At 28.8% G+C, this 83415-nt stretch carries 81 protein-coding genes and 1 pseudogene; 30 read left to right on the top strand and 52 right to left on the bottom strand.

Annotation, left to right across the window (positions count from 1 at the left end; translation table 11 throughout):
* Positions 1 to 198: 198 nt before the first annotated feature.
* The 12 genes from L8W56_RS05270 to L8W56_RS05215 form a co-directional block, all read right to left on the bottom strand.
* Entirely contained in the window at positions 199 to 690 is a 492-nt protein-coding gene (locus L8W56_RS05270; RefSeq protein ID WP_263659627.1) for a hemerythrin family protein, read from the bottom strand.
* 77 nt (positions 691 to 767) lie between these two features.
* Positions 768 to 1016, bottom strand: a complete 249-nt coding sequence (locus L8W56_RS05265; RefSeq protein WP_263659626.1) for a hypothetical protein — start codon at positions 1014 to 1016, stop codon at positions 768 to 770.
* Between the two features lie 88 nt (positions 1017 to 1104).
* Positions 1105 to 1260, bottom strand: coding sequence for a hypothetical protein (locus tag L8W56_RS05260; RefSeq protein ID WP_263659625.1), 156 nt, complete (start codon positions 1258 to 1260; stop codon positions 1105 to 1107).
* Between the two features lie 70 nt (positions 1261 to 1330).
* Positions 1331 to 2545: an MFS transporter gene (locus L8W56_RS05255; protein WP_263659624.1), complete on the bottom strand. Its 1215-nt coding sequence runs from the start codon at positions 2543 to 2545 to the stop codon at positions 1331 to 1333.
* Between the two features lie 2 nt (positions 2546 to 2547).
* Complete coding sequence (locus L8W56_RS05250) at positions 2548 to 3345, bottom strand: cysteine ABC transporter substrate-binding protein (protein ID WP_375154872.1); 798 nt, start codon at positions 3343 to 3345, stop codon at positions 2548 to 2550.
* 108 nt (positions 3346 to 3453) lie between these two features.
* Positions 3454 to 4191, bottom strand: a complete 738-nt coding sequence (locus tag L8W56_RS05245; RefSeq protein ID WP_133318954.1) for an amino acid ABC transporter ATP-binding protein — start codon at positions 4189 to 4191, stop codon at positions 3454 to 3456.
* A 1-nt stretch (position 4192) separates the two neighbouring features.
* Positions 4193 to 4852: an amino acid ABC transporter permease gene (locus tag L8W56_RS05240; protein WP_133318955.1), complete on the bottom strand. Its 660-nt coding sequence runs from the start codon at positions 4850 to 4852 to the stop codon at positions 4193 to 4195.
* Positions 4845 to 5492 (bottom strand): amino acid ABC transporter permease, encoded by a 648-nt coding sequence (locus L8W56_RS05235; protein WP_133318956.1) that lies wholly within the window; start codon positions 5490 to 5492, stop codon positions 4845 to 4847. Before L8W56_RS05235 ends, L8W56_RS05240 begins: the two co-directional genes overlap by 8 nt.
* Before the next feature lie 44 nt (positions 5493 to 5536).
* On the bottom strand, positions 5537 to 6139 hold the full coding sequence (locus L8W56_RS05230; protein WP_133318957.1) for a Crp/Fnr family transcriptional regulator: 603 nt from the start codon (positions 6137 to 6139) through the stop codon (positions 5537 to 5539).
* Positions 6132 to 7955 (bottom strand): ATP-dependent DNA helicase RecG, encoded by a 1824-nt coding sequence (gene recG / locus L8W56_RS05225; protein ID WP_263659623.1) that lies wholly within the window; start codon positions 7953 to 7955, stop codon positions 6132 to 6134. Before recG ends, L8W56_RS05230 begins: the two co-directional genes overlap by 8 nt.
* The gene (locus L8W56_RS05220; RefSeq protein ID WP_263659622.1) at positions 7945 to 9165 is read right to left on the bottom strand and encodes a M16 family metallopeptidase; all 1221 of its coding nucleotides are present in this window, start codon (positions 9163 to 9165) and stop codon (positions 7945 to 7947) included. The genes recG and L8W56_RS05220 overlap by 11 nt, the downstream gene beginning before the upstream one ends.
* Positions 9165 to 10211, bottom strand: a complete 1047-nt coding sequence (locus tag L8W56_RS05215; RefSeq protein ID WP_263659621.1) for a dehypoxanthine futalosine cyclase — start codon at positions 10209 to 10211, stop codon at positions 9165 to 9167. The genes L8W56_RS05220 and L8W56_RS05215 overlap by 1 nt, the downstream gene beginning before the upstream one ends.
* A 105-nt stretch (positions 10212 to 10316) precedes the next feature.
* Here L8W56_RS05215 and L8W56_RS05210 point away from each other — a divergent pair, with 105 nt between their 5' ends.
* Positions 10317 to 11510 (top strand): MFS transporter, encoded by a 1194-nt coding sequence (locus tag L8W56_RS05210; protein ID WP_133318961.1) that lies wholly within the window; start codon positions 10317 to 10319, stop codon positions 11508 to 11510.
* On the opposite strand, the gene L8W56_RS05205 is transcribed toward L8W56_RS05210, so the two are convergent.
* Positions 11507 to 12289, bottom strand: coding sequence for a CheR family methyltransferase (locus L8W56_RS05205; protein ID WP_133318962.1), 783 nt, complete (start codon positions 12287 to 12289; stop codon positions 11507 to 11509). The two genes, L8W56_RS05210 and L8W56_RS05205, sit on opposite strands and share 4 nt — an antisense overlap.
* An 11-nt stretch (positions 12290 to 12300) precedes the next feature.
* Positions 12301 to 12852: a CheB methylesterase domain-containing protein gene (locus L8W56_RS05200; protein ID WP_133318963.1), complete on the bottom strand. Its 552-nt coding sequence runs from the start codon at positions 12850 to 12852 to the stop codon at positions 12301 to 12303.
* A gap of 145 nt (positions 12853 to 12997) precedes the next feature.
* On the opposite strand from L8W56_RS05200, the gene rpiB reads away from it, so the two are divergent.
* From rpiB to ychF, 6 genes are read left to right on the top strand one after another with little or no spacing between them, the layout of a single operon-like run.
* The gene (rpiB, locus tag L8W56_RS05195; RefSeq protein WP_133318964.1) at positions 12998 to 13435 is read left to right on the top strand and encodes a ribose 5-phosphate isomerase B; all 438 of its coding nucleotides are present in this window, start codon (positions 12998 to 13000) and stop codon (positions 13433 to 13435) included.
* Positions 13432 to 13764 carry a hypothetical protein gene (locus L8W56_RS05190; protein ID WP_133318965.1) on the top strand — a complete coding sequence of 111 codons (333 nt, stop codon included), beginning with the start codon at positions 13432 to 13434 and terminating at the stop codon, positions 13762 to 13764. Before rpiB ends, L8W56_RS05190 begins: the two co-directional genes overlap by 4 nt.
* The gene (apt, locus tag L8W56_RS05185; protein ID WP_133318966.1) at positions 13761 to 14300 is read left to right on the top strand and encodes an adenine phosphoribosyltransferase; all 540 of its coding nucleotides are present in this window, start codon (positions 13761 to 13763) and stop codon (positions 14298 to 14300) included. Before L8W56_RS05190 ends, apt begins: the two co-directional genes overlap by 4 nt.
* A 1-nt stretch (position 14301) precedes the next feature.
* Complete coding sequence (locus L8W56_RS05180) at positions 14302 to 14895, top strand: DedA family protein (RefSeq protein ID WP_133318967.1); 594 nt, start codon at positions 14302 to 14304, stop codon at positions 14893 to 14895.
* Positions 14892 to 16343: a leucyl aminopeptidase gene (locus L8W56_RS05175; RefSeq protein ID WP_263659620.1), complete on the top strand. Its 1452-nt coding sequence runs from the start codon at positions 14892 to 14894 to the stop codon at positions 16341 to 16343. The genes L8W56_RS05180 and L8W56_RS05175 overlap by 4 nt, the downstream gene beginning before the upstream one ends.
* Positions 16340 to 17440 (top strand): redox-regulated ATPase YchF, encoded by a 1101-nt coding sequence (ychF, locus tag L8W56_RS05170; protein ID WP_263659619.1) that lies wholly within the window; start codon positions 16340 to 16342, stop codon positions 17438 to 17440. Before L8W56_RS05175 ends, ychF begins: the two co-directional genes overlap by 4 nt.
* A gap of 7 nt (positions 17441 to 17447) precedes the next feature.
* Here the strand turns inward: ychF and L8W56_RS05165 are convergent, their stop codons facing one another.
* From L8W56_RS05165 to L8W56_RS05115, 11 genes are all read right to left on the bottom strand, one after another.
* Positions 17448 to 19211, bottom strand: a complete 1764-nt coding sequence (locus L8W56_RS05165) for a tetratricopeptide repeat protein (protein WP_263659618.1) — start codon at positions 19209 to 19211, stop codon at positions 17448 to 17450.
* 208 nt (positions 19212 to 19419) lie between these two features.
* The gene (locus tag L8W56_RS05160) at positions 19420 to 23439 is read right to left on the bottom strand and encodes a hypothetical protein (RefSeq protein WP_263659617.1); all 4020 of its coding nucleotides are present in this window, start codon (positions 23437 to 23439) and stop codon (positions 19420 to 19422) included.
* A gap of 189 nt (positions 23440 to 23628) precedes the next feature.
* Positions 23629 to 24333: a carboxy-S-adenosyl-L-methionine synthase CmoA gene (cmoA, locus tag L8W56_RS05155; protein WP_133319192.1), complete on the bottom strand. Its 705-nt coding sequence runs from the start codon at positions 24331 to 24333 to the stop codon at positions 23629 to 23631.
* Positions 24323 to 25174 (bottom strand): bifunctional riboflavin kinase/FAD synthetase, encoded by an 852-nt coding sequence (locus tag L8W56_RS05150; protein WP_263659616.1) that lies wholly within the window; start codon positions 25172 to 25174, stop codon positions 24323 to 24325. The genes cmoA and L8W56_RS05150 overlap by 11 nt, the downstream gene beginning before the upstream one ends.
* Positions 25140 to 25862, bottom strand: coding sequence for a TlyA family RNA methyltransferase (locus tag L8W56_RS05145; protein ID WP_263659630.1), 723 nt, complete (start codon positions 25860 to 25862; stop codon positions 25140 to 25142). Before L8W56_RS05145 ends, L8W56_RS05150 begins: the two co-directional genes overlap by 35 nt.
* On the bottom strand, positions 25852 to 27807 hold the full coding sequence (gene ligA, locus L8W56_RS05140; protein ID WP_263659615.1) for an NAD-dependent DNA ligase LigA: 1956 nt from the start codon (positions 27805 to 27807) through the stop codon (positions 25852 to 25854). Before ligA ends, L8W56_RS05145 begins: the two co-directional genes overlap by 11 nt.
* Positions 27808 to 27809: 2 nt before the next feature.
* Positions 27810 to 28952 (bottom strand): dihydropteroate synthase, encoded by a 1143-nt coding sequence (gene folP / locus L8W56_RS05135; RefSeq protein WP_263659614.1) that lies wholly within the window; start codon positions 28950 to 28952, stop codon positions 27810 to 27812.
* A complete protein-coding gene (locus tag L8W56_RS05130) occupies positions 28939 to 29550 on the bottom strand; it encodes a DNA polymerase III subunit delta' (protein ID WP_318529806.1) in 612 nt (203 codons plus the stop codon). Before L8W56_RS05130 ends, folP begins: the two co-directional genes overlap by 14 nt.
* A gap of 41 nt (positions 29551 to 29591) precedes the next feature.
* A complete protein-coding gene (locus L8W56_RS05125) occupies positions 29592 to 30128 on the bottom strand; it encodes a HobA family DNA replication regulator (RefSeq protein ID WP_263659612.1) in 537 nt (178 codons plus the stop codon).
* On the bottom strand, positions 30129 to 31331 hold the full coding sequence (locus L8W56_RS05120; protein ID WP_263659611.1) for an aspartate kinase: 1203 nt from the start codon (positions 31329 to 31331) through the stop codon (positions 30129 to 30131). It lies immediately after the preceding gene.
* On the bottom strand, positions 31331 to 31801 hold the full coding sequence (locus L8W56_RS05115) for an RNA pyrophosphohydrolase (RefSeq protein WP_133319199.1): 471 nt from the start codon (positions 31799 to 31801) through the stop codon (positions 31331 to 31333). The genes L8W56_RS05120 and L8W56_RS05115 overlap by 1 nt, the downstream gene beginning before the upstream one ends.
* An 80-nt stretch (positions 31802 to 31881) precedes the next feature.
* Here L8W56_RS05115 and hemW point away from each other — a divergent pair, with 80 nt between their 5' ends.
* On the top strand, positions 31882 to 32931 hold the full coding sequence (hemW, locus tag L8W56_RS05110) for a radical SAM family heme chaperone HemW (RefSeq protein WP_263659610.1): 1050 nt from the start codon (positions 31882 to 31884) through the stop codon (positions 32929 to 32931).
* Here the strand turns inward: hemW and L8W56_RS05105 are convergent.
* Both L8W56_RS05105 and L8W56_RS05100 read right to left on the bottom strand, forming a co-directional pair.
* Positions 32928 to 33245, bottom strand: a complete 318-nt coding sequence (locus tag L8W56_RS05105) for an ArsR/SmtB family transcription factor (RefSeq protein ID WP_133319201.1) — start codon at positions 33243 to 33245, stop codon at positions 32928 to 32930. The genes hemW and L8W56_RS05105 overlap by 4 nt on opposite strands.
* An 8-nt stretch (positions 33246 to 33253) precedes the next feature.
* Complete coding sequence (locus L8W56_RS05100; RefSeq protein ID WP_263659609.1) at positions 33254 to 34234, bottom strand: permease; 981 nt, start codon at positions 34232 to 34234, stop codon at positions 33254 to 33256.
* A 154-nt stretch (positions 34235 to 34388) separates the two neighbouring features.
* On the opposite strand from L8W56_RS05100, the gene tatB reads away from it, so the two are divergent.
* From tatB to queA, 3 genes are read left to right on the top strand one after another with little or no spacing between them, the layout of a single operon-like run.
* On the top strand, positions 34389 to 34781 hold the full coding sequence (gene tatB / locus L8W56_RS05095) for a Sec-independent protein translocase protein TatB (RefSeq protein ID WP_133319203.1): 393 nt from the start codon (positions 34389 to 34391) through the stop codon (positions 34779 to 34781).
* Positions 34782 to 34783: 2 nt separating this feature from the next.
* On the top strand, positions 34784 to 35524 hold the full coding sequence (gene tatC, locus L8W56_RS05090; RefSeq protein ID WP_133319204.1) for a twin-arginine translocase subunit TatC: 741 nt from the start codon (positions 34784 to 34786) through the stop codon (positions 35522 to 35524).
* Positions 35511 to 36539 carry a tRNA preQ1(34) S-adenosylmethionine ribosyltransferase-isomerase QueA gene (gene queA / locus L8W56_RS05085; protein ID WP_133319205.1) on the top strand — a complete coding sequence of 343 codons (1029 nt, stop codon included), beginning with the start codon at positions 35511 to 35513 and terminating at the stop codon, positions 36537 to 36539. Before tatC ends, queA begins: the two co-directional genes overlap by 14 nt.
* Here the strand turns inward: queA and mrdA are convergent.
* The 12 genes from mrdA to L8W56_RS05025 form a co-directional block, all read right to left on the bottom strand.
* Positions 36532 to 38358, bottom strand: coding sequence for a penicillin-binding protein 2 (mrdA, locus tag L8W56_RS05080; protein ID WP_220566662.1), 1827 nt, complete (start codon positions 38356 to 38358; stop codon positions 36532 to 36534). The two genes, queA and mrdA, sit on opposite strands and share 8 nt — an antisense overlap.
* A gap of 1 nt (position 38359) precedes the next feature.
* Entirely contained in the window at positions 38360 to 38851 is a 492-nt protein-coding gene (locus tag L8W56_RS05075; RefSeq protein ID WP_263659607.1) for a hypothetical protein, read from the bottom strand.
* On the bottom strand, positions 38841 to 39440 hold the full coding sequence (yihA, locus tag L8W56_RS05070) for a ribosome biogenesis GTP-binding protein YihA/YsxC (RefSeq protein WP_133319208.1): 600 nt from the start codon (positions 39438 to 39440) through the stop codon (positions 38841 to 38843). The genes L8W56_RS05075 and yihA overlap by 11 nt, the downstream gene beginning before the upstream one ends.
* A complete protein-coding gene (gene lptA, locus L8W56_RS05065) occupies positions 39437 to 39895 on the bottom strand; it encodes a lipopolysaccharide transport periplasmic protein LptA (protein WP_133319209.1) in 459 nt (152 codons plus the stop codon). Before lptA ends, yihA begins: the two co-directional genes overlap by 4 nt.
* Positions 39877 to 40383, bottom strand: coding sequence for a hypothetical protein (locus L8W56_RS05060; RefSeq protein WP_263659606.1), 507 nt, complete (start codon positions 40381 to 40383; stop codon positions 39877 to 39879). Before L8W56_RS05060 ends, lptA begins: the two co-directional genes overlap by 19 nt.
* Positions 40374 to 40862, bottom strand: coding sequence for an HAD hydrolase family protein (locus L8W56_RS05055; protein ID WP_133319211.1), 489 nt, complete (start codon positions 40860 to 40862; stop codon positions 40374 to 40376). The genes L8W56_RS05060 and L8W56_RS05055 overlap by 10 nt, the downstream gene beginning before the upstream one ends.
* Before the next feature lie 4 nt (positions 40863 to 40866).
* Complete coding sequence (locus L8W56_RS05050) at positions 40867 to 41706, bottom strand: septal ring lytic transglycosylase RlpA family protein (protein WP_412175543.1); 840 nt, start codon at positions 41704 to 41706, stop codon at positions 40867 to 40869.
* Positions 41642 to 42793: a lytic transglycosylase domain-containing protein gene (locus tag L8W56_RS05045; RefSeq protein WP_133319213.1), complete on the bottom strand. Its 1152-nt coding sequence runs from the start codon at positions 42791 to 42793 to the stop codon at positions 41642 to 41644. The genes L8W56_RS05050 and L8W56_RS05045 overlap by 65 nt, the downstream gene beginning before the upstream one ends.
* Positions 42793 to 43590, bottom strand: coding sequence for a TatD family hydrolase (locus L8W56_RS05040; RefSeq protein ID WP_220566657.1), 798 nt, complete (start codon positions 43588 to 43590; stop codon positions 42793 to 42795). The genes L8W56_RS05045 and L8W56_RS05040 overlap by 1 nt, the downstream gene beginning before the upstream one ends.
* On the bottom strand, positions 43581 to 44825 hold the full coding sequence (locus L8W56_RS05035; RefSeq protein ID WP_133319215.1) for a diguanylate cyclase: 1245 nt from the start codon (positions 44823 to 44825) through the stop codon (positions 43581 to 43583). The genes L8W56_RS05040 and L8W56_RS05035 overlap by 10 nt, the downstream gene beginning before the upstream one ends.
* A 67-nt stretch (positions 44826 to 44892) precedes the next feature.
* On the bottom strand, positions 44893 to 46407 hold the full coding sequence (locus L8W56_RS05030) for an AAA family ATPase (RefSeq protein ID WP_263659605.1): 1515 nt from the start codon (positions 46405 to 46407) through the stop codon (positions 44893 to 44895).
* Positions 46407 to 47237 (bottom strand): NAD(+)/NADH kinase, encoded by an 831-nt coding sequence (locus tag L8W56_RS05025; protein WP_263659604.1) that lies wholly within the window; start codon positions 47235 to 47237, stop codon positions 46407 to 46409. Before L8W56_RS05025 ends, L8W56_RS05030 begins: the two co-directional genes overlap by 1 nt.
* A gap of 85 nt (positions 47238 to 47322) precedes the next feature.
* Between L8W56_RS05025 and aspS the strand changes: the two genes are divergently transcribed.
* From aspS to L8W56_RS04980, 9 genes and pseudogenes are all read left to right on the top strand, one after another.
* The gene (gene aspS, locus L8W56_RS05020) at positions 47323 to 49074 is read left to right on the top strand and encodes an aspartate--tRNA ligase (RefSeq protein ID WP_263659603.1); all 1752 of its coding nucleotides are present in this window, start codon (positions 47323 to 47325) and stop codon (positions 49072 to 49074) included.
* On the top strand, positions 49071 to 49643 hold the full coding sequence (locus L8W56_RS05015; RefSeq protein ID WP_263659602.1) for an adenylate kinase: 573 nt from the start codon (positions 49071 to 49073) through the stop codon (positions 49641 to 49643). Before aspS ends, L8W56_RS05015 begins: the two co-directional genes overlap by 4 nt.
* Before the next feature lie 10 nt (positions 49644 to 49653).
* The gene (ppa, locus tag L8W56_RS05010) at positions 49654 to 50172 is read left to right on the top strand and encodes an inorganic diphosphatase (protein ID WP_263659601.1); all 519 of its coding nucleotides are present in this window, start codon (positions 49654 to 49656) and stop codon (positions 50170 to 50172) included.
* A gap of 36 nt (positions 50173 to 50208) precedes the next feature.
* The gene (locus tag L8W56_RS05005) at positions 50209 to 51246 is read left to right on the top strand and encodes a hypothetical protein (RefSeq protein ID WP_263659600.1); all 1038 of its coding nucleotides are present in this window, start codon (positions 50209 to 50211) and stop codon (positions 51244 to 51246) included.
* 74 nt (positions 51247 to 51320) lie between these two features.
* Positions 51321 to 53933, top strand: coding sequence for a valine--tRNA ligase (locus L8W56_RS05000; protein WP_263659599.1), 2613 nt, complete (start codon positions 51321 to 51323; stop codon positions 53931 to 53933).
* A 3-nt stretch (positions 53934 to 53936) separates the two neighbouring features.
* Positions 53937 to 54893 carry a methionine ABC transporter ATP-binding protein gene (locus L8W56_RS04995; protein ID WP_263659598.1) on the top strand — a complete coding sequence of 319 codons (957 nt, stop codon included), beginning with the start codon at positions 53937 to 53939 and terminating at the stop codon, positions 54891 to 54893.
* A 2-nt stretch (positions 54894 to 54895) separates the two neighbouring features.
* A pseudogene (locus L8W56_RS04990) lies at positions 54896 to 55552 on the top strand (methionine ABC transporter permease); the annotation flags it as partial.
* A gap of 9 nt (positions 55553 to 55561) precedes the next feature.
* On the top strand, positions 55562 to 56767 hold the full coding sequence (locus L8W56_RS04985) for a glycosyltransferase (protein WP_263659597.1): 1206 nt from the start codon (positions 55562 to 55564) through the stop codon (positions 56765 to 56767).
* 72 nt (positions 56768 to 56839) lie between these two features.
* Positions 56840 to 57610 (top strand): MetQ/NlpA family ABC transporter substrate-binding protein, encoded by a 771-nt coding sequence (locus tag L8W56_RS04980; RefSeq protein ID WP_133319226.1) that lies wholly within the window; start codon positions 56840 to 56842, stop codon positions 57608 to 57610.
* Positions 57611 to 57641: 31 nt separating this feature from the next.
* On the opposite strand, the gene L8W56_RS04975 is transcribed toward L8W56_RS04980, so the two are convergent.
* Both L8W56_RS04975 and pta read right to left on the bottom strand, forming a co-directional pair.
* A complete protein-coding gene (locus L8W56_RS04975; RefSeq protein ID WP_220566646.1) occupies positions 57642 to 58823 on the bottom strand; it encodes an acetate kinase in 1182 nt (393 codons plus the stop codon).
* Between the two features lie 8 nt (positions 58824 to 58831).
* Positions 58832 to 60301, bottom strand: a complete 1470-nt coding sequence (pta, locus tag L8W56_RS04970) for a phosphate acetyltransferase (RefSeq protein WP_318529805.1) — start codon at positions 60299 to 60301, stop codon at positions 58832 to 58834.
* Positions 60302 to 60386: 85 nt separating this feature from the next.
* Between pta and flgH the strand changes: the two genes are divergently transcribed.
* Positions 60387 to 61088 carry a flagellar basal body L-ring protein FlgH gene (gene flgH / locus L8W56_RS04965; protein ID WP_133319229.1) on the top strand — a complete coding sequence of 234 codons (702 nt, stop codon included), beginning with the start codon at positions 60387 to 60389 and terminating at the stop codon, positions 61086 to 61088.
* 14 nt (positions 61089 to 61102) lie between these two features.
* Here flgH and L8W56_RS04960 read toward each other — a convergent pair whose 3' ends face one another.
* The 6 genes from L8W56_RS04960 to L8W56_RS04935 are packed head-to-tail and all read right to left on the bottom strand — an operon-like array spanning position 61103 to position 66921.
* Positions 61103 to 62503 carry a Mur ligase family protein gene (locus tag L8W56_RS04960; RefSeq protein WP_263659596.1) on the bottom strand — a complete coding sequence of 467 codons (1401 nt, stop codon included), beginning with the start codon at positions 62501 to 62503 and terminating at the stop codon, positions 61103 to 61105.
* Positions 62496 to 63239, bottom strand: a complete 744-nt coding sequence (locus L8W56_RS04955) for an alpha/beta fold hydrolase (RefSeq protein WP_263659595.1) — start codon at positions 63237 to 63239, stop codon at positions 62496 to 62498. The genes L8W56_RS04960 and L8W56_RS04955 overlap by 8 nt, the downstream gene beginning before the upstream one ends.
* Positions 63240 to 63241: 2 nt before the next feature.
* The gene (locus L8W56_RS04950; RefSeq protein ID WP_087699049.1) at positions 63242 to 63457 is read right to left on the bottom strand and encodes a type II toxin-antitoxin system Phd/YefM family antitoxin; all 216 of its coding nucleotides are present in this window, start codon (positions 63455 to 63457) and stop codon (positions 63242 to 63244) included.
* A 2-nt stretch (positions 63458 to 63459) separates the two neighbouring features.
* Positions 63460 to 64500, bottom strand: coding sequence for a D-alanine--D-alanine ligase (locus L8W56_RS04945; protein ID WP_263659594.1), 1041 nt, complete (start codon positions 64498 to 64500; stop codon positions 63460 to 63462).
* Between the two features lie 16 nt (positions 64501 to 64516).
* Complete coding sequence (gene ruvA / locus L8W56_RS04940; RefSeq protein ID WP_263659593.1) at positions 64517 to 65068, bottom strand: Holliday junction branch migration protein RuvA; 552 nt, start codon at positions 65066 to 65068, stop codon at positions 64517 to 64519.
* Entirely contained in the window at positions 65065 to 66921 is a 1857-nt protein-coding gene (locus L8W56_RS04935) for a FapA family protein (protein WP_263659592.1), read from the bottom strand. The genes ruvA and L8W56_RS04935 overlap by 4 nt, the downstream gene beginning before the upstream one ends.
* A gap of 124 nt (positions 66922 to 67045) precedes the next feature.
* Between L8W56_RS04935 and murJ the strand changes: the two genes are divergently transcribed.
* The 9 genes from murJ to rseP are packed head-to-tail and all read left to right on the top strand — an operon-like array spanning position 67046 to position 77339.
* On the top strand, positions 67046 to 68500 hold the full coding sequence (murJ, locus tag L8W56_RS04930; protein WP_263659591.1) for a murein biosynthesis integral membrane protein MurJ: 1455 nt from the start codon (positions 67046 to 67048) through the stop codon (positions 68498 to 68500).
* Complete coding sequence (gene cysS, locus L8W56_RS04925) at positions 68500 to 69882, top strand: cysteine--tRNA ligase (protein WP_263659590.1); 1383 nt, start codon at positions 68500 to 68502, stop codon at positions 69880 to 69882. Before murJ ends, cysS begins: the two co-directional genes overlap by 1 nt.
* Positions 69875 to 71638 (top strand): ABC transporter ATP-binding protein, encoded by a 1764-nt coding sequence (locus L8W56_RS04920; RefSeq protein WP_263659628.1) that lies wholly within the window; start codon positions 69875 to 69877, stop codon positions 71636 to 71638. The genes cysS and L8W56_RS04920 overlap by 8 nt, the downstream gene beginning before the upstream one ends.
* Positions 71639 to 71688: 50 nt before the next feature.
* Complete coding sequence (locus tag L8W56_RS04915; RefSeq protein ID WP_220566636.1) at positions 71689 to 72747, top strand: quinone-dependent dihydroorotate dehydrogenase; 1059 nt, start codon at positions 71689 to 71691, stop codon at positions 72745 to 72747.
* Positions 72744 to 73997 carry a M16 family metallopeptidase gene (locus tag L8W56_RS04910; protein ID WP_263659589.1) on the top strand — a complete coding sequence of 418 codons (1254 nt, stop codon included), beginning with the start codon at positions 72744 to 72746 and terminating at the stop codon, positions 73995 to 73997. The genes L8W56_RS04915 and L8W56_RS04910 overlap by 4 nt, the downstream gene beginning before the upstream one ends.
* Complete coding sequence (dapA, locus tag L8W56_RS04905; RefSeq protein WP_133319239.1) at positions 73987 to 74883, top strand: 4-hydroxy-tetrahydrodipicolinate synthase; 897 nt, start codon at positions 73987 to 73989, stop codon at positions 74881 to 74883. Before L8W56_RS04910 ends, dapA begins: the two co-directional genes overlap by 11 nt.
* Complete coding sequence (locus tag L8W56_RS04900; RefSeq protein ID WP_263659588.1) at positions 74883 to 75662, top strand: enoyl-ACP reductase; 780 nt, start codon at positions 74883 to 74885, stop codon at positions 75660 to 75662. Before dapA ends, L8W56_RS04900 begins: the two co-directional genes overlap by 1 nt.
* Before the next feature lie 38 nt (positions 75663 to 75700).
* The gene (gene pgsA / locus L8W56_RS04895) at positions 75701 to 76231 is read left to right on the top strand and encodes a CDP-diacylglycerol--glycerol-3-phosphate 3-phosphatidyltransferase (RefSeq protein WP_263659587.1); all 531 of its coding nucleotides are present in this window, start codon (positions 75701 to 75703) and stop codon (positions 76229 to 76231) included.
* Position 76232: 1 nt separating this feature from the next.
* Positions 76233 to 77339: an RIP metalloprotease RseP gene (gene rseP, locus L8W56_RS04890; RefSeq protein ID WP_263659586.1), complete on the top strand. Its 1107-nt coding sequence runs from the start codon at positions 76233 to 76235 to the stop codon at positions 77337 to 77339.
* Here the strand turns inward: rseP and L8W56_RS04885 are convergent.
* From L8W56_RS04885 to L8W56_RS04865, 5 genes are all read right to left on the bottom strand, one after another.
* Complete coding sequence (locus L8W56_RS04885; protein WP_220566632.1) at positions 77336 to 78166, bottom strand: hypothetical protein; 831 nt, start codon at positions 78164 to 78166, stop codon at positions 77336 to 77338. The genes rseP and L8W56_RS04885 overlap by 4 nt on opposite strands.
* An 11-nt stretch (positions 78167 to 78177) precedes the next feature.
* On the bottom strand, positions 78178 to 78975 hold the full coding sequence (locus L8W56_RS08895) for a methyl-accepting chemotaxis protein (RefSeq protein ID WP_259443340.1): 798 nt from the start codon (positions 78973 to 78975) through the stop codon (positions 78178 to 78180).
* A 550-nt stretch (positions 78976 to 79525) separates the two neighbouring features.
* Positions 79526 to 80032, bottom strand: a complete 507-nt coding sequence (locus tag L8W56_RS04875) for a PAS domain-containing protein (protein ID WP_133319244.1) — start codon at positions 80030 to 80032, stop codon at positions 79526 to 79528.
* A gap of 59 nt (positions 80033 to 80091) precedes the next feature.
* On the bottom strand, positions 80092 to 81927 hold the full coding sequence (mnmC, locus tag L8W56_RS04870; RefSeq protein ID WP_220566629.1) for a bifunctional tRNA (5-methylaminomethyl-2-thiouridine)(34)-methyltransferase MnmD/FAD-dependent 5-carboxymethylaminomethyl-2-thiouridine(34) oxidoreductase MnmC: 1836 nt from the start codon (positions 81925 to 81927) through the stop codon (positions 80092 to 80094).
* Positions 81924 to 83415, bottom strand: a 1492-nt coding sequence (locus L8W56_RS04865) for an N-acetylmuramoyl-L-alanine amidase family protein (RefSeq protein WP_263659585.1), incomplete at its 5' end; no start/stop codon positions are given. The genes mnmC and L8W56_RS04865, both read right to left, overlap by 4 nt.

Below are 83415 nucleotides of genomic sequence, written 5' to 3'. Positions count from 1 at the left end.
TAAATTTAACAAAAAATAGTTTAGCGGACGGTAGTTTATGTTGCTTCAAACTATAAATTCTACTACAACATACCTCGGAAAAAGATAATGAATTAATAAACTACTATGTTAGATATACTATTTAACTTAAAAATCAACTAGATAACTTTCTATGCATTTGATTTTAATTTCAACTTTTTTGAGCATTTGTTGCACTTATTAAGATATATTTAAATAATTTATTTTCATATGTAAATCATAATTCACTTTATGGATAACACCAATACAATCACATGTATACTCAAATATTTCTTCGCTTTTTATCATCTCGTTTTGTTTTGATAAATTTTGATTAGATGAATTTTGAACATAATCTCTTATTTTCATATCATGTATACTAAAATGATTAAAAAACCATGATGATACTATATTATAAAGTTCATTTTTAAGTCCATTAGTACTACAACACTCATATAATAGACTTTTCATAGATTTTACAATATTTTTATGCATTATTATATGCTCATCTAAATATGGATATTTAATTTCTCTCATATATTCCTCTTCATTATCAAAATGATTTTTCATATATGAAAATAACTCCATTAATACTTTTTTTAATTCTGTTTTATAAATATGTCTATTTGAAAGTCTAAAAACTTCTAAAGTTAAAGCAAAAAATCTCTGATGCTGTAAATCTATTTTTTTCATTGCCTAAACAATATTCATCACTCCAAGAGGGAAAATTACTTACCATATACCCCCGCCGATTAAATCAATCGAATATTTTACTGACAAATTTTACAATCATACTTAGCGCCATTAAAAATTTTAAGATGCATATTATGTGAAATTTTATATTTTTTATTTAAGCATCCACAAGTATAAAGAACATATTCTTTTTTCTTAAAATTAGCATATTTTATATCTTCCTCTAAAATATACTTAATGATATTATTATCTATAAAATCACTAAATTTTGTTTTAAATTCATTTATGTTTGATGTGTTTTTAACCAAAGAAGCTAATGAAGACATAATTTTTATGCTCTTTTATATGTATATCGGTATATGGGTAAGCAATCCTTTTCATATATTTTTCTTCATATTTTGCATGATCTTTAAGTTATTTTAAAAATTCAATCGAAAGCATTCTAACTTCATTAATACTTGCATGATTATTTTTTATAAAATAAATTTCTTTAGCTAAATAAAATAAGCTTTTATGTTGTATATCAATAATACTATTCCAAACGGTATATTTTTGAGTCCATATTTTCATATATAATATTCTTTATTTTGTAGTATATATAATAGTATTATCCATAAAATAAATATTAATATATATATAATTATTTAATAAAAAATTTATTTAAAAAACAACTTAGCAAACTAGCAATAATTATAAAAATAATATAAATATAAAAATACTCCTTATATACAAAATTAACAATAAAAGGGGTTATAAAACCCAAAATCGCATAAGAAATATTATAAGCAAAAGAAAGACCACTCGATCTTAACTCTGTGGTAAAAATTTGAGTCATAAAAATAGGAGCAAAAGCTATAATACCTTGTGCAAAACAAGCAAGCAAATAAAATAACAAAAACCACTCATTATAAAAGCTAAAAGCTATACCAAAAATTCCAAAAAGTAAAGTGAAAATCAAACAAATTTTAAAATGTCCTAAAAAATCTGCTAAATATCCTTGTGCTAAACTTCCTAGTATGATCATCACTATGGCCAAATTTTGATATAACAAAGCAGTAGTTTTGCTAACTCCTAATAAGCTTTCAAAATATTGTGGCAGTATCATTAAAGTAGCCACCCCACTTGTTAAAACCACAGTAAGTAAAGCGCATATTAACATACTTTTTTTATGTGTTTTTAAAGCCTGCAAAAGTGGGAAATTTAAAATTTTTTCTTTTGCTTTTATATTTTTAAAAGCTGGTGTTTCATTCAATTTCGTGCGTAAAAATAAAGCCAATATACCAAAAAATCCTCCTATAAAAAAAGGAATTCTCCAAGCAAAGCTTTCTACTTCTTCTTTATCAAAATACGCATATATAGTCAAAGTCGCTAAATTTCCAAGCAATAAACCTAAAGTCAAAGTCGCTGAAATAAAACCAAGTGCCAAACCAAGTCTTTTTTTACTCACAAATTCACTCACAAAAATCCAAGCACCGCTAACTTCAGCTCCTATAGCTAATCCTTGGGCTATCCTAATAACAAAAAGCATAAAAGTAGCCAAAAGCCCTATGCTTTCATAAGTAGGTAAAAAGGCCAAAATAAAACTTGGTACAACCATTAAAAGCATGCTAATATAAAAAACATTCTTACGCCCTTTTATATCTGCAAAATGCGCTAAAACAACAGCACCAAAAGGTCTGGCTAAATACCCTGCCCCAAAGGCTACATAAGTATAGATTAATGGCCAAAAATCATCATTTTGAGGAAAGAAAATTTTTGCAAAAACACTTGCAAAGAAGATAAATAAAACAAAATCATAAAATTCTAAAATACCACCTAAGGAAGCATAGATGGTATTTTTAAAAGCTTTTTGCATTATTAAATTTTGCCACCTTCAATTACTACATCATCAGCTTTTATATCATCACTAAAAAACGGCTTTAAAGTTTCATCATAAGCTTTGTGGAAAAATTGTTCATTTTGTAATTTTAAAATCAAATCATTGATAAAATTTAACATAGCTTCGTCACCTTTTTTTACAGCAGGAGCTATAACATCATGATTTCCAAGTTCTTTAATCACTACTTCAAAATTTGGATTTTCTTTAGCCCAGGCAAAAAGCAATGCATTATCATGACTTAACGCATCACCTCTTTTACCAATTAAAGCTGCAAAAGTTTCTGTATTTTGATCAAATTTAATCGTTTTAATATCTGGCATATTTTTTGTAAAATACGCATCAGCTGTTGTGCCTTTATTTAAAATTAAAGTTTTATTTTTTAAATCATCTAAAGTTTCAATATCTGACCCTTTAGGAGCCACCACCCCAAGAGCAACTTTCATATAAGGTAATGCAAAATCAACCACAGCTTCTCTTTCTGGGGTTTTTGTAAAATTTGCTAAGATTAAATCTACTTTATTTGATTCTAAAAATTCTACTCTATTTGCTGCTTCAACAAGTACAAATTGCACTTTTGACTCATCACCCAAAAGTTCTTTTGCTATGCGTTTAGCAAAATATACATCATAACCTTGATTTTTCCCTTGTGCATCTAGGTAGCCAAATGGAGGTTTATCGCCAAATACACCTATACGGATTACACCTTGCTGTTTGATTTTCTCTATGGAATTTTCATTAGAGCTTGAATTTGAGCATGCGCTAAAAAAAAGTGCCATCAAAAATGATAAAAGAAAAATTTTTTTCATGTTTTATCCTTATGATTAAAAATTTAAATTTTTAAACCTTATATTATTTTTTTAAATAAATATTTTAAAAAAATAAAATTAACGATGAAAATCAAACAAATTGAGAAATTTTTTCGCACGATCTGTCTTTGGATTTTCAAAAAATTCATCAGGATTTGAAATTTCTACTATTTTACCATCATCCATAAAAACTATTTTATCAGCAACTGCTCTTGCAAAACCCATTTCATGTGTAACTATAAGCATAGTCATACCATCTTTTGCCAAATTTAAAATCACATCTAAAACTTCACGCACGATTTCAGGATCAAGCGCTGCTGTAACTTCATCAAAAAGCATGATTTCAGGGTTCATACAAAGACTTCTAACTATGGCTATGCGTTGCTTTTGTCCACCGCTTAATTCTTTAGGATAAGCTTTTATTTTATGCAAAAGTCCTACTCTATCAAGCCAGTATTTTGCTTCTTCTAAAACCTCTTCTTTTTTTCTTTTTTGCACCTTTAAAGGTCCTAAAAGTATATTTTGCTCAACATTTAAATGATCAAAAAGCTCATAAGATTGAAATACCATACCTATTTTTTGACGAATTTGAGTCCATTTTTTATAATTTTTATCAATTTTCTCATCATCTACTAAAATAGCTCCATCAGCCATTTCTTCTAAGCCATTAATACATCTTAAAAGTGTAGATTTCCCACAACCACTTGGACCTAGTATAACCACTACTTCTTTTTGATTTACTTCTAAATTAATATCTTTTAAAACATGATGATCATCATAATATTTTTGTAAATTTTGTATTTTTAAAATGCTCATATTAGCTCCATTTTTTCTCTAAAAACTTTGAATATACCGACAAAGGATAACAAAGTATAAAATAAATCAATAAAATCAAACCATAAATCACAAAAGCCGCATAAGAATTTTGAAATAAATTAAGCTCAATCACTTGTTGACCTACTTTAATAAGCTCTATACCGCCGATTAGATAAATCACTGAAGTGCTTTTAATAATTCTTGTAAAAAGATTAATACTCATTGGCAATAATCTTCTCAAAGATAAAGGTATAATGATAAAAAGATAAACTTCAAATTTATTAAAACCTAGTGAAAGTCCTGACTCATACTGATGTTTTGGTATACTTGCTAAAGATGATCTAACCAAATCCATCATCTCAAATACACCCCAAATACTAAAAACAATAATACTTGAACCCAAAGCACTCAAATGCCATCCAAACCATTTCGCCAAGCCAAAATGCACTATAAAAAGCCAAACAATCAAAGGCATAATACGCACAAACTCAAGCATAAAACGACAAAAAACATAAAGGAATTTGTTTTTAGAATGCATTAAAATTCCAAAAAATACTCCTCCTATGAGTGAAATCAAAACGCTAATCAATGAAAGCTCTAAAGTAACCTTTAAACCTTGCGCTAGTCTAAAAAAGGTATCTTGATTTAAAATTTCAAACATAATTTAACCTTTTTTCTATACGGTTTAACACTAAAGATAAAGGTAAAATCAAGATCAAATAACAAAGCACCAAAGCAAATAATGCTTCGTTACTTTTATAATAAAGCCCTATAAGATCTTTAGCCACATATACTAAATCTGCTAAAGCAATAATGCTTACTACAGAAGTTTCTTTAAGTAAAAAAATGATATTTGCACTAATGCTTGGCATAGCTATACCCAAAGCTTGAGGCATAATAATATAACGGAAATTTTGCCATTTGCTCAAACCCAAAGAAAGTCCTGATTCATATTGTTGTTTTTTAACCGCTTCCATACCCGCTCTTAAACTTTCAGCCATATAAGAACCACCTAAAAAACTAAGTCCTATCACAGCACAAGCAAAAGAGCTAAGTTGAATTCCAAATTCAGGTAAAGCATAATATAAAAAGAAAAGTTGGATTAGCAAAGGTGTGTTTCTTGAAAATTCTATATAAATTTTACAAATTGTGTTTAAAAAGGAAAATTTAAAATAACTCACTCCCACACAAAATAAACCTACTAAAAATGAAAAAAACACCCCATAAATAGCAAGTTTTAATGTAAGCCAAGAAGCTTGTATAAACATAGGGCTAAACTTGACTAAAAAATCAAAATCCATGAAACCATCCATACTTTAAAATATAATATTGTAACAAATAAGACTTAAAAAGACTTAATTAAATTTTGCATTTTTTCTTTATTTAAAATTACTATTTTACCTTTATTTGTGCAAATAAGCTCATTTTGTTTTAATTCTTTTAAAAAACGCGACAAAGATTCTGGGGGTAAATTTAAAATCACAGCGATTTCTTTTTGTTTTAAATTTTGTAGCTTTTCTTCATTTTCTAGTAAAAAGCTGACTAATCTTGACTTTAAATCCAAAGATTTTTGTCTGATAAAATTTTCTAAAATTCGAATTTTACCGATTAAAGAAGTCAAAAGTAAAAAACTAAATTCTCCATTTTCTAAGCATAATTTTTTAAATTCATTAAAATCAAAAACACAAATTTCACAATCTTGCTCACAAATTGCATTGGCTGGGTAATCAATACCCTCAAACACAGGCATTTCAGCTATAAAATTTACCGGAGTTAGAGTGTGTAGTGTTAGCTCAAAACCTTTTGCATTTACCTTATATATACGCACTTTTCCACTTAGTAAAATGTAAATTTTATTTGCTTTTTCACCTTGAAAAAATAAAATATTTCCTTTCTTAAAATACTTCTTTTCGCCCTTTGAAATCAAAATTTCAAAATGTTTATCCATTTTTTTCTTCCATATTTTTAATACTTTCTTTTGCTTTTAAAACCAGCTCTTCATCATCTGCAAAATCAAAAAATTTAAAGTGATTTCCATGTTGCACTCTACCATCTAGTAAATCCCCACTTAACCTGTTTTTTAAATCAAGCTCAGCTATTTTAAACCCATCTAAAGTTTTAGCAAATTCAAGCAAACGACTTGGAATTTCTTTTTGCTTAGTATATAAATAACAAAAGCTCTCAAGCCCTACTCTACCTACCCTACCTCGAAGCTGATGTAAGGTAGCAAGCCCAAGTCTTTCAGCCCCAACAATAACAATCACGCTTAGTCTTGGTAAAGAAATTCCCACTTCAACCACGGTCGTAGAAAGTAAAATCGTGCCTTTTTCTCTAAATTCTTGCAAAATTTGATCTTTATTTTTATCTTTTCCATGAGTCACATAAACATTTTTGTATTTGTTTATCCAATACCCTTGTGCTTGTTCTAGCGATAAATAATCTATATTTTCACTTTCATTTACCAAAGGATAAATGATGATCACTTGATGATTTTTAGCTAGTTCATTATCGATTTTTTTAAGCAAATATTTAAAATCTTTATCTTGTATGCAAAAAGTTTTAATGTCTTTTTTAAAAGGCATTTGTTTAATAAAACTAAAATTTACAAGCTCACTTTGTATCATAGAAAGTGTTCTTGGTATAGGTGTAGCAGAAAATTGCACGATATGTGGAGCATATTGAGAGTTTTTACTAAGCTCACTTATTTTTTGTCTTTGATTAGAGCCAAAGCGATGTTGCTCATCTATCATCACTAAAACTGCTTCAAATTCTTCTTGATAAATGAGCGCATGTGTACCTATGATAAAATGGGCTTGTTCTTTTAATTTTGCTAAATCTTTATCTTTTTTACCACCCTTTAAAAGCAATACATTAACAAAATCAGGCAAAAGTCTTTTTGCTTCATGATAAATTTGCTCTGCTAATATACTAGTTGGAGCCATTAAAATAGCCTTTTTAGGATATACTAGCAAACTTGCAGCAAGTATGACCAAAGTCTTACCACAACCCACATCACCCATTACCACACGCCTTTTAGCGACTTTATTTTGCAAATCTTTTTTAATATCTTCTATTGCTAAAAGCTGATCATTTGTAGGGCTAAATTCTAAACCTTTAAGCCAAGAGCTTATATCAAAAAGTTCTATTTCATAAGCATTTTGTGATATTTTTTTACCCTTTAAACGCCTTAAATGATTAAAAATTTCTATATATTTTAAATCTTTAACTATGGCATTAAAATTTTCATAAAGAATTAAATCATCATAATTGTGTAAATTCAAAAGTAAATTGATATATTTTTGTTCTAAATTTAGCGCTTTTAAGTTAGCTTCATTGACATATTTTAAAATAAGCTTTTTGATGCTTTCATCTTTAATAGAGCTAATTTGGTATTTAGGGATTATTTGACCTATGTTTTTTACTATTTTTGGGTTTATAAACTGCCAAATTCCATTAAAAAAATTCATCTTTGCATGGATACAAACCAAAGCATTATGTTTAAAAATTTTAAAATGCCACTTATTAGGATGAAAGATCACTATATTTGCTTTTATACCCCATTCTAAACATTCACAAAGTATAAAAAGCTGGGAGTGATGATTTTGTGTGCTAATAATTTTTACATTTTGAGTGCAAAATGTATCTTTTGGAAACTTTGAAATTCTAAAATCATCAAATTTTTTAGGTAAAATCAAAGCCAAATCGATACAATTTTTAACCCCTAAAGCATGAAGTAGTTTTAAGTCCTTTTCTTCAACTTTCATTTTCTATGCTTGCAAAACTCACTTTGGTAATTTCACTATGTGCTTTGATAAAGTCATTTAACTCATCTAAATTAGTGTTTTTAATCTTTTGCATTTCTTCTTTTAAATTTCCAAGTTTTAAACCATGCAAATATTCATTTAGCATTATATCTAGTCTTTTAGCCAAGTTTTCATACCTTAAAGGCATAGATCCTACTAAAAATTGTTTAGCTAGTTGAAATTCTTTTTCATTGACTCCATTTTGGACAAAGTTTTCAAAAACTTCCTTAACTAAAGCTTTAGCCTCATTGGAACTTTCATTTTTAGTTTGCAAATACCCAAAAACTCTACTATAATTTAAATTTACATCAAGCATAGCATATGCTGAATACGCCAAGCCTCTTTTTACACGCACTTCTTCCATCAAACGCGAACCAAAACCACCTTGACCTAAAATAAACAAAGCAAGTTTAGCTAAATACATTTTCTCATCATTAATTTGTATATTAAATGGAGAGCAAAAATATATATAAGCTTGCTCGGTGCTTTTTTGCTCACTTACTTCTATACTCTCATCAACGAGCTTGTAGCTTTTGTTTTGATTTGGGACATTTCTTTTTAGAATTTGGCAAATTTTTTCTACTTTAATCTTTACTTCATTTTCTTTAATATCTCCACCAAAAACAAATAAAGCATTATCAAGTACTAAATTTTCACTCATAAAATCTTGTAATTCTTTTAAACTAATCTTTTCTATGCTTTCTTTAGTCCCATCAAGACCACTAGCAAAAATTTCATCTTTGAAAACATTCTTATTCAAAAGTCTTTTTGCTTGATAATCATAATCAGTATTTAAACTTGCAAGCTCACCCAAGGCTAAAGTTTTTAATCTTTGTAAGATTTTTTCATCAAAACGCACATTTAAAAATAATTCTTGTAATTTTTCTAAAGCAAAATCAAAATGTTCTTTCAAGCATTTAATACTAATTTGAAAATGTTCAAAACTAGCCTTAGCATAAAGCTCTATAGCACGGTATTCTAAGCTTTTAAAAAACTCATCATTACTTCCTTCATTTAAAAGCCTAGCAAGCATACTTGCACAACCTCTATTGTGTTTTTCTGCTATTTTTCCACTATTTTTAAAAATGAGCTTAAAAAATACTACAGGAAGCTCATTTTCATACTCATATATTATGTCTATTTTAGTTTCATTAAAGTCTAAATTTAACATTAAAACCTTTCTAAAATATTATAAGCTGTATCGCGTTTGGCAGGTAATTCCCCTATGTCTTTAATAAGTTCTATCATTTGTTCTTGATTCATTCTGTATTTTGCACCAGCTGCGGCTACAACATTTTCTTCCATCATAGTTGAACCTAAATCATTTGCACCAAATTTTAAAGCAAGTTGACCTATTAAAGAGCCTTGTGTTACCCATGAACTTTGTAAATTTTTAAAATTATCTAAATATAATCTTGCCAAAGCTAGTAATCTTAAATACCTATTAGAGCTTTGCTTGATGATTTCAGGGTGTTTTTTGATCAAAGGAGTATTTTCACTTTGAAATGACCATAAAATAAAAGCTCTAAAGCCATTTGTTTTATCTTGTAGATTTCTTAAATGATCAAAATGTTCGATGATTTCCTCATCATTTTCAACTGTACCAAACATCATTGTAGCAGTACTTTTCATACCTATATTATGCGCACTCTCATGCACCCTAAGCCAAGTAGCCGTGTCGCATTTATGTGGCGCTATAACATCTCTTACCCTATCGCTTAATACTTCAGCACCCGCTCCAGGTATAGAAAAAAGTCCTTTGACTTGTAATCTCTTTAAAACCTCTTCTATAGAAATTTTAGAAACTCTTGCTATATAAGCTATCTCTACTGCTGAAAAACCATGCACGGTAATCGTTGGATAATTAGTTTTTATATAAGAAAGCAAATCTTCATACCATTCTATTTTAAGTTTTGGATGTACCCCGCCTTGAAATAAAATTTGCGTTCCGCCTATAGCTTGTAATTCTTCTATTTTTTGCCCTATTTCTTCATATCTTAAAATATAGGAATCATCATCTTTTTCTTTTCTACAAAAAGCACAAAAATCACAATCAATACAGCAAATATTTGTATAATTTATATTTCTATCTACCACAAAAGTAGTTATTTTTTCAGGATGAAGCTCTAATTTTCTCTCATAAGCCATTGCACCTAGTTCATATAAAGGTGCATTTTGGAGCAAATTTAACGCTTCTTTTTTACTTAATCTACTCATTCTTAAACCTTTTTATAAAAAAGGATTATTATAACATTTAAATGTAAAATAATCTTAAAGACGATATAATCAAGCCCTTTAATTTCATATATTCATAGGATACTCATGACTTATAGGTCTTTACTTAAAAATAATAAAACTTTTCGCCTTTTAGCAATAGTACAATTTATAAGTTATTTTGGTGCGTGGTTTTCTCAAGTAGGTGTTTTTACCCTTTTAACTAAAGAGCTCGGTGCACCTGCTAATATCATAGGTTTTTCAGCTATTTTTGTTTTTTTACCTTCTATTATACTTGCACCTATAAATGGGGTTATAGTAGATAGATTTAAACCTAAGAATTTATTACTCACAATGATTAGTATTGAAATGATTTCTATTTTTATGTTAATTTTTGTAAATTCTTTAGCCATGCTTTGGTTGTTATACTTTTTAACCTTTGTTCGTATGGCGGTTGCAAGTATGTATTTTCAAACAGAAATGTCAGTTTTACCTAAAATTTTAACCCCACAAGAATTAAAACTAGGCAATGAGCTTCATAGTATCATATGGGCTGTATCATATGCTTTGGGTATGGGTGCAGCAGGGCTTTTTATAGATCTTTTTGGAGTAAAGCCAGCCTTTATAGCTGATACTTTAATGCTATTTTGTGCTATGCTTATACTCAAAACTTTGATTTTACCTAATGAAAAAAATACCACACAAAATAATCTTTTTATATTAATCAAAGAAGGCTTAGTTTATGTATTTAATAATAAAAAAATCATTCATTTGATTTTACTTCATGGGGTTGTAGGGATAACTGCTTATGATGTTTTAATCACTCTTTTAGCAGAATATGAATACGCAAAAGTTATTTCTATACCTCTAGCCATAGGGCTTTCTAATGCTATAAGAGCCATATCTTTACTTATAGGCCCTTATGTGCTTAGTCCTTATATTAATAAAAACACTTTGGTATATTTATACTTAGCGCAAGGTGTAGGTATAATGCTTTGGGCTTGCTTGCAATTTAACTTTTATCTTGCTTTTGTAGGCTTGGTAATGGCTGGTTTTTGCACTTCATCTTTATGGAGCTATACCTATACACTTTTGCAAAATGATTGCGACAAAAGATACTATGGCAGAGTGATTGCTTACAATGATATGGTATATTTAACCTTTAGTGCAATTATTGCTTTTTCAACAGGATATTTATTTGAATTTTATGGAATAAAACTAAGTCATTTTACTTTTGGCTTAGGAGTATGTTTTATCTTTGCAGCAATTTATTGGTGGTGGTTTAATAAAAAATATAATTAATCCACCTTAGAATAATAAACTCCACCTGCTGAAAAGTTTTTTTCAAAATAAGCTGTTTCAGGCACAAGATCTGACTTTCCTGGGTAAATTCTACCTTCTTTATTCAATATCCTATAAAAACGCTCCATAAGTCTTATTTTAAAATCTTGATCAAAATATATCATCATATTTCTTGAAAAAATCACATCAAATTTTCCAAATTTAAATAAAGAATCATCAAAGACATTACAAAGATCAAAACGGCATCTGCAAGCTAGGGTTTCTTTTTTAAGATGATACATTCTATCTTTTACATCAAAATAACGCGTTTTTTGCATAGTGTTTAATCTAGATACTGAACGCTCTGAATAAATCATTTCATTACATTTATCTATCATTTTTTTATTAATATCTATACCAACTATATTCATACCTTTAACAAAATTCTCACTTGCTAAAATAGCTAAAGAATACACTTCTTCGCCGCTTGAACATGGAGCACAAAGCACATTTACAGGGCGATCAAGAGATTTTATATAAAAAATCACATCTTTTAATTGCTCTAATTCTCTAAAAAAATAAGTCTCACAAACTGTAATAAAATCCATAGTTTCTTGTTTTAAATTTCTTTGAAACTGCACTTTTTCATTTAATTCACTAAGACTGCTCAAGCCTAATTCTTGTAAAAATTTAGGAAGTTTAATAGATAATATATCCTTTTTCGCATTTAAGTTATTTCCACTTATTTGCTCTACGATTTTTACAAAATCATTCATTTCATTTTCTGTAATCTTTATCATCTTTTTTTGTCCTACGATTTGATGAAATTTGTTATTTCTTTTTTGAGTTCTATTAAACTCATAGGTTTTAAATTTGGATTAGTATCTCTGGCTTTTTTTGGCATACCATATACTATAGAATCAGCCTCATTTTCGCACAAACACCTTACTCCTGCTTTATAAAGTTCAAACAAAGACTTAGCACCATCATCGCCCATTCCTGTCATAATCAAAGCTAAAATTTTATGATATTTGCAAAGATTAACAGCAGAATTAAATAGCACATCAATCCCTGGATTAAAACTACTAGTTTCATCTGTAGTATTTAATGTTAAGGTATTGTTGCCACTTAAGATCATATTTCTTTGACAAATATAAATTTTATTTTTCAAAACTTCCTTATCACTTGGTATAATCACCTCGCTTAATGCTTCTTTGTTAAATTGATTTACAAAAGAAGGAATAAACGCAGGATTCATATGCTGAGCAATCACTACTGCACAATCTTTCAATTCTACATCATTTAGTAAAAACTTTAGTTGGCTTGGGCCACCTGTTGAAGAACCAATTAGTATAAGCTTCATTTTTTACCTTAAATAATTCATTGTTATTATATCAAATAAATATTTGAAAACATAAAAAAATAATTATATATAAGAAAGAAAAATTTTAATTAAATATGATAAAATTAATACTTTAAAATTTCAAAAATGATAAAGTGAATGTTAAATGTTAAGAGAAAAAATTTATATTGCAAGTGATCATGCTGGTTTTATTTTAAAGCAAGAAATTACTAAATTTTTACAAGAAAAAAATATTACTTTTGAAGACTTAGGTCCTTTTAGTGAGGATCGTTGTGATTATCCTGATTATGCACATTTATTAAGCTCTAAAATAAATGAAAAAAGTTTTGGAATTTTAGTATGCGGATCAGGAATTGGTATGAGTATAGCAGCAAATCGTCATAAAAATATACGCTGTGCTTTGTGTAACGAATCTTTAAGTGCTAAACTTTCAAGAGAACATAATGATGCAAATGTTTTAGCGCTAGGAGCTAGATTAATAGGGGTTGATATGGCTTTTGAAATTATCTCAAATTTTATCAACACTTCTTTTAGCGGCGGAAGACATTGCGCAAGAATTAGTAAAATAGAGGAAAGATTATGATCTTAAGTTGGCTTGTATTAACTGTATTAATTTGTATTAGTATTTATATGACTATTATGCTACTTTATTATAAAACCCTGCTTCATAAAGAAAAAGTGGCAAAAGAATTTATAAAAAACAACCTTGATGATACTGAAATTGTTATTAGAAAACTACAAGTACAACTTCAAAGAAGTTTGGGTAATATTGATATTTTAACTGAAGAATTAAACAAAAGCAAAGCAGACTTAACCTCTCTTAGAACAAGAAATTCACAATATCGTATTGAAAATGAAAAACTAAGACAAAGAATCAAAGAATTAGAAGCAAAAATAGAGGCATTATTATGATAAAAGAGCAAGATAAAAAATATTTACTAGATAGCATTAGAGCTATTAAGGATTTTCCAAAAGAAGGGATTGTTTTTAGAGATATTACTACTTTATTAAACAACAAAGAAGCATTTGCGTTTTTAATGGATCATTTAGTTGAAAAATATCAAAACGCAAAGCTTGATTATATCGTTGGTATAGAAAGTAGAGGTTTTATTTTTGGAGCTGCCTTGAGCGCTAGATTAAGACTTCCTTTTGTGCCCATAAGAAAACCTGGAAAGCTACCTTCAAAATGCTTACAAGAATCTTATAGTTTAGAATATGGCAGTGATACTATAGAAATTCATATCGATGCTTTTAATAATCAAAAAGCAAATGTTTTACTTATAGATGATCTCATCGCTACAGGTGGTACAGCAATAGCCGCTGTTAAACTCATAGAAAAACTCAATGCAAAATGTGTTGAAGCTTGTTTTTTACTAGAGTTAAAAGATCTAGATGGTGCTAAAGAATTAGCTAAATTAACTTCTGTTTATAGTGTTTTAGAGGTATAAAATGGAAGAATTTTTAAAACAACTTTTGTATGATTATAAAAATTGGGCTTATATTATTGTGTTTTTATGGTGCATACTTGAAGGAGAACTTGCACTTATTTTAGCAGGTATTTTTGCACATGAAGGCCATGTAAATTTAGGACTTATTATTTTTATAGCAGGCTTAGGTGGCTTTGTAGGCGATCAAATATACTTTTATATAGGAAGATATAACAAAAAATACATTCAGAAAAAACTTCGCACCCAAAGGCGTAAATTTGCCATAGCACATTTACTTTTACAGCGTTTTGGTTGGCCTATTATCTTCATACAAAGATATATGTATGGTTTTAGAACTATTATACCTATGAGTATAGGATTAACTCGTTATAGTGCTAAAAAATTTGCGTTTATTAATCTTATTAGTGCGTGGGCTTGGGCTGCTATAACTATTTTACTTGCATGGTTTTTTGGAAAAGAAATTTGGCTTGCAGTAGAATGGGCTGGAAATCATTGGTATTTTGCAGTGCCAATTATTGCTGGCTTTTTATTAGCTTTATTTTTAGGAATGAAACAAATAGAAAAATCAATACTTACAAGAAGGACTCGCAAATGACTTTTAATTTTATAGAAGAAAATATCGGCTCTATAAATGCTGATTTTGAAATCATTTTAATACAAGATAAAAAAATAGAAAAATACACTCAAAGTCAAGAACTTTTCAAGCTTTCAAGCTATAAAGGTGAAGGAATTTGCATAGATATGCAAAATAAAATTCTTTATAGTGAACTTAAAAGCTTAGAATATGAAGATATAAGGCTTGCTTTTGCAAATGCATACAAAGCTTTAAAAAAACTTGAAATTCAAAGCGTAAAAACAAAAAGTGTCATAGGAAAATGTGTAGTAAATAGCTTTAATGCTATGATTCAAGGATTTACTTTTGGTGCTTATGAATTTAACAAATACAAAAAAGAAAAAACACCAAGCAAATTAGAAAATATCTTCATTGCAAAAGATGAAATTAATAATAAAACATACAACCTAGAAGAGGCTTGCATAGGTATAAACTATGGTCAAATTTTTTCAAATGCTTGTGATTTTGCAAAAAATATCGTTAATGAAATCCCACAAATTTACACTCCTGCCAAAATGGCCGAAGATGCGCTTGAACTGAGCCAAAATAATTCTAATATTTCATGTAAAATTTATGAAAGCGATTTCTTAGAGCAAGAAAAAATGCAAGCATTTTTAGCAGTAAATCGTGCTTCAATTCATCCCCCAAAACTCATTCATCTTTCTTATAAACCACAAAATCCAAAAATGAAAGTAGTGTTTGTAGGTAAAGGGCTAACTTATGATAGCGGTGGACTTAGTTTAAAACCTGCTGATTACATGTTAACGATGAAATCAGATAAAAGCGGTGGTGCGGCTGCAATGGCTATTATCAAAGGTGCAAGTGAGTTAAACCTTGATATAGAAGTTCATTCTATCATCGGCGCAACTGAAAACATGATAGGCGGAAATGCTTACAAGCCTGATGATGTGCTTATTTCAAGAGAAGGTGTGAGTATAGAGGTTAGAAATACCGACGCAGAAGGAAGATTAGTTTTAGCAGATTGTCTTTCACTTGCTCAAGATCTAAAACCTGATTTATTAATAGATCTTGCTACTTTAACTGGAGCTTGCGTAGTAGGACTTGGAGAATACACAAGTGCCATCATGGGAAATAATGAAGATTTGCAAAATGAATTTTATAAAATAAGTAAAAAAAGTGGAGATTTAGCTACTATTTTACATTTTAATCCGCACTTAAAAGAGCTTATAAAATCAAACATAGCAGATGTTAGTAATACCTCTTCAAGTCGTTATGGCGGAGCCATTACTGCGGGATTATTTTTAAATTCTTTCATTAGAGAAGAATACAAAGACAAATGGCTACATTTAGACATTGCAGGACCAGCTTATTTAGAAAAAGCTTGGGGTTATCATAATTTTGGTGCAACCGGAGCAGGTGTTAGAATGTGCCTTTCATATTTACTTTATCTTTCAAGGAAACAAAAATGAGTTTATCAGTTGGTATAGTAGGACTTCCAAATGTTGGAAAATCTACCACTTTTAACGCTCTAACAAGAGCACAAAATGCTGAAAGTGCAAACTATCCATTTTGCACCATAGAACCAAACAAAGCAGTGGTACCTGTGCCTGATCATCGCTTAAAAGAACTAGCAAAAATTGTTAATCCACAAAAAATTATACGCTCAAATATAGAATTTGTTGATATAGCAGGCTTAGTAGCAGGAGCTAGCAAAGGTGAGGGTTTGGGTAATAAATTTTTATCTAACATACGCGAAACAGAGATGATTTTACATATTGTGCGTTGTTTTGATGATGAAAATATCACCCATGTTGCGGGCAGTGTTGATCCTGTGCGTGATGTACAAATCATAGAAACAGAACTTATACTAGCAGATATAGAACAACTTAGCAAAAAAATAGAAAAACTCACTAAAGGTGCAAAGGCCAATGAAAAAGGTGCAAAAGAAACCTTGGTATTAGCTAATGAACTTTTAGAGCATTTAAATCAAAATAATAGCGCAAGTTCTTTTGCTAATAAAAATGAAATCTATCATGCTCTTATAAAAGAACTAAGATTGCTTTCAGCTAAAGAAGTGATATATGGAGCAAATGTAGATGAGAATTCGCTTTTAGAAGATAATGAATTTGTAAAAGATCTTAAAGAATTTGCAGCAAAATCAGGCCATGAAGTAATCAAACTTTGCTCTAAAATAGAAGAAGAAATGATAGCTTTAAGCGATGAAGAAAATTATGAATTTTTAAAATCTTTAGGTATAGAAAGTAGCGGGCTTGAAGTAGTTATACGCACAGCATTTTCAAAGCTAAACTTGATTAGCTATTTTACAGCAGGTCAAGTAGAAGTTAGATCATGGACTATACAAAGAGGTTGGAAAGCACCAAAAGCAGCAAGCGTGATCCATAATGACTTTGAAAAAGGTTTTATCAAAGCTGAAGTAATTTCTTATGAGGATTATATCGCTTGCAAAGGCGAAAGTGGTGCTAAAGAAGCAGGAAAACTACGCCTTGAAGGGAAAGATTATATCGTACAAGATGGCGATGTAATGCATTTTAGATTCAATGTTTGATAATTTATCAAACATTGATTTGTTTTTTAATTAAGCTTTGCAATTTATCCTTAGTATCATATTCATTAGAAAAAGTAAGTAAATTCGCTTTAGGCCAAAAATAACTTTTAGGATTTTCAAATTTACCCCAACGCCAATCAAACCTAGGTGCTAAAAGTACTATTGTAGGTATATCTAAAGCTAAGGCTAAATGCGCAATAGCACTATCTATACTTACAATACAATCAATATCTTTTAAGTTATCTAAAGTATCATTCCAATTTTTTAGCTTTACTCCCCTATTTTCAATTTCTTGAGGTAGATTAACATTATTTACCCCATCTACTTGAAAAGAAATAATCTCACAACATAAATCTTTTAATGCATTATACAAAAATATAAAATCTACATTTCTCAATAAATCAGTATTTATAGCATTAGGAGTAAACCAAAAAATTCCTATTTTTTTAATTTTATTATTTGGTTTTTCTAAAGCAATAATAGGCGTTCTTAACTTAGAAATTTCATCTAATTTAATATCACAAAGCAAAGGCAAAGAACAAATCGGCATAGCATAATCAAACTCACTCGGAAAATCTTTTAAAATTTTCAAATTAGAAAAAAATTTATTTTGTTTATTAAGCTCTTTGAGTTGATTTTTAAACATTTCATACATAGCGATTTGCGGAGCAAATAAAACCTTAGAGGCAATTTGACAAAGTTTTTCCAAACATCTAGCATACATGATAGTATCACCAAAACCTTGCTCACAAAAAACTAAAATTTCTTTATCTTTAAAAGCCTGCACTCCATCTTTATTAAAAGCTTGTATGGTTTTATTATAATGATAAGGTGAAAAAGTTTCATTATGGGCATAAAAAAGTCTGCTCTCATATACTCTTTTACCTTCTTCAAAATTATCACTTTCTGCCATACGCATTAGCAAATATGCCAAGTCAAACTGATAAGTTGCATGTGGATGCAAACTCAAAGCTTTTTGGTATGCATTATAAGCACCTTGATAATTAGCACTTAGTTCTAGTGCTTTTGCATAATTTTGCCAAAATTGAGCATTATTTTGATTATACTCACATAAATTCGAAAATAATTCTAATGACTCTTGCAATCTCAAAAGTTTAAAAAGCAAATATGCTTTTTGTGGTAAAATTTGTGTATTTAAAAACTCATGAATTTTAACTATAGTCAAGTTTTCTTGGGTTTTCTCTTGTAATCTATCTTGTAAATTAATACTATTTGTAAAATTTTTTTCTACTAACTCCCCACTTTGTAATTTTGATATCATAATTTGTGTAAAATCACAAAGTTCATTATGTGCTTCAAGTGCCTTTTGGAAATTTGTTTTAAAATAAAGCTCAGCGTAATTTTTCCACAAATCAAGATTATACATATCTTTTTCTAAAGCAAGCTTATACAGTTTTTCTGCATCTTCTAGGCTTCCTGTATTTTGATAAGCAAAAGCAAGTTCCAAATTAAGCTCATCTTTTAAAAAACATTGTCTTTGTAAAAGCTCTTCAAGTAATCCAATACCATCATTAAAATTTCCATTATATGAAAGTGCTTTTGCAAGCATTAGTCCATTAAAACTAGTAGGATATAAATTAAAAATTTGTCTTGCATAATGTAAAGTTTTACCATAATCTCCTATTTTAAAAGAAGCCATCATCGCATATTCTAAAGCATTTTTAGGATCTTGCTCCAAATATTCTTCACTACACTCTAAACACTTTTGATGGTTATTATTATAATAATGATATATTATTTTATCTAACATTATCTCCTCTATGATATTACATTAATATATTTTTTAATTCCCTAGAACTTACTAAAAACTAAATCATAATAAATATATTATGATTTAGTTCGAGCTTACTAATATTTTTAAAGGAGGCGAAAATAAATATGTTGTTTAGCACTATTTCAAGTAAGCTCTAGGGAATTAAAATTACATATCAACTATTTTAGTTGATATGTAAAAATACTTACCACCATAAACCTAGTTTTAAAAACATAGTATGAGAAGTGGTATTATCAAATGTAAACACACCCGCATAATTTAATGATATATCAGAATGTTTATTAAGAGCATAAGATAATCCAAATTGCCCAAATCCATAGTATTTGGAAGTAATAACATCGGCTGTTAATGTATTTTCATCTAATTTCAACTTACCTCTTGCATCAGTATATAAATTTACTATAGATCCTATGGTTATATTAGATTTAAACTTATCAGTCCATGGCTTATACCATTTTAAAGCCGCACTTGCATCAACAAAGTTAAATTGACCTGCCAAATAATGTTCTTTTGTTCCACCTAAGTGATTTAAACTAAAATTCTTACTACTCATACCATAATAACTTAGTCCAATTTCTGGAGATACTCTAGCTACATCTATAGCATTATAATAATTAGCACCTATTTTTGCCTCAGCGCCATATCCATATACTAATGTATTTGCTTTAGAACTAGCAGGATTATTTTTATAAGACTTTTCTATATTTGTCTTGGTATAATCAAATTTTGAATATGCACTAAAATAGTATTCATCTAATCCTTTTCTTTTTAATACATTATAATAAGTTAAACCACCATAATATGTTTTATCATCAAAATTTAATCTTTGTGTGTTTTGTTTTTTAGAGCTATCCTCATGACCTAGATAAAAACCTATAACACCATAATATTTTGGCAATTGCTTAAATGAACCACCAATCAAACCTGCAGTATCCATTCTTAATTGCCCTACACTTTTTCCAATTTTAGCTGAAGAGTGATTATAATATGGATTTAAAAAATAATATGTTGTATTTGAATCAAGATATTTACGATTATTTTTAGATAAATCAGATTGCAAATTCAATCCAGCAGCATTTCTTAACAAATTAGACACATTAATGCTTCTTAATCTTGCAGAATATACCATAGATTTAGCTAAAGTTTTACCACTTAACTCATTAATATCTACACTAACTCTATATTTTCCTTTTTCCGAAGGAACATTCATAAAATAATAAATATCTGTTAGACTATGAATATTTTTTGCATCAATGCCTTTATCATCATTAGTATTATTTCCTATACTATTACCTTTTTCATCAATAAAAAAAGTATTACTATCATATATTTTTTTAGTATCTAAATTTGCAGTATTAATATAAACTTCATCTACTTTAATACCACCAAGATTATTACCACCTAATACAACCGAATTTTTTAATCTATCTTCTTTATTTAAAAATTCAGGCGCATCAAAATACCAACTATTGATACTAAAAACACCTTTGCCATTATTTTCAATATGGTATCCATTTTTATTCTTATTTAAAACACCACTAATATATTTTGCATGTTTTCCAGAACCTTGAACATAACCATTAATCAGAGTGAAAGAATTGCTATTAGTAATTCCTCCTATTGTTCCATAATTAGTTAATTTCATTGTGCCATCATTTTCAATATCATCATGAATTATTGCTTTTTTAGTATTAACTAAAGATTCTATAGTTCCAGTATTTTTAATACCACTATAAATATTGCCATTATTTAATAACGAAGTTATAGAATTAGCATTATATATACCATTGAAAATAACCGCATTATTATTTACTTGGCCAATATTACCATGGTTTTTAATACCATAAACTTGATCATTAGACATACTGTAAAGTGTAGCTTCTTTACCTATGGTTGAATTATTTATTATATCCCCTATAGCACTTTTATTACTTAAGTTTATACCATTAGTTATAGTTCCTGCATTATTGATGTTTGCTATGGTTGATTGATTTAGCTTAATATCTTTGTTTATAGTTCCTTCATTAGAAATTATGTTTATTTGAGAATTAGAATTTAATTCTATGCTACCTGTAATAGTTTTTGTGTTTTTTAATGAAGTAATAAAAGAATTATTAGCTAAAGTTATAGAATCTGCTTGATTGTTATTAGTGATATTTTCTATTCCACTATTATCTAGAGTAAGATTATGCATTGTTCCACTATTAGCATTAGTAAAGTTTTTAATAGAACTAGCATTTAGTGAAATAGTATTATTAATGCTACCACTATTAGTGATATCCCCTATAGCACTTTTATTACTTAAGTTTATACCATTAGTTATAGTTCCTGCATTAGAAATTGTGTTTATTTGAGAATTAGAATTTAATTCTATGCTACCTGTAATAGTTTTTGTGTTTTTTAATGTTCCAATTATTTTAGCATTATTAGTTAAAGAAATATTTCCTTGTATAGTTCCATTATTGATTAAAGCATTGCCTGCGGTATTTATTTGACGATTATTCTGTAATGCTGTTATAATACCTTGTTTTAAAGTGATTGCATTAGAAGTATCATCTTTACCTATAGTTCCTTCATTATTAATACCGGCATTAACTCCTGCTATTAAAGCATTAGAACTAGTTAATATTATAGAATCTACCTTAGAAGCGCTATCTATATTTATTCCGTTAATATCACCTATTATATTTCCTGCATTAGTAAGGGTGCCACCTATAGCACTATCAAAACTAATACCAGCTTGTTTTCCTTGTATGGTTCCTGAGTTGCTTAAATTTTCTAGAGTGGATTTTTTTAAAATCATGGAAGATGTTTGGCTATTTAATACTCCTGAATTAACAAAAGATTTTATAGTTGAACTATCTAAATTGAGAATTTCTTTTTGTGAATTAATACCAGCTATATTAGTAAAATTTGACATAGTTGAATTTGTTAAAGATATACTAGGACCTGTAGTAGATATAATACTTCCATAATTTTTAAAATCTACAATAGTGCTATTATTAACTCCAATAGCAGTAGCACCTTGTATGGTTCCTTTGTTAGTAAAATTTTGTAAAGTTGATTGCTTTTGCATATACAACCCGTATTCTTTTCCTAATATTTTACCTTTATTATCTAAATTATCTAGTGCTCCTTTACTTTTATAATTACTACCTATTCTAAGACCTTTTTTTTCACCACTAATAACTCCTAAATTGTTTAAAGTTTTTATTTTACCCCTATCTTCAATAGTTATTCCATCCCTACTACTACTAATTATATCTTTTGAGTTATACAAATTATCCAATATTGATCGTTCTCTAACTAAAATACCATAATTATTACCTTTAATAGTTCCATTATTATTTAAATTTTCTAAACTTTTTCCAAGATAGATACCATCGGTTTTAGCTACTATACTTCCCCTGTTATCAATCTTCTTTACTTTTGAACCATACTCTATAGAAATACCTCCTCTATTTAGACCTTGAATTAATCCACTGTTATTAATATTATCAATAGTGGAGCTATGTCTAATCAATATTCCAAAATTGCTTCCTTGTATGGTTTTTTTATTTTCGATAATAGTAACTTTACTATTGCCTATATAAAAACCATCATATTTTGCGAGTAGATTATTATTATTTGTAAATTTATCAATAGTTCCACCATAGATTAAAATACCATGATTTCCATCTATTAGATTATTATTTATGATACTTGCTACATGTGAGTTATTTCTAATAAAAATCCCATCTCCCTCTACAAATGGGTCTTGAGTCTCTTCAGGAGGTAATTCAGGTTTTTCTACTATTTCCGATTTTCCACCGATAATGGAACCATTATTAATAATATTTATATTTTTAGAATTTTCATCAATCATAATAGCATGTTGATTATCTTTAGAGATTTTACCTGAATTGCTAACATGTATATTATACCCATCAACATTTTTTAACCAAAGTCTAGTTGAAGCATCTGTGTTTATGGTGCAGTTTTTACCATCTAAACATCCAGCACCACTTACATTTTTTTCTAACATTCCTGCTTTAGAGATTTTTATAGAACCAGAAGAAGATGGATCGCTTATAACAACACTAGAATTAGCACATGTTGCTAAAAAAGATATAGTTGCCAAAGATAAAAAAATATTTTTAATTCTTTGGGTATTAGAATAATTAAAATTTTCCTTTGCATTTAATCTTTCTAGAGAGGAATTCATTATACCCCCCCCCATATCGATAATAAGGCATTATTACACCTCTTTTTTTAGTAAAATATCACTTATTATCACACTATATAATAAATTATTTTAAAATATATAAATAATTATTAATTTATAAATAATAAATATTTTTAACAATTATAAAAAATTATACAAAGCGATTTAAAAATTTAGCTATTAAATTTATCATTTAAAAGCTATGAAAGTTTCAAAATTTACCCATTTAAAAACACTTTCTACTTTAGAAAATCCTGCCTTTTTAAGCATAGTTATGTTTTCATTTTGAGTATAAGGAATGAGGACATTTTCTAAGGCTTCTCGTTTGCTTGAAATTTCTAGCTTACTATAACCTTGCTCTAGTTTATATTGCTCATAAATTTGTATCATTTTTTTAGCTATTTTTACATCTTCATAAAGAATTTTTTCACTAAGCACAAATATACCATTTTCTTTTAAGTTTTGATAGATTTTATCAACTAATTCTTGTCTTTTAGGTGGGCGGATAAACTGCAAAGTATAAGTAGCTATAAAAACATCATTTTTAAAAAACTCAAAATCATCTAAATTTTTTTGATGAAATTCCACCCTAGCTCCAAAGGCTTGACATTTGTTTTTGGCGATCTCTAACATAGCATTAGCTTCATCAACCCCGCTTAAAAGAAAATCTTTTCTTTTTTCATAAAGTGCAAGCAATAAACTAGCCGTAGAACAACCAAGATCACAAATTCTCGCATTTTGTGGTGCAAAATGATCAATAAGTTCGACTATGAGTTTTAAATTTTGCGTATAAAAAGGCACAGATCTTGACACCATATCATCAAAAACACTTGCTACGCTTTTATCAAATTCAAATTGTTTTTCCAAGGGTTTTTTAAAAATTTCATCTTTCATTTAATCTTCCTAAAATTTCTTTTGCTTTGTCAATATCTTTACTAATTTGTGCTTTTAATAAGGCTAAGTCGTTAAATTTCTCATTAGTTCTTATATAGTCAATAAAACTTAACTCAACTGAAATTACTTTTGTGTTTGTGAAATTTTCATCTAAAATATGCGTTTCTAAAGCAAAATTTTCATCAGTAGATCTTATGCCTATAAAACTTACACTATGATAGCTTTTATTTTCAATCTTTACTAAAGTCGCATATACGCCATCTTTGGGTAAAAAGAAGTCTTTTGTATGTAAATTTAAAGTTGCAAAAAGCTCTTTAGCGCCTATGCCTTGACCTTTGATGATATTTGCTTGTATATTATAAAATCTACCTAGAAAATTTTTAGCTTCTTTGACTTTTGCTTCTTTAAGTAAGGTTTTAATCATACTTGCATGAACACTTTTATTTTGAATTTTAAACTCATCTACGATGATAGTGTTTATACCACAAAGACTTTGTATGTCTTTGGCACTGCATTTTCTTTCTTTGCCAAATTTAAAATCATAACCTACGATGATCTTTTCTAGTTTGGGAAATTCTTGCTTTAAAAGTTTTAAAAAATCCCCACCTTTATAGTCCTTGATTTTATCAAAATCACAAAAAATCAAAGGAAAATCAACCAAATTTACTCTAAAATCCTTAGGTGTTAGGGCTTCTTTTTCCTCTTTAGTGATGATAAATAAGGCGCCATTTTCATCTAAATGCTTAAAAAGCTCAAAATGCCCCAAATGCATACCATCAAAACGCCCTATGGCTAAATTTGTGATCTTAGTTTTTTCTATAGGCGTAGAAAAACTCAACATTACCTTCTTTTCCTTTTAAGTGTGACTCTTGACTTGCTTGCAAGATCCAACCAAGCTTTGCACAAGCTTTTTCAAAGCTTTCTTTAGCATTTTTGATGGCTTTGGTATCTTTTACCACTCCGTTTTTATCGCGCTTAGCATTTTTACCTACTTCAAATTGAGGTTTAAAAAGCAAGATGATAAGATCTTTAGCAAGTTTATCTATATGAAAAATCAAATGTGTTAAAGATATAAAACTCACATCACAAGTGATAACATCATATAAAATTTCACTTTTAAACTCACGCAAATCAGTGTTTTCACAAATTTGGATATTTTCTAAATTTCTTAAGCTCTCATGAAGTTGGTTAGAACCTACATCTAAAGCTGTAATGTGTTTAGCATTACTTTGGTGTAAAATTTGCACAAAACCTCCGGTCGATGAACCTATATCTAAACAAATTTTATCTTTGATAGTAAATGTATGCTCTTGTAAAAAATGCTTGAGCTTAAAAGCAGCTCTGCTTACAAAAAGCTCTTCTAAAAGCGTGAGTTTTAAACTCTCATCTTCTAAAGGATTTAAAGATGTGATTTTAAAAGAGGTTTTTTTAAACTCGCCATTGAGTAAAATTTGCTTGTTTTCTATAAGCTCACAAGCTTTATTGCGAGAAATGTTCAACTTTGCACTTACAAAGACATCATACCTCATCATCACCGCCTAAAAGAGCGTTAAACTCAGCTTCATTGATGCACTTAACTCCTAAACTTTGAGCCTTTTCAAGCTTTGAGCCTGCCTCACTTCCGTATAATACAAAGTCAGTTTTTTTGGACACACTTGAGCTTACCTTTGCTCCAAAGCTTTCGATTAGTTCTTTAAAATGATCGCGTGATTTGCTTAAAGTACCTGTGATAACAAAGGTTTTATTAGAAATATTATCATTTATAATAAGCTCTTTTTTCTCATCTTCTAAATGCAAAATTTCATAAAAATGCTGAATGCGGTTTGCATTGACATGGGTAAATTCTTCTAAGCTTTTAGCCATTTGTGTGCCAAAGCCTTCTAAATTTGCATAAGCTTCATAGCTTTGCATAAACCATTCAAAGCCAAAAGATTGAGCTAATTTTTTAGCTGCTACTTCACCAATATGCTCTATACCCAAAGCAGTGATAAACCTTGATAAGGGGCATTTTTTTGCATTTTCAATAGCACTTAGAAGATTGTTGATTTTTTTCTCTTTAAAACCTTCTAAGCCTTCAAAATCACTATATTTTAAGAAAAATATACTTTCTATGTTAGTGATTTTTCCTTCTTTAAATAAAAGCTCGACGATATTTTCTCCAAGGCCGTCTATATTTAAACACTTTTTAGATACAAAATGTATGATAGAATTTACAAGTCTTGCCTTGCAATCTAAGTTTTGGCATTTTAAAAAAGCACCCTCATCTAAAAGCTCACTAAAACACTCAGGACAAAGAGTTGGTTTAGTAATCTTACTTTCTAAACCATCACGCCTTTGGGTAAAAACTTTAGTGATTTTAGGTATGACATCGCCACTTCTTATCACACTTACACTATCGCCTATCATCACTCCAAGTCTAGCTATCTCATCAAAATTATGCAAGGTTGCAGACTTTACTACAACCCCATCTAAATTTACAGGTTCTAGCACTGCCACAGGAGTGATCACTCCGCTTCTTCCAACTTGTAAATTAACCCCAAGCAATGTTGTAGTTTTTTCTAAAGCAGGAAATTTAAATGCAGCCATAAATTTTGGAAATTTCACAGTATAACCCAAAAGCTTACAATGAGCTAAATCATCTACCCTTACAACCATACCATCCATCATCATAGGTTTTTGATCTCTTTTTTCTAAAAGCTCATGATATTTTTCTAAAACCTCATCTAAAGTTTTCACACAAAAAACAAAATCATCTTTTAAAAAGCCAAGACTTCTTACAAACTCCATCACTTCAGAGTGTTTGCTAAATTCTAAAGAATTCTCCCCCACTCCCCAAGGATAAAATTTTAAATTTCTTTCTTTTGTAATGCTTGTATCAAGCTGTCTTAGTGAACCACTTGCTGCGTTGCGTGGGTTTGCAAATAAACTTAAGCCGTCTTTAGCTCTTTTTTCATTGATTTTTTCAAAATCTTCTTTTAAAATCACTACTTCGCCACGAATTTCTATCTTGTCTTTATAAGGAATTTTTTGGGGTATGTTTGATATTTCTTTTACATTTAAAGTAATATCCTCGCCCACTTCTCCATCACCCCTTGTAGCACCGCTGATTAAAATACCATTTTCATAAGTAAGATTTAAACTTGCTCCATCAAACTTAGGTTCTATGAAAAAACCAAACTCACATTTAGCTCTTTTTGCCCAAGCTCTAAGCTCAGCTTCATCAAAAACATCTTCCATAGACCACATTTTTGCACTATGTGCAAGTTTGTGAAATTCACTTTGTATAATAGGAGCGATATTTTGCGTAGGAGAATCTTTAGAAATCTTTTCTTGATGAAGCATTTCAAATGCTTTTAACTCTCTTATAAGTTTATCATATTCTTCATCGCTTGCTAAAGGCTCATCATCTTCATAATAAGCCCTCATCCATTCTTTTGCCAATTTTACCTTTTCTAAATACTCTTGATAAGTCATCACTACTCCAAAGAAAGTTCATCCATAGCTTTTGCAAGTTCAAACATTTGCTTATGTTCATACACATCATGCACTCTTATAATGCTGGCACCATTTTTAAAAGCCTCTAAATGCAAATAAAGCGTACCCGCTAGTCTTTGCTCAACACTTGAGCTAAAATAAGCATTTATCATACTTTTTCTACTAGCTCCGATTAAAAGTTCTTTTTCAAAGCGTAAAAAATGCTCTAAATGTTTGATTAACATCATATTATGCCAAGGACTTTTACCAAAACCAATACCAACATCTAAAATCACATCTTCTAAACCAAGCTCACTTAGCCTTTCTAGCTTTTGCGTAAAAAAATCATCAAGCTCAGCGAGTACATCTTCATAATGCGGGTTATCTTGCATATTTTGTGGGGTATTTTGTATATGCATGAGTGTATAAGTGGCTTTGTATTTTAAAGCTAGTTTGGCTAAATTTTCATTTTTAAAACCGGTGATATCATTAATAAGCTTAAAGCCTTTATTTAAAGCATATTCTAAACAATACTCATCAAAACTATCTAAACTAAAAATACATTTTTCATAAAGTTTTTCTTTATAGATTAAATCTAGGGTATTTTTTAAGCGTTTAAACTCTTCTTCTTTCCCACAATACATACTTCCAGGCCTTGAAGAAACCCCGCCTATATCTATATAATCAGCCCCTTGAGAGATCATGAGTTTGATTTTTTCTAAAACTTCATTTTCTTTAACCCTACTTTGAGCGTTAAAACTATCTTCATTAATATTAATCACACCCATAATTTTTGCATATTTTGGTTTAGCGAAATTAGACTTTAAAAATAGTGCTAAATTTTTAAGCTTAAAATCTTGTAGTTTTTCTTTTTCTATAAGCTTTTTAGCTTGATCTTGCGTTACCATAAGTAAGGCATTAGTATGTTCTTTACCTAGTATAACTTCTTTATGTGTTACAAGTTCAGCTCCAACCCTTAGTGCGTCTTGTTTAAGTATATTTGCAGCAGGTGCTCTTAGTTCTTTGATAAGAAAAAAATGAATTTGAGTTTTTTCACTCATAATTTTCTTACCTGCTTTATGTGGCTTTATATATTTAGAAATTTGCTCAAAGTCTGTGTTAGGATTGATTTTAATGATTTTCATTTTTTCTCTCATGTAAAATTAAAGCTATGGTGCTTAGTAAAATAGTTGGCTTTGCATTTAATTTAGCAAGCTCATAAGCTTTATAAAAAAATTCAATTTCTTCATCGTTTAATTTTATATCTTGTTTAAAACACTCATAGCTTAAAGCACTAATTAAATCCAAACACTCATGCTTGTCTATATTTTCATATTGTTTTAATAATGAAGCAATTTGAGCTAGATCCATTTTTTTAAGATCTAAATTTAAAGACATTTTTTCTTTTTGAATTTTATGTTTTTCTATGACAAATCTTGAAAGTATAGTAGGTAAAAAAACATTTTTTGAAGGAGCTACGATGATAAAATACACATTTTTTGGTGGCTCTTCAAAAAGTTTTAATAAAAAATTTTGTGCTTCTTCACGAAAAGACTTAGCTAGTATAACAATAATTTTAGCTTGCGCTTCAGCTACATAGCTTTCTTTCATAATGGCTTTTGCGGTTGCTTGGGCGTTTTTGTCATAAGTTAAGTCATTTAGTCTTAATTCTAAGTCAGGATTTTTAGGTATGAAAAATTTAAGATTTTTTGCTCCATATTCTTCTGTGAGTTTTTCTTGCATTAGTTCAAAATCATTATGGACAATGATTTTATTTCTTAGATTCAAATTTCTACCTTAGAAAAAAGCACAGCCTCTAAGCTTTGCTCAAATACTTTATATAAAGAAATGAGTTTATAGTCTAATTCTTTATCACGCGAGGAAAGATAAAAGCTATTTTGCAATTGCTCATCAAAAAGCCAAAGCATACTTTCTGCTTTAGAATTAGCAATTTTAAATTTAAACCCTGTATTAGTTCCTATATAAAAAAAGGCATAACCATTAGGAAAAGAAATACTTAAAAGATCATTAAGCAAATCTATATCTTCTTGGGTATTACAAGCTTTATTATAAATTCCTTTTAAAGACACAAAAGGCACTAAAGGTCTTGTGGCGTTAGCATTGATTTGGCTTAAAAAATACTCTTCAAACCATGTTCTTTGCTCATCAGTAATCACAATAAAAGTATAACCTTGTAAAAGCAAAGCTAATTTAGAAGCTATCAAAGGCGACCATTCAAGACGCCTTTCTTCTAACCAACTTGTATAAGTGCCATTTTCTCGGATTTGCTCTAGGGTAAATTTTAAAAAACTATTGCTCATTTATACATCTAGTTTATAAACTTCATGCAATACTCTTACAGCTAATTCGCCATATTTTTCATGCACGATGACTGAAATTTTAATTTCGCTTGTAGAAATCATTTGTATGTTAATATTTTCATTTGCCAATGCTTTAAAAGCTGCTGAAGCTACTCCAGAATGTGATTTCATACCCACACCCACAACTGAAACTTTTACCACTGCACTATCTGTTTCTATATTAGCATTAGCACCTAAAACTTTTTTCATAGCATTAGTTGCTAAATCAAGCTCGTTTTCAGGCACAGTAAAGCCCAAATTTGTAGCTCCATCTACACCTACATTTTGGATAATCATATCTACATTGATATTTTCATTTGCTAAAGTTCCAAAAATTTCAGCAGCAATTCCTGGCTTATCATCAATATTTCTTAAAGTAACCCTTGCTTGGTTTTTATCTAGTGCTATACCACTAACCAAAGCTTGTTCCATATTTTCCTCCTTAGTAATGATCGTCCCTTCATTTTCATTAAAGCTACTTCTAGTAACTAATTTTACATTTAATTTTTTAGCAAGCTCTACAGAGCGATTTTGTAAAACTTTAGCTCCCAAACTTGCAAGCTCTAGCATTTCTTCATAAGAAATTTTATCTAGCTTTTTAGCCTTTGGTTCAATTCTAGGATCGGTAGTATATACCCCATCTACATCAGTATAAATTTCACACAAATCAGCATTTAAAGCTCCTGCTAATGCAACTGCACTTAAGTCACTTCCGCCACGACCCAAAGTAGTAACATTACCCATTTTGTCGATACCTTGAAAGCCAGCAACTACTACAATATACCCCTCATCTAAAGCTGTATTAATATTTGTAGTATCAATGTGTTCAATTCTTGCTTTAGTATAAACATCATCTGTAATAATCCCTGCATTGCGTCCGGAAAATGCAGTAGCTTTTAAACCCATTTCATTTAATGCAATAGCAAGTAAAGATGAAGTTACACGCTCACCACTACTTAAAAGCATATCCATCTCACGACCTGAAGGATTTTTACTAAAATGATGTGCAAAATCAATAAGCTCATTAGTAACTCCACTCATTGCAGAAACTACTACAACTAACTTATCGCAAGTTTTTTTACTTTTTGCCACTCTTTTAGCAACTTCATCGATACGCTCAAGCGTTCCTACACTCGTTCCCCCATATTTTTGTACGACCAGCATTAAATATACCCCCTTTCTTTAAAATATTTTAAAACTCTAATATATATAGGCTTTTTAAAATGATTAATCATATCATACACATCTTCTAATGAAGCAAATTTATAAGCATCAAATTCAGGATTTTTAGTATTTAGATTAACAATAGCTTTGTTTTTTAATCTAACTAAAAAATATTTTTGATTTTGACCATCATAAGGATACATTTTTTGTGCAACCTTAGGTGGAAAATCATAACTAATCCATTCAGGATGTTCGGCTAAAATTTCAATCTCATCTGTACCTATTTCTTCTTTTAATTCTCTAAATAACGCACTTTTAGCATCCTCTCCCTCATCTATTCCACCTTGAGGAAACTGCCATATATTTTCCATATCATTGCGTTTAGCGAGTAAAATTTTACATTCAAAAGGATAAGCTGATGATAGCACTATTGCGGCTACATTTGGCCTATATTTTTTTTCTTTTTCCATGATTTTCTTATCCTTGACTTTTTAATAATATAATTCTAACAAAAAAATACGAATTTATAATCACATTTTAAAGAAGTTTTATGCATTTATATATACATATACCATTTTGCGAAAGTAAATGTTTTTATTGTTCTTTTACTTCACTTAAAAAAAAAGATTTTGAAAAAGATTATCTAAACGCATTAATGCAAGATATAAAATATCAATTAGATTTTTTCAAGCTTGATAAAAATTCCATAAAAACTATTTTTATAGGCGGTGGTACTCCTAGTTTAATGAGTGTTAATTTTTATGAAAAAATTTTTATTTTTTTGCAAAGTTATTTACAAAAAAATAATGAAATAAGCATAGAAGCAAATCCTAACTCAAGCAATTTTTCTTGGCTTAAAGAGATAAAAAATTTAGGTTTTAACCGCATTTCTTTTGGGGTGCAAAGTTTTCATGAAAAAAAATTACAATTCCTTGGGCGTATTCATGATCAAAAAAGCATTTTTACAAGTATAGAAAATGCAAAAAAAGCAGGATTTAATAATATAAATTTAGACTTAATTTATGATACAAAACTCGATGATAGTAAAATGCTTGATTATGAAATTTCTAAACTCGCTTTAATTGATATTAGCCATGTGAGTGCTTATAATTTAACTATAGAAGAAAAAACAAGATTTGCCAAAAAAAATCATTATAAAAAAAACGCTCCACGCCTTGCAAAACATTTTATCAAAGCAATTGAAAATCTTGGTTATAAACAATATGAAATCAGTAATTTTGGACAAATTTGCAAACATAATCTTGCTTATTGGCAAGGAAAAGACTATATAGGATGTGGTTTAAGTGCAGTAGGATTTTCAAAAAATCAAAGATTTTATACTAAAAAAAATTTAAAAGATTATATAGCAAATCCTTGTTTTAGGGAGGTTGAAAATTTAAATTCAAAAGATTTGTGTTTAGAGCATATTTTTCTAGGACTTAGAAGCATTATAGGAGTGGATGAAACAAAGCTAGATCCTTTAGAAAAAGAAAAAGCAATATTTCTTAGCAAAAAAGGGAAATTAGTATATAAAAATGGAATTTTTTATAATACTAATTATCTTTTAAGCGATGAACTAGCTTTGTATATTAGCACTTAAGCTTTGCATTCACAAGAAATTCTTTTAAATTCAGGGAGTTTTATAGAAAGTTCATTGATATTTTTTAATATATCGCTGCAAAAATTATTTAAATTTTCTTTTACTCCATAATACGCCCAAACACCCTGTCTATCTACTTCTAAAAAATTAGCTTCTTTTAAAATTTTTAAATGTCTTGAAAGCCTTGATTGACTCATATTTAAAGAGCTTTGCAAATCACACACACAAAGTTTTCCATATTTTTGTAAAAAAGCTAGGATTAAAATCCTACTTTCATCGTTAATTGCACTTGTTATTTTTAAAAATTCTTGCATAAAATTCCTTATATAAAAAACATTAAAAGTCCAAAACTAATTGCAATAAAAACAATCATACCTGCAAATAAAAACAAAAAGCTTGTTTTAAAAATTCTTTTAAGCAAAATAAGCTCAGGTAAAGAACACCCTGCTCCTGCTATTAAAAAACTCATCATTATACCAAGCGGAATTCCACTGGTAGTTAAAGCTAGTGCTACAGGAATCATAGCAGTGCAATTCATATAAAGCAAAACCCCTATAAATGCTGCTATAAATACACCCAATACCCCATAATCTTTCATATAATTTTGAAAAAAATCTTGTGGAAAAAAGCCGTGTATAAAAGCCCCAATACCCATACCAATAATAATATATGGCAGAATTTTTTTGTATTCATTAAAGCTTTGCATAAATAATATTTTGATTTTACTTTCTTTTGTTTTAGTCTTAAATTTTAAAATTTTACTGCTAATTTTAGAATTTTTAACAAAAATAGAACTAGGTTTTTCACAGCATAAACTTTTAGAAGTATCATTAGAACAACACTTTGAAGTTTGTTCTAAATCATTTTTTAAAAAGTCTTCATTAAAAAATCTTTGAGTGTTTATTTTTGAAACACAAAAAGCAATAAATAAAATCACGCTAAATAAAAATCCCACATAAAATAAAGAGATTTTTAAGCCAAAACTTACTACAAACATCACTACTATAATAGGATTAATTAAAGGCGAAGTTATCAAATAAGCTATACATACTCCAAGTGGTACTTTAGCTTTTAAAAATGCATTTAAAAGCGGTATGCTTGAACATGAACAAAAGGGAGTTAAACTACCCAAAAGAATAGCCTTTATATAACTTACAAAAGAATCTTTCTTTAAATGTTCATTGAAAAATTTAGCATAACGCTCATTAAGATAAGCAATAAGCATGCTAACTAATATAAATAAAATAGAAATTTCAACAAATAAAATCAAAAAATCTTTAAAAATAAAAAATAACTTTTCCATAATCTTTTACTCCATTTCATTTTAAAATAAGCATAACAAAAATATATTAATATATCAATATATCTTTATATATTAATATTATAAAAGTAATAGTATTTTTAAGTATTTTTATGTAAAATGCAAACTATATATTTAAGCGAAAGAAGATAAAATAATGAGTTTTGGAGAAATTTTAGTTATTTTAGTTATAGCTATTTTAGTTCTTGGGCCTGAAAAACTACCTTCAACTATAGTTGAAATTGCAAAAATTTTAAAAGCCATTAAAAGTAATATTGATGAAGCAAAAGCAAGTATCAATAAAGAATTAAAAATAGCAGAGTTAAAAGATGAAGCACAAAAATACAAAGATGAATTTTCACAAACTAACGAAAATATCAGAAAAAAACTGAGTTTTGAAGAATTTGATCAACTCAAAGAAGATATTTTAAATAATACCAAAGAGTTAAAAAGTGAAATTAATGATTTAGAAAAAGATATACAAGAACTTTCGCGTGTAGAAGAAAAAACTCAAAAAGATGAAAAAAATACTCAAAAAATGGAAAGCTAAGAATGTTTGAAGAATTAAAACCACATTTAGTAGAACTTAGAAAAAGATTATTTATAAGCGTAGCTTGTGTTGTTGTAATGTTTTTTGTATGCTTTAGTTTTAATAGTTATATCATAGATATACTAAAAGCACCCGTTGAAGCAGCTTTACCTGAAATTTCAAAACAAATGACTTTCGTTGAATTACAAGAGCCTTTATTTACTGCAATGAAAGTTTCATTTTTTACAGCTTTTTTGATTTCTTTACCGGTTATTTTTTGGCAGTTTTGGAAATTCGTAGCACCAGGACTTTATGATAATGAAAAAAGATTAGTAGTGCCTTTTGTAAGCTTTGCTAGCATTATGTTTGCGCTTGGAGCTTTATTTTGTTATTATATAGTCATACCTTTGGCTTTTAAATTTTTAATTGATTTTGGGGTGCAAACTCAAGATTTTAAACCTTTAATCAGCATAGGCTTATATGTGGGATTTTTTACTAAACTTGTAGTTGCCTTTGGTTTAGCGTTTGAAATGCCTGTGATAACCTTTTTCTTTGCCAAACTTGGACTTATTGATGATGCATTTTTAAAAAAACACTTTAGGGTTTCAGTTTTAGTAATTTTTGTTTTTTCAGCTATGATGACACCACCTGATATAATCTCACAATTTTTAATGGCCGTTCCTTTGTGCGGACTTTATGGAATTTCTATTTACATAGCCAAAAAAGTTAATCCTAGTCAAAAAGAAAATGATGAAAACGATTGATAAAGATCTTTTGCTTTCTAGTTATGATTATGATTTACCTAATGAACTTATAGCAAATTTTCCTATTTTACCCAAGGAGAATGCTAAACTTTTAGTTTATGAAAGATGTAAAGATCAAATTTTACATTTACATTTTAAGGACTTAGCTAAAATTTTACCACCTTGTGAAATTATCTTTAATGACACTAAAGTAATAAAAGCAAGAATTTATGGATTTAAAGAAAGTGGTAGCAAAATAGAACTTTTCATTAATCACCCTTTAAAAAATAATGATTTTTTGGTTCAAATTCGTGGCAAGGTTAAAGAAGGACAAATTTTATATTTTGAAAATTCTTTAAAAGCTAAAATCAAAAAATTACACGATGATGGCACAAGAGAAGTAGAATTTTTTAATGATGAAAAAAAATTCAATCATCATGAAGTTTTTGAAATTTTAGAAAAAATAGGCCATATACCTTTACCACCATATATTAAAAGAGCAGATGAAGCACAAGATAACATTAACTATCAAAGCATTTTTGCCAAAAATCAAGGTGCGGTTGCTGCACCCACTGCAAGCTTGCACTTTGATGAAGCAATGATAAAAGAACTTAAAAAAAATCATAATATCCATACTATCACACTTCATGTTGGTGCGGGAACTTTTAAAGGTGTAGAATGCGAAGATATACGCGAGCATAAAATGCATTCAGAATTTTTCTATGTTGATGATGAAACTTGTGCTTTGATTAATTCTTCTAAAAAAATACTTGGTGTAGGCACCACAGTTACTCGTTGTATAGAGTATTATCATAGAAAAAAATTAAAAGAAGGTTTTTGTGATTTGTTTTTACACCCACAAAATACCCCACAAAGACTTGATTTTTTACTCACTAATTTTCACTTGCCAAAATCAACTCTTATTATGCTTGTGGCTTCTTTTATAGGCAGAGAAAAAACTTTAGAACTTTACCATGAAGCTATAAAAAACAAATATCGTTTTTATTCTTATGGCGATGGAATGCTAATCATTTAGCTTTTTTCTTAATATATTTTTTATCAATATAACCCAAATCTATAAGTTTTTGATAAATTTTAGCAAGTACAGGTCCGCCTGCGCTACTACCACTTTTTCCATGTTCGATTAAAACTACTACTACATATTGAGGTTTTTCATAAGGCGCATAAGAAGTAATCCAAGCATGAGATCTTAAAAAATACTCTAAATCCTCTTCTTTAATACGCTTTTTTTCACTTTGGGAAATTCCAACTACTTGAGCTGTTCCTGTCTTGGCTGCTATAGTAATAGGAGAATTTCTTAAAAATCTTGCCGTAGTTCCACCATCAACATTGGCCACCTCATACATCGCACGCCTTAAAAGTGGAAGTTTTGATAATTCAAAAGTCGTAAAAACACTTTCATTATTGTCAAAATTTACCTTAGTAACATTATCATCAATACTATGTAAAAAATGCGGTGTGATATTTTTAGCCGTAGCAATCATAGCTGTAAATTTAGCCACTTGCATAGGAGTAGCAAGAAAATCACCTTGACCTATGCTTGTATTTAAAGTTTCACCTTGATACCAAGGTTGATTGTATTTTTCTTTTTTCCAAATTCTATTAGGAACTGTTCCTATAAATTCATTAGGTAAATCTACTCCTGTTTTTGTACCAAAACCTATTCTTTCAAAAACAGAACTAATAATGTCAATACCAACCTCCAAAGCTCCTTTATAAAAATATACATCACAGCTTTCTCTAATAGCATCTGTCATATCTACATAACCATGACCTATAGCCTTCCAACATCTAAATTTTCTACCACCAAGTTCAAAGTTAGAATCACACAAATATTTATGATTTTCATTCACTTTTCCACTATCTAAAAATGCTAAAGCTGTTCCCATTTTTATAACTGAACCTGGAGGATAAAGACCATTAATGAGTTTATTAGTAAAAGGATGGTTTAAATCATTAGAAAGTTTATCCCATTCTTCTTGACTAATACCGGTAACAAAAGGATTGAGATTATATTCAGGAAAACTACCCGCTGCTAAAATAGCTCCACTTTTTACATCCATTACTATAGCAGCGCCTGCTAAATTTTCAAAAATACTAGCCAAGTATTCTTGCAAATCAAGATCAATGCTTAAAGTGATATTACTTGAAGTAGGTTTTTTATAAGAAAGTTCTTCTATTTCTTTATTTAACGCATTTACTTTGCTAACCTTTTCACCCTTTTGACCTTGCAAAATTTCATTATAAGAACGCTCTATACCGCTACGCCCTACATAGCTAGTTAATCTTGCAATTTCATTTTCATTCATATCGTTTAAATTTGCTTTTCCAACATAACCTATAACATGGCTAGCTAAAGCATCATAAGGATAAAATCTTTGAGTAGTAGATTTAACTTGCATATTTTCACGCAAATTAAGCTTAGTAAAATGCTTAATCATAGCATCATATTCTATAAATGGAACTACTTCTATATAATCTTGATTATAATAAGAATCTGCTTTTATATAATTTCGTTTTAATTTAGTTATGTTTAAATCAGGAAAAGCATCTACTATAACTTGCAATTCCTGCTCTAAAAGATTTCTGTTTTTCTTTTTTATATACAAATATGGCTTTATAGAGATTGAAAAACCTAATTTATTTACTGCTAAGGGCCTACCTTTAACATCTAAAATTTGCCCTCTTACAGGTGCTAGAAATTGCGTTTTAATGGCATTTTGTTTAGCTATTTCTTCATAATAAACATTAGATTTAATACTTATATAATACACTCTAGCAAGTAAAAGTATAAAAAAACAAGCTATAAATCCCATCACTAAACGCATACGCATATTAGATTTTCCCTTTAAAAATAACAAAAGAAATCAAAGCTTCAACGACAAAAAACCATAGATATTCAATACCAAATTTTAAAATTTGACTATTATCTAAATACGCCAAAAATACATCAAAAAGATAGATAAAAATATAAGCACAAAAGGTAAATATAACGAGCAAATAATGGCCTAGTTTTAATTTACTTTTAAACCAATCAACAAAAAGATGATAAAAAACAAAAAAAGCTATCCAAGAACTAAAAAGATAAAATCCATGGATAATATCAATTAATAAAAGATAAAACAAAGAAAAATACCATCTAAAATCAAGCTTATTAAGAGTTCTTTCTTTTTCTTTTAAAAGCACTATCATATAACAAAAAAACACGCCAAACAAAGGAGGTATCCAATAATAAACAGAGCTTAGCACTTGATAAAAAATCAAAGATAAATAAAAAAATAAATAAGAAAAATCAAATCTATTTTTTACTAAATTTCTACTCCTCATTAAAACCTAAGCTCTCTAAAATAATTTTTTGTTCTAATTTATCAATACCACTTTTTTTCAAATTTGAAACTAAAATGGCATTTTTATTTACATTTAAAATTTTTGCTTTTTGACTTTGATTGAGCTTATCTGCTTTTGTATAAACTATTATTTTTTTTTGATCAGCTCTAATAAAAGAATCTAAATACAAATCCAAATTTGCATCAATATCTAAATTTTCATGTCTTGAATCTATTAGATGAATAAAAAGTTTGATAGAACTACGCTCTTTTAAAAACTCATCTAAATTTTTATTCCAAATAGCCTTAGTTTTTTTGCTCACTTTAGCATAGCCAAAACCAGGTAAATCAATAAACATCAATTTAAATTTATCTTCATCTTTTTTACAATCAACTTCAAAAAAATTAATGAGTTGGGTTTTACCTGGAGTTGAAGAACTTTTTGCTAAATTTTTATTCTTACAAAGAGTATTAATCAAAGAACTTTTTCCTACATTAGAGCGGCCTAAAAATGCAATTTCAGTATATATAGGCTGTGGAGCTTCATTTATTTTAGAAGCAGAAGTTAAAAATTTAGCATTTAATATCATTCTTTTACTTCAAATACAAATTTAGCAGGTTTTTTATCTTTACTAACTACTCTATAAGTCATATTTTTTCTATCTACTATGATTTTATCACCTATAAGCTCTTTTTTTGACTGCACTTCTATAATTTTTGCATTACCATTAATTTCATATGTATCTTTAGCTACATTATAAACAAACTCATCACCACTTCCATGATAAATCTTATCTTTCATCATAATTTTAAATTTAGCATCTTTAGTAGCTATATACTTAATAGGTTGTTTATTTTTCATATAAATGACTAATTTTTGCGAATTTAAAATATCTTTACCTTTTTTTACTTCCACATCACCGGTTAATATGCTCGTTTCATTTTTCTCATCCAAATAAAAATCTTTAGCATAAACTTCTATTTTTTGAGCACTAAATGCAAATAAATTTAACAAACACAAAAAAATTATTGCTCTAAAAACCATGCTTTTATTCCTTGAATTTTTAATTCTTTTTGATTTACATCATATAAAAAATTATCCCCAAAAACCTCATTCAACCCTATATATGCCTTAAATTTTTCATTGGAAAATAAAATTTTATTTTTCATATCATAAATTGCTTTTTGAGTAAAAATAGAAGTTTGATTTTGATCAAAATAACTTACATTACCTTCTAAAATGGATTTTTCATCATTTCTTACTAATAAATCCGAACTTAAATTATAATCAAGTGCTTGCACTTTAAAATCATCAAAAATATCTTTATCTTGGTATTTTATCCAACGACTTGCTTGATAACTAGCTTTTGTAACAGATGTATTAAGCTCATAATCAAGCACATCAAAAGCTTGCATATTTGCCACATCTACCTTTTGCGGTTTTATTGCAAACAAATAAGGATCTTGAGTACTTAAAATCACCATAACAAAGGCAAATAAACTCATTAATATAGCAAAAATTTTTATCGCCAAAGTTTATCCCATTGAGCTTGCATATTATTATGTTCAATTAAAATTTCTATCATCTCACTTACCGCCCCATTGCCACCTTTTCTATTTAAAACTTTATCAGTTTTTAAAGCCTTATGTGCATCTTTTGGTTTAAAACTATAAGCAACTGCTTCAAGTAAACTCATATCATTATAATAATCCCCAATAGCAGCACATTGAGAAAAGTCTAAATTTAATTTTTCTAAAATTTCTTTAGCGCAAGTTAATTTATCACTAATACCTTGATATACTAGATCAATTTTTAAATCTCTAGCTCTAAAATACACACATTCGCTAGTCCTGCCTGTAATAATAGCAACTTTTTTGCCAAGCTTTTGCCAAGCCTCAATTGCTGCACCATCTTTTACATTAAACTCTTTAATTTCACCATAATTTTGTGTGTAGATGATTTTACCATCTGTTAGACAACCATCTACATCTAAAAAAATAAGCTCTATCATAATTTTACTCTCTTACTATAAACGCACCAGGAAAAGAACCACCATCAACAAAATCCCTTGCTTCTTGCTCACTTCTAAAGCCTTTTAAAAATACTCTATGTAAACTATCTTTAGCACTTGTTTGTATTGTTGAAGTATAAGAATTATAATTTTTATATCTACTTGCTATTAACTCTGCGCCACTTTTATTTCTAAATGCCCCAATTTGCACCATAAAAGCTCCACCTTGGAAAATATGGCCACTATCAGCAATCTCCCCACTGCTACCTAAATTAGAATTAGTATGCACTGAACCTGAATTTGCACTTGTTCCAAAACCAATTACTTCAAGTCTTACAGGAGCTGTTCCTGCTTGAATCATATCAATATCTCTTGCGGCCATATTAGATAAATCTATAATCCTACCTGCTACAAAAGGTCCTCTATCATTTATTCTTACGGTAGTTTGACGATGATTTTTTAAATTAGTTACCTTTACTATAGTATTCATAGGTAAAGTTTTATGAGCTGCTGTATAAGCATGTTGATCATAAGTTTCACCATTGGAAGTTTTTTTACCATGAAAGCCCGGTCCATACCAACTAGCTATACCATCAGCAGTCTCACCTACTTCTACTACGGTTGGATAATATGTTTTACCATTAATAGTATAAGGTTTCATAGTGCCTTTTAAGCCTGTATTATTATGCTTTATACTTTTAAAATCTCTTTCTGGATAATACACAGTAGGTGTGCTAATAGGCACCATACTACAAGCACTAAATAAAACCCCTACACAACTAACGACTAACGACTTTTGTATGAGAGTTTTTTGGTAATTTTTGAGTAGTTTTGATTTTTGCATTGTTATTCTCCTTAATTTTTAACACAAGTTTTTGATTAATATTAATCAAGTTTCCTTTGATTTTATTATATTCTTTAATGCTTTCAACACTAATTTTATGTTTTTTTGCAATAGTATAAAGACTATCACCCTTTTTTACTATATAAATTTTTGTATGCGGAATAGTTGTATCCACTTTAGCTAGCTTTACATTCTCTAATGCATTTTCCACAGCCACACTTTTGCTTAAAGGAATATACATATAATAATCTTTTTTATCAGGCGGAGTAAAGTCATAATTAAAATGTGGATTATAACGCTTAAATTCATTATAAGACATCTTAGCTACTTTAGCAAGCTCTCTTAAAGAAACACTTGGCGGAACAGGTATTTTTTTAACTTCACTCGATAGAGCATAATTAAGCAAAGCACTATCTTGTGAAATCAAAAAATCATTATTATTAGCCAAAAATGCCATAGTAAGAATTTTTCTAATAAAAATTCTAGTTTCTAATGGTAAATATTTTTTATCAGGATCAAGCAAGATTCTTAAATCATCACTTTTTGCTTTTTTTATGGCTTGGCGTAATTTACCATCACCACAATTATAAGCTAAAATTGCTAAATACCATTTTCCAAACTGCTCTTTTAATTGCTTTAAATAAGCAATGGCTGCATAAGTTGATTTGACTAAATCTCTTCTTTCATCTACATAAGGATCTATCCTTAAACCTAAAGTTTGTGCTGTTGGCTTCATAAACTGCCAAACACCTACTGCTTTAGTTCTAGAAACACTATGAATTTTTAAACCAGATTCTACAATTGCCAAATATAAAAATTCTTGAGGAATATTTTCTTTTTCTAAAATTTTACGGATAATTGGAGTGATTTTATAAAATTCTCTCATAGTATCAACTAAAGTTTTAGAATGCATATTTAAAGAAGATTCTTTAAATTCTAAAAATAACATATCACTAAGATAGCTTGCTTCTATGTCTAAATTTCTTAGAATTTGAGCTTGCTGAGTATAATATTCAGGAGTTACCTGCAAGGCTTTAGCATTTAAACATAATAATACTAATATAAAAAATATAAAGTTTTTTTTCATTATAAACCTTGAAAAAACAAACGATTAGCATTTAAATTCGTAAGTTTTACTACTTCAACTTTAGATAATTTTAAAAGATCAGATATTTTTTGTGCTACAAAATGCGTTAAAATAGGATCATTTACTTTACCACGATGTGGTTCTGGAGTTAAATAAGGCCCATCTGTTTCCAAAACAAGTTTATCTTTTGGAATTTTAGGTAAAATTTCCACTAATTTTTTTGCATTTTTAAAAGTTAAAACCCCGCCTATACCAAAATAAAATCCTTCATCTGCTAGTTGAAGTAAAAGCTCACTTGCATTAAAGCAATGCAAAACACCGCCTTGTAATTCTTTTGAGTATGTTTTTAGAATATTAAAGCTGTCTTCATTAGCTTCACGCACATGCACAATCAATGGCTTTTTATATTCAATAGCTAGTTGTATTTGAGCTATAAAAACTTCTTTTTGTCTTGTTTTAATAGTATCATCATTAGTATTTAAACGATAATAATCAAGTCCGCACTCACCCACTGCGATACATTTTTTATCATCTATAAATTCTTTTAAAACTTCTAAATCAAAATCATCTATATCATAAGGATGCACCCCACAAGAAAAATACACATTATCATAAGTATGTGCTATCTCTCTTGCTCTTGGTAGATCTTTTATATCTGCACCTGGTATAATGATTTTATCTACACCATTTTCAAATGCATGCGTTAACATCTCATCTAAATATCCAAAATAAGCTTGGCTATCTAGATGACAATGAGTATCTATGATTTTTTCACTAAAATCACAATCTAAAAACATACCTCTACCCTATTTTTTCCATTAGCCTTAGCTAAATCTAATGCCTTTTGTGCGTTATTGAGCAAATCTTGCATTTGGCTTCCTTTGCTACCAAAAGCAACCCCCACAGAGATGCTATAATCAACCTCGTCTAAAGCTATCAAAACGCTTTCTTTGGAAATATTAACTCTTATATTTGAAAAAGCTTTTAAAGCCTCTTTATTGCTTATATTTTTTAAAGCAATGTAGAATTTACCATCTTCAATTCTAGTAGCTAAATCCATACCACGAATTTGATCTTTAATCTTTTCGGCTGTATGTTTTATCACTCCATCACCGCAATCATAACTTAATTCATAATTAATTGTTGCAAGATTATCAATATCAATCAAAGCCAACGCCATTTCTTCATTTTCTTGTATATCTTCTAAATAATCTAAAAATCTTTTTTCAAAAGTAGCATAATCATCAAGTCCTGTTAATAAATCTTTACCTAAACTATACTCATCTAGCAAAACACACTTTTGCATATAATCTAAACAATTATTTACTCTACAATTTAGTGATTCTTTTTGGAAAGGTCTAATCACATAATCATTCACACCTTTTCTAAAAGCTCTTGCTTCTAATGCATCATCTTTATCCCCAACCATAATCACACCAAGTTCTATTTTAGAATATTTTGAGCGAATTTCTACAAGTAAATCTTCCCCATTAATTACCGGCATAGTAGCATCGCAAATTACTAATTTTGTATCAGGATGATCGCTTAAATAGCTTAGTGCCTCTTCCCCATGAGCTGCTGCTAAAACATTAAAAAGCTGATTGTTTAAGTTTTTCTTCATTTCTGCGCGTAAAGTTACATTTGCAATTGCTAAAATTATCTTAGTTTTATTATTTTTTTGAAGCATTCTAATAGAATTTAACATTTCATTAATACAATCTTCGCTTTCTTTTTGAATATAATTAATAATATCTTTTTCCATAAATTTTTTACGAGTTTGTCCGTCATTACTTCCTGTAAGAACAATAGCGGGGATATTTTTTTCTAAAACTACATCAACCACTTCACCATTAGGAGCATCTGGTAAACAAAGATCTACAAAAGCCATAAAATAATCATTTTTCAATAAATCTTTTGCACTATTCATATCAAAAGCAACATCTACCTTTAATCCTAAAGTATTTTCTACTTTTTTTGCTAAAAGTTTAGTTAGCATCTTATTATCATCAATGATTAAAATTTTTTCTTCCATGGTAAAACACTCTCTTTAAATAATTTTAAAAAACTAATTATATCATATTGAAATTTACTTTTTGTTTTTAAAGCAAAGTTCTAGTAAATTCTAAAGCTTCTTGGGTAATATTTTCCCCGCTTACCATTCTAGCAAGTTCTTTTACTCTTTCTTCTTTTTCTATCTTTCTTACCCTACTTTCATTTCCTATTTTTTCTACTAGGAAGTGATTGCTTGCTTTTGATGAAAGCTGTGGTAAGTGTGAAATTGCAAAAATTTGATAAAACTTAGCAAGCTCTTTTAAAACTTCAGCTATACTCATTGCTTCTTTACCACTTAAATTTGCATCAATTTCATCTAAAAATATTATCCCACTAGCTTTATTAGTAACATTACATTCAGTTGCGATAAAAGAAAGTCTTAAACGATTTATCTCACCTGAGCTTAAATTTTTCAAACTAGCTTCATTTATATTTAAATTCACTTCATCTTTACCTAAAATACTCAAAGCACAATCTTTAAGCTCTAATTTAATCTCTTTCATATAAAGTTTTTCAAGATAAAAATTAAGTAATTTCTCAAGCTCTTTTAATCTTTTTTTGCGCAAAGTGCTTAATTTTTGGCTTTTCTCATCTAAAAGTATTTTAGCATTTTGCACTTTCTTTTCTAATTCTTTTTTTTTAAAACTTAAATTTTCATAATGAGCTAATTCTGCTTTTTTCTTCTCTAAAGCTTCTAAGGCTTCTTCTATACTTCCATATTTTGAAATCAAAGAAGAAAGTTTTTCTATCCTATCAAGCACTTCTTCTATATCAAAATCAAAATCATCAAAACTTTGATTTTCCCACACCACCCTTAGTTCATTTAAACACTCTGAAAAAAATGAACTATCAACATCACTAATTTGCAAAGCTTCAATCACTGCTGATTCTAATTCAAAAATTTTGCTTGCCCTGTTCCAAGCTGCATCGATTTTGTCTTTTTTAGAAAGCCTTTTTTTTAAACTCATCAACTCATCAAATTCACCTATTTTTGGGTTAATACTTTGGATTTTTTGTATTTCAAAGCTTGTAAATTCTTTTAATTCTTCTACCCTTTTTTCTTCTTCTTGAATTTTTTCTAATTTAATTTTATTTTCTATATATTCTTTATAAACATTTTTATATTCATTTAAAAAATCTTTAAATTTCTTATCCTCTTTTGATTGCATAAAATCAAGTAAGTTTAAAAATCTTTCATTTGAAAACTCATTATTTTCCTTAGCTGAAAGATATTTTACAAATTTCTTAGAAAGTAAGGCTAAATTCTTTTTTGAAATAAGTTGATTATTGACAAAATAACGCGAGCTTTTATCTTTTAAAAGTTTAAATACATTTAATTCTTCATTTTCAATACCAAACTCATCTAATTCAAGCTCATCATTTAACAAAACTTCCACCATTTTAGCTTCACTCTCACTTAAAGCAAATGCTGCTAAAATAGCCTTAAAAAGCACAGACTTTCCAGCACCACTTAAACCAGTGAAGACAGTAAGCCCCACTTCTAAGTCTAATTTTGCTTGTTTAAAACCTAAATTTTCTTTGATTAAAATACTTTCTATCATCACTTACCCCAATTTAACTTTTCTTTTAAAACTTGGAAATAATCTCTATCTTTTTTATGTATAAAACTAAGTTCTTTCTTGCTAAGCCCTATAAGAATTCTATCATATTCTTTAGGATCAACCACTTCTTGCCCGTCTAAATACAACAAACAATGCTCAACTTTCAACTCAAGCTCAAAACCATAAGGCAAAACAATAGGCCTTTGAGTTAAAGAATGAGAACAAACCGGAGTTAGAACAAAAATTTCACTCCAAGGATGTACTATAGGTCCACCTGCACTAATATTATAAGCAGTTGAACCACTTGAACTAGCTATAATCAAACCATCTCCATAATAAGCATTAAAAAGTTTATTTTCAAAAAAAACTTCCACATTTGCCATTAAAGCATTATCGCGAGAAAAAACCGCGTCATTAAAAGCAAATTTTTTAATGATTTTATTCTTTTTACAAAGCGTTATTTGAAGCATTTTAGCTTTTTCTATTTTAAAATCATTTTTAAAAAACTCTTTAAAAAAACTTTCTACTTCATTAAAAGAAAAAGCAGTTAAAAAACCTAAATTTCCTGCATTTATCCCTAAAATAGGCTTTTTTGCTTGATAAGCTTGCCTACATAAAGACAAAAGCGTGCCGTCCCCACCTAGAGAAATCAAAAAATCTAATTTCTGTAAATCTTTAAGATTATTTTTTTTCTGATCTAATAGCACAAGCTCTATATTTTTTTGCAAAAAAATTGTTTTTAAAAAAGCAATTTGCTCATTTAAATTTGTATTTAACCTGCAAAATAAGCCTACTTTTTGAATTTTTTCTATATTTATACATTTTTTCATAAAAAAATTATAACAAAACTTAGCTAAGCAAAAGAATAAAATACTATAATAACAAAATTGAACAAAATTAAGCTAAGGAAAAATTTTGAGAACTCATTATAATACAGAGCTTAACATACAAAATGTTGGCGAGGAAGTAACATTATGTGGTTGGGTAAATTCTTACCGTGATCATGGAGGTGTAATTTTTATCGATCTTAGAGATCGTAGCGGACTTATACAATTAGTATGTGATCCAGCAGATAATCAAGAAGCACATAATATAGCTTCATCAGTAAGAAATGAATATGTTTTAATAGCACAAGGAAAAATTCGCCCACGCGGTGAAGGACTTGTAAATCCAAAATTAAAAACCGGAGAAATAGAAGTTGTTATAAATAAACTTACTATTGAAAATGAAAGTGCTGTAGTACCTTTTGCTATAGGCGATGAAAGTGTAAATGAAGAATTAAGATTAAAATATAGATTTTTAGATTTAAGAAGCAAAAAACTTTATGATAATTTTGCTCTAAGATCAACTGCTTGTATAGCAACAAGAAATTCTTTAGCAAAAATGGGATTTTTAGAGGTTGAAACCCCTATTTTAACCAAAGCTACCCCAGAAGGCGCAAGGGATTATTTAGTACCATCACGCGTACATCAAGGTGAATTTTATGCCCTACCTCAAAGCCCTCAACTTTTCAAACAACTTTTAATGTGTTCAGGATTTGATAGATATTTTCAAATTGCAAAATGTTTTAGAGATGAGGATTTAAGAGCAGATCGCCAACCTGAATTTACTCAAATAGACATAGAAATGAGTTTTTGTGAACAAAAAGATATCATAGCTATGGCAGAAAATTTACTTAAAGATATTTTCAAAGCTTGCGGAAAAGAAATTAGCATACCTTTTAGACAAATGAGTTACAAGGAAGCTATGGAAAATTATGGCTCTGATAAGCCTGATTTAAGATTTGATATGAAATTTATTGATGTGATTGATATTTTTGCAAAATCAAATAATGAAATTTTTGCAAATATTGCAAAAGACACGAAGAAAAATCGCATTAAAGCTTTAAGAGTTCCAAAAGGTGATACAATTTTTTCTAAACGCCAAATGCAAAGATTTGAAGAATTTGTGCGTAAATTTGGAGCAGTAGGGCTTGCATTTATACAAATGAAAGAAGATGGTCCTAAAGGTCCACTTTGTAAATTCTTTAGCGAAGAGGACTTAAATGCTTTAATCCAAAGATGTGAATTAGAAGTTGGTGATGTGGTATTTTTTGGTGCAGGGATTAAAAAAACTGTGCTTGATTATATGGGCAGATTTAGATTATTCCTTGCTGATGAAATGAAAATTATCGATGAGGATAAATTAGAATTCTTGTGGGTTATTGATTTTCCTATGTTTGAGCAAAATGATGATGGAAGCTATTCTGCAATGCACCATCCATTTACTATGCCAAAAAATATTGATGAGCAAGACTTAGAAGAAATTAATTCTATTGCACATGATGTAGTGTTAAATGGTGTAGAATTAGGTGGTGGTAGTATAAGAATTCACAAAAGTCCTATCCAACAAAAAGTATTTAAGCTTTTAAATATTGATGAAGAAGAACAAAGAAAGAAATTTGGCTTCTTACTTGATGCATTAAGTTTTGGAGCACCACCACATGGTGGTATAGCAATAGGCCTTGATAGACTTATCATGCTTTTAACAAAATCTTCAAGTATTAGAGAAGTTATAGCATTTCCTAAAACACAAAGAGCGCAATGTCTTATGACTCAAGCTCCAAGCGAAGTAAGCAATGAACAAATGAGAGAACTAGGTATAAGATTAAGGGAGAATACTAAATGAAACAATTATTTTTAATCATAGGTGCACCAGGTAGTGGTAAAACAACCGATGCAAGCATCATAGCTACAGATGATGCAAGCATTACTCATTATTCTACAGGTGATTTACTAAGAGCAGAAGTGGCTAGTGGAAGCGAACTTGGAAAGACTATTGATAGTTTTATTTCTAAAGGAAATTTGGTTCCTTTGGAAGTGGTAGTTAATACTATCATCACTGCTTTAAAAAATGCACCAACTAATACTATATTAATAGATGGTTATCCAAGAAGTGTTGAGCAAATGCTTGAGTTTGATAAGGTATTAAAAAATCAAAGTGAAGTAATTTTAAAAGGTGTGATAGAAGTTAAAGTTAGCGAAGAAGTTGCTAGAGAAAGAGTTTTAGGGCGTGCTAGAGGTGCTGATGATAACGAAGAGGTTTTTAACAATAGAATGAAAGTTTATTTAGGACCTTTAGAAGAAATAACAAATTTTTATACTAAAGAAAATATCCACCATGTAATCAATGGTGAAAGAAGTATTGAAGCTATCGTAGCTGATATGAAAAATTTAATCAATGATTTATTAAAATAAAGGATAAAAAATGGATATTAGCAAAATCAAAGTTGGAGAAATACCAAATAAACTTAATGCAGTTATTGAAATTCCTTATGGATCAAACATTAAATACGAACTTGACAAAGAAAGCGGAGCCATCATGGTTGATCGCGTGATGTATTCAGCTATGTTTTATCCAGCAAACTATGGTTTTATACCAAATACTCTTGCAGATGATCGCGATCCTATTGATGTTTTAGTATTAAATGAATATCCTATCCAAGCAGGAGCTGTGATTCCTTGTCGTTTAATAGGGGTATTATTAATGGAAGATGAAAGTGGTATGGATGAAAAATTACTTGCTGTTCCTGTAAGTAAAATAGATCCAAGATATGATAATATTAAATGTTTAGATGATTTACCAAAAGCAAGCCTAGATAAAATCAAAAATTTCTTTGAAACATATAAAATGCTTGAGCCAAACAAATGGGTAAAAGTAAAAGAATTTGCAGGTATTGAAAAAGCAAGTGAAATTTTAGAAAATTCTATTAAAAATTATAAATAATTAAAGTCCTTTTGAGGACTTCACAAAGGATAAAAAATGAAAAGTATTATTGCTTTTAGTATAGCTTTTGTGGTGCTAATAGGCGCTAGTATTGGTTTTTATATGTGGTATTTTGAAGATGATTCAAATACTTATGTATATGATTATAAAAAAAGTAGTTCTTATCAAAGCTACACTCCGCCAAGTACTCAATACAATCAAGAAAGAAATAATATAAGTGATAATACTTATTATCCATCACAACAAATAAATCCGGAGTCTTTAAAAGAAGAAATTCCAGTACAAAATAATCCTATCATAGATGAAAATACAAGCACTCAAGAAGTCGCGCCAACAACCCAAACAAATATAGCTGAAGTTTCTAAAAATGAAACTATTACTCCTAAAGTAGCCCAAGAAGAACAAAAAGTTCTCGTTGAAAACAACAAACAAACAAGCATAAAAAAAGAAAAAACAACAAAATATAAAAATACTATGCAAGAATACATTACAAAAGGTAAAACTAGCAGATATGAACCAAGATTAAGTAATGATTTTGTTAAAGTTTATGTATTGGATGGAAAAAGTTTAAGTGATTATAGGGTTGATATGTTAAAAGAAATGATCAATCCTGTTAAAATTAATTCTCAAGATTATAATTTAACGATTTTTATCGATATGCTTTCAAATGACAATATGAAACTAAGCATATATAATAAAGATATTGTTTTTGCTAAAAATAAGAAAAAATACAATTATGTAGATGTTAAAATTTCTGATTTAAAATTTTTATTTGAAAGAAATGGATATAGTGAATACAGCAATGAAAATCTACTTGAAAAAATCAATCAAAATCTAGCAAGAGAAGATATACTCAAAAGAGTTAAAATTCAAGGTTATGCAGACGATAGAGGTAGCACTTTTGCAAACTATATGATAGGATTAAATAGAGCAATGAATGTGGCTAAACATTTCTTTAGTTTTACTGAGGTTATAGAAATAAAATCTTTGGGAAAAGACACCTATCCTACTAAAGATAAGTCTGATTCTCAAAGACAAAATAATCGTAAAGTAGAAATTAGTTTTTATAACTAATTTCTAAATTTCAAAACTTCTTTAACAATTTTAAGCTAACATAACAATTTATTTTCATTCTCAAGGTAGCAATTATGTATGATAAATCACTAGAAAAAGAATATTATAAAATTTGCGAAGAACGCGGATATTTTGAAATCAATGGTAATGAAAAAATTCAAGAAAAAGGTAAAAACTTTTGTATTATGATGCCACCACCTAATGTAACAGGTGTTTTGCATATAGGTCATGCTCTAACTTGTACTCTACAAGATATCACAACGCGTTATAAAAGAATGGATGGTTACAAAACTCTTTATCAGCCAGGACTTGATCATGCAGGGATTGCAACACAAAATGTTGTAGAAAAACAACTTTTAGCTCAAGGCATTAAAAAAGAAGAACTCGGTAGAGAAGAATTTATAAAAAAGGTATGGGAATGGAAAGAGCAAAGCGGTGGTACCATAGTTAAGCAAATGCGAATTTTGGGTATCACTCCCGCTTGGAGTCGTTTGCGTTTTACTATGGATGAAGGTTTAGTAAATGCAGTAAAAAAAGCCTTTGTGGATCTTTATGATAAAAAGCTTATTGTGCGTGGAAATTACATGGTAAATTGGTGCACTCATGATGGAGCATTAAGCGATATAGAAGTAGAACACAAAGAAAATAAAGGAAAATTATATTATTTAAAATATTTCTTAGAAAATTCTCAAGAATATATCGTAGTAGCCACCACAAGACCAGAAACTTATTTTGGTGATAGTGCTGTGATGGTTAATCCAAGCGATGAAAGATTTAAACACTTAATAGGCAAAAATGTCATTTTACCTTTAATAGATAGAAAAATTCCTATTATTGCTGATGAGCATGTGGATATGGAATTTGGTACAGGCTTTGTGAAAGTAACCCCAGCACATGATCATAATGACTATGAAGTAGGCTTAAGACATAAACTTGAATTTATTACCATCTTTGATGAAAAAGGTATTTTAAATGAACATTGCTTGCATTTTAAAGGCTTAGAAAGATTAGAAGCAAGAAATATTATTATAAAAGAATTACAAGAAAAAGGTTTTGTTGAAAAAATAGAAGATTATACTAATCAAGTAGGATATTGTTATCGTTGTAAAAATGTAGTTGAACCTTACATTTCTAAACAATGGTTTGTAAAAAATGAAATCGCAAAAGAAAGCATAGAAAAAGTTAATCTTGGTGGAAGCAAATTCTACCCTGCACATTGGATTAATAGTTTTAATGCTTGGATGAGGGATTTAAAAGATTGGTGTATTTCAAGACAACTTTGGTGGGGTCATCAAATTCCTGTGTATTACTGTGAATGCTCTCATGAATGGGCAAGCGAAGAAACTCCAAGTCAATGTCCAAAATGCCAAAGCACTAATTTCAAACAAGACCCTGATGTTTTAGATACTTGGTTTTCTTCAGGTCTTTGGGCTATGAGTACTTTAGGTTGGGGTAATAAAGACTGGGGTAAAAACACACTTTGGCATGAAGATGATTTAAAAGATTTTTATCCAAATTCTTTATTAATCACTGGTTTTGATATTTTATTTTTCTGGGTTGCTAGAATGATGTTTCAAAGCACTAATGCCTTAGGTGAACTTCCTTTTAAAGATATATATTTGCATGCTTTGGTTAAAGATGAACAAGGTAGAAAAATGAGCAAGTCTTTAGGTAATGTCATTGATCCTGTGCAAAGCGTGGATGAATACAGCGCTGATATCTTGCGTTTTACTCTTGCTCTTTTAGCTATCCAAGGTAGAGATATAAAGTTAAGCAATGACAAACTCATACAAGTTAGAAATTTTACCAATAAGCTTTATAACGCAAGTAAATTTTTACTCTTAAATGAAGAAAAATTTGAAGATTTAGATAAAAGTAAAATTCAAACTAACTTAGCAAAATACATGCTATCTCGTTTTGAAGTATGCGTAAAAGAAACAAGAGAAAATTTAGACAACTACCGCTTTAATGATGCGGCAAATACTTTGTATAGATTTTTCTGGGATGAATTTTGTGATTGGGGGATTGAACTTAGCAAGGCTGAAAAATCAAGTATAAAAGAACTTGGAAGTATTTTTAAAGAAGCATTAAAACTTTTAAATCCTTTTATGCCATTTATTAGTGAGTATTTATACCATGAGTTAAGTAAAACTTCTATCCAAACTCATGATTCTATAATGATTTCAAAATATCCTAAATTTAATTCTAGAAATGAAAAAATAGAAAAATTATTCAATATCATTATAGAAAGCATAGTGAGTTTACGCCGTGCAAAAACCCTAGTAGAGCTTGCAAATGCAAAAATTCAAAAAGCTTGTATAAAATTAAACGATGAGAGCTTAATGGGTGAGTTAAAAAATTACACTAATTTCATCTCAACACTTGCAAAATGTGAAAACATCGAGTTTATCAATACAAATTTAGAAAAATCCATTAGAGATGTAAGCGAGAATTTAGAAGTATTTATACCAACTCAAGATCTTGATTTAAGCGGTGTTTTAAATAGGCTTAATAGTCAAAAAACAAAACTTGAAAAAGAATTTAACAAGCTAGATGCTATGATGAAAAATGAAAAATTTATCTCTAATGCACCGGCTACGGTTGTTGAGCAAAATAAAACTCAACTTGAAAGCATTAAAACTCAACTTGAAAAAATCAATGATGAAATTTCTAATTTAGAAGGCTAATAAGTGATAAAAATACAAAATCTTAAAAAATATTATGGCAAAGAATTAGTTATAAATGATGTTTCTTTAGAAGTTAAAGAAGGGGAAATTTATGCTCTTGTTGGACACAGCGGGGCAGGAAAATCAACTTTGCTAAGATGTATTAATGGTTTAGAAAATTATCAAAGTGGTAGTGTGGAAGTTTTTGGTAAAGAAATAGCTACTTTAAAAGAAAAAGAGTTAAGAGTATTTAGAAAAGATATAGGGATGATTTTTCAGCATTTTGCACTTATGAGTAGAAAAAATGTATTTGAAAATGTAGCTATGCCTTTAGAAATTCATAATTTTGACAAAAGCACAATTCAAAAAAGAGTTAATGAACTTTTAGATCTTGTGGGACTTTTAGCTAAAAGCAAAGCTTATCCAAATGAGCTAAGTGGTGGGCAAAAACAAAGAGTGGCCATAGCTAGAGCCCTTGCTTTAAATCCTAAAATTTTACTAAGCGATGAAGCTACTTCTGCACTTGATCCAAATACTACAAATAACATTTTAGAACTTATTGCCACAATCAATCAAGAATTTAACATCAGTGTAGTATTAGTAACTCATGAAATGGAAGCAGTAAAACAAATAGCACAAAAGGCTGTATTGCTAGAGCATGGACAAATTATAGGTCAAGGGAAAATCGAGGATTTATTCTTAAAGCCAAGTGAAAAAATGCGTGAATTCTTAGGTGAGAGTGATTTTTTACCACTAAATGGAGTTAATGTGCGTTTATATTTTTGTAAAGAAAAAGCAAATCAAAGCATTATCACTCATATGGCTAGAAGTTTAAATATTGATTTTAATATAGTTTGGGGTAAGATAGAAAAACTAAACAACAATGCTTTAGGAAATTTGGTGATCAATATAGAAGCTAAAGATCAAGAAAGAGTTTTAAATTATTTACAAGAAAATGGCGTTATTTGGGAGCTTGTGTAATGAACTTAGAAACAATTTTGAGAAATTTTGAAAATATACTTTATCCAGCATTACTAGAAACTCTTTATATGAGTTTTACAGCCACTTTTTTAGCTTTTTTAATCGCGCTTATCCCTGCAATTGTGCTTACTATTACTGATAAAGGTGGCTTATGTGAAAACAAAAGCATTTATAGCGTGCTTGATTTTATCATTAATATTTTAAGATCTTTTCCATTTTTAGTACTTATTGTAGTTTTAAGTCCTTTTACAAAATATCTCATTGGTATTAGCATAGGAACAACTGCTACCATAGTACCACTTACCATAGGAATTGCGCCTTATTTGGCCAAAATGATTGAAAGTGCTTTTAAAGAAATTGATCCTGCTATCATTGAAGCAGCAAGATCTTATGGAGCTAGCAAAGCACAAATTATCTTTAAAGTTATGTTTAGCGAGGCTTTACCAAGTATTATTAATGGTATTACTTTAATTTTGATTATTGTTATTGGTTTTTCTGCTATGGCAGGAACTGTTGGTGGTGGTGGTTTAGGTGATGTGGCCATTCGCTATGGTTATGAGCGCTTTAGAACTGATATTATGATTCAAACTGTTGTGGTTTTAATTGTTTTAGTTCAAATCATACAATTTATAGGAAATATTCTTTATAAAATCACCAAAAGATAAACAATGAAACATAAACTTGGTATCTTACTAGCAGCGACTAAAAATTCAAGTTTTACCATAGGAACCTTGCTCATTAACATCATGGATGTTATGGGCGAAAAGGTAGATATATTTTATATTTTACATGATGGTTTTAGCTTGAATGATCAAAATATCATGCAAAAAATTGTTAAAAATAAAACAATTAAATTTATTCTTTTTACCCAAGAAGATTTTTTAACCACTCTTGATAAAAATCAAAACGATATTAATAATTTATTTTTCTTAAAAAGATGGACGCATATGGCTTTTGCAAGATTTGAAGCTTTTAAGTTTTTAGATGAATGCGAAAGTATTATCTATCTTGATTTTGATGTTTTACTTTTAAAAAGTATAGATGAACTTAGTAAATTAAGAGCTAGAAAATATCATTTTGGTGCAAGATTAGGTAAAACATTAATTCACACAGCACTGCCTTTAGAAAAAAAATATTTCAATAAGCGTGTATATCAAACAGGAATTTTAGTCTTTAACGATCTTATACCAAATCCTTTACAGTGTTATCAATTCATTTATAATTATCTTTCACAAAATACTAAAAATTGGCAAGATCAAGGAATTTTTTCCTTAATGGTTTATGAAAATCACTTTAAAGTCAAAGATTTAAAAGACAAATATACGGGAAGTACTCATTACCTTACAAATCTTACACAAAATGCTTCTATAGTTCATGCTTGTGGCACCAACAGTCGTTTTTGGAATAGTAAATTTTGCAATCAAACATGGCCTAAATGGCAAGAATATTATGAAAAATGGTTAAAATTTGGAGGAAGTAAATATATAGGCTCTTTTCACAAAGACAACAAGCAATCCATCCAACGCACAAGATATCATTTATCATACAAACTAGGTTATGCCTTTATAGAGTGTGCTAAGAATAAGAAAAAAATTCCTTTTTTACCTTTTACTCTACTAAAGATTTATTACAAACACACAAAACTAGCTAAACAATACCAAAAAGATTTGAAAACAAAACCTTACCTTAAACTTCCACCTTTATCAAGCTATGATGATTACAAAAGCGAAGGTATTAAAAATCAAAATACTTATTCTTATAAAATTGGAAAAGCCCTTATTAATGCTCAAAAAAGTTGGTATAAAGGTGGTTATATAAAATTTATAAAAGAACTTAAATGCTTTTCTAAAGAATATAAAAACAAACAAAAATAAAACTTTTCTCATCTTATTAATATTTTTACAATATAATCAAACATTTTAAAAAACTATAAAAAAGGAGTTAATATGAAATTGTTAAAATTGCTCGCTGTAAGCACAATTTTAGGTGCAAGTTTATTTGCTAATGAAGTTATCACTGTAGGTGCAACACCTGTTCCTCATGCTGAAATTTTAGAACAAACTAAAGATTTATTAAAAAAAGAAGGTTACACATTAGAAATTAAAGAATTTAATGACTATGTTTTACCAAATCTTAGTACAGATAGTAAAGAACTTGATGCGAATTTCTTCCAACACCAACCTTATTTGGATGAGTTTAATGCCAATAAAGGCACAAAATTAATTAGCGTTGCAAAAGTTCACATCGAACCAATGGCTGTTTATTCTAAAAAATATAAAAATATCCAAGATCTTCCACAAAATGCTACTATAGCTGTACCAAATGATCCGACAAATGAAAGCAGAGCTTTAGATATTATCGCTAGTACTAAACTAGTTAGTTTTAAAAATATCGCATTAAAAACTCCACTTGATATTAAAGATAATCCAAAAAATATCAAATTTAAAGAGTTAAAAGCAGCACAACTTCCAAGAGCTTTAGATGATGTTGATTTTGCAGTGATTAATTCAAACTATGCTTTATCGGCAAATTTAAATCCTGTAAAAGATTCTATTTTAATAGAAAGTAAAGAAAGTCCTTATGCAAATATCTTAGTAACTACACAAGATAATAAAGATAATCCTAAAATCAAAGCTTTAATAAAGGCTTTGCAAAGTCAAAAAGTAAAAGATTTTATCAATGAAAAATACCAAGGTGCCGTAGTTCCTGCATTTTAAAACAAACCTTGAGTTTAAAACTCAAGGTTATTTATTTTTTAATAAGTTCTGTGGTAATTTTAGCTATTTCTAATTCTTCTTCTGTTGGAACAATTAAAATTTTAATTTTAGAGTCTTTTTTACTAATCTCACCATTTCTAAGTTGTGTATTTTTATCTAAATCTATATCAAATCCCAAATGCGCTAGTCTTTGACAAACTTTTGCTCTAACAATATTATCATTTTCTCCAATGCCAGCTGTAAAAATCAACGCATCGACTCTAGGTAAAATCGCAAAATATGAGCCAATATATTTACTCAAACGATAACAAAACATATCAAGAGCAAGTCTTGCTTTTTCGTTATTTTCTTCAATTTGCGCTTCAATATCTCTAAAATCATTAAACCCACAAATTCCATAAACACCACTTTTTTTATTCATTATAGTATCTAAATCAGATGGATTTAAATTTAATTCTTTTGCTAAAAATGGCAATACAGCAGGATCAATATCACCACATCTAGTTCCCATAATCAAACCTTCTAGTGGAGTAAAACCCATAGAAGTATCTACGCATTTTCCATTTTCTATAGCACAAACACTCGCACCATTTCCAAGGTGAGCACTAATTGCATTAAATTCATTAATATTTTTATCAAGTATATGTGCAGCTTGTTTACTTACATAAGAATGTGAAGTACCGTGAAAGCCGTATTTTCTAACTTGGTGTTTTTCATAAAACTCATAAGGCAAAGCATACATATAAGCATAATCAGGCATGCTTTGATGAAAAGCTGTGTCAAAAACTGTCACATTGGGAACTTTTGGAGCTGCTTTTATCATAGTTTTAATACCTATTAAATGTGCAGGATTATGTAAAGGTGCTATATGAGAAACCCTATCAATTTCTTTTAAAATTTCATCATCTACTAAACAATGTTTAGTTAAATTTGGACCTCCATGAACTATCCTATGTCCACACCCATCAAGCTCATTTAAATCATGTAAAATTCCACTTTGAGCAAATAATTCATTTACTAATTCAATACCTTGCTCATGATCTTTAATTGCTAATTCTTTTTGGTATTTTTGACCACTTTTTAGATCTTTTAGTTCTATTTTAGAGCTTTGCTCGCCTATTTTTTCCACTAAACCAGATGCTAGGGCTTCATCTTTTTCAAAAAGCTTAAATTTAATTGAAGATGAACCTGAATTTAAAACTAATATTTTCATTTTTCTCCTTATTCTTGTGCTTGAATAGCACTTAAAATCACAGTATTAACAATATCTTCCACCAAGCAACCTCTACTTAAATCATTAATTGGCTTTTTAAGACCTTGTAAAATCGGGCCAATAGCTAAAGAATTTGCTGTTCTTTGCACTGCTTTATAGCAAATATTTGCCGCATTTAAATCAGGAAACACATATACATTTGCCTTTCCTGCTACTTTAGAATTTGGCATTTTACTTTTTGCTGTTAGCATATCATATGCTGCATCAAATTGTATAGGACCTTCTAGCTCAAGTTGAGGATATTTTTCTTTAGCTATTTTAGTAGCTTCTTTAATTGCATCCACGCTAACCCCGCTCCCACTATCTCCACTAGAATATGAAAGTAAAGCCACTTTAGATTCAAGTCCAAAAGCCTTAGCACTATTTGCACTCACATAAGCAATTTCAGCAAGTTGTTCAGGGGTTGGATTTGGCATAACAGCGCAATCAGCAAAAACCAAAACCTTATCTTCTAAAGACATAAAAAACATACCAGAAACCAAACTCACATCAGGTTTTGTTTTGATAATTTGCAAAGCAGGACGAATAGTTTCAGCAGTAGTTGTACTTGCACCACTTACCATAGCATGGGCTTTTTGAGTATGTACAAGTAAAGTCGCAAAATAAGTTTTATCTTGCACGAGTTTTTTAGCTTCTTCTTTACTCATACCTTTACTTTTTCTAGCTTCATATAAAAGTTCTTCAAATTCTTCATTATATTGAGAATTTTTAGGATTTATAATACGCACACCATCGATATTGATATTTAAACTATTAGCTTTCGCACAAATTTCATTGCTATCACCTAGCAAAATCAAATCAACAATTTCATTTTGTATTAAAAATTCACTAGCTTTTAATACTCTTTCATCAAAACTTTCAGGTAAAACTACTATTTTTTTATCTGCTTTTGCTTTTTCAAAAAGCTCATAAGAAAATCTTGCCTGAGTTTTATAAGTATATTCTTGTAATAAATCTTGAGTAAAATCTTCATTTTCTTTTAACAAAACAAAGTCGCTAAGCTTTTGGCTTAGTAAAAAATTTAACATAGTATAATTTTCATCTTGACTTTTTGCATACAATGGAGCGTTTAGCTCTTTAGCTAAGGCTATATTTAAACTTAAATCCCCCATCAAGCCAAAATCATCTACTCCAACTACTATAGTAAAATCATTTTCTTTTTTTGTTTTCTCAAAATCTTCAATAATCTTTTTAAAAAAATCATTTAAATTTTGAGTGAATTTACCTTGATACTCATTTTTTTCAAAACTACTAAAAAAATCTATTTTAAGATTTCTTTTTGTGCAAAATGAAGTAACTTTTTCTTTATTTTTTTCACAAAAAACAGGAAAGTAAAAAGCTATTTTACCTCGTACCTTTTCTAAACACTGCTGCAAAAATTTTTCATCAATGCAGTTTAACAAAAACATAGATTTCATTTTTTCCTCTTTATTTAACAAAATAATTGTTTTTTATAATATAATTATTTTAAAATTCATCATAATAATATAAGGTTATAAAGCTATGAAATTTAAAAATGTTAATTTTTACTTGTTACCTTTTGTAATGTTTGGCTGTAGTGCCACAGTTGATCCACATATTAATATGAAACCACCTACTTATGTAGAAGAACTAGCTCCTAAGCAAAATCATAATACTCAAAGCAATCCTGGATCGCTGTTTGGTAAAGGAGATAACCCTTTATTTTCTGATAAAAAAGCAATGAATGTAAATGACTTGGTAACCGTAGTCATTAGAGAAAATGCTACACAAAATTCACAAGGCTCTAAATCTACAAGCAAAAACAACAATGTAAATTTAGGCGGTGGACAAATAACTACAGGTGCCGGACTTAGCAAAGTTAGAGATTTTGTTAATGACTATACAAATATAGGCTATACCACAGCAAGTACTTCACAATATCAAGGCACAGGAAGCCAAACTAGAAGTGAAAATTTCCAAACTACAATTTCTGCTAGAGTAATTAAGGTTTTATCTAATGGAAATTATTTTATAGAAGGAAGTCGTGAGCTTTTAATCAATGGAGAAAAACAAATCATTCAACTAAGCGGGGTTATAAGACCTTATGATATTTCTCAAGATAATATGATAGATAGTAAATATATAGCTGATGCAAAAATTCTTTATAAAACTGAAGGCGATATAGACAAATCTACACGCAAGCCTTGGGGGACAAAATTTATGGAGACCATTTGGCCTTTTTAATAAGCTAAATGGTTTTACATAAAACTTGGTGCATCATTGGAAAATAAAATCAAATCCCCATTTTGAGTTAATCTTGATAAAGTTTGCACAAGTTGAGATTTTTCTTTCAATACATAAAAATCTAATGTGATATGTTTTTGTAAAATCACACTATTAGTCTCTGAAGTAATAATCACAAAATCAAAACATTCATTAATAATTTTACATAATTTTATATTTTCTTCTTCATTAACTTCAACTATACCAGGAGTTACCAAAACTCTTCTTCCTTGATAGCTTTTACAAAGCTCATAGCTTTGACTCATACCCTTAAAATTTCCATTAAAGCCATCATCTATGATAAATTTAGGCTCTTTAGAAATCACTTGCAAGCGATGTTCTACTGCCTTTAAATTCGATACGCTTTTTGTAATATTTTCTATTTTAATTCCTAAATAATATGCAAGCAAAATACACACGCTAATATTATAAGCATTAAAAGCACCTAGTAAATTTGCATGAAAGTCATAAATACTATCATCTAATCTTATTTTAAAATCCAATCCTTCCAAACTTGCCCTAACATCACTTAAATACTCATCATAAAATTCATTTTCATATAAGGTGCTTGAGTGTAAAAAGTATTTTTCCAAACGCTTGGATTTTAAAGCTTGCAACTTAGCTTTGCGGATATTATCTTGAGTTTTAAAATATTCCAAATGCGCCAAACCAATCTCACCTACTATGCAAATTTGAGGATTTAAAAACTCTGTAATTTCTAAAATATCATTTTGCTCTCTTGCACCAGCTTCTACGATATAAATTTCAGTATTATTTTCCAAATTTTCATTGATATCTTTTACTATACCCATAAAAGTATTAACACTTCTTGGAGTCTTATAGCACTTAAACTCATCTTTTAAAAGTTCGTATAAAAAATTTTTTATACTTGTTTTTCCAAAACTTGCAGTTATTAGAATAATTTTTAAATTTGGATTATCACAAATCTTTTTACTTGCTTTTTTTATAAAACTTTTCTGATTAATTTTTTCCACAAAAAAGCTTAATAAAAATGTAACTACTAAAGCTTCTAAACCGATCCAAAAAAATGGTATAAATATCAAGCTAAAAAGCGACAAAAATAAAAAATAACGCTTAATCCTAGCAGTAAAAACTAACTTTTTATCTAAATTTTTATATAAATATCCACCATATAGTAAAGATAGAGCAAAAACTATAAAATATAAATAAAAATTTCCACTATATAAAGAAAATACAAAAGCAAAATAAGGAATTATTAAAAAATACAAATGCCATAAAGGTTTGGGAAAGTGTAAAATTATGCGTGAAAATTTATAAGAGTACCATTGTAAGGCTAAAATCAGATAAAATCCAAGTAAAAAATTTAAACTTAAAAAAGCTATCATACTAATCATTTTTAAAAAATTCCTCATGTATTTTTTCATTTATAAAATCAGCATGTTTTAAAAAGAAAAAATGATCCCCATCTAATGCAAAAAATTTCCCTTTTTGTGCTAAAGAATGGATAATTGCTCCGCTTTTTAAAGGTGTAGCCTTATCTTCATTACCCCAAAAAATCAAAATAGGGTTTTTAAGCTTTTGAAATTCATTTTCTAAATTTTCATTAACAACCTTTTTAAAGGTTTCATACATCACTTCATTCATGCCTTGAGCGTCTTTACTAATAAAAAATTTCCTCCAAAAATCCCCATAAGGGAGATTTTTCAAAATTTTAAACAAGGCTATTTTAAACTTCACTTTAAAACTTTTTGGTAAGACCACGCCTGCACTAGAAAGCAAAATCAAACCTTGAAAATTAGCATTTTGGCACATAATAGTCGCAACTTTTCCGCCAAAAGAATGCCCCATTAAGTAATCTGTTTTTTGCTCAATTGTAGTTAAAAAGTCTTCTACAACCTTTGCATAAGCATAAGAATCCATAGGTGCGTCTATACTTGAATTTCCAAAACCAGGTAAATCTAAATAAATTTGCTTAAAATCACTCAAAGGCTTTTCAAAAGCTTGCTTCATAAGCTCTTTATTAGCACCCCAACCATGCAAAACAAGAATTGTTTTTTCGCATTTTGGATTGATGATTTCATAACTTAAATTATAAAAATACCCATTAGAATATACTCTAGTTTTTGCCATTTCTAGCCTTTTTTATCTTTGTAAATCTTTTCTAAAAGCATCACAGCTTCATTTAAACGCTCATATTCTTCAAAGTTCAAAAGTACAGCTTCAAATTTATTGTTTTTTACAATCACCACTCTACCATTTTCACTTTTTTTTGTTTTTTCAAGCATAGTGCTGAAATTTCTTACCACTTCAGTTGCAGTATAAATTTCATCTTTGCTAAAAGTAGCCATGGTTATAGCTTACCTTTTTGTCCATTAATACTATGAATAAAAGCATAATCAATCTTAATTTGCTTTTCAAATTCTATATTTTTAGCTAGACTATTAATTACATTAGTAAAATCTTCAAATAAATAATTTGCTAAAGATCCTGGATTTGGATTGATCTCATTTAAATAAACCTCATCATCTATCACAAAAAAATCACAGCGAATCAAAGCTCCTTTAAATAAAGGATTATAAATTCTAGTAAAATTATCCCTTAATTTTTGTTTTAATTCTTCACTAATCTTTGCTTCACTTACTTTAGAACTTTCTGAAAAACCTAAATATTTTTGTTCAAAATCTAAAATTTCATTTTTTCTAGGCTCTTCAATAATAGAAAATTCCATTTTTTCATCTATCATACAACCTGCTAAGTTATATTCTTTAATATTACTTACAAATTGTTCTATCACAACATCCTCATCAAATTCAAAAGCAACATCTTTGGCATACTTAAGCTCGCTTTCATCTTTAACTATGCTTATACCTATACTACTACCTAATCTTGCAGGCTTTAAAATACAAGGAAAATCCAAAGATACATTTTGCTCTTTATGCAAATTTAAAACCTTATAATCAAGTGTTTTCACCCCTACGCTTTGTGCATAAAGTTTAGTTAAAACCTTATTAAAAGATAAAACACTAGCTTCTATGCGTGGGCCTATGTATTTTATACCATAAAAATCAAACAAAGCAGCTATTTTGCCATCTTCACCATCTTTTCCATGTATGATATTTATCGCTATATCAATGTCAAGTTTTTTCTCACCTAACATAGTTTTTATAAAAAACCCACCCTGCTTTAGCACCAAGGCTTTTTCTTTTTTATAAGCACCGCTGCTAAAAGTTTTTGCATTCATTTTTTCTTCATCTATAAGAAAAAATTCCTTATTTTTATCACAAAATATAAATTTTTTTTGTGCTTTAAGTACTTTTTTTAATACCACAGCACTTACAATGCTAATTTCATGCTCATAAGAATTTGCACCAAAAATTACACCATATATCATTATATTTTTCCTTTTATTATGCTAATTTTTTCAAAGCCTCTTTAATAAGCTCACTAGTATTTTTACTCTCACAAGTTCTTAAAACCTTTAAAATATTTTCTTGTTTAAAACCAAGTGAAAGTAAAGCTGCCAAAGCTTGTGCTTGGTCTTGATTAGAATTTTCTATATTGATTTTTGCATCACTTAACTCAGCTATAATTCTTTTTGCACTTTTTGGACCAATACCAGGAACTTTTTTAAATACATTCTCATCGCCATTTTGTAAAGCCGCATAAAAAGTATTAGTATCTAAGCTTGAGCAAAGTGCCATAGCAGTAGTTGCTCCTATACCACTAATTTTGATTAATAATTCAAACATTTTTTGCTCATTTATATCTAAAAATCCATATAATTTATGAGAGTCTTCTTTGATAATTTGTGTGATTAAAAACTCAATCTTTTGATCTTTTTCAAAATTACTTGAGCAAAAAAGCGAAACAAAAACACCATAACTTACCCCACTTGAAGTTTTCAAAACTACAAAAGTAGGTTCTTTTTTACTCACTATTCCTTCAATTGCCACTATCATTTAGTTTCTTCCTTGTAATTACTAATAGCACGAATTTCAAAAAGTTCCATCTCATTTTCTGTATTAATTTTTTGAAGCTCAAAACATTGAATTTTTTCTTCATCATGAGGATAATAGCTTAATTCTTTTCTAGGATTTAACAAAATGAATTTAATTTCATTTAAATCCATCCATTTTCCACTTTTATTAATAATCTTAGATTTTAAAAGTTTTTCTTGAATTTTCTTAAGCTTTTCCATATTTGCTTTTTCTTCTTCTTTTAAAGATTCTATTTTATTGGCAAAAATACTTAGATTTTCAATCTTTTGATTAAAATCTTTAATAGTAGCTTTATAAGCTTGCGGTATAGCTCTTTTTGCACTCATTAATTCTTTTACTTTTTGCTGTAAAATTCGTATGGAGTCTTTACTTATATTGATTGTGTGTTTAGTCTCTTCTATTTCTTTAGCTAAATTTTCTTGTTCTTTTTTCAATCCATCAACATGTATTAGTATCTCTTCTCCGCTTTTTTCTTCTCCAAAAGCTTTAAGATCTTGAATTATAAATTTATTTCCACTGCCTTGAATTTTTTCAACATGGATTAAACTTTTAGCACTACATAAACAATTTCCGCCGAGTTCTTGTATGTAAATTTCATCAGCAATAATCTCTCCACCCATAGCCTTTTTAATATTTACTTTTTTAGCCTTGATAGAGCCATTTTCCAAAGTTTCAGCAAAAACCTCCTCAGCCTCACAATATCCTCTTAAGATATTAACCTCAACCTTTTGTCCTATGATAGTGCTTTTATGATGCATATTGCCTTTAAGAATTATTTTTTTACCTCTTAAAACAGAATCTTGAGCCATATTACCAGTAACTTCTAATTCCTGAGCCTCAACAGTAATTCTAGGACCTATTGCATCTTCTAGAGTGTTTGTATTTTTAATCACAATAATAACTTGCTTATCAAAACCCGCCCAAATAGAACCTGTACTTTTAAAATCAACTTTACTAAATTCTAAATAATTTTCTATCTCATAAATGGATTTTCTTTGTATAATAAAACCATCTTTTTTAGCAATATATTTTATACTCTCATCATCTTCTTTAACTTCAAATTTATCAGAACAAACAACTTTTTCTTTATTTATTTTTGGTGGAAGTGCTTTTAAAATTTTAAATCTTAAATCCTTGCCATCGCTACCCTCTTTTGGCTTGATTCTCTCAATAGCCACCTCATCTTTTCCTATAGGTGCTACATAGTTTCTATTCATCACATCATTATACTTTTTTAGATTTTCTAAATAATGATATTTTATTTCTTCATTTGTAGGCTCTTGCGGATTAATTCCTTTACATACTTCAAATTCAACTTCAAAATCAAATTTTTGCTTCTCTTTAACCTTAGCATTAAAATCAATAATTTGCTTTTTAAAATCAAAAATTCTAAGCCCAAGCAAATATTTTTCTTTTATCATCACTTTATAAATAGCTTCTAAAAGCTCTAGTGCTAATTTATCATGAAAAGTAATAGTTTCACTAGCTCTAACGCTGGCTTTTAATAAAGTACAAAGCTCGTTAGTATGTAAACTAACTTCAAAAGTTGAAATGCGTGCAAATTTTTTAAAATAAATTTCTATTTTATATTCTTGTTCTATATTTAATTCATGATTTAAAAATTTCTCATCTTCTTCAAAAATTTTCAATTCTTTTTCATTAACTTTTATCCATTCTTGATTATCATAAGTATAAGAAGTACTAAAACTTAACAACCTAAAATCAAGTTCATCAACTTCACATTTATTTTCAGAAGCAAATATTAAAAGCTCTCTATAAGGGTCTTTAGTGTATAAAATTTTCTTTTCTTCCATAGCTTAAGCTTCCTTATTATATATAAAATTTTGATTTTAGCAAAAATAAAATCAAAATTTAGTTAAAATTAGCTCTATTAAAAATTTTATAATACTCAAACTAATGTTTAAAGAATGAAAACTAATGAGAAAAAATATTGTTTTTAAAAATTTCATCATCAATGCCTTAGGAATTTTATTTTCTAGAATTATGGGCGTTTTAAGAGATATTGTTTTAGCTTTGTACTTAGGAGCTGGAATTTATAGCGATATTTTCTTTGTGGCTTTAAAAATGCCTGCTTTTTTTAGAAGAATTTTTGCAGAAGGGGCCTTTGGACAAGCTTTTTTACCAAGTTTTTTAAAAGCAAGTAAAAAAGGTGCTTTTTGTATAAATGTTTTATTGCAATTTAGTATTATAGTGTTTTTAACCTGTATTTTAGTGAGTTTTTTTGCTGAATTTTTTACAAAGATTTTTGCTTTTGGCTTTAATAAAGAAACAATTATCTTGGCTGCGCCTTTGGTTTCTATTAATTTTTGGTATTTGTTTTTTATTTTTTTGGTAACTTTTTTAGGCTCTTTATTAAATTATAAACAAAATTTTTTCATCACTTCTTTTTCTGCTTCATTTTTTAATCTTTTTGTTGTGATTGCAGGTTTTTTTGTCAATCAAGATGAGCCTTTAGAGGCCTTGTATTATTTTTCATATGCGACTGTCTTAAGTGGTTTAGCTCAACTTATATGGCATATTTTTGCTTTAAAAAATACTAGAATTTTAAAAAGCATGTATTTAAGCATAAAACTTAAAAAAACAAAGACCAATTTAGATAAATTTCATTCTACTTTTACCCATGGACTTTTAGGCTCTTCGGCAAATCAAATTAGTTCATTATTAGATACTACTATAGCTAGTTTTTTAATGGCTGGAAGTATTTCGTATTTGTATTATTCTAACAGAGTTTTTCAGCTTCCTTTAGCTCTTTTTGCAATCGCTCTAAGTCAAGTAAGCTTTCCAAAAATACTAAGACATTTAAAAGCAAATGAAGAACAAAAAGCCTTAGCTTTTATGCAAAAAGCTTTTGAATATTTAAGCGTGCTTTTGATTTTAGCTAGCATAGTAGGGATTATTTTAGCTAAAGAAATTGTAGAGTTTTTATTTCAAAGAGGAAATTTTAATCAAGAAGATACAAAAATCACTGCATTTTTATTACAAGCTTATCTTTTAGGACTTTTACCTTTTGGTTTGCAAAAACTTTTTTCTTTATGGCTTTATGCTAAATTTAAACAAAAAATAGCCGCTGTAATAGCCTTTAAAACACTTTTTATATCAGCATTTTTTAGTATAGTGATTATTTTACTTATCAAAGAAGAAGCTTATAAGAGCTTAGGCATTGCATTAGCTTCATCTATTAGTGCTTTTTATTTATTATATGCCAATATAAAAGAATTTGGCTTTAAAAATCTTTGGGGTATTTTTAGGATTAAATTTTGGCTTATTAGTATAGTATTTTTAAGTTTATTTGCTCTAAGCTTATTTGAAATTAAAGATATTTTAATACAATTTTTAATTGAAATTTATCATTTTTTTAAAGGTTTATTTTAATGGTTTTTTTTGATAGTGTTTTAAAGAAAAAATGTGAATTTATCCCAAATGAGGCAAAAAAAGCAAACATTTATCTATGCGGGCCTACTGTATATGATGATGCACATTTAGGACATGCAAGAAGTAGTGTTTGTTTTGATTTTTTAAGAAGAGTTTTACTAGCAAGTGATTATGAAGTGATTTTTGCTAGAAATTACACTGATATTGATGATAAAATTTTAAAAAAAATACAAGAAAGTGGTAAAAGTTTAGAAGAAATTACGAATTTTTATATTAAAAGATATGAAGAAGATATGCAAGCGCTTAATATCTTAGAACCTAACTTTAAGCCAAAGGCCACAGCTTATATTGAGCAAATGATTATATATATAGAAAAGCTTTTAGAGTTAAACCTAGCTTATAAACTTGAAGATGGGATTTATTTTGATACCAGCAAAGATGATAAATACTTTTATATCTCTAAAAGAAATTTAGAAGATAATCAATCACGCTTAGAAGAAAGCGTGGCTAAAAAAAATGATAGCGATTTTGTTTTATGGAAATTTGATGAAAAATTTTATCCTGCAAGTTTTGGCAAAGGAAGACCAGGCTGGCACACAGAATGTGTTGTGATGATAGAAAGTATTTTTAAAGATAAACTTGACATTCATGCAGGAGGCATAGACTTACTTTTTCCTCATCATGAAAATGAAGCTTGTCAATGTCGTTGTAAAAACAATCATGAGCTGGCTAATTTTTGGCTGCATAATGGCTTTGTGCAAATTAATGGTGAAAAAATGAGCAAAAGCTTAGGAAACAGCTTTTTTCTAAAAGATTCTTTAAAGCTTTTTAGTGGAGAGGTTTTGAGATTTTATCTTTTAAGTGTGCATTATAGAGCACATTTTAACTACGCTTTAGAAGACTTACAAGCTGCTAAAAAAAGACTTGATAAATTTTACCGTTTAAAAAAACGCTTAAATTTAAATGCTTTTATAGATGAAAAAACTACCATAGAAAGTGAAGTAGCTAAAAATATCTTAGAAGTTTTAAATGATGATTTAAATGCCTCTAAAGCCTTGGCTTTACTTGATGAGTTTATCAATGAAAGTAATATTTACTTAGATCAAAACCTAAAAGACAAAGCTTATAAAATACAATTAGAAAAAACCTTAAAAGAACTCGCTTTTATTTTTGGTATAGGTTTTATGGATACTATAAAATATTTTCAATTTGGCATTAGTGAAGAAAAATGTCAGGAAATAGAAGAAAAAATCGCTCTACGCAACAAGGCAAAGCAAGAAAAAAACTATGCCTTAGCAGATCAAATTCGTGATGATTTAGCTAAAGAGAATATTCTTTTAATGGATACACCAAATGGTGTGGTATGGGAGAAAAATGGATAAAAATTACAAAGAAATGAAGCTTAAAGAGGTTTTTACTCGCTTTAAGCCTTATTATAAAGATTATTGGTTTTATTTTGTTTTAGCTATTATTGGCATGCTTTTAACTAGTGGTGGAACGGCAGCTAGTGCATACATCATAGAGCCTATTTTAAATAAAATTTTTATAGAAAAAAATGTTGATTTGCTTTATTATATGCCTTTGCTTGTTGTTTTAATTTATGCTTTAAAAAATCTTGGTGCTTATATGCAAGTTTATTATATATCTTATGTTGGGACAGATATTTTAAGAAGATTAAGAGAATTAGTTCTTGGCAATCTTTTGCGCTTAGATATGAGCTTTTTTCATAAATACAGAAGTGGAGAATTAATCAGCAGATGTACTTCTGATATTGGAGCTTTACAAAATATAGTTTCTACTATAATACCTGAAATTTTAAGAGAAAGTTTAACCGCGATTGGACTTTTAAGTGTGGTAATTTATCAAAGTCCAAAACTTGCTTTTTTTGCTTTAGTTATTTTACCTTTAGCAATTTACCCTCTTGCTATTTTTGCTAAAAAGATCAAAAAAATAGGACGCAATACTCAAGAAAAAAATTCTGATCTTACTTCAAGATTAAGTGAAATCTTTTCTAATATAGAACTTATTAAAGCTTCTAATGCAGGTAAAAATGAAATGCAAAAATTCAGCCAAACTAATAGCGAAGTTTGCAAACTTTCCTTAAAAGGCATTAGAATTGAAGCTTTAAGTAGCCCTTTAATGGAATCTATGGGTTCAATTGGCTTTGCAATAGTAATTATAATAGGTGGTAAAGAAGTAATTGATGGAAGTTTAAGCATAGGTTCTTTTTTTAGCTTTACTACAGCTTTATTTATGGCTTATACTCCTATTAAAAGACTTTCTTCACTTTATACAAGATTGCAAAATGCAGTAGCAGCTAGTGAGAGAACTTTTTATCTAACTGATTTAGAACCACAAATTAAAGGTGGTGATGAAAAACTTGCAGAAAACATCCAAAATATTCATTTTAAAAATGTCTCTTTAAGCTATCAAAAAGATAAAATGGTATTAAAAGATGTAAATTTTTCTTTTGATAAAGGAGAAATTCTAGCCTTAGTTGGATCAAGTGGTGGAGGAAAATCTTCTATTATCAATCTTTTGATGTATTTTTTTGAAAAAGATAGTGGTGAGATTTTAATCAATCAAAAAGACATTAGCTCTTTTGATATTATTAGTTTAAGAGAAAATATTTCTTTGGTAACTCAAAATATTTATATATTTAATGACACTATAGCTCAAAATATTGCTTATGCTAAAGAATATAACGAAACACGCGTGATAGAAGTTTTAAAACAAGCTAATGCTTATGATTTTGTCCAAGAACTTGGTGGTATACATACTGAATTAAAAGAACATGGAAAAAATCTCTCCGGCGGACAAAAACAACGCATTGCTATAGCAAGGGCTTTATATAAAAATCCTCAAATTTTAATTTTTGATGAAGCAACTTCAGCACTTGATAATGAAAGTGAAAAAGCCATAGTAAGAACTATAGAAAGCTTAAAAAAAGATCGCTTAATACTCATCATCGCTCATAGGCTTAGCACTATAGAAAATGCTGACAAAATTGCTGTGCTTGATAAAGGAAAAATAGCTTCTATAGGAAATGATGCTTATTTGATGCGACATTGTGAAATTTATCAAAAATTAAAACAAAAAGTACAAAAAACTGATAAAGTTAAAGAAAATGAAAACTAAGAATTATCATTTTTTTAGTAAAATATGCCATTTTATAAAAAAGGAAAAATATGACTTATGAAAGTTTAAAACCTTTAATATATAAATTAGATCCAGAAAATGCCCATGCTTTAGCTGAATTTAGCATGCGAACGCTAGATTGTATATTTCCTGGAGGACTTAGTTTTTTTGCAAAAGATTGTATAATAAATGATGAAATTTTAAATCAAGAAATTTTTAATTTAAATTTTTACAATCCTGTGGGCTTAGCAGGTGGCTTTGATAAAAATGCAACTATGATAAGACCGCTAAGTGCTTTAGGTTTTGGTTTTTTAGAATATGGAACTTTCACCCCAAAACCTCAAAATGGCAACGAAAAACCTAGACTTTTTAGACTTGTTGAACAAGAAAGTATTCAAAATGCTATGGGTTTTAATAATAAAGGTAAAGATGCTATCGCAAAAGAAGTAAAAAAAGTCTATCCTTTTAGCATACCTTTAGTAGCAAATATAGGCAAAAATAAAATCACTCCAAATGAAGAAGCTATTAATGATTATATTATTTTATTAAAAGAATTTAAAGATTTGTGCGATTTGTTTGTGATTAATATATCCTCTCCAAATACCAAAAATTTAAGAGATTTACAAAGTGAGGAATTTGTAAGCACCCTATTTAATCAAGCAAAAGAAATCACAAAAAAACCTGTGATTTTAAAAATTGCTCCAGATATGAGTATAGATAGTGCAATTTCACTTTGCAAAAGTGCTATTAGTGCAAAAGCTGATGGTATTATCATGGCAAATACTAGTATAGATTATTCTTTAATTGATAATACAAGAACCTTTGGTGGAATTAGTGGTAGATTAATCACTCAAAAAAGTGCGACATTTTTTAAAGAAGTAGCTAAAGAAATTTATCAAGATACTATTTTAATAGCAAGCGGTGGTATAGATAGTGCTGAACTTGCTTATGAACGCATTAAAAATGGGGCTAGTTTGGTTCAAATTTATACAGCTATGATTTTCAAAGGACCAAGCATTGTTAAAAATATCAATCAAGGATTAATTGAACTTTTAAAACAAGATGGTTTTAATCATATTAGTCAAGCTATAGGAGTTAATTTTAAATGATTAATTATAAAAAAATCACCCTTGAAAATGAACTTGAAATTTACACTTTACCTGTAAATAAAAAAAGCGGGGTTATAAGTGTAGATATTTTTTATAAAGTTGGCTCAAGAAATGAAAAAATGGGAAAAAGCGGCATAGCTCACATGCTTGAACATTTAAATTTTAAAAGTACAAAAAATTTAAAAGCAGGCGAATTTGATGAGATAGTCAAGGGTTTTGGTGGAGTAGATAATGCAAGTACTGGTTTTGACTATACGCATTATTTTATAAAATGCTCTAGTGAAAATTTAGACAAATCTTTGTGGCTTTTTGCTGAATTAATGCGTAATTTAAATTTAAAAGATGATGAGTTTCAGCCTGAAAGAAATGTAGTTTTAGAAGAAAGGCGTTGGAGAACTGATAATAATCCTTTAGGATATTTATATTTTAGATTATACAATCATGCCTTTTTACATCATCCATATCATTGGACTCCAATAGGCTTTTTTAAAGATATACAAAATTGGAAAATAGAAGATATGCAAGATTTTCATCAAACTTTTTATCAACCCAAAAATGCTATTTTGCTTGTGAGTGGCGATATTAATGAAGATGAAGTTTTCAATCTTGCTAAAAAACATTTTCAAGATATAAAAAACACCAAAGAAATCCCTATAGTTCATGAAAAAGAACCTGAACAAGATGGTGCTAAACGCGTGATCTTGCACAAAGAAAGCGATACGCAACTACTAGCACTTGCATACAAAATTCCTGCATTTAATCATGAAGATATGCCAAAACTTTGCGCATTGAGTGAGCTTTTAGGAAATGGAAAAAGTTCTTTAATAAGTGAAATTTTAATTGATAAATTAGAACTAATCAATGAATTTTATGCCTATGCAAGTGAAAATATAGATGAGAATTTATTTATATTTATTTGTGTTTGTAATGAAGGTATAAAAGCAGAAGATGTTGAAAAAGAGCTTTTGAAAATTCTTGAAGATGTAAAAAATGCCAAATTTGATGATGCTATCATGGAAAAAATCAAAAATACCGTAAAAAGTGATTTTATTTTTTCACTAAGCAATGCAAGTAGCGTTGCAAATATTTATGGATCTTATCTTGCAAAGGGTGATTTAAAACCTTTGCTTGATTATAAAAAAAATATAGAAAATCTAAGCAAAGATGATTTAATTCATTGTGCTAGAAAATACTTCAATGAAGACAAATCTACAACAATAATCTTAAAAAGGGGTGAAAATGGACAATAACATCATCATAGGAGCAATGACAGCTTTAATAACTCCGTTTAAAAATGGAAAATTAGATGAGCAAACTTACCATAAACTCATCAAAAGACAAATCGCAAATGGAATTGATGTAGTAGTGCCTGTTGGAACAACCGGAGAAAGTGCCACCTTAACCCATGAAGAACATAGAATTTGTATAGAAATAGCACTAGATGCATGCAAAGGAAGTTCTTGTAAGGTTTTAGCAGGAGCAGGAAGCAATGCCACACATGAAGCTGTAAGTTTGGCTAAGTTTGCACAAGAGCATGGAGCTGATGGAATTTTAAGCGTTACTCCATATTATAACAAACCCACACAAGAAGGTTTATATCTTCATTATAAAGAAATAGCAAAAAGTATAGATATACCTGTACTTTTATATAATGTCCCAGGAAGAACAGGGTGTGAGCTTCAAACAGAAACTATTATAAGATTATTTAGAGATTGTGAAAATATTTACGGAGTAAAAGAAGCTAGTGGAAGCATTGATAAGTGCGTTGATTTGCTAGCGCATGAACCTAGAATGATACTTTTAAGCGGGGAAGATGCGATTAATTATCCTATACTTTCAAATGGCGGTAAGGGTGTGATTTCAGTTACTTCAAATTTACTTCCTGATATGATTTCAAAATTAACTCATCTAGCTTTAAAAGAAAAATACATTGAAGCTAAAAAAATCAATGATGAGTTATATAATATTAATAAAATTTTATTTTGTGAAAGCAATCCTATACCTATTAAAGCGGCAATGTATATAGCAGGTTTAACCCCTACTTTAGAATATCGTTTGCCACTTTGCAAACCTAGTGATTGCAATTTAACAAAAATAGAAGCGATTATGAAAAACTATAATATAAAAGGATTTTAATGGATACTTTTTTTCAAAATAAAACTTTAGTAATTAGCGGTGGAACAAGAGGGATTGGTAAAGCTATTGTATATGAGTTTGCAAAAGCAGGAGCTAATGTAGCTTTTACTTATAATTCTAATGCAGATTTAGCTCAAGAAATTGTGAAAGATTTAGAAAATAATTATAAAATCAAAGCAAAAGCTTATGAATTTAACATACTTGAACCAGAAACATATAAAGAGTTGTTTGAAAAAATTGATCAAGATTTTGATAGAATAGATTTTTTCATCTCTAATGCTATCATTTCAGGTCGTGCTGTTGTAGGTGGATATACTAAATTTATGAAATTAAAGCCGAAAGGTATTAATAATATTTTCACAGCAACTGTAAATGCTTTTGTTGTTGGAGCGCAAGAAGCGGCAAAAAGAATGGAAAAAGTTGATGGGGGTAGTATATTATCTATTTCTTCAACAGGAAATTTAGTTCATATTGAAAATTATGCTGGTCATGGTACAGCTAAAGCAGCGGTTGAAGCTATGGCAAGATATGCTGCAACCGAGCTTGGTTCTAAAAATATCCGTGTAAATGTAGTTAGCGGTGGACCAATTGATACTGACGCGCTTAAAGCATTTACAAATTATGAAGAGGTAAAAAATGCAACTATCAATCTTAGTCCGCTAAACCGCATTGGACAGCCACAAGATCTAGCTGGCGCATGTTTATTTTTATGCTCTGATAAGGCAAATTGGATCACAGGCCATACTTTGATCGTAGATGGTGGTACCACCTTTAAGTAATATTACCTTAAGGGTGCTTTATAAAGGATTTTAAAAGTATGAATTTACCCAATATCTTAGCTTTTATAAGGATATTATTAGCTCCACTTTTGTTTTTTTTACTTATTAATGATTTTGAAAATATCCATCCTAGTTGGGTAAATTATTTTGCTTGTGTTATTTTTAGCATAGCTGCTTTAACTGATTTTTTCGATGGCTATATTGCAAGAACTTGGAATCAAACTACTAAACTTGGAGCTATTATAGATCCTTTAGCAGATAAAATGCTTATTCTAGCTGCATTTTTAGGGTTATTACTTACACAAAAAGCTGATCCATGGATGGTTTACATTATCTTAGTAAGAGAATTTTTCATCACCGGCTTTAGAGTGGTTATGGTAAGTGAAAAAATTGATGTAAGTGCTTCTTTTGCAGGTAAAATAAAAACAACTTTTCAAATGATAGCTATTATATTTTTAATCATGCAATGGCCTTTTGCCAATACATTGTTATTTATTGCTTTAGTGCTTACACTTTATTCAGCTTTTGAATACATACTAGCTTATGTAAAACATTTAAAAAAGGTATAAATTGAAATCATATTTATTTTTATTTATTATCTTAGCTATTGGCTTTAAATTTTATTCTTTTAGTTTTTTAATAACACTTTTAGTGATATCTTTTTTAATTTTTTTTCACGAATTAGGACATTTTTTAGCTGCAAAACATATGAGGGTTGATGTAGAAATTTTTAGCATAGGTTTTGGAAAAGCTATTTTTAAAAAAACTTACAAAAATACAGAATATCGCTTATCCGCCCTACCATTTGGCGGTTATGTTAAACTTAAAGGACAAGATGATTTAAATCCTAGTGAAAAAAATTATGAGCCAAATAGCTATAACACTTTAAGTCCTTTAGCTAGAATTTATATACTTTTTGCGGGACCATTTTTTAACTTTTTTCTAGCATTTTTACTTTATATAGCCATAGGTTTTTTAGGTGTGCAAAAACTTGCACCTGTTATTGGCAATATAGCACCAAATTCAGCTGCACAAAAAGCAAATTTACAAATTGGTGATAAAATCCTAGCTATAGATGGAGTTCAAATTCAAAGTTTTGAAGAAATTGGCAAACTTGTTCACGCAAAACCAACCCTGCTTGACATAGAACGCGATAATAAATTTATCAATATCACTTTAACACCGCAAATTGACCAAGGTTATAATGAGTTTTATCAAAAAGTTCAAAAACCTCTTATTGGTATAGCACCTAAGGGTGAGTTTGTTACTATTTATCACTCAGGAATTAGCAGTTTGAAATATGCTTATGAAGAAAGCATAAATGCTTCTTTGCTTATTTTCAAAGGTCTTGCTAAAATCATCAGTGGGGAATTAGATGCTAAAAATATGGGTGGAATCATCACTATGGTGGATATAACCTCCAAAGCAGCAAATACTAGTATAGTAGTTTTATTTTTAATCACAGCTTTAATTTCCATCAATCTTGGAGTACTAAATTTACTTCCGATACCAGCACTAGATGGAGGACATATACTTTTTAATCTTTATGAATTAATTTTTAAAAAAGAAGTACCAAAAGTATGTTTTGAATATCTTAGTTATTTTGGCATGGCTTTGCTTTTAAGCTTAATGGTATTTGCAACTTACAATGACATTACTCGTTTTATGAGCAATTAATAAGTCCTAGTAGCAAAATCATAGCGATTAAACTCGGCTATACTATTTTTACGATAAAAGCTATTATAAAATTGCTTACTTAAACTTTGCTCATAATTTAGTCTAAACTTAACCCACATTGCCGTTTGATCTTTTGCACTTGTTTTTTCATCTTGATAATTAAGCGATAAATCCAAAATAGAAATTGGAGAATAAGTAATGTTATACTGATTTTGTGTTTCTTTCATGTTAGAATTTACATTTAAAACATTTAAATAAGGTAAATCAAATATAACCCCAAACTCTGTACTATCATCACTATTATTTTCTTTTATATCATAATGATTAGCATATGCTTTAAAATATTGACTAAATTGCAATTCAGCACCAAAACTATTTTTTGCATAAGCTTGTTTATATTGATCATTAAAATAATTAAAACCCAAATTGATTTCATCAAATTCATAACGATTAATAATTCCCAAAGAATAAGCTTGCTCTAACTGCCCTATTCTTGCTTGTTTTTCTAAAAGTAAAGTAGCATTATCATAATCTAAAATTGAGTTGATATTTTTAATATTTACATTTAAAGCGTTATAATCTAAACTAGCTTCTGTTTTGTCCTTTGAGCTTAAATTTAAAACCTGCGCTAAAGAATTACTAGCAAAAGTACCAAAATCAACATTTTGAGCTTGATACTCTTGCGGTTTTTGAAAAAATACTTGTTTGGAAATTGCATTTGTTTTTTGTTCTTTAGTTATATTAACATCACCCTCACTTAAGCTCTCTTCTAAATTAGAAGCAAGCACATTTAAACATATACAACTTAAAAAAATGTATTTTTTCATTTAACCTCTTATTAAATATGTTTTTTATGCTCTATTTCGCTTATCATTTTTTCATTTATATCTTGAATTTGCTTAATATGTGCATAAATTTTTCTTTCCTCTTTGACTATTTGATTGTTTCTTATACAATCAAATAATTTTTCTATATAAGAATTTAAATTTTGATTTAAAACATAAATATTACTTGTAGAATCAAATTTGGCTAAATTTTTATCTTCTATATCTTCTATTTTGGAATTAATCACACAAGAGCAAGCTAAATATGTTTTTAAACAACACTCTAAATAAAGCAATATTTTATTAGTATCAACACTTGTCTTAGAAATCTCATCTAATAAAATTTTAGCTTTCTCATCAACACCGGTAAACACCTCTTGGAATTCTTCTAAACTTGAGTTAGATTTTTTAGCAACTTTATAAGCTTCATTAGTTATATTTTTAATATTACTCATTTGCTCTATTGATACTTTAATCATCACAGAAATTTCTTTGGCAGCCTCTTGAGTTTTTTCAGCTAAATGTCTTACCTCATCTGCAACTACCGCAAAACCTCTACCATGCTCTCCTGCACGAGCTGCCTCAATAGCTGCATTTAATGCTAAAAGATTGGTTTGCTCTGTAATATCTTCTATAATAGATATAAAAGAAGAAACATTATTAATTTGCTGTGAAAAAGTATCCATTAAAGTATGAATTTGAGTGATATTTTCGCCTAAATTTTGCAAATCGACTGAAATTAATTCTGCATTTTTGGCACTTTTTGAAGAATGAGTAGAAATATCATTTGCTTGCTCATATATATCATGCATAGTGCTTGCATTATCATTTAATTTCACATTAATCAAAGCTAATTCTTTTTGCAAAGAATCTGACATATCCTTAGAAACATTTTCAACGACAATACTTCTTATGGATAAATTTTGAGTTTTTTCTATTTCTAAAGTAGCTTCATTAATAATTTTAGCATTATATGCGAAAGTACCCATTAAGCCTTCTAATCTTGCTTTTCTATAAAATCTTTGTTCTTTTACAGCTAAAATAGCATTAAGAATTTCTCTATTAAAAGCCTCCATTTGATCAGCTAAATCATTTACAACCCAACTTAATTTTCCTACTCCAGATTTTGGAACAGCTATATGAGTAATTCTTGCTTCCAAATTTCCTTTTGTAAGCTCATTTAAAACTTGAGTAATCCTTAAAACTTCTTTATTTCTATAATAAGCACTAGCAAGTCCAAATAACACCACTAAAGTTCCAATCACACAAAAAATAAAACCAAAAATATTATTTTCTACTATTTCCAAGATTGCCATCAAACAAAATAAAAATAAAGCAAAATAATTTACAGATTGATTGATATTATATTGATAAAACCAATTCTTCATAACTCATCCCTTTTGTATTTAAATAATCATCAAGTTTCTTCCTTGATGCACCTTTTCCACCTTTTTGCTCTTCAATCAAAAGCTCTTTGTATAATTTTTCTATTTTTTCAACTGCTTCTTTTTTGGGTTTTAAACGCATAGAATAATACCCAACAACTTCTCCTTTGGAATCAAACGAAGGACTGATAAAAGCCAAAACCCAATAAAATGATCCATCTTTTGATAGATTCTTAACATAAGCTATAATCTCTTTTTTACTCTTAAGTCTTTCCCAAAGTAATTCAAAAACAACTTTTGGCATATCCGGATGACGCACTATATTATGAGGTTTTCCCAATAATTCTTCCTCACTATAGCCCGAAAGAGAAATAAAGATTCTATTGCAATATATGATTTTTCCTGTAGTATCTGTTTTGGAAATAATCATTTGTCCGTCATTGAAAAATTTTTGATTATTATTTGGCAAAATTTTTCTTTTCATATACCCTCCTTAAAATATTAATTTTAATATATCAATATATAAAATTAATAAATCAAGGATTAAATAAGTCCTTTTTTAAGCTTTCTAATTAAGAATCTTGCAGGATGTAAGGCATATAAAAATTCTTTTTTTATTCTTGGCTCATCAAAAATCAATGAGCTCATCACTCTAGCACAAACAATAGCACTAGCAAAAGCTCTAGATCCATGAGCAATAGAAAAATACAAAGGAATAAAATCATTTGGTATGACTTGATTTTTATTTTTATGCCATAAAAGTGCTTTATAATTTTGCATATAAAAATTTTCATCATAGGCTTGACCTGCTATGGCAAATCTATCACTAGAATATGATCTAAATCCTACTTTACCGCCCATTATCTCTAAATTTTCATCGTGCAAAAACTCTTTTACATTTTCAATATTTTGCAAATCATCATTTTTTAAAAGCGTTGTATCTTGATTAAGCCTATCATAACTTGCGCCAATAAGTTGTAAATTAAGCTCCTCATTAATAGGACAAATATATCCTTTAGAAGATAAGGCATGCGGGTTTTTTAAAAATGGTTTTAAATGAGTACATTGACCTCTTACACTACTTAATTTCATATATTTATACTCTAAAAAATTCTTAACATCAGCACCTTGAGCATAGATTAACACATCATAATCTTTTAAAATTTTTTGATTATTAAAATTTAAAGAAAACTTTTCATTTTTATAAGAATAATCTTTAAATTCATACTCAAAAAATACCCTAGCCTTGCTTTTTTGCAAAAGTGTCTTCACAAGCTCTTGAGGTTTTATACAAAATCCATCTTTTAAAAAGGCTTGATTGTTAATAATTTCAAATAAAACATTATCTTTTTGACTATCAAAACGCTCATGCATAAGCTCATTATGAGCAAATTCATAAACCCCTTGTGGAGTTAAATTTAAAATTTGTCTATAAAATCTACTTGCTTCTAAAAAAGCATATTGTGAAAACTCACCCAATAAAACATCGGGTTTTAAAATCAAAGAGCTTAAAATTCCATTGATATTTCCAGAAGCGCCTTTTCCTAATGAATTTTCTTTTTCAAAAACATCTACTTGAACATTTCTTAAAGAAAGCTCATAAGCCATGCTTGCTCCGGCTATACCTGCTCCGATAATAGCTATTTTTTGAATCTCTTTTTTTAAAGATGGGGTATTAAAATATGCAAATTTATCTTCAAATTCTAAACCATTAAAAATGGCTTGTATCATTTCTCTTTTTCTAAAACCTTTTATCTTTTGCACTTGAAAATTGTTGTTAATTAAAGCCTTTTTTAAAACACTAGCAGAAGAAAAAGTTAAAATCTTAGCATTTATTTTTGAGTTTTTAGCAACATTGTTTATAATATTATTATCAAACATATCTTGATTTTTAGAAGGTGAGAAACCATCTAAATACCAAATATTTGCCTTAAAGTCTAAAATTTGTAAATTTTCTTTAGCATCACCAAGCACCAAATCTAAAAAACAATCTTGAAAATAAAACCTATAAACCCCATCCTTACATGGAGGATAAAAATTTAAAAATTGCTCTAAAACTTCTTCAAATTTCTCATAAAAACCAAGTTTTTTATAAATTTCTCTTAATTTATCTTTTTCTATATAAAAATTTTCAAAGCTAAGATAAAAAAGTCTTTGATTGTGTTTTTTTTCTTTTAAAAAACGCTTTAATGTAAGAAAGAAATTTAAGCCTATACCAAAACCAAGTTCTGCTACAATAGTTTGTTTGTTTTCAAAGTCAAAAGCATTTGTATATATAAATTTGCTTTCACTTAAACCATCACTAGAATTAAAATAATAATCATCAAAATCCAAAGAAAAAGGCGCATTATTTTTTATAATAATATTTGCTTTTTTCATTGATTCTTATAAAAATAACTTTCAATTCCATTGGCAATACCAATGGCTAATAATTCTTGGAAATTTTTATTTGTCAATCTATTTCTTTCACTAGGATGGCTAATATAACCTGTTTCAATCAAAATCGCTGGCATTTGTGCTCCTACTAAAACCCAAAACGGAGCCTCTCTAACCCCACCATCAACAACTTTATATTTTTTTCTTACATTGCTCAAAATTTTTTTCTGCACATCGATAGCTAATTTATTTGAAGCAACTATTTTTTCACGATTTAAAAAATTTAAAAATGTTTGCTTGGAAAAATAATTCATTTCTTCAAAATCTGATTGATTTTCTGCTTCAGCAGCTTTTTTACTTCTTTCGCTTCTTGCAGGAGATAAAAAGAAAGTTTCAATTCCTTGTAAAGTCTTAGCTCTTTGTTTATTTGGTGCTGCATTTGCATGGATAGAAATAAACAAATCTGCCATTTTCTCATTAGCCATGGAAGTTCTATCTCTAAGGTTTATAAATTTATCAGTACTTCTTGTGTAATAAATTTTATATCCTCTTTTTTTTAGCTCATTTCCAAGTTTTAAAGCCACACTTAAAACTACATCCTTTTCTCTAACACCCTTATCTCCTAAAGTTCCTGGATCCTTACCTCCATGACCTGGGTCAATTACTATAATTTTGCCTGATTTTTTGATAGTAGCTTTTGCTGCTTTTGAAGTATTTTTTACTGGCGTTTTTTTAATCTTTTTCTCAAATCCTACAAATAGCTCATCATCATCCAAATCAAGACTAGTCTTAAAATCACTAGTAGAATTTAAAACAATTCTTACTGTAGTTTTATTAAACTGCACTATTGTGATAGATTGATTTTTATTAATATCAATTTTTTTTCTATCGCCTTCTAGAATGGCTTCAAAACTCACAATAGAGCGATACATTTTACCATCTTTAAAAGAGTTGATTTTAATATCTTCAATATCAATATCATTATTTAATTTTAAATTAACACCACTTTTATCTTTACTTGATTTTAAAATATATAAAGGTTCATTTCTAACAACTTCTTTTTTAACTTCTGTTTTTTTAATCTCGCTTTGTTTTTTAACTATAGGTTTAGGTTCTTCTTTTTTTTCTATTTTTTCAAGTCCCATAAAAAGACTTTGATCTTTAAGCTCTATTTTTACTTTTAACTCTTTTTTAGAACTCAAAACTAAACGCATGCTAGTTGGATTAAATTGTGATACAATAATATCAAAATCTTTAAATTCAAAATTTCTCTTTGGTCCTTTTAAAATTCCATCAAAATCTGCAACATAACGAAAATTATCACCTTTTAAAGTAAAATTTTTTATATCTTTTTGGCTAATTTTTTCACTCAAATCAAGCAAAATACCATTATCTAATTTTTTAACATCAAGAATAAAAAGCTCTTTTTGTGCCGAAGTTTTTTTATCTTCTTTTTTATCTTCTTTTTTATCTTCTTTTTTATCTTCTTTT

The organism is Campylobacter sp. IFREMER_LSEM_CL1085 (genome assembly GCF_025772235.1).
Lineage (GTDB): Bacteria > Campylobacterota > Campylobacteria > Campylobacterales > Campylobacteraceae > Campylobacter_D > Campylobacter_D lari_D.
Note: the sequence above shows the minus strand (reverse complement) of the source record. Positions and strands in the feature narration are given on the sequence as shown.

Excerpts from the sequence above, each read along its gene's own strand:
- L8W56_RS05270 (WP_263659627.1), bottom strand. The coding sequence starts at position 690 with ATGAAAAAAATAGATTTACAGCATCAGAGATTTTTTGCTTTAACTTTA.
- L8W56_RS05265 (WP_263659626.1), bottom strand. The coding sequence starts at position 1,016 with ATGTCTTCATTAGCTTCTTTGGTTAAAAACACATCAAACATAAATGAA.
- L8W56_RS05260 (WP_263659625.1), bottom strand. The coding sequence starts at position 1,260 with ATGAAAATATGGACTCAAAAATATACCGTTTGGAATAGTATTATTGAT.
- L8W56_RS05255 (WP_263659624.1), bottom strand. The coding sequence starts at position 2,545 with ATGCAAAAAGCTTTTAAAAATACCATCTATGCTTCCTTAGGTGGTATT.
- L8W56_RS05250 (WP_375154872.1), bottom strand. The coding sequence starts at position 3,345 with ATGGCACTTTTTTTTAGCGCATGCTCAAATTCAAGCTCTAATGAAAAT.
- L8W56_RS05245 (WP_133318954.1), bottom strand. The coding sequence starts at position 4,191 with ATGAGCATTTTAAAAATACAAAATTTACAAAAATATTATGATGATCAT.
- L8W56_RS05240 (WP_133318955.1), bottom strand. The coding sequence starts at position 4,852 with ATGTTTGAAATTTTAAATCAAGATACCTTTTTTAGACTAGCGCAAGGT.
- L8W56_RS05235 (WP_133318956.1), bottom strand. The coding sequence starts at position 5,492 with ATGGATTTTGATTTTTTAGTCAAGTTTAGCCCTATGTTTATACAAGCT.
- L8W56_RS05230 (WP_133318957.1), bottom strand. The coding sequence starts at position 6,139 with ATGGATAAACATTTTGAAATTTTGATTTCAAAGGGCGAAAAGAAGTAT.
- recG (WP_263659623.1), bottom strand. The coding sequence starts at position 7,955 with ATGAAAGTTGAAGAAAAGGACTTAAAACTACTTCATGCTTTAGGGGTT.
- L8W56_RS05220 (WP_263659622.1), bottom strand. The coding sequence starts at position 9,165 with ATGTTAAATTTAGACTTTAATGAAACTAAAATAGACATAATATATGAG.
- L8W56_RS05215 (WP_263659621.1), bottom strand. The coding sequence starts at position 10,211 with ATGAGTAGATTAAGTAAAAAAGAAGCGTTAAATTTGCTCCAAAATGCA.
- L8W56_RS05210 (WP_133318961.1), top strand. The coding sequence starts at position 10,317 with ATGACTTATAGGTCTTTACTTAAAAATAATAAAACTTTTCGCCTTTTA.
- L8W56_RS05205 (WP_133318962.1), bottom strand. The coding sequence starts at position 12,289 with ATGATAAAGATTACAGAAAATGAAATGAATGATTTTGTAAAAATCGTA.
- L8W56_RS05200 (WP_133318963.1), bottom strand. The coding sequence starts at position 12,852 with ATGAAGCTTATACTAATTGGTTCTTCAACAGGTGGCCCAAGCCAACTA.
- rpiB (WP_133318964.1), top strand. The coding sequence starts at position 12,998 with ATGTTAAGAGAAAAAATTTATATTGCAAGTGATCATGCTGGTTTTATT.
- L8W56_RS05190 (WP_133318965.1), top strand. The coding sequence starts at position 13,432 with ATGATCTTAAGTTGGCTTGTATTAACTGTATTAATTTGTATTAGTATT.
- apt (WP_133318966.1), top strand. The coding sequence starts at position 13,761 with ATGATAAAAGAGCAAGATAAAAAATATTTACTAGATAGCATTAGAGCT.
- L8W56_RS05180 (WP_133318967.1), top strand. The coding sequence starts at position 14,302 with ATGGAAGAATTTTTAAAACAACTTTTGTATGATTATAAAAATTGGGCT.
- L8W56_RS05175 (WP_263659620.1), top strand. The coding sequence starts at position 14,892 with ATGACTTTTAATTTTATAGAAGAAAATATCGGCTCTATAAATGCTGAT.
- ychF (WP_263659619.1), top strand. The coding sequence starts at position 16,340 with ATGAGTTTATCAGTTGGTATAGTAGGACTTCCAAATGTTGGAAAATCT.
- L8W56_RS05165 (WP_263659618.1), bottom strand. The coding sequence starts at position 19,211 with ATGTTAGATAAAATAATATATCATTATTATAATAATAACCATCAAAAG.
- L8W56_RS05160 (WP_263659617.1), bottom strand. The coding sequence starts at position 23,439 with ATGAATTCCTCTCTAGAAAGATTAAATGCAAAGGAAAATTTTAATTAT.
- cmoA (WP_133319192.1), bottom strand. The coding sequence starts at position 24,333 with ATGAAAGATGAAATTTTTAAAAAACCCTTGGAAAAACAATTTGAATTT.
- L8W56_RS05150 (WP_263659616.1), bottom strand. The coding sequence starts at position 25,174 with ATGTTGAGTTTTTCTACGCCTATAGAAAAAACTAAGATCACAAATTTA.
- L8W56_RS05145 (WP_263659630.1), bottom strand. The coding sequence starts at position 25,862 with ATGAGGTATGATGTCTTTGTAAGTGCAAAGTTGAACATTTCTCGCAAT.
- ligA (WP_263659615.1), bottom strand. The coding sequence starts at position 27,807 with ATGACTTATCAAGAGTATTTAGAAAAGGTAAAATTGGCAAAAGAATGG.
- folP (WP_263659614.1), bottom strand. The coding sequence starts at position 28,952 with ATGAAAATCATTAAAATCAATCCTAACACAGACTTTGAGCAAATTTCT.
- L8W56_RS05130 (WP_318529806.1), bottom strand. The coding sequence starts at position 29,550 with ATGCAAGAAAAACTCACAGAAGAATATGGAGCAAAAAATCTTAAATTT.
- L8W56_RS05125 (WP_263659612.1), bottom strand. The coding sequence starts at position 30,128 with ATGAGCAATAGTTTTTTAAAATTTACCCTAGAGCAAATCCGAGAAAAT.
- L8W56_RS05120 (WP_263659611.1), bottom strand. The coding sequence starts at position 31,331 with ATGCTGGTCGTACAAAAATATGGGGGAACGAGTGTAGGAACGCTTGAG.
- L8W56_RS05115 (WP_133319199.1), bottom strand. The coding sequence starts at position 31,801 with ATGGAAAAAGAAAAAAAATATAGGCCAAATGTAGCCGCAATAGTGCTA.
- hemW (WP_263659610.1), top strand. The coding sequence starts at position 31,882 with ATGCATTTATATATACATATACCATTTTGCGAAAGTAAATGTTTTTAT.
- L8W56_RS05105 (WP_133319201.1), bottom strand. The coding sequence starts at position 33,245 with ATGCAAGAATTTTTAAAAATAACAAGTGCAATTAACGATGAAAGTAGG.
- L8W56_RS05100 (WP_263659609.1), bottom strand. The coding sequence starts at position 34,234 with ATGGAAAAGTTATTTTTTATTTTTAAAGATTTTTTGATTTTATTTGTT.
- tatB (WP_133319203.1), top strand. The coding sequence starts at position 34,389 with ATGAGTTTTGGAGAAATTTTAGTTATTTTAGTTATAGCTATTTTAGTT.
- tatC (WP_133319204.1), top strand. The coding sequence starts at position 34,784 with ATGTTTGAAGAATTAAAACCACATTTAGTAGAACTTAGAAAAAGATTA.
- queA (WP_133319205.1), top strand. The coding sequence starts at position 35,511 with ATGAAAACGATTGATAAAGATCTTTTGCTTTCTAGTTATGATTATGAT.
- mrdA (WP_220566662.1), bottom strand. The coding sequence starts at position 38,358 with ATGCGTATGCGTTTAGTGATGGGATTTATAGCTTGTTTTTTTATACTT.
- L8W56_RS05075 (WP_263659607.1), bottom strand. The coding sequence starts at position 38,851 with ATGAGGAGTAGAAATTTAGTAAAAAATAGATTTGATTTTTCTTATTTA.
- yihA (WP_133319208.1), bottom strand. The coding sequence starts at position 39,440 with ATGATATTAAATGCTAAATTTTTAACTTCTGCTTCTAAAATAAATGAA.
- lptA (WP_133319209.1), bottom strand. The coding sequence starts at position 39,895 with ATGGTTTTTAGAGCAATAATTTTTTTGTGTTTGTTAAATTTATTTGCA.
- L8W56_RS05055 (WP_133319211.1), bottom strand. The coding sequence starts at position 40,862 with ATGATAGAGCTTATTTTTTTAGATGTAGATGGTTGTCTAACAGATGGT.
- L8W56_RS05050 (WP_412175543.1), bottom strand. The coding sequence starts at position 41,706 with ATGCAAAAATCAAAACTACTCAAAAATTACCAAAAAACTCTCATACAA.
- L8W56_RS05045 (WP_133319213.1), bottom strand. The coding sequence starts at position 42,793 with ATGAAAAAAAACTTTATATTTTTTATATTAGTATTATTATGTTTAAAT.
- L8W56_RS05040 (WP_220566657.1), bottom strand. The coding sequence starts at position 43,590 with ATGTTTTTAGATTGTGATTTTAGTGAAAAAATCATAGATACTCATTGT.
- L8W56_RS05035 (WP_133319215.1), bottom strand. The coding sequence starts at position 44,825 with ATGGAAGAAAAAATTTTAATCATTGATGATAATAAGATGCTAACTAAA.
- L8W56_RS05030 (WP_263659605.1), bottom strand. The coding sequence starts at position 46,407 with ATGATAGAAAGTATTTTAATCAAAGAAAATTTAGGTTTTAAACAAGCA.
- L8W56_RS05025 (WP_263659604.1), bottom strand. The coding sequence starts at position 47,237 with ATGAAAAAATGTATAAATATAGAAAAAATTCAAAAAGTAGGCTTATTT.
- L8W56_RS05015 (WP_263659602.1), top strand. The coding sequence starts at position 49,071 with ATGAAACAATTATTTTTAATCATAGGTGCACCAGGTAGTGGTAAAACA.
- ppa (WP_263659601.1), top strand. The coding sequence starts at position 49,654 with ATGGATATTAGCAAAATCAAAGTTGGAGAAATACCAAATAAACTTAAT.
- L8W56_RS05005 (WP_263659600.1), top strand. The coding sequence starts at position 50,209 with ATGAAAAGTATTATTGCTTTTAGTATAGCTTTTGTGGTGCTAATAGGC.
- L8W56_RS05000 (WP_263659599.1), top strand. The coding sequence starts at position 51,321 with ATGTATGATAAATCACTAGAAAAAGAATATTATAAAATTTGCGAAGAA.
- L8W56_RS04985 (WP_263659597.1), top strand. The coding sequence starts at position 55,562 with ATGAAACATAAACTTGGTATCTTACTAGCAGCGACTAAAAATTCAAGT.
- L8W56_RS04980 (WP_133319226.1), top strand. The coding sequence starts at position 56,840 with ATGAAATTGTTAAAATTGCTCGCTGTAAGCACAATTTTAGGTGCAAGT.
- L8W56_RS04975 (WP_220566646.1), bottom strand. The coding sequence starts at position 58,823 with ATGAAAATATTAGTTTTAAATTCAGGTTCATCTTCAATTAAATTTAAG.
- pta (WP_318529805.1), bottom strand. The coding sequence starts at position 60,301 with ATGAAATCTATGTTTTTGTTAAACTGCATTGATGAAAAATTTTTGCAG.
- flgH (WP_133319229.1), top strand. The coding sequence starts at position 60,387 with ATGAAATTTAAAAATGTTAATTTTTACTTGTTACCTTTTGTAATGTTT.
- L8W56_RS04960 (WP_263659596.1), bottom strand. The coding sequence starts at position 62,503 with ATGATTAGTATGATAGCTTTTTTAAGTTTAAATTTTTTACTTGGATTT.
- L8W56_RS04955 (WP_263659595.1), bottom strand. The coding sequence starts at position 63,239 with ATGGCAAAAACTAGAGTATATTCTAATGGGTATTTTTATAATTTAAGT.
- L8W56_RS04950 (WP_087699049.1), bottom strand. The coding sequence starts at position 63,457 with ATGGCTACTTTTAGCAAAGATGAAATTTATACTGCAACTGAAGTGGTA.
- L8W56_RS04945 (WP_263659594.1), bottom strand. The coding sequence starts at position 64,500 with ATGATATATGGTGTAATTTTTGGTGCAAATTCTTATGAGCATGAAATT.
- ruvA (WP_263659593.1), bottom strand. The coding sequence starts at position 65,068 with ATGATAGTGGCAATTGAAGGAATAGTGAGTAAAAAAGAACCTACTTTT.
- L8W56_RS04935 (WP_263659592.1), bottom strand. The coding sequence starts at position 66,921 with ATGGAAGAAAAGAAAATTTTATACACTAAAGACCCTTATAGAGAGCTT.
- murJ (WP_263659591.1), top strand. The coding sequence starts at position 67,046 with ATGAGAAAAAATATTGTTTTTAAAAATTTCATCATCAATGCCTTAGGA.
- cysS (WP_263659590.1), top strand. The coding sequence starts at position 68,500 with ATGGTTTTTTTTGATAGTGTTTTAAAGAAAAAATGTGAATTTATCCCA.
- L8W56_RS04920 (WP_263659628.1), top strand. The coding sequence starts at position 69,875 with ATGGATAAAAATTACAAAGAAATGAAGCTTAAAGAGGTTTTTACTCGC.
- L8W56_RS04915 (WP_220566636.1), top strand. The coding sequence starts at position 71,689 with ATGACTTATGAAAGTTTAAAACCTTTAATATATAAATTAGATCCAGAA.
- L8W56_RS04910 (WP_263659589.1), top strand. The coding sequence starts at position 72,744 with ATGATTAATTATAAAAAAATCACCCTTGAAAATGAACTTGAAATTTAC.
- dapA (WP_133319239.1), top strand. The coding sequence starts at position 73,987 with ATGGACAATAACATCATCATAGGAGCAATGACAGCTTTAATAACTCCG.
- L8W56_RS04900 (WP_263659588.1), top strand. The coding sequence starts at position 74,883 with ATGGATACTTTTTTTCAAAATAAAACTTTAGTAATTAGCGGTGGAACA.
- pgsA (WP_263659587.1), top strand. The coding sequence starts at position 75,701 with ATGAATTTACCCAATATCTTAGCTTTTATAAGGATATTATTAGCTCCA.
- L8W56_RS04885 (WP_220566632.1), bottom strand. The coding sequence starts at position 78,166 with ATGAAAAAATACATTTTTTTAAGTTGTATATGTTTAAATGTGCTTGCT.
- L8W56_RS08895 (WP_259443340.1), bottom strand. The coding sequence starts at position 78,975 with ATGCATGATATATATGAGCAAGCAAATGATATTTCTACTCATTCTTCA.
- L8W56_RS04875 (WP_133319244.1), bottom strand. The coding sequence starts at position 80,032 with ATGAAAAGAAAAATTTTGCCAAATAATAATCAAAAATTTTTCAATGAC.
- mnmC (WP_220566629.1), bottom strand. The coding sequence starts at position 81,927 with ATGAAAAAAGCAAATATTATTATAAAAAATAATGCGCCTTTTTCTTTG.